Annotated in this window: 101 protein-coding genes, 2 tRNA genes and 4 pseudogenes (2 of these 107 running past the window's edge); 53 read left to right on the top strand and 54 right to left on the bottom strand. The window is 71.3% G+C overall.

Annotated features, from left to right (window positions below; translation table 11 throughout):
- Positions 1 to 445 carry the 3' portion of a TrmH family RNA methyltransferase gene (locus tag ACWC5O_RS10480; protein WP_450581291.1) on the top strand. Its footprint begins 311 nt before the window's first position, so the window shows 445 of its 756 coding nt (coding positions 312–756); its start codon lies off the left edge, out of view; the stop codon is at positions 443 to 445.
- On the opposite strand, the gene paaN is transcribed toward ACWC5O_RS10480, so the two are convergent.
- Complete coding sequence (gene paaN, locus ACWC5O_RS10475; protein WP_450581289.1) at positions 442 to 2,133, bottom strand: phenylacetic acid degradation protein PaaN; 1,692 nt, start codon at positions 2,131 to 2,133, stop codon at positions 442 to 444. The genes ACWC5O_RS10480 and paaN overlap by 4 nt on opposite strands.
- Before the next feature lie 160 nt (positions 2,134 to 2,293).
- On the opposite strand from paaN, the gene ACWC5O_RS10470 reads away from it, so the two are divergent.
- Together ACWC5O_RS10470 and ACWC5O_RS10465 are read left to right on the top strand one after the other, a co-directional pair.
- Entirely contained in the window at positions 2,294 to 3,808 is a 1,515-nt protein-coding gene (locus ACWC5O_RS10470) for a 3-hydroxyacyl-CoA dehydrogenase (RefSeq protein ID WP_450581287.1), read from the top strand.
- Positions 3,805 to 4,392: a TetR/AcrR family transcriptional regulator gene (locus ACWC5O_RS10465; RefSeq protein ID WP_450581285.1), complete on the top strand. Its 588-nt coding sequence runs from the start codon at positions 3,805 to 3,807 to the stop codon at positions 4,390 to 4,392. The genes ACWC5O_RS10470 and ACWC5O_RS10465 overlap by 4 nt, the downstream gene beginning before the upstream one ends.
- Positions 4,393 to 4,394: 2 nt before the next feature.
- Here the strand turns inward: ACWC5O_RS10465 and ACWC5O_RS10460 are convergent, their stop codons facing one another.
- Positions 4,395 to 4,871 (bottom strand): Lrp/AsnC family transcriptional regulator, encoded by a 477-nt coding sequence (locus tag ACWC5O_RS10460; RefSeq protein WP_450581596.1) that lies wholly within the window; start codon positions 4,869 to 4,871, stop codon positions 4,395 to 4,397.
- A 190-nt stretch (positions 4,872 to 5,061) separates the two neighbouring features.
- Between ACWC5O_RS10460 and pdhA (ACWC5O_RS10455) the strand changes: the two genes are divergently transcribed.
- From pdhA (ACWC5O_RS10455) to ACWC5O_RS10430, 6 genes are all read left to right on the top strand, one after another.
- Positions 5,062 to 6,207 carry a pyruvate dehydrogenase (acetyl-transferring) E1 component subunit alpha gene (gene pdhA, locus ACWC5O_RS10455; protein WP_450581283.1) on the top strand — a complete coding sequence of 382 codons (1,146 nt, stop codon included), beginning with the start codon at positions 5,062 to 5,064 and terminating at the stop codon, positions 6,205 to 6,207.
- Entirely contained in the window at positions 6,204 to 7,208 is a 1,005-nt protein-coding gene (locus ACWC5O_RS10450; protein WP_450581281.1) for an alpha-ketoacid dehydrogenase subunit beta, read from the top strand. Before pdhA (ACWC5O_RS10455) ends, ACWC5O_RS10450 begins: the two co-directional genes overlap by 4 nt.
- Entirely contained in the window at positions 7,208 to 8,530 is a 1,323-nt protein-coding gene (locus tag ACWC5O_RS10445; protein WP_450581280.1) for a dihydrolipoamide acetyltransferase family protein, read from the top strand. The genes ACWC5O_RS10450 and ACWC5O_RS10445 overlap by 1 nt, the downstream gene beginning before the upstream one ends.
- Before the next feature lie 56 nt (positions 8,531 to 8,586).
- Entirely contained in the window at positions 8,587 to 9,477 is an 891-nt protein-coding gene (locus ACWC5O_RS10440) for an NTP transferase domain-containing protein (RefSeq protein WP_450581278.1), read from the top strand.
- A complete protein-coding gene (locus tag ACWC5O_RS10435; protein ID WP_450581276.1) occupies positions 9,474 to 10,826 on the top strand; it encodes a molybdopterin molybdotransferase MoeA in 1,353 nt (450 codons plus the stop codon). The genes ACWC5O_RS10440 and ACWC5O_RS10435 overlap by 4 nt, the downstream gene beginning before the upstream one ends.
- A 289-nt stretch (positions 10,827 to 11,115) precedes the next feature.
- Positions 11,116 to 12,096 carry an NAD(P)H-quinone oxidoreductase gene (locus ACWC5O_RS10430; protein ID WP_450581274.1) on the top strand — a complete coding sequence of 327 codons (981 nt, stop codon included), beginning with the start codon at positions 11,116 to 11,118 and terminating at the stop codon, positions 12,094 to 12,096.
- A gap of 13 nt (positions 12,097 to 12,109) precedes the next feature.
- Here the strand turns inward: ACWC5O_RS10430 and ACWC5O_RS10425 are convergent, their stop codons facing one another.
- Positions 12,110 to 12,706 (bottom strand): hypothetical protein, encoded by a 597-nt coding sequence (locus ACWC5O_RS10425; protein ID WP_450581272.1) that lies wholly within the window; start codon positions 12,704 to 12,706, stop codon positions 12,110 to 12,112.
- Between the two features lie 164 nt (positions 12,707 to 12,870).
- On the opposite strand from ACWC5O_RS10425, the gene ACWC5O_RS10420 reads away from it, so the two are divergent.
- Positions 12,871 to 13,410, top strand: coding sequence for a bacterial proteasome activator family protein (locus ACWC5O_RS10420; RefSeq protein WP_450581270.1), 540 nt, complete (start codon positions 12,871 to 12,873; stop codon positions 13,408 to 13,410).
- Positions 13,411 to 13,513: 103 nt separating this feature from the next.
- Here the strand turns inward: ACWC5O_RS10420 and ACWC5O_RS10415 are convergent, their stop codons facing one another.
- Positions 13,514 to 15,172: a protein kinase domain-containing protein gene (locus ACWC5O_RS10415; RefSeq protein ID WP_450581269.1), complete on the bottom strand. Its 1,659-nt coding sequence runs from the start codon at positions 15,170 to 15,172 to the stop codon at positions 13,514 to 13,516.
- A 343-nt stretch (positions 15,173 to 15,515) separates the two neighbouring features.
- Here ACWC5O_RS10415 and ACWC5O_RS10410 point away from each other — a divergent pair, with 343 nt between their 5' ends.
- The gene (locus ACWC5O_RS10410; protein WP_450581267.1) at positions 15,516 to 17,135 is read left to right on the top strand and encodes a protein kinase domain-containing protein; all 1,620 of its coding nucleotides are present in this window, start codon (positions 15,516 to 15,518) and stop codon (positions 17,133 to 17,135) included.
- A 50-nt stretch (positions 17,136 to 17,185) separates the two neighbouring features.
- On the opposite strand, the gene ACWC5O_RS10405 is transcribed toward ACWC5O_RS10410, so the two are convergent.
- Together ACWC5O_RS10405 and ACWC5O_RS10400 are read right to left on the bottom strand one after the other, a co-directional pair.
- A complete protein-coding gene (locus ACWC5O_RS10405; protein ID WP_450581265.1) occupies positions 17,186 to 18,229 on the bottom strand; it encodes a phosphotransferase in 1,044 nt (347 codons plus the stop codon).
- Between the two features lie 178 nt (positions 18,230 to 18,407).
- A pseudogene (locus ACWC5O_RS10400) lies at positions 18,408 to 18,611 on the bottom strand (hypothetical protein); the annotation flags it as partial.
- A 304-nt stretch (positions 18,612 to 18,915) separates the two neighbouring features.
- Between ACWC5O_RS10400 and pdhA (ACWC5O_RS10395) the strand changes: the two are divergent.
- Genes pdhA (ACWC5O_RS10395) through ACWC5O_RS10385 form a run of 3 tightly spaced genes read left to right on the top strand, consistent with a single transcriptional unit; the run spans position 18,916 to position 22,549 of the window.
- Positions 18,916 to 20,127 carry a pyruvate dehydrogenase (acetyl-transferring) E1 component subunit alpha gene (pdhA, locus tag ACWC5O_RS10395; RefSeq protein WP_450581264.1) on the top strand — a complete coding sequence of 404 codons (1,212 nt, stop codon included), beginning with the start codon at positions 18,916 to 18,918 and terminating at the stop codon, positions 20,125 to 20,127.
- A 2-nt stretch (positions 20,128 to 20,129) separates the two neighbouring features.
- Positions 20,130 to 21,116, top strand: a complete 987-nt coding sequence (locus ACWC5O_RS10390; protein WP_450581263.1) for an alpha-ketoacid dehydrogenase subunit beta — start codon at positions 20,130 to 20,132, stop codon at positions 21,114 to 21,116.
- Positions 21,117 to 21,127: 11 nt separating this feature from the next.
- Entirely contained in the window at positions 21,128 to 22,549 is a 1,422-nt protein-coding gene (locus tag ACWC5O_RS10385; protein ID WP_450581262.1) for a dihydrolipoamide acetyltransferase family protein, read from the top strand.
- Between the two features lie 72 nt (positions 22,550 to 22,621).
- Here the strand turns inward: ACWC5O_RS10385 and ACWC5O_RS10380 are convergent, their stop codons facing one another.
- The gene (locus ACWC5O_RS10380) at positions 22,622 to 23,587 is read right to left on the bottom strand and encodes a BRO-N domain-containing protein (RefSeq protein ID WP_450581261.1); all 966 of its coding nucleotides are present in this window, start codon (positions 23,585 to 23,587) and stop codon (positions 22,622 to 22,624) included.
- A 151-nt stretch (positions 23,588 to 23,738) separates the two neighbouring features.
- Between ACWC5O_RS10380 and murJ the strand changes: the two genes are divergently transcribed.
- The 3 genes from murJ (at position 23,739) to ACWC5O_RS10365 (ending at position 27,317) form a co-directional block, all read left to right on the top strand.
- On the top strand, positions 23,739 to 25,397 hold the full coding sequence (gene murJ / locus ACWC5O_RS10375; protein WP_386572766.1) for a murein biosynthesis integral membrane protein MurJ: 1,659 nt from the start codon (positions 23,739 to 23,741) through the stop codon (positions 25,395 to 25,397).
- Between the two features lie 143 nt (positions 25,398 to 25,540).
- Positions 25,541 to 26,290: a hypothetical protein gene (locus tag ACWC5O_RS10370; RefSeq protein ID WP_450581260.1), complete on the top strand. Its 750-nt coding sequence runs from the start codon at positions 25,541 to 25,543 to the stop codon at positions 26,288 to 26,290.
- Between the two features lie 127 nt (positions 26,291 to 26,417).
- Entirely contained in the window at positions 26,418 to 27,317 is a 900-nt protein-coding gene (locus ACWC5O_RS10365; protein WP_450581259.1) for an alpha/beta fold hydrolase, read from the top strand.
- On the opposite strand, the gene ACWC5O_RS10360 is transcribed toward ACWC5O_RS10365, so the two are convergent.
- From ACWC5O_RS10360 to ACWC5O_RS10350, 3 genes are all read right to left on the bottom strand, one after another.
- Complete coding sequence (locus ACWC5O_RS10360) at positions 27,314 to 27,766, bottom strand: hypothetical protein (protein ID WP_450581258.1); 453 nt, start codon at positions 27,764 to 27,766, stop codon at positions 27,314 to 27,316. The two genes, ACWC5O_RS10365 and ACWC5O_RS10360, sit on opposite strands and share 4 nt — an antisense overlap.
- Positions 27,763 to 28,305 (bottom strand): RNA polymerase sigma factor, encoded by a 543-nt coding sequence (locus ACWC5O_RS10355; RefSeq protein ID WP_450581257.1) that lies wholly within the window; start codon positions 28,303 to 28,305, stop codon positions 27,763 to 27,765. Before ACWC5O_RS10355 ends, ACWC5O_RS10360 begins: the two co-directional genes overlap by 4 nt.
- A gap of 67 nt (positions 28,306 to 28,372) precedes the next feature.
- Positions 28,373 to 29,278 (bottom strand): D-alanyl-D-alanine carboxypeptidase family protein, encoded by a 906-nt coding sequence (locus tag ACWC5O_RS10350; protein WP_450581256.1) that lies wholly within the window; start codon positions 29,276 to 29,278, stop codon positions 28,373 to 28,375.
- Positions 29,279 to 29,466: 188 nt separating this feature from the next.
- On the opposite strand from ACWC5O_RS10350, the gene ACWC5O_RS10345 reads away from it, so the two are divergent.
- On the top strand, positions 29,467 to 30,117 hold the full coding sequence (locus tag ACWC5O_RS10345) for a GntR family transcriptional regulator (protein WP_450581255.1): 651 nt from the start codon (positions 29,467 to 29,469) through the stop codon (positions 30,115 to 30,117).
- On the top strand, positions 30,114 to 31,436 hold the full coding sequence (locus ACWC5O_RS10340) for an MFS transporter (protein ID WP_450581254.1): 1,323 nt from the start codon (positions 30,114 to 30,116) through the stop codon (positions 31,434 to 31,436). The genes ACWC5O_RS10345 and ACWC5O_RS10340 overlap by 4 nt, the downstream gene beginning before the upstream one ends.
- A gap of 370 nt (positions 31,437 to 31,806) precedes the next feature.
- Here ACWC5O_RS10340 and ACWC5O_RS10335 read toward each other — a convergent pair whose 3' ends face one another.
- Positions 31,807 to 32,631 (bottom strand): maleylpyruvate isomerase family mycothiol-dependent enzyme, encoded by an 825-nt coding sequence (locus ACWC5O_RS10335; protein ID WP_450581253.1) that lies wholly within the window; start codon positions 32,629 to 32,631, stop codon positions 31,807 to 31,809.
- A 181-nt stretch (positions 32,632 to 32,812) separates the two neighbouring features.
- Here ACWC5O_RS10335 and ACWC5O_RS10330 point away from each other — a divergent pair, with 181 nt between their 5' ends.
- Positions 32,813 to 33,607 carry a carbon-nitrogen family hydrolase gene (locus tag ACWC5O_RS10330; RefSeq protein ID WP_450581252.1) on the top strand — a complete coding sequence of 265 codons (795 nt, stop codon included), beginning with the start codon at positions 32,813 to 32,815 and terminating at the stop codon, positions 33,605 to 33,607.
- A 26-nt stretch (positions 33,608 to 33,633) separates the two neighbouring features.
- On the opposite strand, the gene ACWC5O_RS10325 is transcribed toward ACWC5O_RS10330, so the two are convergent.
- Both ACWC5O_RS10325 and ACWC5O_RS10320 read right to left on the bottom strand, forming a co-directional pair.
- Complete coding sequence (locus ACWC5O_RS10325; protein WP_450581251.1) at positions 33,634 to 34,128, bottom strand: LURP-one-related/scramblase family protein; 495 nt, start codon at positions 34,126 to 34,128, stop codon at positions 33,634 to 33,636.
- Entirely contained in the window at positions 34,125 to 35,174 is a 1,050-nt protein-coding gene (locus ACWC5O_RS10320) for a GlxA family transcriptional regulator (protein ID WP_450581250.1), read from the bottom strand. Before ACWC5O_RS10320 ends, ACWC5O_RS10325 begins: the two co-directional genes overlap by 4 nt.
- Before the next feature lie 51 nt (positions 35,175 to 35,225).
- Between ACWC5O_RS10320 and ACWC5O_RS10315 the strand changes: the two genes are divergently transcribed.
- The 3 genes and pseudogenes from ACWC5O_RS10315 to ACWC5O_RS10305 all read left to right on the top strand — a co-directional run.
- Positions 35,226 to 35,612: a cupin domain-containing protein gene (locus ACWC5O_RS10315; protein WP_450581249.1), complete on the top strand. Its 387-nt coding sequence runs from the start codon at positions 35,226 to 35,228 to the stop codon at positions 35,610 to 35,612.
- A 147-nt stretch (positions 35,613 to 35,759) separates the two neighbouring features.
- The gene (locus ACWC5O_RS10310; RefSeq protein ID WP_450581248.1) at positions 35,760 to 36,611 is read left to right on the top strand and encodes a calcium-binding protein; all 852 of its coding nucleotides are present in this window, start codon (positions 35,760 to 35,762) and stop codon (positions 36,609 to 36,611) included.
- A gap of 93 nt (positions 36,612 to 36,704) precedes the next feature.
- Positions 36,705 to 37,553, top strand: a pseudogene (locus ACWC5O_RS10305) (alkyl hydroperoxide reductase); the annotation flags it as partial.
- Between the two features lie 27 nt (positions 37,554 to 37,580).
- On the opposite strand, the gene ACWC5O_RS10300 reads toward ACWC5O_RS10305, so the two are convergent.
- The 7 genes from ACWC5O_RS10300 to ACWC5O_RS10270 form a co-directional block, all read right to left on the bottom strand.
- Complete coding sequence (locus tag ACWC5O_RS10300; RefSeq protein WP_450581247.1) at positions 37,581 to 39,956, bottom strand: hypothetical protein; 2,376 nt, start codon at positions 39,954 to 39,956, stop codon at positions 37,581 to 37,583.
- Positions 39,957 to 40,068: 112 nt separating this feature from the next.
- A complete protein-coding gene (locus ACWC5O_RS10295) occupies positions 40,069 to 40,680 on the bottom strand; it encodes a hypothetical protein (RefSeq protein ID WP_450581246.1) in 612 nt (203 codons plus the stop codon).
- Between the two features lie 193 nt (positions 40,681 to 40,873).
- Complete coding sequence (locus tag ACWC5O_RS10290) at positions 40,874 to 41,212, bottom strand: hypothetical protein (protein ID WP_386572783.1); 339 nt, start codon at positions 41,210 to 41,212, stop codon at positions 40,874 to 40,876.
- Positions 41,213 to 41,308: 96 nt separating this feature from the next.
- Positions 41,309 to 41,551, bottom strand: coding sequence for a DUF6458 family protein (locus tag ACWC5O_RS10285; RefSeq protein ID WP_450581245.1), 243 nt, complete (start codon positions 41,549 to 41,551; stop codon positions 41,309 to 41,311).
- 94 nt (positions 41,552 to 41,645) lie between these two features.
- Positions 41,646 to 43,286 (bottom strand): hypothetical protein, encoded by a 1,641-nt coding sequence (locus ACWC5O_RS10280; RefSeq protein ID WP_450581244.1) that lies wholly within the window; start codon positions 43,284 to 43,286, stop codon positions 41,646 to 41,648.
- Positions 43,287 to 43,410: 124 nt separating this feature from the next.
- Positions 43,411 to 44,709 (bottom strand): M18 family aminopeptidase, encoded by a 1,299-nt coding sequence (locus tag ACWC5O_RS10275; protein WP_450581243.1) that lies wholly within the window; start codon positions 44,707 to 44,709, stop codon positions 43,411 to 43,413.
- Between the two features lie 93 nt (positions 44,710 to 44,802).
- Positions 44,803 to 46,629 (bottom strand): acyl-CoA dehydrogenase, encoded by a 1,827-nt coding sequence (locus ACWC5O_RS10270; protein ID WP_450581242.1) that lies wholly within the window; start codon positions 46,627 to 46,629, stop codon positions 44,803 to 44,805.
- Positions 46,630 to 46,770: 141 nt separating this feature from the next.
- Here ACWC5O_RS10270 and ACWC5O_RS10265 point away from each other — a divergent pair, with 141 nt between their 5' ends.
- The 5 genes from ACWC5O_RS10265 to ACWC5O_RS10245 all read left to right on the top strand — a co-directional run bounded on the left by ACWC5O_RS10265 (position 46,771) and on the right by ACWC5O_RS10245 (position 50,489).
- Positions 46,771 to 47,253 carry an SseB family protein gene (locus ACWC5O_RS10265; RefSeq protein WP_450581241.1) on the top strand — a complete coding sequence of 161 codons (483 nt, stop codon included), beginning with the start codon at positions 46,771 to 46,773 and terminating at the stop codon, positions 47,251 to 47,253.
- A 113-nt stretch (positions 47,254 to 47,366) separates the two neighbouring features.
- Complete coding sequence (locus ACWC5O_RS10260; protein WP_450581240.1) at positions 47,367 to 48,338, top strand: pirin family protein; 972 nt, start codon at positions 47,367 to 47,369, stop codon at positions 48,336 to 48,338.
- A 207-nt stretch (positions 48,339 to 48,545) separates the two neighbouring features.
- Positions 48,546 to 49,523 carry a magnesium transporter CorA family protein gene (locus ACWC5O_RS10255; RefSeq protein ID WP_450581239.1) on the top strand — a complete coding sequence of 326 codons (978 nt, stop codon included), beginning with the start codon at positions 48,546 to 48,548 and terminating at the stop codon, positions 49,521 to 49,523.
- Positions 49,524 to 49,716: 193 nt separating this feature from the next.
- Positions 49,717 to 49,965 (top strand): DUF5994 family protein, encoded by a 249-nt coding sequence (locus ACWC5O_RS10250; RefSeq protein WP_450581238.1) that lies wholly within the window; start codon positions 49,717 to 49,719, stop codon positions 49,963 to 49,965.
- Positions 49,966 to 50,216: 251 nt separating this feature from the next.
- Positions 50,217 to 50,489: a hypothetical protein gene (locus ACWC5O_RS10245; protein WP_031170234.1), complete on the top strand. Its 273-nt coding sequence runs from the start codon at positions 50,217 to 50,219 to the stop codon at positions 50,487 to 50,489.
- Between the two features lie 197 nt (positions 50,490 to 50,686).
- Here the strand turns inward: ACWC5O_RS10245 and ACWC5O_RS10240 are convergent, their stop codons facing one another.
- The 3 genes from ACWC5O_RS10240 to ACWC5O_RS10230 form a co-directional block, all read right to left on the bottom strand.
- Positions 50,687 to 51,955, bottom strand: coding sequence for an ATP-binding protein (locus tag ACWC5O_RS10240; protein ID WP_450581237.1), 1,269 nt, complete (start codon positions 51,953 to 51,955; stop codon positions 50,687 to 50,689).
- A 62-nt stretch (positions 51,956 to 52,017) separates the two neighbouring features.
- Complete coding sequence (locus ACWC5O_RS10235) at positions 52,018 to 52,890, bottom strand: slipin family protein (protein ID WP_450581236.1); 873 nt, start codon at positions 52,888 to 52,890, stop codon at positions 52,018 to 52,020.
- 220 nt (positions 52,891 to 53,110) lie between these two features.
- On the bottom strand, positions 53,111 to 53,827 hold the full coding sequence (locus tag ACWC5O_RS10230; protein ID WP_450581235.1) for a DUF5994 family protein: 717 nt from the start codon (positions 53,825 to 53,827) through the stop codon (positions 53,111 to 53,113).
- Positions 53,828 to 53,971: 144 nt separating this feature from the next.
- Here ACWC5O_RS10230 and ACWC5O_RS10225 point away from each other — a divergent pair, with 144 nt between their 5' ends.
- A complete protein-coding gene (locus ACWC5O_RS10225; RefSeq protein WP_450581234.1) occupies positions 53,972 to 55,018 on the top strand; it encodes an AI-2E family transporter in 1,047 nt (348 codons plus the stop codon).
- On the opposite strand, the gene ACWC5O_RS10220 is transcribed toward ACWC5O_RS10225, so the two are convergent.
- Complete coding sequence (locus ACWC5O_RS10220; RefSeq protein ID WP_450581233.1) at positions 54,988 to 55,140, bottom strand: hypothetical protein; 153 nt, start codon at positions 55,138 to 55,140, stop codon at positions 54,988 to 54,990. The two genes, ACWC5O_RS10225 and ACWC5O_RS10220, sit on opposite strands and share 31 nt — an antisense overlap.
- 259 nt (positions 55,141 to 55,399) lie before the next feature.
- Between ACWC5O_RS10220 and aspS the strand changes: the two genes are divergently transcribed.
- Both aspS and ACWC5O_RS10210 read left to right on the top strand, forming a co-directional pair.
- Entirely contained in the window at positions 55,400 to 57,163 is a 1,764-nt protein-coding gene (gene aspS, locus ACWC5O_RS10215; protein WP_450581232.1) for an aspartate--tRNA ligase, read from the top strand.
- A gap of 461 nt (positions 57,164 to 57,624) precedes the next feature.
- Positions 57,625 to 57,939, top strand: coding sequence for a hypothetical protein (locus ACWC5O_RS10210; protein WP_450581231.1), 315 nt, complete (start codon positions 57,625 to 57,627; stop codon positions 57,937 to 57,939).
- Positions 57,940 to 57,947: 8 nt separating this feature from the next.
- On the opposite strand, the gene ACWC5O_RS10205 is transcribed toward ACWC5O_RS10210, so the two are convergent.
- Positions 57,948 to 58,667, bottom strand: coding sequence for a nucleotidyl transferase AbiEii/AbiGii toxin family protein (locus ACWC5O_RS10205; protein WP_450581230.1), 720 nt, complete (start codon positions 58,665 to 58,667; stop codon positions 57,948 to 57,950).
- Positions 58,668 to 58,759: 92 nt separating this feature from the next.
- Between ACWC5O_RS10205 and ACWC5O_RS10200 the strand changes: the two genes are divergently transcribed.
- The gene (locus tag ACWC5O_RS10200; protein WP_450581229.1) at positions 58,760 to 59,107 is read left to right on the top strand and encodes a DoxX family protein; all 348 of its coding nucleotides are present in this window, start codon (positions 58,760 to 58,762) and stop codon (positions 59,105 to 59,107) included.
- Between the two features lie 94 nt (positions 59,108 to 59,201).
- Positions 59,202 to 60,550: pseudogene (locus ACWC5O_RS10195) on the top strand (pectate lyase family protein).
- A gap of 435 nt (positions 60,551 to 60,985) precedes the next feature.
- On the opposite strand, the gene ACWC5O_RS10190 reads toward ACWC5O_RS10195, so the two are convergent.
- Entirely contained in the window at positions 60,986 to 61,225 is a 240-nt protein-coding gene (locus ACWC5O_RS10190) for a hypothetical protein (RefSeq protein WP_450581228.1), read from the bottom strand.
- Positions 61,226 to 61,388: 163 nt separating this feature from the next.
- On the opposite strand from ACWC5O_RS10190, the pseudogene ACWC5O_RS10185 reads away from it, so the two are divergent.
- Together ACWC5O_RS10185 and ACWC5O_RS10180 are read left to right on the top strand one after the other, a co-directional pair.
- Positions 61,389 to 61,481 (top strand): annotated as a pseudogene (locus ACWC5O_RS10185) (transcriptional regulator); the annotation flags it as partial.
- A 61-nt stretch (positions 61,482 to 61,542) separates the two neighbouring features.
- Positions 61,543 to 61,752, top strand: a complete 210-nt coding sequence (locus ACWC5O_RS10180) for a DUF397 domain-containing protein (protein ID WP_450581227.1) — start codon at positions 61,543 to 61,545, stop codon at positions 61,750 to 61,752.
- 82 nt (positions 61,753 to 61,834) lie between these two features.
- On the opposite strand, the gene metG is transcribed toward ACWC5O_RS10180, so the two are convergent.
- The 5 genes from metG to ACWC5O_RS10155 form a co-directional block, all read right to left on the bottom strand.
- Positions 61,835 to 63,550, bottom strand: a complete 1,716-nt coding sequence (gene metG / locus ACWC5O_RS10175; protein WP_450581226.1) for a methionine--tRNA ligase — start codon at positions 63,548 to 63,550, stop codon at positions 61,835 to 61,837.
- Positions 63,551 to 63,697: 147 nt separating this feature from the next.
- The gene (locus ACWC5O_RS10170; RefSeq protein WP_450581225.1) at positions 63,698 to 65,329 is read right to left on the bottom strand and encodes a VWA domain-containing protein; all 1,632 of its coding nucleotides are present in this window, start codon (positions 65,327 to 65,329) and stop codon (positions 63,698 to 63,700) included.
- Between the two features lie 122 nt (positions 65,330 to 65,451).
- Entirely contained in the window at positions 65,452 to 67,398 is a 1,947-nt protein-coding gene (locus ACWC5O_RS10165) for an FUSC family protein (protein ID WP_450581224.1), read from the bottom strand.
- Positions 67,399 to 67,436: 38 nt separating this feature from the next.
- Complete coding sequence (locus tag ACWC5O_RS10160) at positions 67,437 to 68,396, bottom strand: endonuclease/exonuclease/phosphatase family protein (protein WP_450581223.1); 960 nt, start codon at positions 68,394 to 68,396, stop codon at positions 67,437 to 67,439.
- A 9-nt stretch (positions 68,397 to 68,405) separates the two neighbouring features.
- Positions 68,406 to 69,194, bottom strand: a complete 789-nt coding sequence (locus ACWC5O_RS10155) for an alpha/beta fold hydrolase (protein WP_450581222.1) — start codon at positions 69,192 to 69,194, stop codon at positions 68,406 to 68,408.
- A gap of 89 nt (positions 69,195 to 69,283) precedes the next feature.
- Between ACWC5O_RS10155 and ACWC5O_RS10150 the strand changes: the two genes are divergently transcribed.
- Complete coding sequence (locus tag ACWC5O_RS10150; protein WP_450581221.1) at positions 69,284 to 70,612, top strand: aminotransferase-like domain-containing protein; 1,329 nt, start codon at positions 69,284 to 69,286, stop codon at positions 70,610 to 70,612.
- A 509-nt stretch (positions 70,613 to 71,121) separates the two neighbouring features.
- Here the strand turns inward: ACWC5O_RS10150 and ACWC5O_RS10145 are convergent.
- Both ACWC5O_RS10145 and ACWC5O_RS10140 read right to left on the bottom strand, forming a co-directional pair.
- A complete protein-coding gene (locus ACWC5O_RS10145; RefSeq protein ID WP_450581220.1) occupies positions 71,122 to 72,072 on the bottom strand; it encodes a hypothetical protein in 951 nt (316 codons plus the stop codon).
- Between the two features lie 231 nt (positions 72,073 to 72,303).
- Positions 72,304 to 72,750 (bottom strand): hypothetical protein, encoded by a 447-nt coding sequence (locus tag ACWC5O_RS10140; RefSeq protein WP_450581219.1) that lies wholly within the window; start codon positions 72,748 to 72,750, stop codon positions 72,304 to 72,306.
- Positions 72,751 to 72,915: 165 nt separating this feature from the next.
- Here ACWC5O_RS10140 and ACWC5O_RS10135 point away from each other — a divergent pair, with 165 nt between their 5' ends.
- Together ACWC5O_RS10135 and ACWC5O_RS10130 are read left to right on the top strand one after the other, a co-directional pair.
- Complete coding sequence (locus tag ACWC5O_RS10135) at positions 72,916 to 74,058, top strand: PP2C family protein-serine/threonine phosphatase (RefSeq protein ID WP_450581594.1); 1,143 nt, start codon at positions 72,916 to 72,918, stop codon at positions 74,056 to 74,058.
- A 64-nt stretch (positions 74,059 to 74,122) separates the two neighbouring features.
- Positions 74,123 to 75,181, top strand: a complete 1,059-nt coding sequence (locus ACWC5O_RS10130; protein WP_450581218.1) for a hypothetical protein — start codon at positions 74,123 to 74,125, stop codon at positions 75,179 to 75,181.
- Between the two features lie 5 nt (positions 75,182 to 75,186).
- Here the strand turns inward: ACWC5O_RS10130 and ACWC5O_RS10125 are convergent, their stop codons facing one another.
- The 3 genes from ACWC5O_RS10125 to ACWC5O_RS10115 all read right to left on the bottom strand — a co-directional run bounded on the left by ACWC5O_RS10125 (position 75,187) and on the right by ACWC5O_RS10115 (position 79,469).
- Positions 75,187 to 77,160 carry an Ig-like domain repeat protein gene (locus tag ACWC5O_RS10125; protein WP_450581217.1) on the bottom strand — a complete coding sequence of 658 codons (1,974 nt, stop codon included), beginning with the start codon at positions 77,158 to 77,160 and terminating at the stop codon, positions 75,187 to 75,189.
- A gap of 274 nt (positions 77,161 to 77,434) precedes the next feature.
- Complete coding sequence (locus ACWC5O_RS10120) at positions 77,435 to 79,003, bottom strand: LCP family protein (RefSeq protein ID WP_450581216.1); 1,569 nt, start codon at positions 79,001 to 79,003, stop codon at positions 77,435 to 77,437.
- Positions 79,004 to 79,262: 259 nt separating this feature from the next.
- Positions 79,263 to 79,469: a hypothetical protein gene (locus ACWC5O_RS10115; RefSeq protein WP_450581215.1), complete on the bottom strand. Its 207-nt coding sequence runs from the start codon at positions 79,467 to 79,469 to the stop codon at positions 79,263 to 79,265.
- 110 nt (positions 79,470 to 79,579) lie between these two features.
- On the opposite strand from ACWC5O_RS10115, the gene ACWC5O_RS10110 reads away from it, so the two are divergent.
- Positions 79,580 to 80,923 carry a helix-turn-helix domain-containing protein gene (locus tag ACWC5O_RS10110; protein WP_450581214.1) on the top strand — a complete coding sequence of 448 codons (1,344 nt, stop codon included), beginning with the start codon at positions 79,580 to 79,582 and terminating at the stop codon, positions 80,921 to 80,923.
- Positions 80,924 to 80,933: 10 nt separating this feature from the next.
- Here ACWC5O_RS10110 and ACWC5O_RS10105 read toward each other — a convergent pair whose 3' ends face one another.
- From ACWC5O_RS10105 to ACWC5O_RS10095, 3 genes are read right to left on the bottom strand one after another with little or no spacing between them, the layout of a single operon-like run.
- The gene (locus tag ACWC5O_RS10105; protein WP_450581213.1) at positions 80,934 to 82,517 is read right to left on the bottom strand and encodes a transglycosylase domain-containing protein; all 1,584 of its coding nucleotides are present in this window, start codon (positions 82,515 to 82,517) and stop codon (positions 80,934 to 80,936) included.
- Positions 82,514 to 83,161: a hypothetical protein gene (locus ACWC5O_RS10100; RefSeq protein ID WP_450581212.1), complete on the bottom strand. Its 648-nt coding sequence runs from the start codon at positions 83,159 to 83,161 to the stop codon at positions 82,514 to 82,516. Before ACWC5O_RS10100 ends, ACWC5O_RS10105 begins: the two co-directional genes overlap by 4 nt.
- 20 nt (positions 83,162 to 83,181) lie before the next feature.
- Positions 83,182 to 83,661 (bottom strand): sigma factor-like helix-turn-helix DNA-binding protein, encoded by a 480-nt coding sequence (locus ACWC5O_RS10095; protein ID WP_450581211.1) that lies wholly within the window; start codon positions 83,659 to 83,661, stop codon positions 83,182 to 83,184.
- 116 nt (positions 83,662 to 83,777) lie between these two features.
- On the opposite strand from ACWC5O_RS10095, the gene ACWC5O_RS10090 reads away from it, so the two are divergent.
- Together ACWC5O_RS10090 and ACWC5O_RS10085 are read left to right on the top strand one after the other, a co-directional pair.
- Positions 83,778 to 84,281: a SigE family RNA polymerase sigma factor gene (locus ACWC5O_RS10090; protein ID WP_386572827.1), complete on the top strand. Its 504-nt coding sequence runs from the start codon at positions 83,778 to 83,780 to the stop codon at positions 84,279 to 84,281.
- The gene (locus tag ACWC5O_RS10085; RefSeq protein WP_450581210.1) at positions 84,271 to 84,990 is read left to right on the top strand and encodes a L,D-transpeptidase; all 720 of its coding nucleotides are present in this window, start codon (positions 84,271 to 84,273) and stop codon (positions 84,988 to 84,990) included. The genes ACWC5O_RS10090 and ACWC5O_RS10085 overlap by 11 nt, the downstream gene beginning before the upstream one ends.
- 5 nt (positions 84,991 to 84,995) lie before the next feature.
- Here ACWC5O_RS10085 and ACWC5O_RS10080 read toward each other — a convergent pair whose 3' ends face one another.
- Positions 84,996 to 85,778: a hypothetical protein gene (locus ACWC5O_RS10080; protein ID WP_450581209.1), complete on the bottom strand. Its 783-nt coding sequence runs from the start codon at positions 85,776 to 85,778 to the stop codon at positions 84,996 to 84,998.
- Positions 85,779 to 86,117: 339 nt separating this feature from the next.
- Here ACWC5O_RS10080 and thrS point away from each other — a divergent pair, with 339 nt between their 5' ends.
- Together thrS and ACWC5O_RS10070 are read left to right on the top strand one after the other, a co-directional pair.
- On the top strand, positions 86,118 to 87,356 hold the full coding sequence (gene thrS, locus ACWC5O_RS10075) for a threonine--tRNA ligase (protein WP_450581208.1): 1,239 nt from the start codon (positions 86,118 to 86,120) through the stop codon (positions 87,354 to 87,356).
- Positions 87,357 to 87,387: 31 nt separating this feature from the next.
- The gene (locus ACWC5O_RS10070) at positions 87,388 to 88,353 is read left to right on the top strand and encodes a nucleoside hydrolase (protein ID WP_450581207.1); all 966 of its coding nucleotides are present in this window, start codon (positions 87,388 to 87,390) and stop codon (positions 88,351 to 88,353) included.
- 163 nt (positions 88,354 to 88,516) lie between these two features.
- Here the strand turns inward: ACWC5O_RS10070 and ACWC5O_RS10065 are convergent, their stop codons facing one another.
- Positions 88,517 to 89,332, bottom strand: a complete 816-nt coding sequence (locus ACWC5O_RS10065) for an SOS response-associated peptidase (protein WP_450580942.1) — start codon at positions 89,330 to 89,332, stop codon at positions 88,517 to 88,519.
- A 104-nt stretch (positions 89,333 to 89,436) separates the two neighbouring features.
- Between ACWC5O_RS10065 and ACWC5O_RS10060 the strand changes: the two genes are divergently transcribed.
- From ACWC5O_RS10060 to ACWC5O_RS10045, 4 genes are all read left to right on the top strand, one after another.
- Positions 89,437 to 90,159, top strand: a complete 723-nt coding sequence (locus ACWC5O_RS10060; protein ID WP_450580943.1) for a M50 family metallopeptidase — start codon at positions 89,437 to 89,439, stop codon at positions 90,157 to 90,159.
- 28 nt (positions 90,160 to 90,187) lie between these two features.
- On the top strand, positions 90,188 to 91,504 hold the full coding sequence (gene aroA / locus ACWC5O_RS10055; RefSeq protein WP_450580944.1) for a 3-phosphoshikimate 1-carboxyvinyltransferase: 1,317 nt from the start codon (positions 90,188 to 90,190) through the stop codon (positions 91,502 to 91,504).
- Positions 91,505 to 91,520: 16 nt separating this feature from the next.
- Positions 91,521 to 92,531 (top strand): ribosome small subunit-dependent GTPase A, encoded by a 1,011-nt coding sequence (rsgA, locus tag ACWC5O_RS10050; RefSeq protein ID WP_450580945.1) that lies wholly within the window; start codon positions 91,521 to 91,523, stop codon positions 92,529 to 92,531.
- A gap of 84 nt (positions 92,532 to 92,615) precedes the next feature.
- The gene (locus ACWC5O_RS10045; protein ID WP_450580946.1) at positions 92,616 to 92,939 is read left to right on the top strand and encodes a DMT family transporter; all 324 of its coding nucleotides are present in this window, start codon (positions 92,616 to 92,618) and stop codon (positions 92,937 to 92,939) included.
- 63 nt (positions 92,940 to 93,002) lie between these two features.
- On the opposite strand, the gene ACWC5O_RS10040 is transcribed toward ACWC5O_RS10045, so the two are convergent.
- Positions 93,003 to 93,614: a TetR/AcrR family transcriptional regulator gene (locus ACWC5O_RS10040; protein WP_450580947.1), complete on the bottom strand. Its 612-nt coding sequence runs from the start codon at positions 93,612 to 93,614 to the stop codon at positions 93,003 to 93,005.
- A 192-nt stretch (positions 93,615 to 93,806) separates the two neighbouring features.
- Here ACWC5O_RS10040 and hisN point away from each other — a divergent pair, with 192 nt between their 5' ends.
- The 3 genes from hisN to ACWC5O_RS10025 all read left to right on the top strand — a co-directional run bounded on the left by hisN (position 93,807) and on the right by ACWC5O_RS10025 (position 95,700).
- Positions 93,807 to 94,607, top strand: coding sequence for a histidinol-phosphatase (gene hisN, locus ACWC5O_RS10035; RefSeq protein WP_450580948.1), 801 nt, complete (start codon positions 93,807 to 93,809; stop codon positions 94,605 to 94,607).
- Between the two features lie 193 nt (positions 94,608 to 94,800).
- Entirely contained in the window at positions 94,801 to 95,193 is a 393-nt protein-coding gene (locus tag ACWC5O_RS10030; RefSeq protein WP_450580949.1) for a CBS domain-containing protein, read from the top strand.
- 90 nt (positions 95,194 to 95,283) lie between these two features.
- Complete coding sequence (locus ACWC5O_RS10025; RefSeq protein ID WP_450580950.1) at positions 95,284 to 95,700, top strand: Fur family transcriptional regulator; 417 nt, start codon at positions 95,284 to 95,286, stop codon at positions 95,698 to 95,700.
- 144 nt (positions 95,701 to 95,844) lie between these two features.
- On the opposite strand, the gene ACWC5O_RS10020 is transcribed toward ACWC5O_RS10025, so the two are convergent.
- The 4 genes from ACWC5O_RS10020 to ACWC5O_RS10005 form a co-directional block, all read right to left on the bottom strand.
- Positions 95,845 to 95,918: transfer RNA gene (locus ACWC5O_RS10020), tRNA-Met, on the bottom strand.
- 67 nt (positions 95,919 to 95,985) lie between these two features.
- Complete coding sequence (locus tag ACWC5O_RS10015) at positions 95,986 to 97,797, bottom strand: tetratricopeptide repeat protein (RefSeq protein ID WP_450580951.1); 1,812 nt, start codon at positions 97,795 to 97,797, stop codon at positions 95,986 to 95,988.
- A 204-nt stretch (positions 97,798 to 98,001) separates the two neighbouring features.
- Positions 98,002 to 98,075 (bottom strand) — tRNA-Met (locus tag ACWC5O_RS10010).
- 41 nt (positions 98,076 to 98,116) lie between these two features.
- The gene (locus tag ACWC5O_RS10005) at positions 98,117 to 101,017 is read right to left on the bottom strand and encodes a UPF0182 family membrane protein (protein ID WP_450581103.1); all 2,901 of its coding nucleotides are present in this window, start codon (positions 101,015 to 101,017) and stop codon (positions 98,117 to 98,119) included.
- A gap of 164 nt (positions 101,018 to 101,181) precedes the next feature.
- Between ACWC5O_RS10005 and ACWC5O_RS10000 the strand changes: the two genes are divergently transcribed.
- A complete protein-coding gene (locus ACWC5O_RS10000) occupies positions 101,182 to 101,724 on the top strand; it encodes a PPA1309 family protein (RefSeq protein WP_450580952.1) in 543 nt (180 codons plus the stop codon).
- Positions 101,725 to 101,830: 106 nt separating this feature from the next.
- Here ACWC5O_RS10000 and ACWC5O_RS09995 read toward each other — a convergent pair whose 3' ends face one another.
- The 4 genes from ACWC5O_RS09995 to ACWC5O_RS09980 all read right to left on the bottom strand — a co-directional run bounded on the left by ACWC5O_RS09995 (position 101,831) and on the right by ACWC5O_RS09980 (position 105,009).
- Complete coding sequence (locus ACWC5O_RS09995) at positions 101,831 to 102,928, bottom strand: YlbL family protein (protein ID WP_450580953.1); 1,098 nt, start codon at positions 102,926 to 102,928, stop codon at positions 101,831 to 101,833.
- Positions 102,929 to 102,978: 50 nt separating this feature from the next.
- A complete protein-coding gene (locus ACWC5O_RS09990; RefSeq protein WP_167444129.1) occupies positions 102,979 to 103,152 on the bottom strand; it encodes a hypothetical protein in 174 nt (57 codons plus the stop codon).
- A gap of 140 nt (positions 103,153 to 103,292) precedes the next feature.
- Positions 103,293 to 103,754 carry a molybdenum cofactor biosynthesis protein MoaE gene (locus ACWC5O_RS09985; RefSeq protein WP_450580954.1) on the bottom strand — a complete coding sequence of 154 codons (462 nt, stop codon included), beginning with the start codon at positions 103,752 to 103,754 and terminating at the stop codon, positions 103,293 to 103,295.
- A 145-nt stretch (positions 103,755 to 103,899) separates the two neighbouring features.
- Positions 103,900 to 105,009: an SDR family oxidoreductase gene (locus ACWC5O_RS09980; protein WP_450580955.1), complete on the bottom strand. Its 1,110-nt coding sequence runs from the start codon at positions 105,007 to 105,009 to the stop codon at positions 103,900 to 103,902.
- Between the two features lie 190 nt (positions 105,010 to 105,199).
- On the opposite strand from ACWC5O_RS09980, the gene ACWC5O_RS09975 reads away from it, so the two are divergent.
- Both ACWC5O_RS09975 and ACWC5O_RS09970 read left to right on the top strand, forming a co-directional pair.
- On the top strand, positions 105,200 to 106,645 hold the full coding sequence (locus ACWC5O_RS09975; RefSeq protein WP_450580956.1) for a zinc-dependent metalloprotease: 1,446 nt from the start codon (positions 105,200 to 105,202) through the stop codon (positions 106,643 to 106,645).
- Positions 106,642 to 107,163: an NUDIX hydrolase gene (locus tag ACWC5O_RS09970; RefSeq protein WP_450580957.1), complete on the top strand. Its 522-nt coding sequence runs from the start codon at positions 106,642 to 106,644 to the stop codon at positions 107,161 to 107,163. Before ACWC5O_RS09975 ends, ACWC5O_RS09970 begins: the two co-directional genes overlap by 4 nt.
- 55 nt (positions 107,164 to 107,218) lie before the next feature.
- On the opposite strand, the gene ACWC5O_RS09965 is transcribed toward ACWC5O_RS09970, so the two are convergent.
- The 4 genes from ACWC5O_RS09965 to ACWC5O_RS09950 form a co-directional block, all read right to left on the bottom strand.
- Positions 107,219 to 107,974, bottom strand: a complete 756-nt coding sequence (locus ACWC5O_RS09965) for an AIM24 family protein (protein ID WP_450580958.1) — start codon at positions 107,972 to 107,974, stop codon at positions 107,219 to 107,221.
- Positions 107,975 to 107,992: 18 nt separating this feature from the next.
- Positions 107,993 to 108,673, bottom strand: a complete 681-nt coding sequence (locus ACWC5O_RS09960; protein WP_450580959.1) for an AIM24 family protein — start codon at positions 108,671 to 108,673, stop codon at positions 107,993 to 107,995.
- Between the two features lie 11 nt (positions 108,674 to 108,684).
- Entirely contained in the window at positions 108,685 to 110,376 is a 1,692-nt protein-coding gene (locus ACWC5O_RS09955; RefSeq protein WP_450580960.1) for a TerD family protein, read from the bottom strand.
- A 128-nt stretch (positions 110,377 to 110,504) separates the two neighbouring features.
- A protein-coding gene (locus ACWC5O_RS09950; RefSeq protein ID WP_450580961.1) for a M48 metallopeptidase family protein crosses the window boundary here: on the bottom strand, positions 110,505 to 110,576 show its end. The gene runs 525 nt beyond the window's last position; only the last 72 of its 597 coding nucleotides appear in the window; its start codon lies beyond the right edge, outside the window; it ends in the stop codon at positions 110,505 to 110,507.

The raw sequence follows: 110,576 nt of genomic DNA, 5'->3' as shown, positions 1-110,576 counted from the left end.
CCGTACCGCGCCGATCGTGGTCCTCGACAACCCGCGCAACCTCGGCAACGCCGGGGCCGTGATCCGGCTGGCCGCCGGTTTCGGGGCGACCGGAGTGGTCACCACGGGCACCCTCGACCCCTGGCACCCCACCGTGGTGCGCGGCGGAGCGGGCCTGCACTTCGCGACCGCCGTGGAACGGCTCGAGGTCGAGGAGCTGCCCGCCGGGCCGCTGTTCGCCCTCGACCCGGAGGGCGACGACATCCGGGGCACCAAGCTGCCGGACGACGCCGTGCTGGCGTTCGGGTCGGAGCGCAGTGGCCTGTCGGCCGAGCTGCGCGCGCGTGCCGACCATCTGCTGGCACTGCCGATGCGCCCCCAGGTCTCCAGCTACAACCTGGCCACGAGCGTGGCCATGACGCTGTACCACTGGAGTGCGACCGGGGGCGCACCCACGGCTTCCTAGGCCTCCCGGCGGACCTCCACCACCCGGAAGCGGTTGGCCACGAACGCGCCGTCGGTGAGGGCCGCGTTCGCCGCCGGGTTGCCGCCCGAGCCGTGGAAGTCGGAGAAGGCGGCCGTCTGGTTCACGTACACCCCGCCGATCAGGTTGAAGGACAGCTGGGCGGCCTCCTCCAGGCAGACCTCCTCGATGGCCCGCGCGACGTCCTGGTCGATGGTGTAGGCGCCGACCGTCATGGCGCCCTTGTCGCGGACCGTGCGGCGCAGCAGCTCGACCGCGTCGGTCGCCGAGTCGACCGCGACGGCGAAGGAGACGGGGCCGAAGCACTCGCTCATGTAGGCGGCCTCGTCGTCCGGCTTGGCGCCGTCCAGCTTGACGATCACCGGGGTGCGGACGACCGCGCCCGGGAACTCCGGGTTGCTGATCTCGCGCGAGGCCAGGGCGACCTCACCGAGGCCGGCCGCCGCCTCCAGGCGGGCCTTGACGTCCGGGTTGACGATCGCTCCCAGCAGGGCGTTGGCGCGGGCGTCGTCGCCGAGCAGGCCGTCGACCGCGCGGGCGAGGTCGGCGGTCACCTCGTCGAAGGTCTTGGGGCCCTCGTCGGTGCGGATGCCGTCGCGCGGGACGAGCAGGTTCTGCGGGGTGGTGCACATCTGGCCGCTGTACAGGGACAGCGAGAAGGCCAGGTTGGACAGCATGCCCTTGTAGTTGTCGGTCGACTCCACGACGACCGTGTTGACGCCGGCCTTCTCCGTGTAGACCTGCGCCTGGCGGGCGTTGGCCTCCAGCCAGTCACCGAAGGACGTCGAGCCGGTGTAGTCGATGATCCGGATCTCGGGGCGGGTGGCGAGCGTCTTGGCGATGCCCTCGCCGGGGCGCTCGGCGGTGAGCGCGACCAGGTTCGGGTCGAAGCCCGCCTCGGTGAGGACCTGCCGGGCGACCTGCACGGTCAGCGCGAGCGGCAGCACCGCGCGCGGGTGGGGCTTGACCAGGACCGCGTTACCGGTCGCCAGAGAGGCGAACAGGCCCGGGTAGCCGTTCCAGGTCGGGAAGGTGTTGCAGCCGATGACCAGGCCGATGCCACGCGGGACCGGCGTGAACTGCTTGGTCAGCGCCAGCGGGTCGCGCTTGCCCTGCGGCTTGGTCCACTCGGCCGTCTCGGGCGTGCGGACCTGCTCCACGTACGCGTACGCCACCGCTTCGAGACCGCGGTCCTGGGCGTGCGGGCCGCCCGCCTGGAACGCCATCATGAAGGCCTGTCCGCTGGTGTGCATGACCGCGTGCGCGAACTCGTGCGTCCGGTCGCTGATCCGCTTCAGGATCTCCAGGCAGACCACCGCACGGGTCTCCGCGCCCGCGTCCCGCCAGGCGCGCTGTCCGGCCTTCATCGCGGGCAGGAGCACGTCGACGTCCGCGTGCGGGTAGGTCACGCCCAGCTCGATGCCGTACGGCGAGACCTCGCCGCCGACCCAGTCGTCGGTGCCGGGCTGACCGAGGTCGATGCGGGTGCCGAGGAGGGCGTCGAAGGCGGCCTTGCCCGCCGCCGCGTCCAGGCTGCCGTGTTCGCCGTACGCCTTCGGGTGCTCGGGGTGCGGGGACCAGAACGCGCGCGTGCGGATCGCTTCCAGGGCCTGGTCGAGAGTGGGCCGGTGCTTCGCGATCAACTCGTGCGCGGTCAGTTCGGCGGCCATGTGGGACCAACTCCTCGTCTGGAGAACTCTTCGTCGAGTTCATGACCTGGGTGGAAACAGAGGCGGGAAAAGGCGGTCAGAGCTAGAGTAACCGAACGATCGGTCGGGACAAGGGGGCCTGCCGCATCTGTGGACAACGTCGTGCGGGAGGATCGCGCACATGACAGCACTCGACCTCAGCAGCCCCGTGGCCGTCGTCGGCACCGGCACCATGGGCCAGGGCATCGCCCAGGTCGCTCTGGTCGCCGGCCACCCGGTGCGGCTCTACGACGCCGTGCCCGGGCGGGCCCGGGAGGCGGCCGAAGCGATCGGCGCCCGGCTCGACCGGCTCGTGGCGAAGGACCGGCTCACCACCGCCGACCGGGACGCGGCCCGCGCCCGGCTCACGCCCGCGGACAGCCTCGCCGAGCTGTCCGACTGCGCGCTGGTCGTCGAGGCCGTCCTGGAGCGGCTGGACATCAAGCAGCAGCTCTTCGGCCAGCTGGAGGAGATCGTCGCCGACGACTGCCTGCTCGCCACCAACACCTCGTCCCTGTCGGTGACGGCCATCGGCGGCGCCCTCGCCAACCCCGGCCGCTTCGTGGGCCTGCACTTCTTCAACCCGGCCCCGCTGCTGCCGCTGGTCGAGGTCGTCTCCGGGTTCGCCACCGACGTCACGTCGGCCACGCGCGCGTACGAGACGGCACGCGCCTGGGGCAAGACGCCGGTGGCCTGCGCCGACACCCCGGGCTTCATCGTCAACCGGATCGCCCGGCCGTTCTACGCCGAGGCCTTCGCCGTCTACGAGGCCCAGGCCGCCGATCCGGTCACCATCGACGCCGTCCTGCGCGAGTCGGGCGGTTTCCGGATGGGCGCGTTCGAGCTGACCGACCTGATCGGGCAGGACGTCAACGAGTCCGTCACCCACTCGGTGTGGCAGTCCTTCTTCCAGGACGTCCGGTTCACGCCCTCGCTGGCCCAGCGACGGCTGGTCGAGTCCGGGCGGCTGGGCCGCAAGAGCGGGCACGGCTGGTACGACTACGCCGAGGGCGCCGAGCGCCCCGAGCCGCACACGGCCGAGAAGGAGCGGCCGCCCGCGTACGTCGTCGCCGAGGGCGGCCTGGGCCCGGCGGCCGAACTGCTCACGCTGGTCCGTGAGGCGGGCATCGAGGTCCGCGAGGAGGACGAGGACAACGGCACCCGCCTGGTGCTGCCGAGTGGCGGCCAGCTGGTCCTCGCCGACGGCCAGACCTCCGTGGAGTTCCGCGACGTCGTCTACTTCGACCTCGCCCTCGACTACCGCAAGGCCACCCGCATCGCCCTGTCCGCCTCCCAGGACACCGCGCCGCAGACCCTCGCCGAGGCGATCGGCCTCTTCCAGGCGCTCGGCAAGGAGGTGAGCGTCATCGGAGACATCCCCGGCATGATCGTCGCCCGCACCGTCGCCCGGATCGTGGACCTCGCGCACGACGCCGTCGCCAAGGGCGTGGCCACCGAGGAGGACATCGACACCGCGATGCGCCTCGGCGTCAACTACCCGCTGGGCCCATTCGAATGGAGCCGCAGGCTCGGCCGCGGCTGGGCCTACGACCTGCTGGACGACCTGCACCTGCGCGACCCCTCCGGCCGGTACGCGCCGTCCCTCGCGCTCTACCGGCACGCGTACGCCACCGACAAGCGGGAGGGCACCTCATGACGACCGCCAAGCGCGACACGTACACCCCCGAGACGCTGCTCTCCGTCGCCGTCCAGGTCTTCAACGAGCGCGGCTACGACGGCACCTCCATGGAGCACCTGTCCAAGGCGGCCGGCATCTCCAAGTCGTCCATCTACCACCACGTCAGCGGCAAGGAGGAACTGCTGCGCCGGGCCGTCAGCCGGGCGCTGGACGGCCTGTTCGGGATCCTCGAGGAGGAGCACGCGCGCGTGGGGCGCCCCGTGGAGCGCCTGGAGCACGTCGTGCGGCGCACGGTCGAGGTGCTCATATCCGAGCTGCCCTACGTCACGCTGCTGCTGCGCGTGCGCGGCAACACCGAGACCGAGCGCTGGGCCCTCGAGCGGCGCCGCGACTTCGACCACCGGGTCGCCGAGCTGCTGAAGGCCGCGGCCGCCGACGGTGACGTACGCGGCGACGTGGAGGTGCGGCTGGCCACCCGGCTGGTCTTCGGAATGGTCAACTCCGTCGTGGAGTGGTACCGGCCCGACACCCGCGGCGCCAGCGGCCGCGAGGTGGCCGACGCGGTGGTCCTGCTGGCCTTCGCGGGCCTGCGGCAGAACTGAACTCAGGTCGGCTCCAGGTCCTCCTCCTCGAACACCAGCAGGGTGCGGGTGCTGAGCACCTCGGGGATCGCCTGGAGCCGGGTGAGCACCAGCTCGCGCAGCGCCCTGTTGTCGGGCGTGTGCACCAGGAGCAGGACGTCGAAGTCACCGCCCACCAGAGCGATGTGGGAGGCGCCGGGCAGCTGCCTGAGGTGCTCACGAACCGTGCGCCACGTGTTCTGGACGATCTTCAGCGTGACGTACGCCGACGTGCCGTGCCCTGCCCGCTCGTGGTCGACGCGGGCACTGAACCCCCTGATCACGCCGTCCTCGACGAGACGGTTGATGCGCGCGTAGGCGTTGGCGCGGGAGACGTGTACACGCTCGGCGACGGACCGTATCGAGGCGCGGCCGTCCGACTGCAGGATCTTCAGGATGTCCTGGTCTATCGCGTCCAGCGGACGCGGCGGCAGCACGCCGTCCTGCGGTCCGTCGGCCATTTGTTCAGCTGCCATGTCCCCCCGCTTCATCGCCGTGGACGTCCTGCGTTCATTGCAGGTTGTGGAGAACCGTTTGTCCACAGCCTGACGGGGCCTGTAGCCAAAATGTGCCAACGACCGAACAATCGGTAGGTGAGGCGGGTCACAGCCGACACGCCTCCCGTAGCCGCTCCCACGAGGAGGTGCCGTCATGACGGTCATGGAGCAGCGAGGCGCGTACCGGCCTTCGCCGCCACCCGCCTGGCAGCCCCGTATGGACCCCGCGCCGCTGCTGCCCGACGCCGAGCCCTACCGCGTCCTCGGCACCGAGGCGGCCGCGAAGGCCGACCCGGACCTGCTGCGCCGGCTGTACGCACAGCTGGTGCGCGGCCGCCGGTACAACACCCAGGCCACCGCGCTCACCAAGCAGGGCCGCCTCGCCGTCTACCCCTCCAGCACCGGTCAGGAGGCCTGCGAGGTCGCAGCCGCCCTGGCCCTCGAGGAGCGCGACTGGCTCTTCCCCAGCTACCGAGACACCCTCGCCGCCGTCGCCCGCGGCGTGGACCCCGTGGAGGCCCTCACCCTCCTGCGCGGTGACTGGCACACCGGCTACGACCCCTACGCGCACCGTGTAGCGCCCCTCAGCACCCCGCTGGCCACCCAGCTCCCGCACGCCGTCGGCCTCGCCCACGCCGCCCGCCTCAAGGGCGACGACGTGGTCGCGCTCGCCATGGTCGGCGACGGCGGCACCAGCGAGGGCGACTTCCACGAGGCCCTGAACTTCGCCGCCGTCTGGCAGGCTCCGGTGGTCTTCCTGGTGCAGAACAACGGCTTCGCCATCTCCGTCCCGCTCGCCAAGCAGACCGCCGCGCCCTCCCTGGCCCACAAGGCCGTCGGCTACGGCATGCCGGGCCGGCTGGTCGACGGCAACGACGCGGCCGCCGTGCACGAGGTCCTCAGCGACGCCGTACGGCACGCCCGCGCGGGCGGCGGTCCGACGCTGGTCGAGGCGGTGACGTACCGCATCGAGGCCCACACCAACGCCGACGACGCCACCCGCTACCGCGGCGACGCCGAGGTCGAGGCCTGGCGCGCGCACGACCCGATCCAGCTGCTGGACCACGAGCTGACCGCGCGCGGCCTGCTCGACGACGCCGGCCGCGAGGCCGCCCGGCAGGACGCCGAGGAGATGGCCGCGGACCTGCGCGAACGCATGAACCAGGACCCCGAACTCAACCCCATGGACCTCTTCGACCACGTCTACGCCGAGACCACCGCGCAACTGCGCGAGCAGCGCGCCCTGCTGCGCGCCGAGCTGGAGGCGGAACAGGACGACCAGGAAGGCGACCACCGATGACCACCGTCGCCGTCAAGCCCGCCACCATGGCGCAGGCCCTCACGCGCGCGATGCGCGACGCGATGGCCGCCGACCCCACCGTGCACGTCATGGGCGAGGACGTCGGCACCCTCGGCGGTGTCTTCCGGGTCACCGACGGGCTCGCCAAGGAGTTCGGCGAGGACCGCTGCACCGACACCCCGCTCGCCGAGGCGGGCATTCTCGGCACCGCCGTCGGCATGGCCATGTACGGGCTGCGCCCGGTCGTGGAAATGCAGTTCGACGCCTTCGCCTACCCGGCGTTCGAGCAGCTGATCAGCCACGTCTCCCGCATGCGCAACCGCACCCGCGGCAGGATGCCCCTGCCGATCACCGTCCGCGTCCCCTACGGCGGTGGCATCGGCGGCGTCGAGCACCACAGCGACTCCTCCGAGGCCTACTACATGGCCACCCCGGGCCTGCACGTCGTCACGCCCGCGACCGTCGCCGACGCCTACGGGCTGCTGCGCCAGGCCATCGCCTCCGACGACCCGGTCGTCTTCCTGGAGCCCAAGCGGCTGTACTGGTCGAAGGACTCCTGGAACCCCGAGCACCCCACAGACGTCGAGCCCATCGGGCGCGCGGTGGTGCGCCGCCCGGGCAACAGCGCCACGCTCATCACCTACGGTCCGTCCGTGCCGGTCTGCCTGGAGGCCGCCGAGGCCGCCCAGGCCGAGGGCTGGGACCTGGAAGTGGTCGACCTGCGCTCCCTGGTGCCGTTCGACGACGAGACGGTCTGCGCCGCGGTACGGCGCACCGGGCGCGCGATAGTCGTGCACGAGTCGACCGGGTTCGGTGGCCCGGGCGGCGAGATCGCGGCCCGCATCACCGAGCGCTGCTTCCACCACCTGGAGGCGCCGGTGCTGCGCGTGGCCGGCTTCGACATCCCCTACCCGCCGCCGATGCTGGAGCGGCACCACCTGCCCGGCGTCGACCGCATCCTGGACGCCGTGGCGCGCCTGCAGTGGGAGGCCGAGGGCTGATGGCACAGGTGCTGGAGTTCAAGCTCCCCGACCTCGGCGAGGGCCTCACCGAGGCGGAGATCGTCCGCTGGCTGGTGCAGGTCGGTGACGTCGTCGCCGTCGACCAGCCGGTCGTGGAGGTCGAGACGGCCAAGGCGATGGTCGAGGTCCCCTGCCCCTATGGCGGCGTGGTCACCGCCCGCTTCGGCGCGGAGGGCACGGAACTGCCCGTCGGCGCCCCCCTGCTGACGGTGGCGGTGGGCCCCGAGGCTTCCCAGGTCACGGGCGGGGACACCGAGGGATCGGGCAACGTCCTGGTCGGCTACGGCACCTCCGAGGCGCCGGCGCGGCGCCGGAGGGTGCGGTCGGCGTCCCTCGCCAACGGGACGGCGAAGGAGACCGCTCCGGCACGGCTCGCCCCCGTTCCCGCGGCGGCGCCCGTGCTCGCCGAGGGCCCCGTCCCCGTGATCTCCCCGCTGGTGCGCCGGCTCGCCCGGGACAACGACATCGACCTGCGGCAGCTGTCCGGTTCCGGCCCCGACGGGCTGATCCTGCGGGCCGACGTCGAGGGCGCCCTGCGGGCCAAGGCCGCCCCGGCACCCGTCTCCGCCGCCGCGGCGGCGGAACCGGCCGCCTCCATGTCACCCGTCCGCAACGGCATCCGCATCCCCCTCAAGGGCGTCCGCGGTGCCGTCGCCGACAAGCTGTCCCGCAGCCGCCGGGAGATCCCCGACGCCACCTGCTGGGTCGACGCCGACGCGACGGAACTCATGCGGGCGCGAGCGGCGATGAACGCGGCCGGAGACACGAAGATCTCCCTCCTGGCGCTGCTCGCCCGCATCTGCACCGCCGCCCTGGCCCGCTTCCCCGAGCTGAACTCGTACGTCGACACCGACGCCCGCGAGGTCGTCCAGCTCGACCACGTGCACCTCGGGTTCGCGGCGCAGACCCCGCGCGGGCTGGTCGTACCGGTCGTCCGGGACGCCCACGCGCGCGACGCCGAGTCACTGACCGCGGAGTTCGCCCGGCTCACCGAGTCCGCCCGGGCCGGGACGCTGACCCCCGGGGAACTCACCGGCGGGACCTTCACGTTGAACAACTACGGGGTCTTCGGCGTCGACGGCTCCACTCCGATCATCAACCACCCCGAGGCCGCCATGCTCGGCGTCGGCCGCATCGTCCCCAAGCCCTGGGTGCACGAGGGCGAGCTGGCCGTGCGCCAGGTCGTCCAGCTCTCGCTCACCTTCGACCACCGGGTGTGCGACGGTGGCACGGCGGGCGGCTTCCTGCGGTACGTGGCGGACTGCGTGGAACACCCGGCGGTGCTCCTGCGCACCCTGTGACGTACGCGAAGGCCTGAAGGACCCTGAAGGACAAGGAGGCAGGACATACTCGGGGGGTGACCGACAACGCTCCCGCCGCCCCCGGGACCGCCCCGCCCTACGACGCCGTCGTGCTGGCCGGCGGCGCCGCCCGGCGGCTCGGCGGGGCCGACAAGCCCGGACTGCGGGTCGGCGGGCGCGCCCTGCTCGACCGGGTGCTCGCGGCCTGCGCCGGCGCGGCCATGACCGTTGTCGTCGCCGACCCCCGGCCCACCGCCCGCCCAGTGCGCTGGGCACGCGAGGAACCGCCCGGCGCCGGACCGGTCGCCGCACTGGAGGCCGGTCTGCGGCTCAGCACGGCTGAGCACGCCGTCGTCCTCTCCGCCGACCTGCCCTTCCTCGAAGCGGCCACGCTGGAGCGGCTGTTGACCGCCCTGCGGGACGCGGGCTCCGACGGCGCGCTGCTCACCGACGCCGACGGCCGCGACCAGCCGCTCGTGGCCGCCTACCGCACCGCCGCCCTGCGCCGCGAACTGGCCGCCCTCGCGGCCGGGCACGACGGCCTGACCGGCCTGCCCCTGCGCCGGCTGACAGGCGCCCTCGACCTCACCCGCGTCCCGGACCCGCTCGCGTCCTTCGACTGCGACACCTGGGACGACATAGCCAACGCCAGGGCACACATCAGGGAGCATGGGCACGTGTTGGATGAATGGATCTCCGCAGTCAAGGATGAGCTGGGCATCGACCTGGACGTCGACACCGGCGTCCTGCTCGACCTGGCCCGTGACGCCGCCCACGGCGTGGCCCGGCCCGCCGCGCCCCTGACCACCTTCTTCGTCGGCTATGCCGCAGCCCGGGGCGGGGGTGGCCCCGAAGCCGTCACCGAGGCCGCCCGCAAGGCCACCGCACTGGCGCTGCGCTGGGAGGAAGAGAACAACGGGGGCGCGTCCGCCCCGGACGCCGGATGACCGCCCCCGGCATCCGGGCCGAAGCGCCCGCCGAGGACAGCGACGACCTCGACGTCGAGGAGGCCCTGGCCCTCGTGAGGGAATCCAAGGACGACAGCGCCGGACCCGTGCCCTCTTCCGCCGGGGGCCGGCACCGGCACGAGCGGCACAAGGCCACCCCCTGGCCCCGCGCCCGTGAGATCGCCGCCCGCGCCGCCCGCTCGGGCGGCCGCCGCACCCCCGTCTCCGTCTCCCTCGCCGACGCCCTCGGCCTCGTCCTCGCCGCCCCCCTCGACGCGCTCACCGACCTGCCCTCGTTCGACACCTCGGCGATGGACGGCTGGGCGGTCGCCGGACCCGGCCCCTGGGAAATCCGGGACGAGGGCGTGCTCGCCGGACACGCCCAGCCCGAGCCGCTGACCGACGGCGAGGCGGTCCGCATCGCGACCGGCGCCCGCATCCCGGCCGACACCACCGCCGTCCTGCGCACCGAACACGGCCGCACCGACGCCCAGGGCCGCCTCCACGCCACCCGCGAGGTCAGCCACGGCCAGGACATCCGCCCGCGCGGCCAGGAGTGCCGCAGCGGCGACCAGCTGCTCCCCGTCGGCACCCTCGTCACCCCGGCCGTGCTGGGCCTCGCGGCGGCCGCCGGGTACGACACCGTCACCGCCGTCCCCCGCCCCCGTGTCGAAGTCCTCGTCCTCGGCGACGAGTTGCTCACCGAAGGACTCCCGCACGACGGGCTGATCCGGGACGCCCTCGGCCCCATGCTGCCGCCCTGGCTGCGCGCGATGGGCGCCGAGGTGACCGCCGTACGCCGACTGGGCGATGACGCCAAGGCCCTGCACAAGGCGCTCACCGCCTCCGGCGCCGACCTGATCGTCACCACCGGCGGCACCGCGGCGGGACCCGTCGACCATGTCCACCCCACCCTGGAACGCATCGGCGCCGAACTCCTCGTCGACGGCGTCAAGGTGCGCCCCGGCCACCCCATGCTGCTGGCCCGCACCAAGGAGAACCAGCGCCTGGTCGGCCTGCCCGGCAACCCCCTCGCGGCCGTCTCCGGCCTGCTCACGCTCGCCGAGCCCCTGCTGCGCACCCTCGCGGCCCGTCCCGCCCCCGAGTCGTACACGCTGCCGCTCAGCGAGGCGGTGCAGGGACATCCGCACGACACCCGGCTGGTCCCCGTGGTGCTGCGCGGCGACCGCGCCGTACCGCTGCACTACAACGGCCCGGCCATGCTGCGCGGAATCGCCGCCGCCGACGCGCTGGCCGTCGTACCGCCGGGCGGGGCCCGGCAGGGCGAGGAGACGGAGCTGCTGGACCTGCCGTGGGCGGCGGCCGGAATCGGGGTGTGTTTCACGTGAAACTTCCGGGCCATGACGCCATCGCCCGCCAAACGGCTGCTCATGGCCCTCGCGGTGCCGGTCGCCACCGCGCTGACCGTCTACGCCCCGTGCACGTGCGCTGGTTGATCGCGCGCGACTAGGGGAGCTGGGGGGCATGGCGCTTGCCCGCTGCTCGAACGCAAGAGGGGTTCACGTCGGCACGGGCTACGCGGGTGATTGCCGTCCTTCGCTCCCTTCGACAAGCAAGCGTTGCGGCTTGATCGAGCCGTGATCCCCACGACGAAAAGGAAGCAGTAGCGTCGCGCTCATGCATGCGATCACGATTCCCGAACCTGGTGGGCCCGAGGCGCTGGTGTGGGACGAGGTGCCCGATCCGGTGCCCGGTGCGGGCGAGGTACTGGTCGAGGTGGTGGCCAGCGCCGTCAACCGTGCCGACATCCTGCAGCGGCAGGGCTTCTACAACCCGCCGCCCGGCGCGTCCCCGTACCCCGGCCTGGAGTGCTCCGGCAGGATCGCCGCGCTCGGCCCCGGGGTCTCCGGCTGGGCCGTCGGCGACGAGGTGTGCGCGCTGCTCTCGGGTGGCGGCTACGCCGAGAAGGTCGTCGTTCCGGCCGGGCAGCTGCTGCCCGTGCCCCGCGGCGTCGACCTGAAGCAGGCGGCCGCGCTTCCTGAGGTGGTCTGCACGGTCTGGTCCAACGTCTTCATGATCTCCCATCTGCGCCCCGGCGAGACCCTGCTGGTGCACGGCGGCTCCAGCGGTATCGGCACGATGGCGATCCAGCTGGCCAAGGCCGTCGGCGCCAAGGTCGCGGTGACCGCCGGGACGAAGGAGAAGCTGGAGCGCTGCGCCGAGCTGGGCGCGGACGTGCTGGTCAACTACCGCGAGCAGGACTTCGTCGCCGAGATCGGGCAGGCCACGGACGGCGCGGGCGCCGATGTCATCCTCGACAACATGGGCGCGAAGTACCTGGACCGCAATGTCCAGGCCCTCGCCGTCAACGGGCGGCTCGCGATCATCGGCATGCAGGGCGGGATCAAGGGTGAGCTGAACATCGCCGCCCTGCTGAACAAGCGGGCCGCCATCAGCGCGACCTCGCTGCGGGCCCGGCCGCTGAGCGAGAAGGCCGCCGTCGTGGCCGCCGTGCGCGAGCATGTGTGGCCCCTGCTCGCCGCAGGCCAGGTCCGCCCGGTCGTCGACCGCGAGCTGCCGATGCCGGAGGCGGCCGAGGCACACCGCGTGGTGGAGGCGAGCGGCCACATCGGCAAGGTGCTGCTGGTGACGCCGTAGCAGCCCGGCCGGATCAGCCGCGGCGTACCCGCAGGCCCACGAACGCCAGGCCCAGACCCAGGCCGATGAGGACCAGGCCGCTGCCCAGCGGCAGGATCTGCAGGGTCGGTTCGGTGGGGGCCTGGCCCTGGCGGACGGCGTTCTGGTCCACGGGCTGCTGCGGGGGCCGGGCGGGGTTCAGTCCGGCCTCCGCGGGCGTCTCGGAGACCGCCGCTGCCTGGTCCGGGGTGACCGCGGTCTCCGCCTCCTCCGGGTAGCCGTCCTCCGGATCGGTGTCGGGGGCCCCGGTGACCGTGCCGGTGTCGTCGTCGCCCTCCTCCTCGGCGGCCGGCCCGTCCGGCCGGCCCGGTCGCATCCGGCCCTCACCGGCACGGCTCCCGGCCCGCGACGGCTCGGCGAGAGCGGAGGGGGAGGCGGAGCCGGAGGAGAACCGCGCGGCCGGCGAGGCCGGGGCCCGCAGGGTGGGGGACGGGGACGCCGAGGGCGCGGGGGAGCCCGGTGGGGCGGTCTCGGCGCCGTACGCGGTGGCCGTGCCGTACACCGGCACGGTTGCCGCGAGGACGAGCACCAGCCGCAGAAGGCGGAGCGTCAGTCGCAGCCATGGAGTCACGTCGGTGACCTCCCAAAGCCCAGTCGTCGAACATCGACGAAAACCAGCCTCACATTTCGGATCAGGCCAGGCATTCCGGATTGGGCCGACAGGTCTAAACGGTGGATCAGCCCCATGAGGGGGCACCACGGTGATGAGGTGTAGGCGTGCGAGAGAATGGCGGCATGGAGATGCCGAGGAACGAACGGTCGCCGGAGAACCCCCAGATCCTGGTCGTGGGCCAGGACGGCATGGCGATTGGCGGCGGCGGCGGGGACGAGGACTCCCGCGAGATCCCGGTGACGGAGCAGGTCGAGCAGCCGGCCAAGGTCATGCGGATCGGCAGCATGATCAAGCAGCTCCTGGAGGAGGTGCGCGCGGCTCCCCTGGACGACGCGAGCCGGGCCCGGCTCAAGGAGATCCACCGCAGCTCGGTCAAGGAGCTGGAGGACGGGCTGGCGCCGGAGCTGGTCGAGGAGCTGGAGCGGCTCTCCCTGCCGTTCACCGACGACGGAACCCCGAGCGACGCGGAACTGCGTATCGCACAGGCCCAGTTGGTCGGCTGGCTGGAGGGCCTGTTCCACGGGATCCAGACGACGCTGTTCGCCCAGCAGATGGCCGCGCGGGCCCAGCTGGAGCAGATGCGCCGGGCGCTGCCGCCGGGCGTGGGTCACGACGGCGACGACCACCACACGGGCGGCCGCTCGGGCGGACCGTACCTGTGACCCTCGGCTGACCTCAGCACGAAGGGCCCGGCGGCAGTCCGCCGGGCCCTTCCTCATATCTGCCGTGGTGCGGCCATGCCGGCCGTGGTGCGGCCGGTGGCCGCTAGGGGTTGCCCGTCGACACGTTGAGCTGGATCTCGACGTTCTTGGGGTCGACGTCCGTGCCCTGCTTGGGGAACTGGTCGATGACCGCACCCTCGCCGTACGTGTTCTCGTTGACATCCTTGGTCGTGATGCGCCAGCCCGCGGCGGCCGCGCAGTCCTTGACGGACTTGATGTACTTGAACCGGAAGTCCGGGAGCGTGATCTTCTTCGGGTCGTTGTACGACTCCTGCGGCTCCGTGCAATCGGTCTTCTCGACGGTCTTCGACGTGTCCGGACCCCGGTAGCCGTCCGCATGGGCCGACGCGGAGGGGCTGGCGCCGCCGCCTCCCTTGTCGTCCTCGCCGCCGTTGTTCAGCGTCAGTGCGACGACCAGGCCGACGACCGCGACGAGGGACACCACGATCGAACCGATGATCACTGGCTTGTTGCTCTTGCCGCCGCCTCCGCCGGAGGACTGCACCGCGGTCTGGGGCGTGAGGTTGTACGGCGGCGGGGTCGCGGGGGCCTGCTGCCCGTACCCCACCGGCGGGGTCTGGTAGCCGGCCTGCTGCGGGTAGCCGTACGCCGGCGCGGGGGCCGGGGTCGGCGCGGGGGTGCCGTACGGCCCCGGAGCCGGAGTCGGCTGGTACGGCGTCTGGACCGGGCCGGTGGGCGCCGGGGTCGCCTGGTCGACCGGCGGGAACACCGCGGAGCCGACGCCCGCGCCGCTCTGCGTCGGACCGGAGCCCGGCACGATGCTCGGCGCCGCGCCCTGGAGGGAGGCGGCGACGCGCAGGCACTCGTCGCGCATGGACTCGGCGGTCGGGAAGCGCTCGTTCGGGTTCTTCTTCAGCGCGCGGGCGATCAGCGCGTCCACCGCGGGCGGAAGGGAACGGTTGATCGAGGAGGCGGCGACCGGCTCTTCCTGGACGTGCGCGTACGCGATCGCCAGCGGGGAGTCCGCGTCGAACGGCAGCCGCCCGGTGACCAGCTGGAACAGCATGATGCCGACCGAGTACAGATCGGAGCGGGCGTCCACGCCGCGGCCCAGGGCCTGCTCCGGCGAGAGGTACTGCGGGGTGCCGACGACCATGCCGGTCTGGGTCATCGAGGTGACGCCGGACTGCATGGCGCGGGCGATACCGAAGTCCATGACCTTGACGACGCCGCGCTTGGTCATCATCACGTTGCCCGGCTTGATGTCGCGGTGGACCAGCCCCATCTCGTGGCTGATCTCCAGCGCGGCCAGCACGTCCGCCGTGACCTTCAGGGCCTTGTCGGCGGGCATCGCGCCGTACTGCCGTATGTCCGCGTCGAGCACCGAGCCGAGCGGGCGGCCCTCGACGTACTCCATGACGATGTACGGCATCGGCGCGCCGTCCCCCGCGGCGGAGCCGCCAGTGGACAGCGTGTCCTCGCCGGTGTCGAAGACCGAGACGATGTTGGTGTGCGTGAGCTTGGCCACTGCCTGGGCCTCGCGGCGAAAGCGCTCGCGGAAGGCCTGCTCCCGGCCCAGCTCGGTGTGGAGCGTCTTGATCGCGACCTGGCGGTCCAGCACGGCGTCGTACGCCAGGTGAACCGAGGCCATGCCGCCTTCACCGAGCAAGTCACGCAGCTGGTAGCGACCGCCGGCCAGCGACCTTCCCGCGTACCGGCCCTGTGCGCCGTCCTGGCTCATCTCTCCGCGTCCCCCACTGGCCGTCCGGCGCCGTCATTGAGCGAACAAGCCTTGATCGAATGTGTCATTCCCGGCCAAGTCTGCCCCAGGGCACTGACACGTCAAGCTCGGTGCCCGTTCCGTGACCGTACGCGAAAGAAGCGTCGCGGAAGCGTTACAGCGGCCGTGCGACCAGTACACAGAATTTGCACGAGAGCGCGTGCTAGAGGTTTCATGACCGGTCAGTCTCGGGCCGGTCCCGGCGCCGGATCCGGACCGGCGGCCCCCACGAAGGCTGTAGCGTGGCCGACGGAGACCGTAACAACACCGCGCGCACCGCGGGCAGAAACGACGGCGAGGACCGATGGCACAGACGCACAGCGCCCAGGGCCCGTCCGACCCCGAGGCGACTGGCGGCGGCATGTCAGACACGCCGGAGATGTGGGGCAACGGCGGGCTCGTCGGCGACGGCCGGTACCGGCTGACCCACCGGCTGGGCCGGGGCGGCATGGCCGAGGTGTTCGCCGCCGAGGACGTCCGTCTGGGCCGCACGGTCGCGGTCAAGCTGCTCCGCGCGGACCTGGCCGAGGACCCGACGTCCAAGGCCCGCTTCACGCGTGAGGCCCAGTCGGTGGCCGGTCTCAACCACCACGCGATCGTCGCCGTGTACGACTCCGGCGAGGACTACGTGGGCGGCCAGTCCGTGCCGTACATCGTGATGGAGCTGGTCGAGGGCCGCACCATCCGCGACCTGCTGCTGAACGCCGAGGCGCCGGGCCCCGAGCAGGCCCTGATCATCGTCTCCGGCGTGCTGGAGGCGCTCGCCTACTCGCACCAGCACGGCATCGTGCACCGCGACATCAAGCCGGCCAACGTCATCATCACCAACAACGGCGCCGTCAAGGTGATGGACTTCGGCATCGCCCGCGCGCTGCACGGCGCTTCGACAACGATGACGCAGACCGGCATGGTCATGGGCACCCCGCAGTACCTGTCGCCCGAACAGGCGCTCGGCAAGGCCGTCGACCACCGCTCCGACCTCTACGCGACCGGCTGCCTGCTGTACGAACTCCTCGCGCTCAGGCCCCCGTTCACCGGTGAGACCCCGCTGTCGGTGGTCTACCAGCACGTACAGGACATCCCGACCCCGCCGTCCCAGTTCGCCGACGCCTGCCCGCCGGAGCTGGACGGCCTGGTGATGCGCTCGCTCGCCAAGGAGCCCGACGACCGGTTCCAGACGGCCGAAGAGATGCGCGGCATGGTCCAGTACGGCCTGCAGATGCTGTACGACCAGGGCGGCCACACCGGCACCTGGAACACCGGCCCGGTGACGACGCACGAGGGCCGGCACACCCCGGCGGGCGGCTTCGCGGGGACGACCGCGATGCAGCACCCCGGCGAGTTCGGCGCCGGCACCACGCAGATCCCGCAGCCGATCCTGCCCGGCGGGTACGGCAACGGCGACGACGGCGGCTTCGAAGGGCACGGCAACAGGGGCAGCGGCCGCGGCAAGCTGTGGATCCTCGCCGTCCTCGCGGTGATCGCGATCGCGGCCGGTGTCGCGATCGCGATGAACAACACGGGAGGCGGCAAGGGCCCGGGCACCGATCCGACGCCGAGCCACTCGCAGACCACGAAGGACCACAAGGCCTCCAAGACGCCGTCCGACGACCCCACCGACCAGCCCACGGACACGTCCACCGACGACAGCTCGAACACGGGCGGCGGCTCGGACTGGACGCCGTCGTACACGCCCTCGACGACCCCGTCCGACACGGCCACCTCCGACCCGACCACCGAGCCGACCTCGCCGGAGCCGACGGATCCGGCGACCACCCCGACGGACGGCGGCACGGACACGGGCACCACGGTCGGCGGCACGGACACCGGCACCACGGACGGGGGCACGGACACGGGCACCACGGTCGGCGGCACGGACGCGGGCACCACGGCCGGCACCACGGCCGGCAACGGCGCCACCTGAAGGCCACCGACGGCGTCCGCCCCACGACGCCCTGAGGAAGCACGGCTGGTTCACTCGACGAAGGCGTCGCACACCGCGTCGTACTCCCGGGTCCACCACACCGCGAGCGCCGAGGCGGCCGGGAACTGGCAGTCCGCGCGCGTGTCGCCGCGCTCGTAGTGCCAGCGCAGCATCCAGAAGTCGTTCAGGCGCTCCCACCACACCCGGTGCACGGCCGCCGAGAGCTCCGAGGGAGTGGCGCCGGCCGCGCGCCGGTACGCGCACGCGTACGCCCGTACCTTGGGCAGGTCCAGCGTCCCCGCGGGCCGTACGAAGAAGATCGCGGCGGCGCGTACGGCCTCCTCGGCACGGGGCTGCACGCCGAGCCGGTCCCAGTCGACGATGGCGGCCGGGGCGTCGCCCTTGTAGAGCAGGTTGAAGGGGTGGAAGTCGCCGTGCACCCAGCCCACCGAGCCGCCGCGCGGGGGGCGACGGCCGGTGTGCTGCTCCAGGAGCGCGCGGCGCTCCAGGAGGCGGTGGCGGGCCAGTTCGTCGAAGGCGTCGGCGGGGCGGTGGCGGCGGACGTGGGCGAGCAGGTCGTCGATGAGGGCGAAGGTGTCGGCCGGGTCGGCGCTCTCCACGGGATGCGGGCTCGTGGCCGGGCGCGTCCGACCCTTGGGGGGCATTACGCGCTCCAGACAGGCGTGCACGGCGCCCAGGAGCGCCCCGAGGCGTGCACTCTCCCCGCGGGTCAGCTGGCCGCCGTGGCGGTGCCTGCCGTCGATCCAGGGGTGCAGGGCGTAGGCGTGGCCGCCGACGACGGCGACCGTACGGCCCTCGCGGTGCGCGAGCGGCTGGGCGACCGGGACGCCGAGGTCGGCCAGCCGCTGGGTGGCCCGGTGCCGGCGTTCGATGGCCGCCGGGTCGGCGGTGTCCGGGTCGAAGTGGTGCTTGAGGAAGTAGCGGCCGCGAGTGGTGCACAGCCGGTAGCCGCGGTTGAGCAGGCCCTGGTCGACGGGTTCGCAGGTGAGGGCGGTACCGGCGGCGTACAGGCGCAGCAGGGCGCCCAGAGGGGGCGCGTGGGGTACGGGGGGTGGTACACATGAGCGCGGCACGCGCCAGATGTTAGGGCACGAAAAGAAGCCGTGAGCTGGGGGTTGTCACAGGCAGTCGCCGCTGGTCGCTTTCGGTCACGCTGTGCACCGTGACGAACTCCGGATCGACGGTCAGGCGCGCGGGGCCGAAGGGTTCGCCGTCCATGACGGAGGGGATGGGGCCGAGCTGTTCGGTGCTCGGCATGGATACGCCGGGCACCGCGACGTCGGGCCGGGTGGCCGGAATCCGCGCAGTGCGCCGGTCGCTGTACCGGACTCGCCGACCACCTCGATCCGGCTCGACGAAGAGCATCTCGTGGACTCCGCGGCGCACGACCTCAGGGGCGTCGAGCAGGAATACCAGGACTTTTCCGGCTTCGCGCGTGAGGGCGGTGTCACACATTGACTCTTCCCGTGCCCGGGGTGGCCGGGATAACGTGCCGTTGCTCCGGCCTCCTGCAAGGCTGTGACCAGCGGCCTTCCGGTCCCTGCGGATTTACTTGGAAATCCAAGCAAAAACGCAGGTCAGGAGGGGTTTCACAGAAATGTGGAGCACTGGGTAACGTGAAAGTTGCAGGGCGCTCGCCGGGGCACCTGTCACGCCTGTTCCCGGCCGAGTGGCACCCACCCCGTGCCGGTGGTCGAGAACAGGTGAGCCGCACTGGCCTACCGGCAACCCCGGGGGCCGGACCGACGGAGGAGCACACGTGACCGTGGACAGCAGTGCCGCGCGCAAGCCGCGACGCAGCGCCGCAGGCAAGGCCGGCACCACCGGCACCAGTACCGGGACCACCGGCACCAAGCGCACCACCCGCACCACCAAGAAGAGCACCGAGCCGGAACTCGTGCAGCTCCTGACGCCCGAGGGCAAGCGGGTCAAGAACGCCGAGTACGACGCCTACGTCGCCGGGATCACACCCGAAGAGCTGCGTGGCCTGTACCGCGACATGGTGCTCACCCGGCGGTTCGACGCCGAGGCCACCTCCCTGCAGCGCCAGGGCGAGCTGGGCCTGTGGGCCTCGTTGCTCGGCCAGGAGGCCGCCCAGATCGGCTCCGGCCGGGCCCTGCGCGACGACGACTACGTCTTCCCGACCTACCGCGAGCACGGCGTCGCCTGGTGCCGCGGGGTCGACCCGGCCAACCTGCTCGGGATGTTCCGCGGCGTGAACAACGGCGGCTGGGACCCGAACAGCAACAACTTCCACCTGTACACGATCGTCATCGGCTCCCAGACGCTGCACGCCACCGGCTACGCGATGGGCGTGGCCAAGGACGGCGCGGACTCGGCCGTCATCGCCTACTTCGGCGACGGCGCCTCCAGCCAGGGCGACGTGGCCGAGTCGTTCACCTTCTCCGCGGTCTACAACGCGCCGGTGGTCTTCTTCTGCCAGAACAACCAGTGGGCCATCTCCGAGCCCACCGAGAAGCAGACCCGTGTGCCGCTCTACCAGCGCGCGCAGGGCTTCGGCTTCCCGGGTGTGCGAGTGGACGGCAACGACGTGCTGGCCTGCCTCGCGGTCACCAAGTGGGCGCTGGAGCGCGCCCGCAACGGCGAGGGCCCGACCCTGGTCGAGGCGTACACCTACCGCATGGGTGCCCACACCACCTCCGACGACCCGACCCGCTACCGGGGCGACGAGGAGCGGCAGTCCTGGGAGGCGAAGGACCCGATCCTGCGCCTTCGCCGGTTCCTCGAGGCCTCAAACCACGCGGACGAGGGATTCTTCGCGGAACTCGAGGCCGAGTCCGAGGCGTTGGGCAGGCGAGTGCGCGAAGCGGTCCGCTCCATGCCGGACCCGGACCACTTCGCCATCTTCGAGAACGTGTACGCGGACGGGCACGCGCTCGTCGACGAGGAGCGAGCCCAGTTCGCCGCCTACCAGGCGTCGTTCGCGGACGTAGAGGCAGAGGGGGTCTGATCATGGCAGCCGAGACCAAGACCATGGCGCTGGCCAAGGCGATCAACGAATCGCTGCGCCGCGCACTGGAGACGGACCCCAAGGTCCTCGTCATGGGCGAGGACGTCGGCAAGCTGGGCGGTGTCTTCCGCGTCACCGACGGCCTGCAGAAGGACTTCGGCGAGAGCCGCGTCATCGACACCCCGCTCGCCGAGTCGGGCATCGTCGGCACCGCCATCGGCCTGGCCCTGCGCGGCTACCGCCCGGTGGTGGAGATCCAGTTCGACGGCTTCGTCTTCCCGGCCTACGACCAGATCGTCACGCAGCTGGCGAAGATGCACGCCCGCGCGCTGGGCAAGGTCAAGATGCCGGTCGTCATCCGCATCCCCTACGGCGGCGGCATCGGTGCGGTCGAGCACCACTCCGAGTCCCCCGAGGCGCTGTTCGCGCACGTGGCCGGCCTGAAGGTGGTCAGCCCCTCCAACGCGTCCGACGCGTACTGGATGATGCAGCAGGCCATCCAGAGCGACGACCCGGTGATCTACTTCGAGCCCAAGCGCCGCTACTGGGACAAGGGTGAGGTCAGCACCGAGGCGATCCCCGGCCCCCTGCACAAGGCGCGGGTCGTCCGTGAGGGCACGGACCTGACCCTGGCCGCCTACGGCCCGATGGTGAAGCTGTGCCAGGAGGTCGCGAACGCCGCCGCCGAGGAGGGCAAGTCCCTGGAGGTGCTGGACCTGCGCTCGGTCAGCCCCCTCGACTTCGACTCCATCCAGGCCTCGGTCGAGAAGACCCGCCGGCTGGTCGTCGTGCACGAGGCCCCGGTGTTCTTCGGCTCCGGCGCGGAGATCGCCGCCCGGATCACGGAGCGCTGCTTCTACCACCTGGAGGCCCCGGTGCTCCGGGTCGGCGGCTACCACGCCCCGTACCCGCCGGCGCGCCTGGAGGAGGAGTACCTGCCGGGTCTGGACCGGGTGCTCGACGCCGTCGACCGTGCCCTGGCGTACTGAGGAGAGGGTTCGTGACGACGATGACGGAAGCTTCCGTACGCGAGTTCAAGATGCCCGACGTGGGCGAGGGACTCACCGAGGCCGAGATCCTCAAGTGGTACGTCCAGCCGGGTGACACGGTCACCGACGGCCAGGTGGTGTGCGAGGTCGAGACCGCCAAGGCGGCCGTCGAACTCCCCATCCCCTACGACGGGGTGGTCCGCGCGCTGCACTTCCCCGAGGGCACCACGGTGGACGTGGGCACGGCCATCATCGCGGTGGACGTGGCCGGCGGCGCACCGGCGGAGGCTCCCGCGGAGCAGCCGAAGGCGGAGCCCAAGGCAGAGCCCAAGGCGGAGGAGCCCAAGCCGGAGGGCCGCCAGCCGGTCCTGGTCGGCTACGGCGTGGCGACCACCTCTACCAAGCGCCGCCCGCGCAAGGGCCCCGAGGTCACGGTTCCGCCCGCGGCCCAGGCCATCCAGACCGAGCTGAACGGGCACGGCGCAGCCGTCCCCGCCCAGCCGCGCCCGCTGGCCAAGCCGCCGGTGCGCAAGCTGGCGAAGGACCTCGGCGTCGACCTCGCCACGATCACCCCGTCCGGCCCGGACGGCGTGATCACCCGTGAGGACGTCCACGCGGCGGCGACCCCCGTTGCCGCCGAGCCGCCCGTGGCCACCCCGGTCACCGCCCCCGCGGCCGCACCTGCCGTGCCGGCTCCTGCCGCGACCGCTCCCGCGGTGGCGTACGACGGCGCCCGCGAGACCCGCATCCCGGTCAAGGGCGTCCGCAAGGTGACCGCGCAGGCCATGGTCGGCTCCGCGTTCACGGCGCCGCACGTCACGGAGTTCGTGACGGTGGACGTGACGCGCACGATGAAGCTGGTCGAGGAGCTCAAGCAGGACAAGGCGTTCCAGGGCCTGCGGGTGAACCCGCTGCTCCTGATCGCCAAGGCCCTGCTGGTCGCCATCAAGCGCAACCCGGACGTCAACGCGTCCTGGGACGAGCCCAACCAGGAGATCGTGCTCAAGCACTACGTGAACCTGGGCATCGCGGCGGCCACCCCCCGCGGTCTGATCGTCCCGAACATCAAGGACGCCCACGCCAAGACGCTCCCGCAGCTGGCCGAGTCCCTGGGCGAGCTGGTGAGCACCGCCCGCGAGGGCAAGACGTCCCCCGCGGCGATGCAGGGCGGCACGGTGACCATCACCAACGTCGGCGTCTTCGGTGTCGACACCGGAACACCGATCCTCAACACCGGCGAGTCCGCGATCCTCGCGGTCGGCGCGATCAAGCTCCAGCCGTGGGTGCACAAGGGCAAGGTCAAGCCGCGTCAGGTCACCACCCTGGCCCTGAGCTTCGACCATCGCCTGGTCGACGGCGAGCTCGGCTCCAAGGTGCTCGCCGACGTCGCGGCCATCCTGGAACAGCCGAAGCGGCTGATCACCTGGGCCTGAGGGTCCTCGGCCCTGTAGCCTCTGAGGCCTGAAGGGGACGGCCGCAACTTTGTCTTGCGGCCGCCCCCTCTCTCAGGGCTGGTTCAGCACATACACCGGCGCGCCGTCCTCAGCCGCGCCCCGCGAACGGATGCAGGCGTGCTTGCGCAGCAGGCGGAGGCATTCGTTGACGCGGCGCACCGGCAGACCCGTGCGGGCCGCGATCGATTCGAGCGGCTCGCGCAGCTCACCGTTCTCGACGAGAACCGGGGCGATCACCACAGCAACCGTCCACACGTCCTCCGTCACGGACAGCCGTTGCCGCCAGTCGGCCAGCACGGTCTCCGTGGTGGGGTGACCGGTGGGGGCGGCGCGGGCGAGGGCCAGGGCGTCGAACCGGTCCGCGATGCGCTCCATTGCCCGGACCATGGCCTGTTGTACGGCGAGTGTGGCCTTCTGCGTAGCCAGCGTCTCCCTCTGGATGGCCAGCATCTCCTTCTGCAGCTCGATCGATTCGCGCTGCCCGTTCGTAAGGTCCTCGTCCAGCTGAAGGTTGTGCGCCTCAAGCCGGACGATGGCCTCCGCGACCTGTTCCGGCATGGCGTACGCGATGGGCGCGCCCGGTTCGGCGGGCTGCACCTCGGCCTCTTCGAGAGTGTAAGAACCCTCTCGCTGCACGGTCTCGATGACCTCGGCGACCCACTGCTTGAAAGGGGCGCAGGCGGCCTTCGTACAGGCCTGGACGAGGAGGATCAGGCCCTGGAGATTGATGAGATTCATGTCTCGGCGCCACTCCCGACCTGCGGGAATGCTGAGACCGTAACCCCCAGTTACGGTCTCGAGAATCTCTCGGTGCTCTTCCGGGACGTGGTCGGCGAGAGCCTTCCTCGAGTTGGTGTGCCCGAGTTCCCTACAGACATCCACCGCCGGAAACCAGTGCGTCCCGTCCGGCATGGTCAGTCGTCGTACCCGGGCTCCGGTGGCCGCGTACACGAAGTCGCTGATGTCGATCGCTTCGTGCCGGCCGGCGGGCTTCGCTTGCTTGCTGGGTTCGGTCATGTGAACCACCTCCGCTGCGGAAGGTAGGGCGGAGGAATTCGAATATGCCAACTGCAACCTGGATGTTCACCATTGAGAGCGAAGATCGCTGATTCCGCTGGCGCAGACCGCTGTTGAGCGGGAGTGATCCCAACTGCCGTAAATTGACCGCATGGTAACGGGGGCGGAGAGTAAAGCACGGCATGCGAAGAGGCGGACTGCCGGGGAGACGGGTGGGCTCGCGCGGTCCTCGGTGATGATGGCCGGGGCCACCGTCGTGTCGCGGGCGACCGGGCTGATCCGGCAGGTGCTGCAGGGCGCGGCGCTCGGCAACGGTCTGCTGGCGAGCACGTACAACGCGGCGAACACCCTGCCGACCAGCCTGTACATCCTGTTGATCGGTGGCGCGCTGAACGCCGTCCTCGTGCCGCAGCTGGTGCGTGCCCGGGCTACGCACTCCGACGGCGGCCGGGCCTACGAGCAGCGGCTGGTGACGCTCGTCCTCACCGTGCTGGCCGCCGGGACCGCGCTCGCCGTCTGGGCGGCCCCGCAGGTCGTGGGCCTGTACATGAGGGACACACCGGACAGCCATCAGGCCTTCCGGCTCACCGTGGTCTTCGCCCGGTTCCTGCTGCCGCAGATCTTCTTCTACGGGCTCTTCTCCATGCTCGGCCAGGTCCTCAACGCCCGCGAGAAGTTCGGTGCGATGACCTGGACCCCTGTTCTGAACAACGTCGTCCTCATCGGCATGTTCAGCGCCTATCTCGGGCTGATGACCGTGCCGCACTCCGTCGCCGACATCACCGCCGCCCAGGTCCGCTGGCTCGGCATCGGCACCACCGTCGGCATCGCCGTACAGGCCCTCGCGCTGATCCCCTTCGCCCGCGCCGCCGGATTCCGGTTCCGGCCCCGCTTCGACTGGCGCGGCACCGGACTCGGATCCGGTGTCCACGCGGCCAAGTGGACGCTGCTGTTCGTGCTGGCCAACCAGGTCGCGCTCGCCGTGGTCACCAACTTCGCCACCGCGGCCGACCGGGAACTGCCCAAGGCCGGCGTGGGCTACACGTCGTACAGCTACGCCCAGGCCATCTGGACGCTCCCGCAGTCCGTCGTCACCGTCTCCCTCGTCACGGCCCTGCTGCCGCGCATGAGCAAGGCCGCCGCCGAGGGCCGGATCGCCGACCTGCGTGCCGACCTGTCCCGGGCGCTCAGGATCAGCGGAGTCGCCATCGTGCCCGCCGCCTTCCTGTTCGCCGCGCTCGGCCCGCAGATCGCCGCGCTGCTGTTCGCCCACGGTGCCGCCGACGCGGCCTCCGTCGAGCCGCTCGGGCACATGCTGCAGGCCTTCGGGCTCGGGCTGATCCCGTTCTCCGCGCAGTACCTGCTGTTGCGCGGCTTCTACGCCTTCGAGGACACCCGTACGCCGTTCTTCATGGCCGTGTGGATCGGCGCCGTCAACATCGCGCTCGCCACGGCCTGCCACGCACTGCTGCCCGCTCGCTGGGCGGTCACCGGCATGGCCGGCGCCTACACGCTCTCCTACCTCGCCGGCCTCGCCCTCACCGCCCGCCTGCTGGCCCGCAGGACCGGCGGCCGCCTGGACGACGGCACGCTGCGCGGCACGTACGCCAAGCTGCTGGGTGCGGGTGCCGCAGCCGCGGTGGTGGGCTGGGCCGTGGCGCGGGGCTGCGCGGTGGCGCTGGGCGGCGGCGGTACGGCGGTGACGGCCCTCACCGCGACCGTCGGCACCCTCGCCCTGGCTCTGACGTACCTCGTCCTCGGCCGCCTGCTGCGCATCACCGAACTCCGGCGGCTTCCGGGACTCGGCTGAGCCGGGATCCGCATCGGGCTGAGAAGGCACTCGCCTCGGAAGAGGCCCTGGCCAGGACCCTGACGGCGTATCAGGGGCGGCTCCGGGTCGTGCCGGGGATGTCACGGATGGTGGCCGAGGGGCGGCGGCGGCACGCTGGACGCATGACGAAATCCGCTGCAGGCCGCCCCGCTTCCGCCACCGCCCGCCGTGTCGCCGTCGTCGCGGGCGCCGCCGTCCTCGCCGGTACCGCAGCGGTGTGCGCGCCGGGTGTCGCCTACTCCGCGCCCCGTTCCGCCGCCCCGTCCGCGACCGACTTCAGCGACTGTCCCCCGCTGCCGGACGGCGTCGACCCCGCCCGCTGGAGATGCGAAGTGCACTCCGCTGCCCCGCGGTTGACCATCGGCAAGGTCACGGTGAACCTCGCCCCGATCACCATGACGCACGCCGAGGGTCCCCTGCCGGACGGCAGCAACGGGCAGGTGTGGGGAGCGATGCACAGCGCGCCGACCGCCGTGCCGGGCGGGCTGACCGGCACCCCCGCAGGCGATCACACGCCGGCCCTGGGGATGGCGATACAGCCGGAGTACGGTGGCCGGTCCGACTTCTACACGGGTCAGTTCAGCCTCCGCTTCCGGCTCATAGGCCCGCTGCTGCCGCACGGCTGCACCATCGGCGCGAGCGCACCCGTCGACTTCCAGCTGAAGCGCTCGGGCCCCTCCAAGTGGGTCTCCCAGGATCCGCCGGTGATCGAGTTCTCGGCGTACGACGACACCTTCACCGCTCCGGCCGCCGAGCACTGTGGACCGCTCACCTCGCCCCTCAACCGACGGCTCGGCCTGCCGGCGGCCGACCACAACCTGATGTCCTACGACGCCTCCTACACCTTCAAGACCTACGACCAGCTCCCGTGAGACAGCCCGCCTCGGAGACGAGAGAGAGAAAGGGGGACCCCTGAGGGAACCTTTCGTACCCGCCCCTCCTCCTGACCCGGCGACGCGGACCCGACGGGGGACCGCACCGGCCCGAGAGGGGTCATGGATGGCACCGCACACCGTGCTGGTGTCCGACCGGCCGATGCCGGAGGACATACGCGCCGAGCACCGCTGGCCGGAGGTCCGGGGCACCCGGCTGCACCTCGCCGAGTACGGCGGCACCGGCACCCCGCTGCTGATGCTGCACGGCTTCCCGCAGCACTGGTACGCCTGGCACAAGGTCGCCGCACTGCTCCCGGACGGGTACCGGCTGATCTGCCCGGACCTGCGCGGCTTCGGCTGGTCCGAACCCACCCCGCGCGGCTACGACACGGACGCCTTGGCCGAGGACGCCCTCGCGCTGCTGGACGCACTCGGGCTCGGGCGGGTCGGGCTGGTCGGTCACAACTGGGGCGCGCATCTGGGGTTCCGGCTGTGCCTGCGGGCGCCGGAGCGGTTCACCGGGTACCTGGCGCTGAACATGTCCCACCCCTGGCCCCGGCACCGGGCGGTCCTGCCCAACCTGTGGCGGATGTGGTACACCGCGTTCGTCGAGTACCCGGTGCTCGGGCGGGCCGTGCTCCGGCAGTGGCCCGGCTTCACCCGCTTCCTGCTGCGTCACCAGGCGGCCGACCCGGCCGTGTGGACGGACGCCGACCTCGCCGAGTACGCGGCCGCGACCTCCGCGAGTGCGCCCGCCGCGCAGTCCCTGTTCTGGCAGTACGTGCTGCGCGACATCCCCGCGCTGGTTGCCGGCACCTGGCGCCGGCACCGGCTGACCGTGCCCACGCTGCTGCTGGGCGGGGAGCGGGACGTCGTGGTCCCGCCGTCACTGCTCGCCGGGTCAGAGCCGTACGCCGACGAGTTGACCGTGCGGCTGGTGCCGGAGGCCGGGCACTTTCTGCCGCAGGAGCGGCCGGCGGAGGTCGTCGCGGGCATCAGGGAACTGTTCGCCGAGCCGCGCTAGCGCAGTGCCGCCCGCTCGGTGAGCCGGTGGACGAACGCCCGCCCGCGCGGCTCGCCGAGCGTCCGGCCGTAGAGCCACTGGACCGGGCGCAGGGCGGTGGGGCGGGTGGCGCCGAGGACCGCGAAGCGTGTTCCGGAGCCCTCCGGTACGGCCGCCATGCCGCCCACGATCAGTCGGGACTGCATCAGGCACCAGCCGGGGGCGAGACGTACCTCGAAGGCCTCGCGCAGGCCGGAGCGGCCCACGGCCAGGGCCTGCTTGCGGTCCGCGTCGCCCGGTGGGACGCGGAACTCCCGCAGGAAGGGGACCAGACGGGGAAGTTCGGCCGCGAGGTCGGAGGCGACCGCCCAGACCTGCTCGTACGGCAGCGGGAGGTGCTCCTCGGTGTACAGGCCGGCGTGCAGACCGGCGGCCAGTACGCGCAGCCGTCGTACGGGATCGGTGTTCATCGCGACCACGCCTTCCGGAACGCGGAACGGGCCCGGTGCAGCCGGGACTTGACGGTGCCCGTGGGGACCCCGAGCAGTTCGGCCACGGCGGCCTCGTCCAGGCCCTCCAGCTCGCGCAGGACCAGGACCGCGCGGTGGCGGACCGGCAGCCGGGCGAGCACGTCCCGGACGTCGGCGGGCAGTTCGCCGTCGGTGCCGGTGCGCAGTCCGCCGAGCCGGGCCAGGTCGGCGGGGTCGGCCGGTTCCTCGACCGCGGTGCGCCGGGCGACCCGGACCGCCTCGCGGACGGCGACCGTGCGCACCCAGCCGTAGAAGGCGAGCGGGTCGCGCAACCCGCGCAGGCCCTTGAAGACCGCGACCAGCGCCTCCTGTACGGCGTCGGACACGTCGTCCGGCGCGATCGGGCGGCACAGCCGGGTCACGTACGGCGTCACCAGCGTCAGCAGCTCGTCCATGGCCAGGGCGTCCCCGCCCTGCGCGGCCCGGACGAGCGTGGCGGCCGTCTCCCACGGCTCGGCGGTGTCCCCCTGTGCGTCCATGACGGGGGCACCCTACGCGACGGGCCCGCCGCGATCCCGCGGCGGGCCCGGTCGGCGCAAGCGGCCGTCAGCCGAGCTTGGCGAAGCCGTAGTTGAGGAGCTTCTTCGCGTCCGCCTCGCGCTGGGCGATGGAGGTGGAGGCGAGGACGGTGCCGATGACGGTCTTGCCGCCCCGGGTCGCGGCGAAGACCAGGCAGTACTTGGCCTCGGGGCCGGAGCCGGTCTTCACGCCGATGGTGCCGCTGTAGCTGCTGAGGAGCCCGTTGGTGTTGGTCCACGGGTTCATCGTGCGGGTGCTGCCCGTCTTGGTGATCGTCTTCGCCGTGTACGACTTCGTCTTGACGACCGTGCGGAACGTGGAGTTCTTCATCGCGCTGCTGGCGATCTTCGTCAGGTCGCGCGGCGTCGAGTAGTTGTTGCCGTTGCCGATGCCGTCGAACGAGTCGAAGTGCGTGTGCGTCAGGCTCAGGTTCTTGGCCGCGGTGTTCATCTTGCCGATGAAGTTCGACACACGCTTGGCCATGGTGTCGCCGCTGCCGTACTTGTCGGCGAGCGCGTAGGCGGCGTCGCAGCCGGACGGCAGCATCAGCCCGTAGAGCAGCTGGCGGACGGTGACCTTGTCGCCGACGATCAGGTGTGCCTGGGAGGCGTTGTTCCTGACGACGTAGTCGCTGTACTCCTTCTTGATCGTCACCTTGGCGTCGAGGTTGAGGTTCGACTGGGCGAGCACGACCTTGGCGGTCATGATCTTGGTGGTGGACCCGGTGGGGAGCTGGGTGTCGGCCGCCTTCTTGAACAACGTCGAGCTGTTCGCGTTGTTCATGAGGTAGCCGCCCTTGGCCACGATCGAGGGCGTCGTGACGGCCTGCGCGGGCGTCGCGGTGAAGGCACCGGTGGCGAGCAGCGCGCCGGAGGTGACGACGACAGCGGTTGCTCTGCGGAAGCGGCGGGTGCCCTTAATGCCGGTAATCAAAGTGAGATACCCCGATTGTCTTGAATGCCCCTACTGTGCGGCCGAGTTGGCATGGCAAGGGAGCAGGGCCGCACATGTGTGACACGTAAGTAGCACAGAAGGTTGTGCGGCCGCTGGGGGAGATCTGTGTCACGTCCGCATGGTGGACGAGCTGCCGCATGCGTACGTGTTGTATCTATCCTGTGGGCATGGCCACGCCCACGAAGCAACCACCCGCCGCCGACCGCGTCTACAGCCATGTGAAGCAAGGCGTCCTCGACCGCCGCTACGAGGGCGGGACGCTGCTCACCGAAGGGGAGCTGGCCGAGGCCGTGGGGGTCTCGCGCACGCCTGTACGGGAGGCGCTGCTCAGGCTGGAGGTGGAGGGCCTGATCAGGCTGTACCCGAAGAAGGGCGCCCTGGTCCTGCCGGTCTCCGCGCAGGAGATCGCCGACGTGGTGGAGACCCGGCTGCTGGTCGAGGAGCACGCGGCCCGCAAGGCCGTACCCGCCCCGCCGGCGCTGCTGGAGCGGCTGGCGGAGCTGCTGGAGCAGCAGAAGGCGCAGGCCGCGGCCGGTGACCTGGCCGCCGCGGCGAACACCGACCGCTGCTTCCACGCCGAGATCGTGCGCAGCGGCGGCAACGAGATCCTGTCCCGGCTCTACGACCAGCTGCGCGACCGGCAGCTCAGGATGGGCGTCGCGGTCATGCACTCGCACCCCGACCGCATCGCCAAGACGCTCGCCGAGCACGAGGAGATCCTCGAGGCGCTGCGCTCCGGGGACGCGGAGGCGGCCGTCGGGATCGTGCACCGGCACGTGAGCTGGTTCTCGCACCTCGCGCGGGGTGAGGTCCGATGAGCAACGCCACCCTGCCGGGTGACCCCCCAGTGCCTGAAAAGCCCGGGGGGACCCCCGGCGGCCGCCGCGCCGTCGCGGTGTGGTCCATCGGCGTCTCGGTCTACTTCGTCGCCGTCATCTTCCGTACGTCCCTGGGCGTGGCCGGGCTGGACGCTGCCGACCGCTTCCATGTGGGCGCCTCCGCCCTGTCGACCTTCTCGATCCTCCAACTGCTGGTCTACGCCGGCATGCAGATACCGGTGGGCCTGCTCGTCGACCGGCTCGGCACCAAGAAGGTGCTCGGCATCGGCACGGTGCTGTTCACGGCGGGCCAGCTCGGCTTCGCCTTCTCGCCCTCCTACGGCATGGCGCTCGCCTCGCGGGCGCTGCTCGGGTGCGGTGACGCGATGACCTTCATCAGCGTGCTGCGGCTCGGCACCCGCTGGTTCCCCGCCCGGCGCGGGCCGCTGGTCGCGCAGCTCGCGGGTCTGGTCGGCATGGCGGGCAACCTGGTCTCGACCCTGCTCCTGGCCCGGCTCCTGCACGGCCTCGGCTGGACCCCGGCGTTCGCGGGCAGCGCGCTGGCCGGTGTGGTCGTGCTCGTCCTGACGCTGCTGTTCCTGAAGGACCACCCCGAGGGGCACGAGCCCGAGCCGGTCCCGCACCAGGGCGCGGCCTACGTCCGCCGGCAGATCGCGGCGGCCTGGCGGGAGCCCGGGACCCGGCTGGGTCTGTGGGTGCACTTCACGACCCAGTTCCCGGCGATGGTGTTCCTGCTGCTGTGGGGGCTGCCGTTCCTGGTCCAGGCACAGGGGCTCTCCCGGGCCACGGCCGGTGAGCTGCTGACGCTCGTGGTCCTGTGCAACATGGTGATCGGGCTGGTCTACGGCCAGATCGTCGCCCGGCACCACGCGGCCCGGCTGCCGCTGGCGCTGGGCACGGTCGGGGCGACGGCGGTGCTGTGGGCGCTGACCATTCTCTGGCCCGGTGAGCGTGCTCCCATGTGGCTGCTGGTGGTGCTCTGCGCGGTGCTCGGTGCGTGCGGGCCGGCGTCGATGCTGGGCTTCGACTTCGCTCGGCCGGCCAACCCGCCCGAGCGACAGGGCACAGCGTCGGGGATCACCAACATGGGTGGATTCGTCGCCTCCATGACGACGTTGTTCGCGGTCGGCGTGCTGCTGGACGCGACCGGGGACGACTACTCGGTGGCCTTCTCGGTGGTGTTCGTGCTGCAGGCTGTGGGAGTCAGTCAGATTCTGCGGCTGCGGGGGCGGGCGGCTCGGCGGGAGCGGGAGCGGTTGGTGGCGAGCCGGGTGGAGACGGTGCACGTGCCTGCGTGAGCTTTTTCCTCCCGCCCGCGCACCGCCCGTTTCCAGTCGGCTGAGCGGCTGGGGGCAACCTGCGGGGGTGCTCGCCGTCGACGGCTTTCCGTCGTGCGGTCAGTGGAGAAACCCCCTCGCGGAGCAGTACGCGGCCGCCGCCGGTCACCAGGCGCCGCGGCTCGCGCGGTGCCCGAGCCGCGGCGGGTGTCCACGGCGGGCTCCTCGGCGGAGTCCACGCGCGGTACGGCTCAGAGCACGCGGAGCATGACTCGCCCCAGCCGCAGCCGGTGTCCAGCACGCTGTCGGGCCGGGGCCGGGGCCGGGGCCGGGGCCGGGGCTGGGGCCCGGGGACGGAGCGGCGGCACCGATCGGCCGGCCGCCGGTGGGCCTACGGCGTCACCGTGAAGTTGCGCAGGATCGCCGCCGTCAGGTCCGGGTCACCCTCTGTCTTCAGGCGGTCCGCGACCGCCTCCGGGGTCACGCGGCCGCATGCCAGGCGGACGTACGTCTCCCAGTCGAGGGTGAGCGTGGCGGCGGGGCCCAGGGCGGGGGCGGTCTCCAGGGTGCCGCGGCCCTGGATGTCCACGCGGATGGTGCGCAGGAACTCGATCGGGCCGTGCACGTCGAAGACGATGGCGGAACTGCGCGGTGCGTTCGCGTCCTTGGCGACCACCTTGGGCAGCGCGGACAGCAGGACGTCGCGGGTGATGTGCGCGCCCGGCGAGTCGAGGTTGCCGGGGCGGCCGAGGGCCGTGCGCAGGTCCTGCTCGTGCACCCACACGTCGAAGGCGCGGGTGCGCATCGCCTGTTCGAGGGTGACCTCGGTGCCCAGCGGGCCGCGCACCTTGGTGCCGGGGTCGCGGGACTCATTGCGCAGCTGGCGGTTGCGGCGGATGACCGTGTACTCCAGTTCGGCCGTCATCTCCGGCGCCGTGTGGTGGCGGCGGACGTCGACCTGCATCTCCATGTAGCGCTGGTGCTCGTTGGTGACGTGGAAGAGGTCACGGGGGAGGGTGTGGATGGGACGCGGGTCGCCGAGCATCTCGCAGTCCAGGCCGATGACGTGCGAGACGACGTCACGGACCGACCAGCCCGGGCAGGGCGTCCGCCGGTTCCACTCGCCCTCCACGAGCGTGCCCACCAACTCGGATATCGCGTCGATGGAATGGGTCCAGGCGTCGGCGTAGGGCTGGAGGGTGGGATGCAGACTCACGGAACGGGACCCCTCGGCGGTTGGTACACGGGCGGTTGTGGCGACGTTGCCAGTGGGAGGTGGCTGCACTCGGCGGGTGTCTTGAGACGCTAAGTTACGCTGCTGTGAGGCACCCCGGCAGTGCTTTCGTGTGACGATCGTAGGCCCGTGTGGACGACTCGAATGCCAGGGCGGTGGTAGTGTGCGCGCCTCGCTGATCCAGATTGCCGTAGACGAGGGCGAATCGGTTGCCGATCGGCGGCAGCGGGTGGCCGGGCTGGTCCGGGAACAGGCCGGGTCCGACCTGGTCGTTCTGCCCGAGTTGTGGACCACCGGCGCCTTCGCCTACGAGGAGTTCGGCCCGGAGGCCGAGCCGCTCGAAGGGCCGACGTACGAGGTGATGGCCAAGGCGGCGAGCGACGCGGGCGTGTGGCTGCACGCCGGCTCCGTCCCGGAGCGAGACCCGGACGGCCCCCTCTACAACACCTCGCTCGTCTTCTCCCCCTCCGGTGAGCTGGCCGCGGCCTACCGCAAGATCCATCGCTTCGGTTTCGACAAGGGCGAGGCCGTGCTGATGGGCGCCGGGCGGGACCTGGTGACGGTCCGGCTGCCCGGGACCACCCTCGGCGTGGCCACCTGCTACGACCTCCGTTTCCCCGAACTCTTCCGCTCCCTCGTCGACGCCGGCGCCGAGACGCTGGTGATCCCGGCGGGCTGGCCCGAGCGGCGACGCGCGCACTGGACGCTGCTGGCCCAGGCGCGGGCGGTGGAGAACCAGGCGTTCGTGCTCGCGTGTGGAACGGCCGGGACGCATGCCGGAGTTCCCCAGGCTGGTCACTCGATCGTGGTGGATCCCTGGGGCGAGGTGCTCGCCGAGGCGGGCGCCGGCGAGGAGATCCTCACGGTCGACTTCGACCCGGCGAAGGTGACGGCGACCCGCGAACAGTTCCCGGCCCTGAAGGACCGGATGCTGGGCCTGGAACCGCCGCGCCGCTGAACACCCGAAGCGGACCCGGGGCGGCTCTAGTCGTCCTCCCGCTCCCGCTGCGCCAGATGGATCACGCACACCGCCACCGCGATCAGCAGGGCCGGGTCCGCGTCGTCGCGCACGATGTCGACGCCGTACGTGTCCCTCAGGTGCAGCCAGCGGCGGGAGATCACCGCGAGGAGTTCGCCGTCGTACTCGATGGCGAACTCGTGGTCGAGGATCTTGCCGCTGACGTCCAGCTCGGTGCCGTCCGCGAGCGCGACCCGGTAGTGGTTGCGCAGCAGGGACAGCCGTTTGCGCCTGATGGTGGCCAGGCCTTCGCCGTCCCGTTCGATCACCATGGTGTCGCGCAGGGTGAACATCTTCTGGTGGATGTCGATCAGGACGCGCCCGTGGGCGTCCTTCAGCTCGAAGGTGTCCCGCAGCCGCATGGCCTTGCCGTCGACGAGGAAGACCTTCTGGCCGTGCTCGTCCTCGATCCAGTAGTCGTCACCGATGCCGAGGAGCCGGTCGCGTACGAGGAGTCTCATGCGGGTACCGTTCCCCGGCCCGGCGGGATCATCACGGAACCCGAGGGAACGGGGCCGGGGGGAACGGGGCCGGAAGAAGGGGCGGGCTCCGGCCCGAAGCGCTTGCGGTAGTCCGACGGGCTCAGCCCCGTCTCGCGGCGCAGCCGCGCCCGCAGGTTGGCCGCCGTACCCAGGCCGCTGCGGGCCGCCACGACGTCCAGGCGCTCCTCGCCCCGCTCGATCAGCCGGCAGGCGAGCGCGACCCGCTCCCCGGTGAGCCAGGCCAGCGGGGTCGTACCCAGCTGGGCGCGGAAGCGGCGGTGAAGGGTGGCGGGGGAGACCGCCGCGCGGGCGGCCAGGTCCGCCACCGTCAGCGGCTCGCCCAGCCGCTCCTGCGCCCAGGCCAGCAGCGGGCCGAGCGACTCGTCGGGAACGGGGGGCAGCGGGCGTTCCACGAACTGCCGCTGGCCGCCGTCCCGGTGCGGGCCGAAGACGAGACGGCGGGAGACGTGGTTGGCGATCTCGGCGCCGTGGTCGCGCCGTACGACGTGCAGGGCCAGGTCGAGCGCCGACGCGCTGCCCGACGCCGTGAGGATGTCACCGTCGTCCACGAAGAGGACGTCCGGCTCCAGGCGCACCTCGGGGAAGCGGGCCCGGAAGGACTGCTCCCACATCCAGTGGCAGGCCGCCCGCCGCCCGCCCAGCAGCCCCGCCTCCGCGATCGTGAACGCGCCCGAGCAGAAGCCGACCAGCCGGGCGCCACGCGCGTGTGCCCGGCGCACGACGTCCAGGACGTGCTCCGCGCGCGGGACCTCGGTGTCGGGCCGGTTCGGCACGATCAGCGTGTCGGCCTCCTCGGCGGCCTCCAGTCCGGCGACCCCGGTCAGCGTGAAGAAGCCGTCCCGCATCCGGGTGTGCGGCCCGGTGGCGCACAGCCGGAAGTCGTACAGCTTCCTCCCCAGTTCGGGCCTGGGCAGCCCGAAGACCTCGATGGCGCAGCTCATCTCGAACGGGTTGGAGTTCTCGTCGACGACGAGAACGACGCGGTGCGAGGATTCTTGCGGCATGTGCGATTTCTAGCACTCGTCGGCCGCCCCGGCACCCCGGACGATGAACGCATGGAACCGATCTCCCTGGAGGCGGCCCTCGCCTCCTTCACCGAGCAGTGGAGCCCGCGCATCGTCACCGCGGTCAACGACTACGACGTCCGCGTCGCCAAGGTCGAGGGCGAGCACGTCTGGCACGTGCACGACGACACCGACGAGTTCTTCCTGGTCCTCGACGGTGAGCTGCACATCTCCCTCAGGGAGCCGGCCGGCGAGCGCACGGTCGTCCTCCCCAAGGGCTCGGTGTTCACCGTCCCGCGCGGCACCTGGCACAAGCCGTACGCGCCCGTGCCCAGCGAGCTGCTGGTCTTCGAGCCCACCGGCACCTTCTCGGTGGGCGACCGGCACGACGAGGTGCCGGACCACGTGGACGCGACCACCGGCCACGCCCTCACCTGACCCGGCACCGGAATCCAGCGGGACGAGAGGTGTCGCGCAGTTGAACTTCCCGTTCTCATGCGGAAGTCGCCCAACCAAGCGGATGGGCGCCGAGTCGGACGTTGCACAAGTCGCACAGGCTCCGCACGTTCCTTCGGAGGTCCGCCCATGTCCTCTCGTCCCGCCCGCCGCCGGGTCGTACGAGCCGTCACCCTGGTCCTCGGCACGGCCCTGGCCGTACCGCTCACCCTGTCCGGCACCGCCGGCGCCGCGACGGCGCCGGCCACCGCCGCGGTCAACCAGTACGGCTGGCAGCTCGCCTACAAGGCCGCCACCGGCCAGACCAACAAGGCCACCGTCACCGCGTCGCTCACCGGCGGCGGCGCGGGCATCACCTACGTGATCGACGACGTCGTCCCGGTCACCGCGGGCCACGGCTGCGCCTATCCCGACAGCGCGGACCACACGAAGGTCTCCTGCACGGTCACCACCGAGGAGAGCCAGGACCCGTACGCCGCCCTGACGATGGACCTCAGCGACGGCGACGACACGGTCGCCTACGACAACGCCACCGACCAGGTGTACTACTTCGCCCGGATCTCCCTGGGCGCCGGCAACGACAGGCTCACCGACACCGGACGCCTCGACGGCAGCGACGTCTCGGGCGGCGCGGGCGACGACACCCTCACGTTGGGGGCGACGGCGCTGGCCTTCGGCGGGGACGGCGACGACACCGTCCAGGCCGACGGCGACCTCGTCATCGCGCGGGGCGGCAAGGGCAACGACGTGCTGCGCGGCGGCGCCTACGGCCAGTACCTGTCCGGCGACGACGGCAACGACAGGATCTCCGGCGGATCGGGCGCCGACACCCTGTACGGCGGCAAGGGCAACGACGTCCTGCACGGCGACAGTGGCAACGACAAGCTGTACGGCAACAGCGGGAACGACAAGCTGTACGGCGGTCCCGGCCGCGACACGCTCTCCGGCGGCCCCGGCACGGATGTGATCCGCCAGGACTGAGGACCTGAGGGGCTGGGGGCCGAGGGCAGGCGTCGCACCCGCTGTCGGTGCCGGGTGGCACCCTTGGGATCACGACCGACTCCGCACCCCGCTGCCGCGCCCATCGACCTCTCCTCCCCCTGGGACGTGGCGGTCTTCGGCGGCAGGGTGTGGATCGCCATGGCGGGCGTCCACCAGCTGTGGACGTACGACCCGGCCAAGCGGACCGTCGCCGTGGAGGCGGGCACCACCAACGAGGGCCTGGTCGACGGCCCCGGCGCCGAGGCCTGGTTCGCGCAGCCCTCCGGCCTCGCGGCCACCGCCGACCGGCTCTGGCTCGCCGACTCCGAGACGTCCGCGCTGCGCTGGGTGGACCTGGACGGTCACGTCCACACCGCCGTCGGCGAGAGCCTGTTCGACTTCGGCCACCGGGACGGCGCTGCCGACCGGGCCCTGTTCCAGCACCCGTTGGGCGTCACCGCCCGCCCTCCCGGACGGCTCGGTCGCGGTCCCGACACCTACAAACCACGCCCTGCGCCGCTACGACCCGGCGACCGGTGAGGTCAGCACGCTCGCCACGGATCTGTGCGAGCCCAGCGACGCGGTGCCCGTCGGCGAGGACATCGTTGTCGTGGAGTCGGCCTGGCATCGTCTGACCAGGCTGCGGCTGCCGGAGGAGGCGGTACGGGTGGAGGCCATCGCCCTTCGCACCCGGCGCGCCGCCACCGAAGTAGCCCCCGGTGAACTCCAGTTGGACGTCGTCTTCTGTCCCGCACCCTGGAGTTCAACCCGGCCGTCACGGAGGGCGTCCTGCACGTCTCCGCGATAGCCGCGAGCTGCGACGTCGACCCGTCGAACGAATACCCCGCCTGCCACGTCCACCAGCAGGACTGGGGCGTCCCGGTCCGCCTCACCGAGGGCGGGGCGGACCGGCTGCCGCTCGTCCTGGCCGGGATGGACGAGGCCGCCCCGGGACAAGGCCGGGAGCCGTCAGTCCAGGGCGAGTTCCTGGGACTCGTCCGACTCGGGGTCGCCGGCATGGCCCTCCGTGGTCCTGCGCCGGAGGTTCTCCACGTCGGTCAGGATGCCGACCAGCAGTTTGTGCAGCTCGTCCAGCTGGCTCACGGGGACGATAGGGGTGTGGTCCCCGACCTCGGGCTCCAGGACGTACAGATGGTCCAGGGCATCCCTGGCGCCCTGCACCCCCAGCTGGAGTGCCTTGCGGTGCCCGGCGGCACGCTGGCTGGGTGGCGCCGGGGGGCCCTGGTCCCGGGGCCCGGGCACGGCGCCGGCGGTCAGTGCGCCCTCGCTCCCCGTCACGGTGCCGAACTGGAACAGCGCGGTCACCGGATCCGAATCGCCGGTCGTCTCGCCGGGGACAGCGCCGGGGGACTCGGCACCTTCCGCCGGCTCTGGCTCTCCGTTCGGCGCGGGCACCACCGGGACCGGTACCGGTGGCGGGGCGACGGCCGTCGGCGGCACCGCGAGCCGTGCCGCCCGGTCCGGGTCCGAGGCCGCGACGACGTCCCACTCGTACAGCCGTTCCGGCACGCCGGCCGCGTCCCGGGCTATGTGATCCGCGGCATCGAGGTCGACCTTGAAGTAGACGTACGGTGGCTCGTCCGACGCGCTCGGCTCCTTGCCCGTGAGGCTCTGCTTGGCCACGGAGTTCTGCGGCAGTTCGCCGTCGCGGAACGTGTTGGCGGCCAGCGCGAGCGTCCACAGGCCGAGTTCGTTCGTCCGCCGGGACAGCCCCTCGACGACCTTGTACACGTCCGCACGGAAGGGGACACCGCCCTTCTCCTTCGGGGCGCCCAGCGACGAGCCGACGTTCCTGGTCAGGAGTTTGTCGGCGATCAACGCGACACCGCCGGCCACGGCCAGGGTGCGGCGGGCGTCGTCGTCGCCGCTCATCGCCGGTGCGATGAGCGCGGTGAAGTCGTCCGTGGGGACGGGGGTCCAGCCCTGGGTGACGTCGTTCGTCAGCACACCGCCGTTGTTCCACGCGTTGCGTGCCTGCTTGGTGACGAGTTTCTTCTTCGCGCGCCAGGGGAGGTCGATGATTGGCCCGAGCAACTCGCCGAACCCCTTCATACTCATCCTCTGGCCGCCCTTGATGGCCTTGGCCTGCTCCTTGAGCAGTTCCAGGAGATCCGGCTGGCTCAGGGCGCTGATCAGGTAGACGGCACGCCAGAGGGCGGTCGCGGGAGGCGCGGGATCGCCTCCGAAGGCCTGCGGCAGCTCCTTCACGGGGATACGCCCGACGGCGAGGCCGTACACCGCCTGGAGATCGGCCGTGTTCCAGCGCGGGTCGCCCTGCTGGATGATCCGCTTCAAGGCCCGGGTGATGACCTCGACGTTCTGGGCCGCCGGGTCCCACTGCTTGAATTCGACGTGCACAGAGGCCAGTACGGAACGGATGGCGTCGTCGAAGATGTCCTCGGGGGACAGCACCCGGCCGTCGTGGCCCTCGACGCCGACGGCGATCTGCGCCGGGACGACGTAGGACTGGGCGATCTGAGCGGTCCGGAGTCCGGGGGCCGCTCCCTTCATCTCCTCGTCGAACTCCTTTCGCAGGTCCTGCCGCCACCGCGCTCGGCCGACGGCCAGCCGCTGCCCGAGACCGGGTCCCGCGGCTGCCCCCGTGGCGGACTCCTTGCCGAGCAGGGCTTCGGTGGCCAGGGTGGCCACCTCCGCGTGATCGGCATCGTGCCCGGCCTGGACGGCCCAGGCGCTGGCGAGCCGGGTGATGCCGTCGCGGACGACGAGGACGTGGATTGGTTCCGTGCCGTCCTCGAAGGTGATCTCGACCGGGTGGGTGATCAGGTTGCGGGTGACGGAACGCGTGAGGATGGAGGTCGCGTAGCTGTTGATGTGCAGCGTCGCGAAGACGGTCTGCCACACATGGTTGCGCAGGTGAGCGAGGCTCTCGTAGCGGTACTGGACGATCGCGCCGGGGCGGCCCTGATGAGTGATCCCGTGCACCTGGGGGTCGGATACTTCCGACACCTCCATGCCTGTCCGGGGCTGGATGCCGGGGAACAGCTCGCTCAGCAGGACCCGGGTGACACCTGACCGCAGGGTCGCGCCCTCGACGTTCTCGACCATCAGGAGGCCCGCGGGCTCGTCCGCTGTCGGCGTCAGCTGAACCGCCAGTGCTTCGGGGCGAGTTGTGGCACGTGCTATGGCGTCCCAGGAGGCGTCCGGGAGCCAGGTGCTCGGGTTGGCCCGGCCCGCTGCCGTGACCGCAGCGATCTGACTGTCCGTCGGGTCGGCGGGAAGGTGGGGCGAGATGTTGGTGACCCGGATCGAATCCGTCCCCCAGGTGACGTCGAGGGACAGGGCGGCGGGTGTGCCGGTGGTCATGGGTGTGGATCTCCCGATGTGGTCCGAGGTGTCCTACTGGGATGGCGAGAAAGATGGTGGGGATGACTGCCTGAAGGGCGGCGAGTAGCGACTCGCCGCCCATGGCAGGTCATTAAGTGCGGTTATCGGTGGGGATATCCAGGTCTGCCCAGGGAAGCTCCGGCGGGAGCCAGCTCGGTCTGCAGCTCTGGTTCGGGTAACACCGGTGCTGGTAAGCGGCGTAAGCGCCGAGTTTTGCGGGGGTCAGGAGCAGCTCGGCCTCGGCCGGGCTGTGGGGAAGGGTCCACAGGGGGTCCGGTTCAGGTCCTCCCGCCGTGAGGCGGTACCGGAAAATCCCCCGGCTGGTTTGGATGAGGGCGAGTCCGGAAGGGCGCCCGTCGAGAAGCTTGCACAACCAGTCGAGGATGTCCTGCTCGGCCTGCGGGGCGGGCCGCTTGGTCATGTGGATGACGTGCAGCTGAGGGAACTCGGCCAGCGCCTTGGTGAGTTGCCGCATGGGAGCGGCATATTCGCGCTTGACGAGCCTGCTTGGGTGTGGTAATTGCCCCAGTGTGGAGATGTGCAGCCGGTCCCCCAGAAGAGCCTGCCACTTGCGCAGGTGCCCCGGAATCTCCGTACGGTCGAGCTCCAGCGCGCATATTGTGCGGTGCGGTAGCCGCCCGGAGATGCCGACGATGAAGACGGGCTCCTCGTGGGGGGTGGGTATTTCTTCGGCGTTGCTCATCTCGGACTCCTCAACAGTGTCGCCTCTGGAACAGAAGTGACGGAACCTCATCAAGGCGACTGGCGGCGCATGTTGGGACAACAGTAGGCACAGCTGGAGGGATGGCGGTGCGCCTTTTTCGCCGCAGTACGCCTGTTGAGGTACGCGACACGCCGGAGTCAAACGTGCCGCTTCTACGCTTCTATGCCGTCTGTCAGCTCAAGTTGCTCTTGGCCAGCGGATAGTTGGCGAACACCTGGGGCAGCGGATTCATCCTGAGCCGGTCCAGATCCGCCAGCGCGGCTGCGACAGCGGTGACTTCGCCGAGGATGCTGTCTCGCTGGATGACCCAGACGAACTCGTTCTCGGACGTCGGCAAGGTTCGGGGCAGCGTGGTGAGTCCGAGCCTTTCGAACTCCTCGCTGATCTGTGTGCACAACTCGGAACTGAGGCGGGCCCGTTCCGGCGCAGCGTGCTTCTTGATGAAGTGCATGCTCAGGCGCTTGATGCCGTGGTCGACCTCGACCGCATGCTTGATAATAGTGAAGTCCACAACTCGGTAGATTACTGAGTTAACAAGAGGATTGAGTACGGAACGGCCGGATCCGCCTGTCCGGCAGGGCGGATCCGGAGTGGGTCGGTTCGGGGGTCACACGCCGTACCCGTCCCCACGGTGATGGTGGCGGTGGGGTTCCTCCTCGACCACCGGCGTCGGCGGCACCACGAGCCGCCGGCGCCGTGCGATGCCGCTGAACGTGGCGGTGCCGATGAGCCCGACGGCCATCAGGATGACGCCGACGATGTCGAGGTTGACCCCCTGCATGTGCCAGTCGGTCGCGAACGTGAGGATGGCTCCCACGGCGATGAGGATGATGCAGCCGCCGAGGCCCATGAGCCGTCGCCTTCCTTTCCGGTCCCGGAATCTGTGGAGCTTCCGGGTACCCGGAGTCGCCCCGGGTATGCCCGGGGCGACTGTTGACGGGAGCTCAGACCACGTCCACGTAGTCCTCGCGCCCGGCACTCACCAGATGGGTGCTGTTCGGGTACAGGAGCACCGCGACCCATGTGCCGTCCTTCGAGGCCGTGAAGCCCTTGCTGAACGTGCCGTCCGAGTGGGTGTAGGTGTTGCCCATGTCGTACCAGCTGGTGGAGCCCTTGGGGCGGAAGAGGATCTTCACCTTCTGGTCGCCGTAGGCCTTCCAGACGCCCGAGCTGTAGTACTGCAGCTTGCCCTTGCAGGTGAGGGTACGGCCCTTGCGGACCGGCTCGGGCGAGGCGTTGCCGCCGGTGATCCGGGTCGGGGTGCGCTTGGCGTACGCGACCTTGCTGTACGACTCCTGCCAGTTGCGGCTGCCCTTGAAGTGCGCCCGGTAGTAGCCCTTGTAGGGCGCGTCGAAGGTGCCCTTGAACGGTGCGCCGGACTCGGGGTCGGAGCTGTCCGGGACGACGGTCTTCATCGTCTTCCAGCCGGTCTTCCCGTCGGCCGAGTACTGCAGCTCGACCTTGTTGTCCGTATACGCGGGGACGCTGGAGCCGGTGTGCAGCATGCCCTTGGCCGTCAGCTCGGAGTACTTGTTCAGCGTCGCGGTGAAGTCGGTGAGGGACGTCTTCTTCGCGACGTACACCTTGGCCGTCTGCAGCGGGCTCGTCTTCACGTACGTGCCGCTGCGGACCTGCACCTCGACCGAGCCGGTGCTCGACATGGTCAGCTGCCCGGAGAAGCGGCCGTCGGCGTCCGTGACGGGGTGGGCGCCCGCGGAGCCGATGTCGCTCTGCCACACCTCGTCCACGTTGGCCCCGGCGAGCGGCTTCCACGCCCCGCCGACGTACACCTCGGCGGTGCCGGAGACGGTCGCCGCCTGGCCGGCCTTGACGTCCAGTTCGGCGGCGTCGAGGGTCACGCGCGTCTCGGACTGCACAGGGTCGACGTTGACGTTGGTGCTGTCCTGCGAGAACGGCTCGGTGCTCACGGGGTACAGCCAGGGGCTGACCGAGCCTCCGTACTCGTAGGTCTGTGTGTACGAGTAGGAGAAACGGCCGTCGCCGTCGACCGGGACCTTGGTGGAGTCGCCCATGTTGGCCGTGGAGACCATCACCTGCCCGTCCGCCGGGCTCGTCTCGCCGGTGCGCGGGTCCTCGATCGTGTATCGCCCGGAGACGGAGACGTCCTGGTGTTCGTAGTCCGGGTGCTGGGGTGTGACCTGGAATTCGGTCAGATGCGCCTGGAGCCAGTAGTCGTAGCCGTAGGCGCCCTGCGTCGAGGACGTGTCCCCGTCCGCGTCCGTCAGGTCGACCACGACACGGTAGGTGCCGAGGTCGGCCAGGCGCAGCGGGGTGGTGGTCCGCCAGGTGCCCTGGTGGCCGGTGCCGGACGCCAGGGTGAAGTCGGTGACCTCGGCGACCTCCGGGGCGTCGGCCGCGGAGCCGGGCGCGTACAGGTGGGCCTTGATCGAGGTGATGTCGCTGTCGGACGAGGCGTACACCGACACCAGGCCGCTGGCCGGGCTGCCGTCACTGCCCACCCCGTACAGCACCGGTGCCACCGCCGCGTGCGCGGCCGGCACCGGACCGAGCAGCACGCCGGCGGCGACGGAGGCGCAGGCGAGCGCCAGGGATCTCTTTCGCACGTGCAGTCCCCCCACGAGACCGGATACGCAGATCGTTGAAGAGCGAAGCGCATCGTATGCTGCGGCAACCGTGTTTGAACAGGTTCAAAAATAACGGTTTCGCAGGGGGGACGAGCGGTGGGACTCAGTCCTCCAGGAACGCCGTCAGCGCGTTCGCCAGCAGGAACGGGTCGTCGGCGCCGCACAGTTCGCGCACGCTGTGCATCGACAGGATCGCCACGCCGATGTCGACGGTCCGGATGCCGTGCCGGGCCGCGGTGATCGGGCCGATCGTGGTGCCGCAGGGCATCGAGTTGTTGGAGACGAAGGTCTGCAGCGGCACGCCCGCCTTCTCGCAGGCCGCGGCGAACACCGCCCGGCCCGAACCGTCCGTGGCGTAGCGGTTGTTGACGTTGACCTTGAGGATCGGACCGCCGTTGACCCGCGGGTGGTGCGTCGGGTCGTGCCGCTCCGCGTAGTTGGGGTGGACCGCGTGGCCCGTGTCGGAGGACAGGCAGACCGTGCCGGCGAAGGAGCGGGCCCGGTCCTCGTACGAGCCGCCGCGCGCGAACACCGAGCGCTCCAGCACGGTGCCGAGCAGCGGGCCGTCCGCGCCGGTGTCCGACTGCGAGCCGTTCTCCTCGTGGTCGAAGGCGGCCAGCACGGGGATGTGGGTGAGCGGGGCGCCGGAGGTCGCGGCGGCGGCCAGGGCGGCCGCGCCCGCGTGCACCGACAGCAGGTTGTCCATGCGGGGACCGGCGACCAGCTCGCGGTCCCGGCCGAGGTGGGCGGGCGGCTCCACCGAGTGCGTCATCAGGTCCCAGCCGGCCACCGAGCCCGCCGTGAGCCCCGCCTCCATCTCGAGGAAGGCGATCAGATCGCCGTCGCGCAAGTCGTCGCCGAGCCCCCACACCGGCTGCAGATGGCGCTGCTTGTCGAGCTTGAGGCCCTCCGAGGACACCGAACGGTCCAGGTGGATGGCGAGCTGGGGCACCCGCAGCAGCGGCCGGTCCACGTTGACCAGGACCGTGCTGCCGTCGCGCAGGGTCAGCCGCCCGGCCAGGCCCAGGTCCCGGTCGAGCCAGGAGTTCAGCAGCGGGCCGCCGTAGATCTCCACCGCGACCTGCCGCCAGCCGTGCGCCCCGGTGTCCGGCTGCGGCTTGACCCTGAGGTTGGGCGAGTCGGTGTGCGCGCCGACGATCCGGAACGGCGTGTGCGGCTGGGCGCCCTCGGGGACGTACCAGGCGACGATCGCCCCGCCGCGCAGCACGTACCTGCCGCCGCTCGACCCGTCCCAGGCGTCCGTCTCGGCGACCTGCCTGAAGCCCGCCTTCTCCAGCCGCTCGGCGGTGTTCGCCACGGCGTGGTACGGCGACGGGCTCGCCGCCAGGAAGGACATCAGGTCGTCGGTGTGGCCGCGGTCGAAGCGGGCTGGTGCGCTCATGGGCTTACCTTAACGACGTGCGTGGGCCCGCCCCCGGTACGGGAGCGGGCCCACGCAGGCGATCAGTGGGTGCGGAGCGGGTGCTTCGGCAGGTTAGAACGCGGCCTCGTCCAGCTCCATCAGGTCGAGGTCGACCTTCTCCGAGATCTTGCGGGCCAGGGTGACGCCCGGCAGGACGTTGGCCGCGAAGAACTTCGCCGCCGCGATCTTGCCCGTGTAGAACGCCTTGTCCTTGGAGGAGGCCGTCTGCAGCTTCTCGGCGGCGATCGCGGCACCCTTGAGCAGCAGGTAGCCGACGATCACGTCACCGGAGGCCAGCAGCAGGCGGGTGGAGTTCAGGCCCACCTTGTAGATGTTCTTGACGTCCTGCTCGGTGGCCGCGAGGTCGGTCAGCATCAGGCCGACGATCGCCTCCAGCTCCACGGCCGCCTTCGCGAGGTGCTCGCGGGCGCCCGCCAGCTCCTCGCCGCCGGTGCCGAGCGCCAGGAACTTCTTGATGTCCTCGGCGAGCGAGTTCAGGGCCGCGCCCTGGTTGCGGACGATCTTCCGGAAGAAGAAGTCCTGGCCCTGGATCGCCGTGGTGCCCTCGTACAGGGTGTCGATCTTGGCGTCGCGGATGTACTGCTCGATCGGGTACTCCTGCAGGAAGCCGGAGCCGCCGAAGGTCTGCAGCGACTGGGCGAGCTGCTCGTAGCCCTTCTCGGAGCCGTAGCCCTTCACGATCGGCAGGAGCAGGTCGTTGAGCGCGTGCTCGGCCTTCGCGTCCTCGCCGTTCGCCTCCTTGAGCGCGATCGTGTCCTGGACCGAGGCGGTGTAGAGGACGAGGGCGCGCATGCCCTCCGCGTACGCCTTCTGCGTGATCAGCGAGCGGCGCACGTCCGGGTGGTGCGTGATGGTGACCTTGGGCGCGGCCTTGTCCATGAACTGCGCGAGGTCGGGACCCTGGACGCGCTCCTTGGCGTACTCCAGCGCGTTCAGGTAGCCCGTCGACAGCGTGGAGATCGCCTTCGTGCCGACCATCATGCGGGCGAACTCGATGATGCGGAACATCTGGCGGATGCCGTCGTGCTTGTCGCCGATCAGCCAGCCCTTGGCGGGGTGGCGGTCGCCGAAGGTCATCTCGCAGGTGTTGGAGGCCTTCAGGCCCATCTTGTGCTCGACGTTGGTGGCGTAGACGCCGTTGCGCTCGCCCAGCTCGCCGGTCTCGAAGTCGAACAGGTACTTCGGGACGAGGAAGAGGGACAGGCCCTTGGTGCCCGGGCCGGCACCCTCGGGACGCGCCAGCACGTAGTGGAGGATGTTCTCCTCCATGTCGTGCTCACCGGAGGTGATGAAGCGCTTCACGCCCTCGATGTGCCAGGAGCCGTCCTCCTGCTGGACCGCCTTGGTACGGCCGGCGCCGACGTCCGAACCCGCGTCGGGCTCGGTGAGCACCATGGTGGAGCCCCAGGTCCGGTCGACCGCGATCTGCGCCCACTTCTTCTGCTCCTCGGTGCCCTCCTCGAAGAGGATGCGGGCGAACGCCGGACCGGAGGAGTACATCCACACGGCCGGGTTCGAGCCGAGGATCAGCTCCGCGTAGGCCCAGATCAGGGACGGGGGAGCCGTCGTGCCGCCGATCTCCTCGGGCAGGCCCAGGCGCCAGTACTCGGAGTCCATGAAGGCCTTGTAGCTCTTCTTGAAGGACGCCGGGACCGGCGCGGTGTTCGTCTCGGGGTCGAAGACCGGCGGGTTGCGGTCGGCGTCCGCGAAGGACTCGGCCAGCTCGTTCTCGGCGAGGCGGGTCAGCTCCTCGAGCACGCTCTTGGCGGTCTCGGTGTCCATCTCCTCGAAGGGACCGGTGCCGTACAGCTTGTCGCGGCCGAGCACTTCGAAGAGGTTGAACTCGATGTCGCGGAGATTGGACTTGTAGTGCCCCATGGTGACGGCTCCGTATAGGACTCGGCGAGGCACTGACTCCTCGCATCGTTCACGTACCAACAAGTAGCTACGATGATGCTACCCGTCGGTAATAAGAAGCAACCCCGAACCGGTCATCTGTGACTCAGTACGCTTTGGCTCATGTACGGATACGGCCAGCCCATGGATGGGGGCGCTGCCCAGCAGGGGTACGCCCAGGCGCAGCAGCAGATGCCGGGCGGTGCCGGCGGCTACGGCCAGCAGCCGCCGCTGTACCCCGAGCCGTCCCCGCCCTCGCTCGCGGACGCGGTGCGCGCCTTCACCACCGGTCAGATGTCCGCGGAGGACTTCCAGCAGGTCTTCGCCACGTCGAAGGTGTACTGCCCGCGCGGCGACACCCCCGGCTTCCTGGCCCTGCACAACACCCAGCAGCCGGTGATCCCGATGTTCACCTCACTCAAGGAGCTGCGCCGGTACGCGGGCAAGGAGTCCAAGTACTTCGTGATCACCGGCGCGGAGGTGATCGACCTGCTGCCGACCGGGTACGGCTTCGTCCTGGACATGGAGGGCGAGCACCGGATGGTGTTCGACGCCAAGGCCGTGGAGCAGATGGTCGACTTCGCGATGCGCAGAATGTACGGCTGACCGGCGGTGCGGCTCGGTGGAAGCCCGGAGGGAATGCCCTCCGGGCTTTCTCTGTTGTGGAGTGGCAGAAAGTTCAACGCTCAACTAAAGTGGGCGCACAAGGAGGTACCGACATGCCTGCAGTGACCGTCGAGAACCCGCTGACGCTGCCCCGCGTGAGCGCGCCGGCCGACGCCGTGGCACGCCCCGTGCTGGCCGTCACGACCGCGCCGAGCGGCTTCGAGGGTGAGGGTTTCCCGGTGCGCCGGGCGTTCGCCGGGATCAACTACCGCCACCTCGACCCGTTCATCATGATGGATCAGATGGGTGAGGTGGAGTATCGGCCTGGGGAGCCGAAGGGGACCCCGTGGCATCCGCACCGCGGCTTCGAGACCGTCACCTACATCATCGACGGGATCTTCGACCACCAGGACTCCCAGGGTGGCGGCGGCACCATCACCAACGGTGACACCCAGTGGATGACGGCCGGCTCGGGTCTGCTCCACATCGAGGCGCCGCCGGAGCACCTCGTCATGTCCGGCGGTCTCTTCCACGGCCTGCAGCTGTGGGTGAACCTCCCGGCGAAGGACAAGATGATGGCGCCGCGCTACCAGGACATCCGCGGCGGCAACGTCCAGCTGCTGACGTCCCCCGACGGCGGCGCGCTGCTCCGCGTGATCGCGGGCGAGCTGGACGGCCACGCGGGCCCGGGCATCACCCACACCCCGATCACGATGATCCACGCGACGCTGGCTCCGGGCGCGGAGATCACGCTGCCGTGGCGCGAGGACTTCAACGGCCTCGCGTACGTCCTCGCCGGGCGCGGCACCGTCGGCACCGAGCGCCGGCCGATCCACCTCGGCCAGACCGGCGTTTTCGGCGCCGGGTCCTCGCTGACCGTCCGCGCGGACGAGAAGCAGGACTCCCACACGCCGGACCTGGAAGTCGTCCTCCTCGGTGGACAGCCCATCCGTGAGCCGATGGCCCACTACGGCCCGTTCGTCATGAACACGCGCGAGGAGCTTCAACAGGCGTTCGAGGACTTCCAGAAGGGGCGGCTTGGGACGATCCCCGCGGTGCACGGGATGTCCGAGGGCGGGCTGTAGGGCTCGGTAGGACCGAATGCGGACGAGTCCGGTCTGGACGTGGACGGGACTCGTCCGTGCTGCGAGCGGGGCGCCGCCTCCGGTGGCACCGCCTCGCTATGGACACTGCCGAGCCGCGTCTTCCTGGTCTCCTGGTCCAGAGCCTGCCGCGCTGGCGATCGGGATGAACCGGGATGAACGTGGCGCGAGAGACTAGCCTCGGGCTTCATGGTGACGCGCACCCGGCTGTACCACGACGGCACTCTCGTCCTGGAGGACTTTCCCGCCAGTGACGTCTCCGCGGGTCTCGCCGATCCGGCGTCGGTCCTGTGGCTGGACCTGTACCAACCCGGGCCCGCCGAATTCACCATGCTCAGCCAGGAGTTCGGCATCCACGAACTGGCTCTGGAGGGTGCCGCACAGCATGGGCAGCGGCCGAAACTCGACCGCTATCGCACCCACGAGTTCCTCATCGCCTATGCCGCGACCGTCAGCCCGGACGGTGCGGAACTGACGTACAGCGAGATCGCCGTATTCCTCACCGGGCAGGCCATGATCACCGTCCGCAAGGACGACGGTTTCGACATCGAGGACGTCGTCGCCCGCTGGGACGAGAGCCCGGGCCTGGCCGGCCATGGCGTCGCATTCCTGCTGCACGGCCTGCTCGACCATCTCGTGGACGGTCACTTCGCCGCGGTCCAGCAACTGGACGACAGCATCGAGGAGCTGGAGGGTCTGCTCTTCGCGGCCGGGCGCCGTGAGATCGAAGCTGTGCAGCGCCGGGTCTTCGCACTGCGCAAATCGCTCGTCCGGTTGCGCCGCGTCGTGCTCCCGATGCGTGAGGTCGTCAACGGGCTCATGCGTCCCGGCCTGCACGTGATCACCGAACCTCTCGTCCCGTATTACCAGGACGTCTACGACCACGTGCTGCGTGCCACCGAATGGACGGAATCACTGCGGGACCTGGTGGCCTCGGTCATGGAGACGAACCTCTCGGTCCAGGCCAATCGCATGAACCTGATCATGAAGAAGGTGACGAGCTGGGCCGCGATCATCGCCGTACCCACCGCGATCACCGGCTACTACGGCCAGAACCTCCCCTATCCCGGTTTTGGCCGCCAGTCCGGATTCATCACCTCCGCCGCCGTCATCGTGGTCCTGTCCGCACTGCTGTATGCGACGTTCAAGCGCAAGGACTGGCTCTGACCGGCCTGGTGCCGGGCACCGGCGACCAGGTTCCGAAGGCAGGAAAATACCTGGTCACCCCCGGCTTTTCGGGCCGGTGAGCGAGGTAGTGTGAAGACACCGGGAGTTTTTCGCGCACCGGCTCCGCTGCGGGTGCCGTTTCCGGTGATCGACAACGCCGGGCCGCTCACGAGCCCGGGGTCAGGTTCGCGCCATGTCCGTGACCATCGACCGTACGACATCGGGCAGGCGCGCGCCGTCGCTGCCGGTTCGCCTGTCCCTGACACCGGCGCCCAGGGGGCTGGACGGCACCTGGTGGCCCCGCTCCCGTGCCCTCACCGGTGAGCTGCCACCCAGAGGCGTGGGAGGCCGACGGCGGAACAGGTCGGCCGTCGTCCCTGCCCCGGCCCATCGGCTCGCCAGGGCCTTCGCCGGGCAATCGGCGGAGGTGAGGGAACCATGACTGTCATCGCCGTGGCCGTGCTGCTCCTTCTGATCGCCGTCGGAGTCGTTCTGATCCACCGGCTCAATGGTCAGCACGACGAACGGATCGCTGCCTTCCACTACAGCGATGTTCTGCCGGGGATCGGGCGCCGGACCCGGAGGCAGCGTCGGTCGGCGGTGGACGCGACCGTTCCGACGCGCCCCACCGCGCCGGCGACCGTGGATGACATCGACTTCGGCCCGACCGTGGGCGGTAGAGGAAGGCGCGTCATGGCGATATTGCGAGACCGGAAGACGTACCGCGAGAGGATCATGCAGGCTCTGTACCAAGCCGCCGAAGGCAATCGCCTCCTGGGCGTCGACGGTGCGAAGCTCCGCACCGACCTCGGTATCCCCGAGCAGGACATGGCCGCTGCCTGTACGTACCTGGCGGACGAAGGCTGGGTCGTCGTGGACTGGGGCAGGGGCAACACGCCCGCGATGATCACGCTGACGCATCAGGGGATCCGGCAGATGGAGACAGAAGAGGAAGGTCGCGGCTGAGCCGCCGCGTCGGCTTCTCGGACCGAAGCGAACCTTCGCGAGCTGTGCTGATGCCGGCGTAATCACTTTGGCGTAACGTGGAAAGCGGGTCGGCGCACGCTCACGTGCAATGACCCGGAAGGGCGGCTCCGGCGGGTATACGCCGGAGCCGTTGCCTGTTTCCGTAACCGCGGATCGACTCCCCGTCGGCCTGGACGCTAGATGCGGGCGAACTTCTCCGTCTGCTGGGCGAATTCCTGGGCCATGGCGGTGCTGACCGTGGGCTTGGTGTCGCTGATCGTGTCCAGATAGTCGTCTGTGGTGGGGGCGGCCCGGGTTCCGGTGTCGAAGGTGCGCTCGAACTGGGCCTGGGAGACGGTTCGCGCCGCATGGGCGATGTCGGCGGGGGTGAACCCCTCGCTGGCGGACGCAAGAACCGCGCTGTCGGCCTGCGCGCCCGCTCGGGCCAGGTAGCTCTCCCACAGCGCGGTCCTGGCGGTGTGGTCGGGAGGGCCGATCGGCAGCACGTAGTCGAAGCGGCCGTGTCGCAGGAACGCGGAGTCGAGCGTGGTCACGTTGTTCGTGGCGCAGACCAGCAGACGTCCGTCCTGGCTTCGGAACCGGACGATCGCCTTGAGCAGTTCGTTGACGACGCCGACAGCGGTCGCGTCCGCGCCGCCGCGTTCGCCGGCGATCTCCTCGACCTCGTCGATGAAGACGAGGACGTGGTCGAGCCGGGCGATCTCGTCGAAGCGCCGGTTCAGCCCGGTCGCCAGGCCGTACTCGGCGGCCAGACGGGCGGGGAACAGTTCGAGGAAGGGCCATCCCAGGCGGCTGGCGATCGCGTGCGCGAACGTGCTCTTGCCGGTCCCTGGCGGGCCGAACAGCATCACCGCCCGCGGCAGTTCCACCCCGTGCTGGGCCGCCAGTTCGGGATGGGCCAGCGGCAGGACCAGGCGCCGCTCGATGAGCTGCTTCTCCCGTTGCATGCCGGCGACCTTCTGCCACAGTCCCCCCGGCGGCAGCTCCGCTCCGAGCGAGGACAGCGTGCCGGCCGACTGCGGAGTCACCGGCCCGCGCTTTTCGAAGAAGACGAGCCCGGGGCGGGCGCCGTAGTCGCAGTTGAGCAGGGCGGTGGCACCGGTCTCGCCCTCGGGCAGGGCGGCCTGCACCGCTCGGACGCCGGCGGCGAAGAGCCGTTGCTCAAGGGCGGTGATCAGGGCACTGCCCAGCCCGCGCCGCCGCCAGCCGGGCGCCATGCAGATGCGCAGGATCCATGCCCGTTCGCCCTCCACCCTGCTCACCGCGGCGCCGATCAGCACGTCGTCGGCCGTGGCCACCACAGCCGGGTGGCGGGCCTGGAGGGCCGTCACGGCGTCCGAGAGCGGGAAGAGCGGCGGCTCCTCGGTCGTGCCGCTCTCCATGTCGACCCGGATCAGCGCTTCGAGATCGTCCTGGGTGTAGTCCCTGACCCGCCAACCCGTCATGATCAGCTCCGCGTGTTCGGCCGTACTCCCATCATCAGCCGATGCCCGAAGGCCGCGCGCGGTCACGCTGCGGTGCCGGGCGCGTTGTCGGCGGGGCTGAGGGACTTGTCGGTGCGGCCGGTGCGGCCGGTGCCGGCCAGTGGCGCTGCGGCGGCGGGTGCGGCGGCCGCGGTTTCCCGGGCGAGGAATGAGCCGAGCTCGCCGATCGTGCTCATGAGGGGGGCTGGGAAGACGACGGTGGTGTTCTGGTCGACACCGATCTCCACCAGGCTCTGGAGATTGCGCAGTTGAAGAGCCAGGGGGTGGGCCATCATGGTGTCCGAGGCGTCACCGAGCGCGGCTGCGGCCAGGGACTCGCCCTCCGCGTTGATGATCTTCGCTCGCTTCTCCCGCTCGGCCTCGGCCTGGCGGGCCATGGCGCGCTTCATGGTGTCGGGCAGCTGGATGTCCTTCAGCTCGACCAGCGTGACCTGCACACCCCAGTCGACGGTGGTGACGTCGAGGATCTGGCGGATGTCCAGGTTGATACGGTCCGTCTCCGACAGCGTCTCGTCGAGCGTGTGCCGGCCGACGACCTTCCGCAGGGTGGTCTGGGCGATCTGGTTGATCGCCGCGTCGACGTTCTCTACGGCGACGACCGACTTCACGGCGTCGACGACCCGGAAGTAGGCGACCGCCGACACGTCCACGCTCACGTTGTCCCGGGTGATGATGCCCTGGGACTGGATCGGCATGGTGACGACGCGCAGCGACACCCGGTGCAGGGCGTCGACGAACGGGATGATGAACCGCAGCCCCGGGGAGCGTGTTCCGACGAGTCGCCCGAAGCGGAACAGCACCCCCTCCTCGTACTGCTTGACGACCTTCACGGACAGGGCGAGGGCCAGGACGGCCAGGAGGCCGATCACGACGATGAGAACGATCAGGGCTTGCATGTGCTGCTCCTCGGGACGAGGACCACGTGGGGCGGGGACCCGCCGGTCGAGATCCCTGCATGTGCCTGCGTCGGTTCGTGAGGCAGGGCCGAATCCCGTCGGTACGGGCCGCGCCGACGGTCGGTGCGTGGGGCCGGGGACATCGCCTCGTCACCCGTGGTGAGTGGTGCGGTCGCGGCGGCGGCGCGGTGGGAAGCGGCCACGGCCCCCGTCACGGTGGTCACGTCGTTCGCCGACGGTCGGCGACTTGGACAGTGGCGGTCGGGCGACTGACGCGACCGGTCCGTGCCGGAGCGGCCGCAGAGGAGGGGCCGCCCTCGTACTTGCCTGCCTCGTCCGGTTCGAGTGGCCGGTCGGCGGCGGAGACGACGTGCCGGGTCTTGTCCGCGGCGAGGAGGGCGCTTGCGGTCAGCGGCGGACCGTCGTAGTCGGACGCGGCCGCCATCAGGCGGGCCGCCGACTCCGCCCCGGTCTCGGGTGGGATGACCAGCAGATCCCAGCGGCCGGTGCCGTAGGAGAGCAGCAGCAGCTTGTGCGGGTCGATCTCCGGGGTGAACCAGCCGACCTTGACGACGTGACCGCCCACGGGAATCTCGTGCGGGATGACCGGCCAGTACTTCGGGTTGACGGCGATGCGGGTGATGCGGCCCCACAAGGGGTCCAGCACTTCAATCAGTGCGGGCAGCTCGCTCGGCAGATCCCGGGAGCGGGGCCACCAGGCACCGTCCAGGAGTCCACGGGACGTGCCGTCGGTCTTCAGCGCGAGACGCGCGGCCGGGGCTGCGACGGGCTCGTGGTGTGGCAGGAGTTGGTGCAAGGTCGCCGACATGATGCGGACCCGTCTCCGGGCCGCCTTCGCGGCGACCCGGGTTTCATCTCTCGCCGAGAACGACCCGGCGTGGAAGCCGGTGTGCGAAATGCTCTCGGTGTTGTCCACGGTACTCCGCACACGCCGGGGCGGTTGCGGAGACGACGCCGCATTCGGTGAAGCAGGCTGTCGATGCCCGTGCCTCCCGGCCGGCCTCACCCGCGCGGAGTCCCGCGGCAGGACAGCCGTGGTCCTCCATGATCCGCTGGAAGCGTGTCGTTGCTGCCCGAGCCCGTTCGCCGGCTCGCCGCCTGGTGTGTCGTGCTGCTGCTCGTCGCCGGTGTCGGGTGGGTCGGGGTGCGGCTGTGCGGGGAGTTCAGGACCGCGGTCACCCCGGTGCTGCTCGCCCTGCTCGGGACCGCCCTGCTCGGACCCCTGCACCGCAGACTCGTGGCCGCGGGGGTGCAGCGGTCGCTCGCGGCCGGGGTGACCTGTGTGGCCGTCGTGGCCGTCGTCGGTGGCGCCGTCTATATCGTCGTCGCCGCCCTCATCGACACCGGCGACCAGATCATCGCCTCCCTCCGGCAAGCCGCCAGGTCCGTGGCGCAGCACTTCGGAGGCGCGGGTACCGGGCTCGACGACCTCGCCGCCAACGCGCGCAAGCTGCTCGGCAAGTTCGGGGGGACGGCGGCCTCCAACGTCATCAGCGGGGTCAGTGTCGTCGGCGAGAGCCTCGCCATCGCCGTTCTCGCGCTGCTGCTCGTCTTCTTCTTCCTGCGCGACTCCCACCGCGTCGTCGACAACCTGCGGGCCGTCGCGCCCGGGGACACCGCCGACACCCTGGAGGCCATGGCGCGGCGCGCCTACGAGGCCGTCGAGGGGTTCATGCGCGGCACCACGGTCATCGCGCTCATCGACGCGACCCTCATCGGCATCGGCCTGCTGATCCTCCGCGTGCCCGGCGCGGTGGGCCTCGCCGCGCTCGTCTTCGTCACCGCCTACATCCCCTACCTCGGCGCCTTCCTCTCCGGCGCGGTCTCCGTGCTGGTCGCCCTCGCCGACCGCGGCTTCGTCATCGCGCTGTGGGCGCTCGGGGTCGTGGTCGCGGTGCAGGTGCTGGAAGGGCATGTGCTCCAGCCGGTGATCCAGAGCCGGACCGTGCAGATGCATCCCGCGGTGGTGATGCTGGCGATCACCGCTGGCGCGTCCGTCGCGGGCATCCTCGGCATGCTCCTGGCGGTGCCCCTGACCGCCGCCGCCTTCGCCGTCTTCCACGAACTGCGCACGCGTTACGGCGCGCCCGAACCGTCGGACCCGTAGAGCTCCGGGAGGTCGTCGCCGGCGTCCGTGACCTCCCCGCGCAGCCGGCGCCCGCCCGGCTCCCCGCTGACCTCGGCCAGCGTGCCCTCGGCCACCGCCGGCTGCACCACCCCGGTGCGCACTGCCCTGTTTCAGGAAGATCGTCCGGATGGATGTCACTGTAGGAAGATCCGATGGGTGGGCGTCGCTGCCGGAGGGGTCGCCGACGGTCCGGAGCCGATGCCGGGCCCGCGGGGGAGCGGGTGGGCGGGCGGGAGAAAATCGTGGGCAGCCGATCTTGGCCTGGCCGGTACCCTTGATGGGTCCGGGCCCCGTGTCCGGCTCCCGCCGGAGCGGCAGCCCCGGCTCTCATCACCCCACCACGAAGGACGATGAACGACGATGCATCGGTACAGGTCCCACACCTGCGGCCAGCTCCGCGCCTCTGACGTCGGCACCGACGTCCGGCTGAGTGGCTGGCTGCACAATCGGCGCGACCTGGGCGGCATCCTCTTCATCGATCTGCGCGACCACTACGGCATCACGCAGCTGGTGGCCCGTCCCGGCACGCCCGCCTACGAAGCCCTGGACAAGATCTCCAAGGAGTCCTCGGTCCGCGTCGACGGCCAGGTTGTTTCACGTGGAACCGAGAACGTGAACGCCGACCTGCCCACCGGCGAGATCGAGGTCGAGGTCGCCGAGGTCGAGCTGCTCGGCGCGGCCGCCCCGCTGCCCTTCACGATCAACGCCGAGGACGGGGTCAACGAGGAGCGGCGCCTGGAGTACCGCTTCCTGGACCTGCGCCGCGAGCGCATGCACCGCAACATCATGCTGCGTACGGCCGTGATCTCCGCGATGCGGCACAAGATGGCGGCGATGGGCTTCAACGAGATGGCGACGCCGATCCTGTCCGCCACCTCCCCCGAGGGCGCCCGCGACTACGTGGTCCCCTCCCGTGTGCACCCGGGCAAGTTCTACGCGCTGCCGCAGGCCCCGCAGCAGTTCAAGCAGCTGCTGATGATCTCCGGCTTCGACCGCTACTTCCAGATCGCGCCCTGCTTCCGCGACGAGGACGCCCGCGCGGACCGCTCGCCGGGCGAGTTCTACCAGCTCGACATCGAGATGTCCTTCGTCGAGCAGGAGGACGTCTTCCAGCCGGTCGAGAAGCTGATGACGGAACTCTTCGAGGAGTTCGGGGGCGGCCGTCACGTCACCTCCCCCTTCCCGCGCGTCCCGTTCCGCGAGGCGATGCTGAAGTACGGCTCCGACAAGCCGGACCTGCGCGCCAAGCTGGAGCTGGTGGACATCACCGACGTCTTCGAGGGCTCGGAGTTCAAGGCCTTCGCGGGCAAGCACGTGCGCGCGCTGCCGGTGCCGGACGTCTCCGCGCAGCCCCGCAAGTTCTTCGACCAGCTCGGTGAGTACGCGGTCGAGCAGGGCGCCAAGGGCCTGGCCTGGGTGCGCGTGGCCGAGGACGGCTCGCTGTCCGGCCCGATCGCGAAGTTCCTGACCGAGGACAACGTCGCGGAGCTGACCAAGCGGCTCTCCCTGGCCCCCGGCCACGCGGTCTTCTTCGGCGCGGGTGAGTTCGACGAGGTCTCCAAGATCATGGGCGCGGTCCGCGTCGAGGCGGCCCGTCGCGCCGGCCACTTCGAGGAGGGCGTCTTCCGCTTCTGCTGGATCGTCGACTTCCCGATGTACGAGAAGGACGAGGACACCGGCGCGATCGACTTCTCGCACAACCCCTTCTCGATGCCGCAGGGCGGCCTGGAGGCCCTGGAGACCCAGGACCCGCTGGACATCCTCGGCTGGCAGTACGACATCGTCTGCAACGGCGTCGAGCTGTCCTCCGGCGCAATCCGGAACCACGAGCCGGAGATCATGCTCAAGGCCTTCGAGATCGCGGGCTACGACCGTGAGACCGTCGAGGAGAAGTTCGCGGGCATGCTCCGCGCCTTCCGCTTCGGCGCCCCGCCGCACGGCGGCATCGCCCCGGGCGTGGACCGTATCGTCATGCTCCTCGCCGACGAGCCCAACATCCGCGAGACGATCGCCTTCCCGCTCAACGGCAACGCCCAGGACCTGATGATGGGCGCCCCGACCGAGCTGGACGAGACCCGCCTGCGGGAGCTGCACCTGAACATCAGGAAGCCGCAGCCGAAGTAAGGCACAAGCAGCAAGAAAGGGCTCGGGACCGGTGTCGGTTTCGGGCCCTTCCGCTTGCGCACCTTGATTCATATGTTTCTGGCGAGGAGGCCCCGGCGTTCACGCCGGGGAGGATACGTCTCCCGCCCTGGCGGCGCGGAGCGCCCGCCGCTGCCAGCGGCGAAGCCGGATCAATGCGAACACCCATCCGGACTGTCGCTCAAGAAGGTCGTGGACGCCTACAGCACGCTGGCCGCGCAGGCCAAGGCCGGGCTTCTAGGCAAGACCACTTTTCCTGTCGTCGGTGCGGCCTCGCTGGACCCGCCGATGTCGTCGCCGGGGTCAACGTGCGCGACCGTGCACGCTCGGCGTGGGCATTCGTCACCATGCCCGTCCCCGCCCTGGCCTGAACAGGCTCGGAACAGTGGGGAGATGCGACCCGTGACCGCCCTGCCGTAGGGGGCAGTCGGGAGCGCGACGAGGTGCGAACGAGCGGGCAGACAAGCTCGGTCGTTCACGGCCGAGAAGGTGACAGCTCTTTCCGATGTTCCCGAGCGGCTCCGCCGACCAGTACACCCACGGGCGCGCCGCCTTCCGGCATCCCGGGCGGCGGGAACCAGGAGCCCACTGCCGACACCACGACCCGCACCACCCTCGACACGGACACGATCTACCCGGGCAACGGCCACGCGGGCGGGCTGCTGTATCTGAAGTACGACAAGAAGCACATCGCGCGGGGCGTGCGCGCCCGTCTCACCCTGGGTGTGGCCCCGGACGAGACGAACAGCGGCAGCTGACGCCCACGTCAGCCGTCACCGTCCTGCTCACCCTCCGGGTCGTGCTCCATGCCGTTCTCCGTGTCGGGTGAGGCACCGTCCTCCAGCAGCCGCTCGGCGATGTCGTCGGACCAGTGCTGGGCCCAGGCGCGCACGGCGGTGACCTGCGGTTCGGTCAGCCCGTACCGGACGAAGTCCGCATCCGCGTACCAGTCCGTGCCGGTGAGGCGGGACTGGAGGGTGGGCAGGTCGAAGGGGTCGTGGGCGTGCCGGCGGCCCAGTTCTTCCAGATCGGGGAGGGAGAAGCGGGTCGCCGCCGCCTGGGCGTCGATCAGGTCGACGGCGGCGCCCCGGTCGTACAGGGCGCGGATCTTCGTACCGACGGCGTCCTCCAGGGAGAGGGCCGGGCCGTACTCGGTCAGCACCGGAGGCTGCCAGAAGGCCTCCTTGTGCAGCGCGAGCACGCACGGCTCACCGGTCGGCGGGTCCGTGACGGTCAGCTGCGCGGTGAGCGCGGTGACGGCCCCGGCCCGCACCGGCCGCCCCCGCGCCTCCAGCGCCGCACCCACGGCACCGGCGATCCGGTCCATGGCCTCGGCACTCTCGGTGGCGAAGTCGAGGTTGGCATGCGGCCGCTCCAGCAGCCCGTGCGCCTGCAGGGCGTAACCGCCGGCGAGCACGAGAACGTAGGGGCTGCCGACGGAGACGACGTCCGCGAGGAGCCGGCGGTGGGGTTCGGGAATGTTCACGGGAAGATTTTTCTGGCTTCCTGTCACATGCGCGCGACGACGCGGGTCAGAGGGGTGTCCGTCACTCAGTGATCGCTCGTTGGGAGCCTCTCATGCGTATCGCGTACGTCGTCGTCACCCTGCTCGCCGCGCTGATGGCCGGGTTCTCCGGGACCGTGCTGCTCATGCGGGCACAGTGGATCGTGCAGGCGCTCACCGACTACCGGGTGCCGCGGGGGTGGTGGACCTCGCTGGGGGTGGCCAAGGCCGCCGGGGCCGTGGGGCTGGTGGTGGGGTTGTTCGTGCCGGTCGTCGGGGTGTCGGCGGGGGTCGGGCTGGTGGTGTACTTCCTCGGCGCCGCCGTGACCGTGGCCCGGGCCCGGTGGTACTCGCACGTTCCGTTTCCGCTCGTCTACGCCGCGCCCGTGGTCGGTGCGCTGGTGCTCGGGTACCTGGCCTAGCCGGAAGGAGATGTGTGCGGAGCGGCAACTTTCCCGGGAGCGGCGGCCACTGAGGGGTCGTAAGGCATCTTCAGCAGTCCCTAAGGACTCCTCCGTGGCAGCTCCCTCCCACCGCCGGTCCCTCCGTAAGAGGCGCGCCCTCGCCGTGTCCGCCGCCGTCGTGGCCGCGGGTGTCGGCGCCGGTGTGTTCGTGATGAACGCGAACGCCACCGCCGCCGACCTCTACCACCAGACGCTGCCCGCCAAGGACGGCTGGGCCGCCTCCGGCACGGGTACCACCGGCGGCGCGAAGGCCGACTCCGCGCACACCTTCACCGTCTCCACCAGGGCGCAGCTCGTGAAGGCGCTGGGGTCGGCCTCCGACACCACGCCCCGGATCATCAAGATCAAGGGCACCATCGACGCCAACACCGACGACAGCGGGAAGAAGCTGTCCTGCGCCGATTACGCGGCGGGGACCGGCTACTCGCTCTCCGCCTACCTGAAGGCGTACGACCCCTCCACCTACGGCCGCTCCAAGCTGCCCTCCGGCACGCAGGAGAAGGCCCGCGCCGCCGCCCAGGCCAAGCAGGCGAAGAACATCGTCTTCAAGGTGCCCGCCAACACCAGCGTCGTGGGCGTGCCCGGGACGAACGCCGGGATCACCGGCGGCAGCCTCCAGGTGAAGGACGTCGACAACGTCATCGTCCGCAACCTCGCCTTCTCCGCCACCGAGGACTGCTTCCCGCAGTGGGACCCGACCGACGGGGACGACGGCAACTGGAACTCCGCCTACGACGCCGTGACCCTGCGCGGGGCCGGCCATGTGTGGGCGGATCACAACACGTTCACCGACGCGCCCCACCTCGACAGCGCCAACCCCAGGTACTACGGCCGCGAGTACCAGATCCACGACGGCGCCCTCGACATCACCAAGGGCTCCGACCTGGTCACCGTCGAGCGCAACCGGTTCGTCGACCACGACAAGACGATGCTGATCGGCAGCAGCGACACGGACAGCACCGGCAAGCTCCGCGTCTCCATCCACCACAACCTGTGGAAGGGCATCGTGCAGCGGGCGCCGCTCGCCCGCATCGGCCAGATCCACGTGTACAACAACGTCTACGACACGACGACCCTCGACGGGTACGCCCCGCTGTACAGCATCAACTCCCGTGCCAAGGCCCAGGTCGTCGCCGAGGACAACTACTGGAAGGTGCCGAGCGGCGGCAAGGTCTCCAAGCTGCTGAGCGGCGACGGCACGGGGTCCGTCGCGGGCGGCGGCAACCTCGTCAACGGGACGGTGACCGACCTCGTCGCCGCGTACAACGCCGCCTCGTCGAAGAAGATCAGGACGACGGTGAACTGACGCCGACGCTCACCGCGGGTCTGGAGACGTCCGCGAAGAACCTGCCGACCGAGCTGGCGACGACGACCGGCGCCGGGGTGCTTACCGCGAGCTGAACCACCGAGGGCCTGGGGGAGCGGTGACTCGACACGGCACTCTTCCCGGGCCCTTTGCCTCATGCTCAGGGCGAGGTGTCCGCCGAGATCGATGACCTCTGCGTCGGAGGTGGCGGTAGGCGGTGAGTCCGGCGATCGCGCCGGCGTCCTATCGGAGGCCCGTCAGCGTCGTGGACTGTGCTTTCAGAAGCTCAGGTAAGTGATCTGAACGACGTAGACGCGTGCGCTGCGTACGACGACCTGGTACGTGAACATGCCCCGGGGACGATGATGTCGCCGCCCTTCGGGTCGATGCCCTCGTGGGCCCGGCCGTGGATGTGGACGGCTTCGCGGCTCTGACCAGCTCGTCCGCTTTCCTCTCCACACCGGTGAGGAAGTCGGCCGGCGCGGTGCGGGCGGCTTCCTCCGCACCGAAGGCGTACTCCCACTTCCAGCTCAACCGCGTACTGCCTTCATGGCTTCGTCCAGGACGGCGCTCAGCTCCCGCAGAGCTTCCTGAGAGGTGGCAGGGTCCTCGTCTTCCAGCGTGCTCTGCGCCCGAGCGAAGCGGGAGGACAGGTCGGGGCGGCGGGCGATCTCGATATCCGTGGCCCAGATGAGGACCCAGCTCTGCACGGGGCTCAGAGACTGCCACTCGACGGCTTTGGCGAAGGCGTCGTCCTTCGTGGCCTGCATCTCGTCCAGACGCCCGGGAGCAACGACGGCGAGGGCCGCGCGGAGAGCATCTGGGGTCAGCTCGGGGCGGGGGATCAGCTCGCGTCGTGGTCGGCCATTGTGCTCATGGTGTCCTCCAGGAGTGCCCCCGCCAGGGTATCCGGCCGGGCTTGGAGCGACGGACCTCTTCGACGCGTGGCTTCCTGCCTACTCGGACGAGGAGACGGAGCGCATGGTGGCCGCGCGGCTGGCTCGCCGTTCGATCTTCGAGAGGTCCGCGCCCAGGCACTCACGCCCCGAGAGTCACGGGCCCTTGTCGAGCAGATGCTGGGAGAAACATGATCGGCACTCCTGCCAACCGGGACACCGCCGCACTGGCTTGGTTCAAGAGCAGCTACAGCAGCAGTGGTGACGGCAACGACTGCATCGAGGTCGCCGCCGCCTCCGGTGCGGTGCACGTCCGCGACTCCAAGAACATAGGAGGGCCGCAGCTCGCGCTCGCGCCGGAAGCGTGGGCGGACTTCGTGACCTACGCGTCGGGAAGCTGACCCCGCGCTGCTCGGGTGGCCGGGCCGGGCCACTCCGGTGGTGCCGTGGGGCACCACCGGGCCTGCGTTCGTCTGTCCGGTGTTACGCCGGCTCGCCGCCGAAGCGCTCCTTGTAGGTCTCCAGGTCCTCGTCCGTCAGCTTGGCGAACAGGACCGGCGGGACCGTGAAGGGGGTGCCGGCCGGGACGGAGGTGAGGGACTTCGCCGTCTCCGGGGTGGCCCAGGTCGCGGTGTCGTCCTGCAGGGAGAACGCCTCCCGCATGGTCTTCGCCGTCGCCGGGATGAAGGGCTCGGAGACCACCGAGTAGAGGTGGATGAGGTTCATCGCCGTGCGCAGGGTGAGGGCCGCGCCGTCCTTGTCGGTCTTGATCTCCAGCCAGGGGGCCTTCTCCTCCAGGTAGGAGTTGCCGGCCGACCACAGGGCGCGCAGCGCGGCGGCCGCCTTGCGGAACTGGAGGGCCTCCATGTGCTCCTCGTACTCCGCGAGCAGGCGCGCGATCTCCTCGCCGAGCCGCGTCTCCGCCTCACCCGGTTCGCCGCCCGCGGGGACGTCGTCGCCGAAGCGCTTGCGGGAGAAGGACAGGACACGGTTGACGAAGTTGCCGAGGGTGTCGGCCAGGTCCTTGTTGACCGTGGCCGTGAAGTGCTCCCACGTGAAGGACGAGTCGTCGGACTCGGGCGCGTTGGCGATCAGGAAGTAGCGCCAGTAGTCGGCGGGGAGGATCTCCAGGGCCTGGTCGGTGAAGACGCCCCGCTTCTGCGAGGTGGAGAACTTGCCGCCGTAGTACGTCAGCCAGTTGAAGGCCTTGACGAAGTCGACCTTCTTCCAGGGCTCGCGCACGCCCAGCTCGGTGGCCGGGAACATCACCGTGTGGAACGGGACGTTGTCCTTGGCCATGAACTGCGTGTAGCGGACGTCGGTGTCGACGTCGTACCACCAGGACTTCCAGTCGCGGTTCTCCGGGTCCTGGTCGGACCACTCCTTGGTCGCGCCGAGGTACTCGATCGGGGCGTCGAACCAGACGTAGAAGACCTTGCCCTCGGCCGCCAGCTCCGGCCAGGTGTCCGCCGGGACCGGGACGCCCCAGTCCAGGTCGCGGGTGATCGCGCGGTCGTGCAGGCCCTCGGTCAGCCACTTGTGGGCGATGGAGGAGGCCAGCTGCGGCCAGTCCTTGTCGTGCCGGGCGACCCACTCGCGGACCTCGTTCTCCAGCTTGGACTGGAGGAGGAAGAGGTGCTTGGTCTCACGGACCTCCAGGTCCGTGGAGCCCGAGATCGCCGAGCGGGGGTTGATCAGGTCCGTCGGGTCGAGGACGCGGGTGCAGTTCTCGCACTGGTCGCCGCGGGCCTTGTCGTAGCCGCAGTGGGGGCAGGTGCCCTCGACGTAGCGGTCCGGCAGGAAGCGGCCGTCGGTGGGCGAGTACACCTGGCGGATCGCGCGCTCTTCGATGAAGCCGTTCTCGTTCAGCTTGCGGGCGAAGTGCTGCGTGATGTCGCGGTTCTCGGCGCTGGAGCTGCGGCCGAAGTAGTCGAAGGCCAGCGCGAAGCCGTCGTAGACGGCCTTCTGCGCGTCGTGCGCCTGGGCGCAGAACTCGTCGACCGGGAGGCCCTGCTCCTTGGCGGCCAGCTCGGCGGGGGTGCCGTGCTCGTCGGTCGCGCAGATGTACAGGACGTCGTGGCCGCGCTGGCGGAGGTACCGGGAGTACACGTCCGCCGGGAGCATGGACCCCACCATGTTGCCCAGGTGCTTGATCCCGTTGATGTACGGAAGGGCGCTGGTGATGAGGTGTCGAGCCATCGGGGGCTGCTCCCAGGTCGCTACGGGTACGAACCTTGAAATCGTAGCCGACGTGTGTATGCCGCCCGCTTCCCGTTTTACGGGGTGAGAAGCGGGCGGCATGGGTGGTGCGGAGAGCTATGTTCCGTTATGGCCGGTTGTGGTCGCTTACGGGCGCCAGTTCGCCAGTACGCCCTCGTACAGCTCCGTGTCCGTCAGCTCGCGCGGGGTCGGGCCCGCGTGGAAGAAGGACGTGTTGTCGGTCTTCAGTTTGCGGAGGTAGTCGAAGGCCTTGTTGTCGTGCTCCCCGAAGGCGACGAAGGAGAAGAACACGGAGGGGTGGTTCTTCGCGGCCTCGGTGAGGGACTGGGTGGCCGGGGTCTTCGCGTCGGGGGCACCGTCCGTCTGGAAGATCACCAGGGCGGGGGTGGTGTCCCCGGTCTTCTCGTGGTGGGTGAGTACGGCTTCCACGGCGGCGTGGTAGCTGGTACGGCCCATGCGGCCGAGGCTGGCGTGGACGTCGTCGATCTTGGTCTCGTGGTCCGGGGTGAGGGTGAGGTCGGTGGTGCCGTCGACCTCAGTGGAGAAGAAGACGACGTGGACCGTGGCCTCGGGGTCGAGGTGGGCGGCGAGGGCGAGGGTCTGGTCGGCGAGGGCCTGGGCGGAGCCGTCCTTGTAGTACGGGCGCATGCTCGCGGAGCGGTCGAGCACGAGGTAGAGCTTCGCTCGGGTGCCGGTGAGGTCGGTCTTCTTGAGGGTGGTGGTGGCTGCCTTGTAGGCGGTGGTGAGGGAGGGGGTGCTGGACTTGACTCGGGTGAGGGGGGTTGCGGGGGCGAGCTTGGCCGGTTCCGCCTCGGCGGGTGCCTCCGGCTGGGGCTGCGGTTCCGCCTCGGCTTCGCCTTCGGCGGTCTCGTTCCCACCCGCACCACCCGTGCGGGTCTCGTTGTCGGGTGCGAGTGGCCCCTGTGGGGCGTCCTCGCCGTCGGCGGCCTGCGAGTCGTCGTTCGCGGCCTTCGCCTCGGCTTCGCCTTCGGCTGCCAGCGGCTCCGGCTCGACGGCGGGCTCCGGCTCAGCCTCAGCCTCGGGTTCCGGGGTGACCTCGGCGGCCGGCTCCGGCACCGCGATCGGCTCGGGCTCAGCCGCCGGGGCGGCCTCTGCTACGGGCTCGGGCTCCGGTGCCGTCTCGGTGGCGGGCTCCGGCTCGATCACCGGCTCGGGCTCAGGGGTGGCCTCCGCGGCCGGCTCCGGCACCACGACGGGCTCGGGCTCGGCCACCGTCTCCACCACGGGCTCGACCTCGGTGACGGGCTCCGCCACCGGCTCGGTCTCCGGCTCGGCCGCCGTCTCCGCCACCGGCTCGGGCTCGGTCTCCGGCTCGGGCTCGGTCTCCGGCTCGGGCTCAGGCTCCGGAGCAGCCTCGGCCACCGGCTCGGCCTCGGCGACGGGCTCCGCCACCGGCTCGGCCTCGACCTCAGCCGTCGGCTCGGGCTCCGCCACCGGCTCCGTAACCGGCTCGGTCGTGGTCTCGGTGGTAGGGGCCGTCGTCGGCTCTGCCGGCTTGGGGACCGAGATGTTGTCGAAGGCTGCCGAGACCAGATCGTGCTCGTCCGGCGAGGCCGAGCGGGGCTCGGGGATCTCGGGGGTCGGGGTGGGGGTCGGCTCGGTTGCCGGGGAGGGGATCGGTGCCGGCTCCTGGTGCTGCTGCTCCTGCGAAGGAACCTGTTCCGCACCCTCTGCTTCGGCGGCCCGCGCTTTGCGTGACCGGCCGAATGCGTTCCGCAGGAGAGTGAGAATGCCCATGTGCGCAACCCTTCGCGTGAGTTGATGCCCGTCAAACCCTGGCCAGGACGGACACGTAAGGTTAGCGGCCTGGGATTGCCATCTTGGGGAGGGGCGAGTCTCAGCCGAGTCTCGACCGCGTGTCAGTGTGGCGACGCGATCGCCCTCGCAGCCGCCACCTCCTGGCGGAGAGGTTCCAGGACGCTGCCCGGCGGGCCCGTGAGGCCGGTGCGGACTGCGACAAGGGTTTCCGCCTCCCGTACCCCGTCCGACAGCTCCCTCAGTTGCTGGGACACCTGGGAGATTTCCGCTGGTGATGGGGGCGGGGCTCCGTGTCTTACCCGGACTCGGGCCGCCGTCGTCGCGTCGACGATGCGTTCGACCGCGACCACCAGCGGCCACCAGGCCGCCGCGCGGCGGCCGGTCGGTGGGGGTTCCGTCAGGGCCCGCTGGAACTCCGTGCGGATGGTCGAGAGGTCGCGGTAGAGGCGGCGGCGCATGCGGGCGCGGGCGGCGGGGTCGGTGTCCGGGCCGAACGCCGCCTCGACGTAGACCGCCGTGTCCGCGACCGCGTCCGCCAGACGGTCGCCGACTCGGGTGTGCCAGCTCTCCGGCCACAGGAGGTACCCGGCGATCAAGGCGATCGCGCAGCCCATGAGGGAGTCCAGGAGGCGCGGGAGCAGGAGGGCCGTGCCCTTGTGGTTCAGGATGTTCGAGAGGAGGAGGATCACCGGGGTGATCGCCGCTGTCTGGTAGCCGTAGCCCCTGGGGGTCAGGGCCGGGATCAGAGGGGCGAGTACGAGCATCACCGGGACGTCCCACCAGCCTGGTGGGACCTCCGCCAGTACCGCCGCCGCGATCACCAGGCCCGCCACCGTGCCCAGTGCCCGCAGCAGTGCCCGCGAGAACACCGAGCCGAAGTCGGGCTTGAGGACGAAGGTGATGGTCAGGGCCACCCAGTAGGAGCGCGGGACGGGGACGAGGGAGACCAGGGCCTGCGCGATACCGATGCACAGAGCCAGGCGCAGGCCGTAGCGCCAGGAGTTCGCGGAGAGGACCACGTTGCGGGCCGCGCGGGCCGTGCGGATGCTCAGGGCGGCGGGGCGGCCCAGGCGGTCGTCGATGCCCCGGGGGTCCACGTCGGGGGCCATGACGACCGCGGCCGTGTGGCGCAGGGCGTGGTCGACGGCCCGGGCCGTCTCCGTGGTGGGGGTGGGCAGGTGCGGCAGGGCTGTCGGGCCGGTGCAGCCGGTCTCGATGGCCTCGGCCAGGTGCCGGACCGCCTCCGGGACCTCCGGCGGGAGCGGGCGGCCGGCGAGGTGGACGGCGGGGGCCGCCTCGACCACGGGTGTGATCGCGTTCAACTGGGCGAGGAGCCGGGTGAGTTCGCGGCCGCGGCCGTGGTGGCGGGCGCGGTGGGCGAGGACGAGGTCGTAGGACTGGTTGAGGGACTGGGTGACCTCGAAGCGGACGGTGGTGTAGCGGTCGGGGTCCGGGTTGGCGCAGGCTGCCAGCAGGTCGGCCACCTTGCGGTACGCGGCCCCTACCGACGCGCGCTCCGGCACCCCGGCCCGCAGTGGCCAGGCGAGCAGCGCCAGGGCCAGGACGAGCAGGCCGCCGCCGGCCATCAGCGCCGCGGGCAGCCACCAGGGGTCGGGGAGCGGAAGTCCGGCGCCGATCACGGTGTTCAGGAGCAGCAGCAGTCCCGACACGGAGGACACCGCGCCGATCGTCGAGATCATTCCGGACAGCAGGGCGACGCCGGTGACGGCGGCCACCGCGTACCACCCCTGGCCGTACACCAGGGAGCCCACGGTGACGCCCACCGCGCCGAAGAGCTGGGGGACCGCGATGTTGAGGATGCGCATGCGGTAGGCGTCGGCGGTGTCGCTGATGACGCCGGACAGGGCGCCCATGGAGGCGAGCGCGCCGTACGTCGGCTGTCCGGCAGCGAGCCCGATCGCCAGCGGGAGTGCCATCGCGACTGCGGCCCGGGCCATCGCGGCCCAGTTGAGGGGTGCCGGGTGAGGTTGGAGGTTCCGGACCAGCCAGTCGGGAGGGGCGAGGCTGATGGGGAACTCGCGGGACATGCGCCCATTATGACCGCTTCGCTCCGGCCCGCCCGGGGTCATTTGCGCTGGTGGAGCGTGATGCCGACGACGAGTGCACGGTGGTCGGTGCCGGTCAGGCGCAGGAAGCGGGCGTCGGTCGCGGAGAAGTCCGGGGTGGAGAGCAGGACGTGGTCGATCTGGGCGCCGATGACGGAGGACGTGCGGGAGGGCCAGCTGGGGGTGCGGTCGTGGCCGGCGAGGCGGGCGGCGTCGGTCAGGCCGGCGTCCAGGACGCGGCGGAAGGCCGCGTGGTCCTGGGAGGCGTTGAAGTCGCCCGCGAGGATCGTGGGCGTGTGGCGGTCGGCTGCCGCGAAGGCGCGGAGCCGGCCCAGTTCCCGCTGCCAGAGGCCCACCTGGCGGACGAGCGGGGGCGCGGGGTGGGCGAGCTGGACGCGGACGGCGTGGCCGCGTACGTCGGCCACGGCGCCGGGCATGCCCATCGTGCCGGGGACGCCGGCCGTGCCCTTCAGCGGGAAGCGGCTCAGGATGAGCGAGCCCTGGGAGCTGCCCGCGGCCACGGCCTGCCGGTGGGGGTAGGCGCGGGCGAAGTCCCGTTCCAGCGTGGCCTGGCAGGTGTACTCGCACTCCTCGACGAAGACGAGGTCGGGGCGCAGGCGGCGGATCTGCGGGACCAGGGCGGGGGTGCCGCGCCCGAACTCGACGTTCGAGGTCAGCACGCGCAGGGAGGCGAGGGGCGGGCCGGCCGGTTCCGTGGTCTTCCCGTACGGCTCCAGGTACCAGGCCAGCAGCCCCAGTACGACGACTCCCCACACCAGCCCCGGCCACCAGCGGGCGAGCAGCGCGCACAGCAGACCGACGCCGGTCGGCACGAGCAGCCAGGGCAGGAAGGCGAGCAGCTGCGGCACGGGCGTGATGCCGTCGGTGTCGGCCACCCGGCAGCCGACGACCACGCTCACCCCGGCGAGAAGCAGTCCGGCCGACCAGGAACCGAGTCCGCGCCCAGGGCTTCGTGTCACTCCCCGAGATTACGAGTGCGAGTCGACCTCGGTCAGGAATTTGCCCAACACCTCGTTGAACTCCTTGGCCCGCTCCAGGTTCGGCATATGGGCCGCGCCCGCGACGACGTGCAGTACGGAGTCGGGGAGCGCGGCGTGCATCGCCTCCGCGTCCGCCACCGGGGTGTACGTGTCGTCGGCGCCGACGACGACCAGCGCGGGCACGGTCACCCTGGTCAACAGGGGCCGGTAGTCAGGGCGTTCGGCGCGGCCGCGCAGGGAGGCGGCGGCGCCCTCGGGGGCGGTGGCCGTCATCATGCGGTGGACGTGGGCCTTGACCTCGGGGTCGGCGTACGGGGCGACCATCTTCTCCAGCACCTCGTCGGCGTAGCCGCGCATTCCCTCGGCGAGCAGCCGGTCGGCCATGGCGTTCCGGCCCCGCCTGCCCTCGGGCGTCTCGGGGTCGGGGAAGGTGTCGGCGAGGACCAGGCCCCGGACGCGGTCGCCGAAGCGGTCGTAGCACTCCATGGCGATCTGGCCGCCCATGGACAGCCCGGCCAGTACGAAGGGGTCCACTCCCAGGAAGTCCAGCAGTTCCTCGATGTCCTGGGCGTGGCGGGCGAGCGGGACGGTGCCGGGGGTCACGGGGGAGGAGCCGTAGCCGCGCAGGTCGGGGGCGATCACCCGGCGGCCGGCGGAGAACGCGGCCAGTTGCGGGGTCCACATCGTGCGGTCGAAGGGGTGGCCGTGGACGAGGACGAGGGGGACCCGGGAGGAGAATCCGGGGTTTTCGTCCTCGTACGAGAGGAAGGGGGGCATGTGATCGACCCTAGGTCCGCCCAACTCCTCGGTGCAATAAAATCTTTGCGCTCGGTGCAATCCGATGTGCCGGTACGGCAGGGGGGCTTGTGGACGACTACCGGCGTATCGCCGACCGGATCGCGGGCGACATCAGCGGGGGCCGGCTCCGGCCGGGGCAGCGGCTGCCGCCGCAGCGGGCGTTCGCCCGGCGGCACGGGATCGCCGCGTCGACGGCCGGACGGGTGTACGCCGAACTCGTCAGCCGTGGGCTGGTGGTCGGCGAGGTCGGGCGCGGTACGTTCGTCCGGGCCACCGCGCCGGACGCGCAGCCGGGGCGCGCGCTGACCGAGGCGGCGGGCGGCGCGCCCGTGAACCTGGAGCTCAACTACCCGTCGGCGCCGGGTCAGGCGGAGCTGCTGGCCCCGGCCCTCGCGCCCCTGCTGCGGCCGGACGCGCTGGGTGAGGCGTTGCGGCCCGCCCCGGCCGCCGGTACCGCGGCGGCGAGGGAAGCGGTCGCGGGGCTGCTGGCCGGCGGTGGGCTGCGGCCCGACCCCGAGCGGATCCTGTTCACCGGCAACGCCCGCCAGGCCATCGCCGCCACCCTCGCCTCCCTGGTCCGGCCGGGCGGCCGGGTCGGTGTCGAGCCGTTGACGTATCCGCTGGTCAAGGAGATCGCGGGGCGGCTCGGCATCACCCTCGTCCCGCTCGCGGCGGACGAGGAGGGGCCCCTTGCGGAGTCCGTCGCGGCGGCTCACCGCACGGCTCCCCTGTCCGCCCTCTATCTCCAGCCGACCCTGCACAACCCGACCTCGCTGACCCTGAGCACCGAGCGGCGGGTCCGGCTGGCCGAGGTCGTCCACAGCCTGGGGACACCGGTGGTGGAGGACCGGATCTGGTCCTTCCTGCACCAGGGTGGCGAACCTCCGCTCGCCGCTCTCGCACCGGGGCTCGTGCATCTCGTGGACGGGCTGTCCAAGCGGGTCGCGCCGGGGCTGACCGTCGGGTTCGTCGTCGTACCGGCCGGGCGGGTCGAGGCGGTGGCGCGGGCCGTCCGGTCCGGGGGCTGGAGTGCGGGCTCCTTCGCCCTGGAGGCGGCCGTGCGGTGGATCGGGGACGGAAGTGTTGCGCGGTTGGTCGAGGCGAAGCGGCGGGATGCGGGGCGGCGGCAGCGGGTGGTGGCCGAGGAGCTGGAGGGGTTTGCCGTGCGGGCTGATCCGGCGGGGTACTTCGCGTGGTGGGAGCTGCCTGTGGGGTGGCGGGCGGACACCTTCACCGCGGCCGCGCGGGCTCACGGGATCTCTGTCACCCCCGGTACGGCGTTCTCCGTGGATCCGAGTCGTACGCCGGATGCCGTGAGGGTCGGGCTTGCGTCGGCGGCGGAGGGCGAGCTGGTGCGGGCGTTGCGGGTGCTTGCGGGGGTTGCGCGGGGTGGGTAGCGAAGGGCCGGGGCCACTTCGGCTTCGCCTTCGGCAGGTTCATTCTTACCCGCACCACTCGTGCGGCTTTCGTCGTCGGCTGTGGGTGGCGCCCCCGTGGGGCGTCCTCGCCGTCAGCGGCTTCCGGCTCGTGTGCCTCGGCAGCCGCCAGCTCGGCGTCGATGATGGTTCAGGCGCATGTGTCGCCTTTGGGGTCCGTGGCGATACCTCATCTGGCGGCGCCATGCCGCCCTGGACGGCAAGGCTCAGGTGCTGGCCGCTCCCCGGCAGCCCGCCCGTGCGGTGCTGCCGGCCAGCGTCCGGAGGGACACGCACCAACGGACCGGACCCGGCTGCCTCGCGCAGCCCACCGTCACCAGGGCGTGACCACGATCAGCAAACCCATCACCGGCCACCGGCCACGAGGAGCAGCACTGGGCGCGGGATTCCATCTCCACGCCCATGCTTCCCCACCCAGGTGGGCAGAACCCGCGCCAGACGCCATGTCTCGCACGGGATCGCTCAGCTGATCAGAGACGCTCTGGCTCGTGTCGGCTTCGGAGGGGGGAGCTGGCGCGGGCGCTGCGGGTCCTTGCCGGTCCCGCAGCGCCCGCGCGGGGCAAGCGTAGGTGGCGGGTGAGCCAGGTTGTCAGGGCCACCGTGAGGCCCACCGCCAGGAGGAGCCAGGACGTGGTGCGCAGGGTGGTGGTCAGTGCGTCGTAGATCGCGGCCGCGGCCGGGTGGGGGACGTCGGCGGGGAGGCCGGCGAGGGTGAGGCTGCGGCCGATGGTGAGGGCGAGGATCAGGAGGGCGCCGCCCAGGGCCGTGCCCAGCGCGGTCGCCGCGACGGCGCGGCGGCGGTGGACGGCCAGGGCGATTCCGGCGACGGCGAAGACGACGGCCGCGACGGGGAGCCAGAAGCCGGCGACTTCGAGCACGTGGAATCCCTTTCTGAGCCGGCCCACCTCGCCCGCCTGGAGCACGGGGACCGCGGTGTGCTCCACCGGGATGCGGGCGGCGAGCGGAATGTGGTCGTGGGTGAGCTGCTGCTTGACCTGGGCGGTGACGGGGGCGAGGTCCACCGTGACCGGGAGCTCGCCCGACTCCTCGGCCGGGTCCTCGGCGCGCAGGGCGCGCAGGATCGCGTCGTGCGTGACCCGGTTGCCGGTGTCCCAGGCCAGCCGGAAGGCGCGGGTCTGGGTGAAGGAGCGCACCGCTTCGTGCACGAACGGGGCGACCGAGCCGCGTACCCCGCGGACGTCCATCCGCTGGTCCACCTCGCGCAGGATGCCGTCCCCGACCGTCTTGGCCACGGCTTCCCGCACGTCCGGGTCGGCGGCGAGCGGGGCCATCGTGGTGACGTACCGGCCCGTGTCGGCGAGCCCGTACGACGCCCAGGCCGCCAGCGCGCCGAACGGCACGAGGAGGCAGGACAGGGCGATCAGTACGGCCGACAGGGCGCTCCTGAGGCGTGGGGGCACGCTTCCAGGCAAGGCCCGCTGGGCCCGGGGGGCGAGCGGTACGACTGCATTCGGGGGAAATGTCAAGCCGAACGGGCGCGCTGCCTGGCGGAGCAGGGCAATCCGCTCTCCGGTGGAGGGTTCCTCCGAACGGGTGTTTCCTGGTGCTGGTGAGGAGGGAGTTACAGGGGAGTGCGTGGGCCCCGGCCGGTCTCCGGCCGGGGCCCACGCGCGTCCCGCATACTCGGCTGCTCAGCGGATGCGGTTTCCCTCCGCGTCCTCGTGCGTGTAGTAGCGGTAGAACAGCACGCCGAACACGACCACGGCGAATGCCACGCCCAGGCCCGCGGACGCCAGGACGGAGTGGCCGCGGCCGCTCAGGTTGTACAGGAAGCCGACCGCGATGCCCGTGAAGGCGGCCCACAGCGTCGCGTGCAGCTCGCGCGGCAGCCGAGGGGTCAGGGCCGCCAGACCCATCCAGACGGCCGCGAACACGATCGCCGTCACGAAGCCGAACAGCAGGTTCCAGCCGGTGATGGGCCCGCCGTAGCGGGTGTTGGCCGCGGCCCAGTACCCGTAGATGAGCCCGAGCACGACCGGCACGGCGATCTTCGCCACCGCGTGCGTGCGCTCGCTGAAGACGTCGGGAGTACGACCGACCCGGGTCATGCCACCGGGTGCGGGTGCCGCTTGAGCCATGAGAGCACTCCTCTCTCTCCTCGCCCCCGCCTACCAGAGCACACCTGGGGGGACGCCCTGGCAAGTCGGCCGGAAGAGTGACGAGTGCCCGGATGCGGCGCCTGTGTTCCCGTGTTTCGCTGAATTTCTCCGACGGACATGGAGGGCTGCCCGGCCGTGACGGACATGGAGTACCGGCTCCGGCGGCAGTTGCTGCGGGTCCGGGGCCGGAGCATCGCCTGGGTGCCGCCCCTGCTGCTGCTCGTCGGCATCGTGCTGGTGGACATCAACACCACCGAGCGGTTCCGGATCGTCTCCTGGATCGTCCTGATCCCCGGCATCGCCGCCGCGCTCTGCGGGGTGTGGGGGACGGCCGCCTTCGCCGTGCTGTCGCTGGTGACGTACGTCGTCGTGGACAGCCTCTGGCCGGGCGCGTACCAGGCCGGACTCGCCGACTTCGTCCTGGTCGCCCTCGGTGGTGCCCTCGGCGTGCTGGCCTCCGCCGTGCGGGTGCGCAGAGAACGGCAGATGCTGCACATCCGGGACATCGCCGAGACCACCCGGCGCACCGTGCTGCGCCCGCTGCCGCCGGTCTGGGCGGGCCTGGAGCAGGCGGGTGTGTACCTGGCCGCCGACGTCGAGGCGCGGGTCGGCGGGGACTTCTACGACATCCAGCCCGGCCCGCACGGCACCCGCGTCCTCGTCGGGGACGTGCAGGGCAAGGGCCTCGGCGCGGTGGAGACGGCGGCCGCGCTGCTCGGCACCTTCCGGGAGGCCGGCTACCACGAGGCGGACCTGGCGACCGTCGCCGAGCGGCTCGAGGTGCGCATGGTCCGGCACCGCGGGCACACCACCGCCCTCGGCGGGGACGACGGCGACCGCTTCGCCACGGCCGTCCTGCTCGGCTTCCCCGAGGACGCCCCGGACACGATCGAGCTGATCAACCTCGGGCACGAGCCCCCGCTCGCCGTCGGACCGCACGGGGTGCGCACCCTGCCCAGCGGCGACGGCCTGCCGCTCGGCTTCGGTGACCTCGTGCCCGAATGCCCGCCGCTGCACCGGGTGCCGCTGGGGCGCGAGGAGACCCTGCTCATGGTGACCGACGGGGTGACCGAGGCGCGGGATGCCGCCGGGGAGTTCTACCCGCTGGCCCGGGAGGTGGCCCGGGCGGTCGAGGCCGACCCGGGGCGGGCCGAGCCACGGAGGCTGGTCCGCCGGGTCCGTGACGGCGTGCTGCTGCACAGCGGCGGCCGCCTGGAGGACGACACCACGGTCTTCGCCGTCCGGCGGGCGGGCGAAGACCCCGTACGGGGACGTTTGCAGTCCTGAGACGCGCCTTTGCAGCAGCAGCGGTTACGGTGCTGGCTGTAGGGCGATCTACAGGGGAGGGACGATGCCCGGAACCGTGCTGCTGCTCGCGGCCTCGCCACTGGGCCGGGGGCGCCTGGTGGACGCGGCCGCAGTGCTGCCCGTGCTGGCCGCGGTCGCCCCTGCCGTGCTGTCCGGCACCGACACCGCGAACGTGGTCGAACTCGCCGACCCGCTGGAGCCGCAGGCCGTCCTCACCCGGCTGCGCGCCGCCGCGGCCGCGCCCGGCCCGCTCACCGTGTACATCACCGGGCAACTCCACCTGGACCGCCGCCAGCACCAGCCCCACCTGGCCCTGGCCCGCACGACCCCGGCCACGGTGCGGTACACGGCACTGCCGTGGCACTGGATCAGAGAGGAACTGCGGCTGCGCTCCGCGGGGTCCACGGCACTCTTCGTCGACCTGCACGCGGACGCCGAGACCTGGCAGCACCTCGCCCAGCGGCCGCTCGACTCGGGCCGCACCAGCGCGGTGTACGGCCGCATCGCACCCCCCTCCGGCCGGCGGGGCCTGGCCGAGCCGTCGTACATGAAGGCGGTGGCGACGCTGTTGCGCAGTGGACACCGGCCGCCGCTGGAGCAGTTGCACCAACAGGCGTTGGCCCGGACAGCGGACGAGGCGGCGACGAACATCCTGCTCACCGCTCAGCCCCGGCCGAGCGGCGATCCCCACGCCGCCATCAGCGCCGCCGTCCAGGCCGGGCGGCATGCCGACGCCGACGCGCTCGCCGCTCAGCATGAGCAGGCCGCCGTGCGTGGCTACGGGCCCGCCTCCGACGAGGCGTTGCACTGGGCCGAAGTCCGGGCCGATCTGGCGATGTTCGCGGGGGACTCGGTGCGCAGCTGCCGGGCCTGGCTGACTGTGGCGGGGGTGCGGCTCGCTGCCGGGCAGGCGGTGGACGCGCTCGCCGTGGAGGCGGCCGTGGACCGGGCCCACCACCAGTGGGGGTGCATCAAGGACGCGGCGCGGGCCCGTGAACTCGGACCCGCGCTCGCGGAGTTGAGGCTTCGGGTGCCGGGCCGCCGGCAGGGCGCGCTGGAGAATGTCCAGCGGCACCTGCGGCAGCTCCAGTCGGCCCGGTAGCGGCCTCAGCTGGTGAAGGTGAAGTACTTCCAGGCGCCGTGCGTCGTGGAGTTCACCGTGTCACCCGAGGAGCCGTTGATGTACGACGAGCGGACCCGGAACCGCCAGCCGACGTCCTGGCCGTGGTCGCCGGTGATCTGCACCTTGGACACGCCGTCGGAGCCCAGCGCGAAGTACGCGGGGTCGCCGGGGTACCACCTGCCCTGGTAGTGCACCTCGAACTCGAACTTCTGCTTACGGCCCGGGAAGTACGGCATCTTCGTCGTGATCAGCGGGTTCTTCGTCTTGTGGAAGAAGTAGTAGGTGTGGCTCCACGAGCTCTGCGCCTTGTAGTAGCCGCTGACCGACGTGGACACGCTCACCTTGGCGCCGACCGTGCTGGAGACCGAGCGGGGCTGGTAGCGGGCGTCGCCCGCGAACTTCGCCGTGACCTTGGTGTCCCGCTTCAGGTCCAGCGTGACCGACAGGTTGCCGTCGGAGTTGACCTTGCCGGACTTCACCAGCTTGTTCGGCTTGTCGGAGCCGAACGGGTCGGCCCAGATCTCCACCGTGCGGTTCTTGTAGGTCGTCCCCAGGTGGGCCGTGAACTTCACGTCCTTGCCGTAGGAGTACACCTTGCCGTTGTTGTTGACCGACAGCGTCGGCTTGGCGCGGGAGACGTCCACGGTGTCGGTGCCGGAGCCCGCCGCGTGGTCGGCGTCGCCCGCGTAGGCCACCTTGTACTTCACCTTGCCGCCGGCCGGCGGGGTGTCGGTGAAGGAGTAGCCGCCGTCGGCCTTGACCGTCACCGAGGGCAGGGTCTTGCCGTTCGGGGAGTCCAGGTCGGTGCGGGTGACGGTCAGCTTGGCGTCGGCGGGGAGGGCGACCTTCGAGGTGACCTTGCCCTTGACCGTGAGCTGCTTGGCGCGGGCCGCGGTGGCCGGGGCGTCCACCGTGACGGTGGTCGTCGCCTTGGTCGGAGCGTCGAAGGCACGCAGGGAGTAGACGCCGTCGCTGTTGTACGACACTGCGAACAGCCGGGAGGCGTCGGGCGCCCAGGCGAGGGCGGAGTCGGCGAGTTCGTCGGAACCGCTGGTGTGGCCCGTGTTCGGGAAGTCGTACTCGCGCACCGACGTGGTGGCGCTCGGCTTGTAGACGAAGATGTCCGGGTTGTACCAGCCGTCGACGCCCGCAGCGACCGTCCCGTCCGGGGCGACGGCCACGGCGTTCGGGTAGGTGGCGCTGGCGTAGCTGCCGTCCGCCGTGAGGTCGGCGGTCTTGAACACCGGGTGGTGGTACGGGTATCCGCTGGCCACGACGACGTCCTGGCCGTTCGGCGTGACGGCGATGTCCCGCGTGTTCTCGCCGGCGCTGGTGGAGGCGAGCTTGCTCGGCGTGCCGGACGTGACGTCGTACGAGACGACCTTGCCGGAGCTGTCCCCGGTCTGCGCCCCGACCAGGGTGTTCGAGCCGGGCGCCGCGTCGAGGACCGGCGCGCTGTACCAGCCGTTGTCCAGGTCCAGGGTGACCTCGTGCTGCTCGCTCGCGAGGTCGACGGAACCGATGTTGCCCGCGGCGGCGCCGCCGTAGCCGAACCACAGCTTGCCGCCCGCGAGTGCGACGCTGCGCGGCTGGTCGGCCTTGACCTCGTACCGGGTGGTCTCGGTGTCGGTGGTGGTGTCGAAGACCGCGATGGCGTCGAGCCCCGGCACGGCCGCGTAGAGCGTGCCGGAGTCGGCGGACAGTTCGAGGCCGCTCACGCCGGTCAGGTTCGTGCTGAGCTGCTTGACGACGTTGCCGGCGTAGTCGGTGACGACGATCTTGCCGTTGCCCGGGTCGCTGACGAAGACCTGGTGGTGCACTCCGTCGACCACGATGTCGGCGGTCTGCTTGACCGGCAGGATCTTGGTGGAGTCGGCGGCTGCCGGCGTGGCGGCGAGCGCCGCCGAGCTGAAGAGGACGGCCAGAGTGGTGGCAGTCGTGAGGGTGCGCATACGCACGCTGATTCGAACCCCCCGGAACGAATGAGTGAGGTGAGCGCCACGCGGCACGGCTGATGTGCGAGCCCCCTGTGTGCCGTGCGTGGCGGATGAGTGAAGACTAGGTGGCGAAGACTAGGTCATGCCACTGACAAAAAGGCGAGTGCCCCCGAGACCAGGGTCCGCACACCCGGGACAACCGTGGACAGGCCGGGCGCGAAGTGGAGGCTGTGGTCGCTCGGCACGGCCGAGAACCCGCACCGCCCACGGCCCGGCGCCGGAAGGGCGATCAGGGCTACCAAGTGAACCCCTTCTGCACCTCCATGCACGCGTCCTCCTTGTCGCCGGGAAGCACGGCCGCCGTCGAGGGCGCCTTGTCCGGGCTCTTGCTCTTCGGGTAGGTGTCGCCGGTGCGCCAGTCCGCGCCGACGATCAGGGTGACGCCCGAGACGTCGGTCGACCGGTGCACCTGGCCCAGCGGGACGCCGAGCGCCTTGGCCACGGCCTGGGCGTCGCCCTCCAGATCGGCGCTGGGGTAGAGGAGAAGGGTCTTGGCCTCGGTGGCCGCGGTGATGTCCGCCTCGGCCTGGGTGAACCCCTTGCCCCGCAGGACCTGGGTGACCGCGCTCGCCCGCTGGGGGGCCGGGGCCTCGGTGGTGGTCCCGGTGCCGTTGCGGACCTGGACCGCGAGGGCACCGGCCGGGGCCGCGGGGTCCTTCGACGTCTGCTCGGTCCTGTGCTTGGCCGCGCGGCCGTCCAGCGGGGTGTCGTCGCGGACCATGGAGAGGAGCTGGTCGGCGTCCTCGGAGTCGGGCACCAGCCGGTTGTGGTCCTGCGACCACTGCACGGTGGGCAGCGTCGTCATCGTGATGCGCTTGGTCGGGACCTTCTGCAGTTCCCCGGACAGGTCGTACAGCTTCTTGACCGTGCCGAGGCCCTCGTCGACCGTGAGCGCCTTCGTCGCGGCCTCCGCGAGCCTGCGCATCTCGGTGGGGTTGCCCAGCGTCGCGTTCGCGCGCAACTGGCGGACCATCGAGTTCATGTACATGTGCTGGGCGTGGGTGCGGGCGACGTCGGTGCCGTCCTCGAAGCCGTAGCGGGTGCGCAGCCACTGCAGGGCCTGTTCGCCCTTGACCGGGTGGGTGCCCGCCTCCAGTTTCAGGCCCGAGCCGTGGCCGTCGGAGGTGTGCGAGTAGACGTTCTGCCTGACGCACACGGGGACGCCGCCGATGGCGTCCGCCATGTCGACCACCCCGGAGAAGTCGACCATCATGAAGTGGTCGATGTGGATGTCGGTGAGCTTCTCCCAGGTGGCGACGGTGCAGCCCGGGCCGCCGCGGCCCAGCGACTCGTTCGCCATGGCCAGCGAGAGCGCGTCGTACACCTTGTTGTCCGGGTCGGTGCACTTGGGGATCGGGATCATCGTGTCGCGCGGGAGGCTGACCACGGACATGTTGCTGCGGTCGGCCGAGACGTGCAGCAGCATCTGCACGTCGGCGAGCGGCGGGCGGCCCACGTCGGCCTTGGACCCGCCGAGCTTCAGGTCCTTCGCGGTGTTCCGGCTGTCCGAGCCGATCATCAGGATGTTCAGCGGGGTCTGGCCGTCGGCGTTCGGGGTCGCCTCGGGCGCGGCGGAGTCGCCGAGGTTCAGCCTGGCCTTCTTGATGTTGGCGTTGAGGTGCTCGTAGTAGAGGTAACCCGCGCCCGCGGTGCCGAGTATGACGACGGCCAGGGTGGCCGCCGACCAGCGCAGTATCCGACGCTTGGGGCGTGGGGCGTCGGGTCCGGTGCCGCCGTGTCCGCGGCTGCCGCCACCGCCGTGCCGCTCCCGGTCCTTCGGCCGCGCCTGCGCGTCCAGCGTCATTCCCCTGCCCTTCCCGCCCTGACGAAGCGCACGTTGACCTCGTCGCGGCTGCACCGGATCGCACACACTAACGGCGAGGTCATCCATGCAGGGGCGGGTGGTGAGATATGCCACTCGCGTACAACCTTCTCCGGGGTTGACGAACTGCCCCGGTTTCTTTGGCGGTTGTGCTCGGACTTCGCTTCCGGGAAGCCGCCGCCGGGCCGTTTGCCGGGCTTACGTCGACGTACGTGCCCGATGCGCCGTACCGGAGAATCCGTCAGGGCTGAGCCCGGTGCACGGCCGGCGGGCTCGGCGGGGCGTCCGCCGCCCGGGCCGGGCCGGCGTTCGCCGCCGTGATCAGTGCCGCGACCGCGAGCACGGCCGCTGCCAGGCCCCGGGCGGCCGGGGTGCCCCCGCTCGGGCGGGGCCGGAAGGGAGGCGGTGCGCTGGGGCGTCCGTAGGGTGCGGATGTACGTCCGTGCACGGTGACCTCCCAACAACAGCGGCCTCTTAAGCATGTTTAATTCGCCGTTTAACCTAGGGGTGCGAGACCCGAACGGCAAGAGGTTCCAGGGGAGTTGGGGGGAGCGGAGAATGCGGGAACGGGACGATCCGGAGGTCGTCGGCCGGCGCGTGCAGCAACTGCGCACCGAGCGGGGTCTGACCCAGCGCCAGTTGGCCGAACCGGCGTACACGCCCGCCTACATCTCCACCCTGGAGGCGGGCCGGGTCCGCGCCTCCGACGAGGCGCTCGGGCACATCGCGGACCGCCTCGGCGTCACCCTCGAGGAGCTGGCCGTCGGCCGGCCCGCCCGCCTCGCCACCGCCCTCCGGCTGCGGCTCACCGAGGCGCAGCGCACCCTCGCCGACGGCAAGGCGGAGGAGGCGGCCGGCCAGTACGCCGTGCTGCTCGCCGAGGCGGAGACGCACGGCCTGGCCGCCGAGCAGGCGACCGCTCTGCTGGGACTCGGCGAATCCGCCCTGGAGACGGGCGAACTGGCCCGGGCCCGTGACCACTTCGAGCGAGCCGAGCAGGCTCTCGCGGAGGAGGCCCTCCCCAGCCGTGTCCCGGCCGTCCGCGGCCGCGCGATCGCCCACTACCTCGCCGGCGAACTCCGCTACGCCGTCTACCTCCTGGAATCCACCCTCGACGAACTCAACCGCGGCGGCCTGCACGACCCCGACGCCCTGCTGCTCCTCTACGCCAGCGCCATCGGCCCCTACATGGACATGGGCGCCCACGCCCGCGCCGCCCAGGCCGCCGAGTTCGCGCTGGCCCTGGCCCCGCAGGCCGCGGACCCGGCGCTGATCGCCCGGATGCACCGCTCGGTCGCCCGCACCCTGCTCGCCGAGGGCCGGGTCGCCGAGGCCGACGCCTCCCTCGCCAAGGCGGCCGAGCTGTACCGCCAGCTCCAGCTGCGCACCGAACTCGCCAACTGCCACTGGATGCGCGGCTACGTCAGCGCCCAGAACGGCGACCTGGACCGGGCCGAGGCCGAGCTGCGCCAGGCCCTCGCCATGCTCGCCCAGACCCGGGCCGCCCTCTACCGCAGCCAGGCCGCCGTGGAACTCGCCGACGTCCTGCACCGGCGCGGCAAGTCGACCGAGGCCGCCGACCTGCTCAACGGCGTCCTCGGCGACCTCTCCTCCGAACGCGGCGCAGTCCACGCAGCCGCCGCGCACCGCCTCCTCGGCATCATCGCCGAGGACGCCCGCGACACCGAGGCCGCCGAGGAGCACTACGTCCGCGCCCTCAGTCTCCTGGAACGGGCCGGAGCGGCCGGCGACCTGGCCGACCTGTGCCGCCTCCTGGGCGACCTGCTGCGCCGCACCGGCCGCGTGGAGGCGGCCCTGGACGCCTATCGCACGGGCCTCGGCCACCGCACGGCGCCGGGTACCACGACCCTCGGCCCGGCGCCCGCGCAGCCGCCCCTGTGACCTTCCGCCCTCACCTGCGCACAGGTGTCACCGACTTGGGAGTGAGCACGTCCGACTGGATCCCGGTGGCCAGCTCCCCGGCCGAGGTCGGGAGGTGGGCCGGTCGCGCCGGGTGCCCCTGCGCGGCCGGATGCTCGGCGAACAGGGCGGTGGTGAGGGCGAGCCGGCCGGTGTACGCCGACTGCCACAGCGTCCGGGTGCCGGGGCCCGTGCCCGCACCGCCGGTGTACGTCGGCAGCCCGCCCGTGCCGGCGTACTTGGCCGCCGCCGCGGCCATGACGGCGCCCATGACCCGGTGCCGGTCCGGGTGGGCCGTGTACACGGTGTCGCCGCCCCGGGTGATCCGCTCCACCGTGTACGGCGTCGCGTAGGTGCCGTCGGCTGCCGCGGCCGCGTACGCCGAGGCCACGGTCAGCGGTGTCGGTGCCGCGGTGCGCGCGAGCCTGGACAGCGGCGCGCCGAGCGGCAGGCCGCTGAAGGGCCGCAGTGCCGTACCGGCCTCGACCGCGCCCGACAGGGCGTCGTTGAAGGGCTGGTGGGCGTAGTCCGTACCGCCGTACAGCACGCGGACCGCGCCGTCGCCGGGGACCATGGCGATCACGGCCGCGTGCAGCTTCGTGCCCTTGGGCAGGCCCGCGGACTGCTGGCGCACGCGCTCCGACACCGCGTACTGCGTGCTCAGGTCGAAGGTCGTACGGACCGTGTAGCCGCCGCGCGCAAGCTGGTCCTGCGTGATGCCGAGCCGGCGGGCGGCCTCGGTGGCGGCCGCGTCGATCAGGTACTGGCGCTGGCCGTCCGTGCCGCCGGGCGGATAGAAGCGGAAGGCCGGGAAGGCGGCCGAGGAGCGCTGCGCGGCCGTGACGCTGCCCGAGGAGCGCATCGCGTCCAGGACCCAGCGCCAGCGCTTCTGCAGGGTCGCGGTGACCTTCGCGTCCGAGCCCGCCCGTTCGTAGTACGTCGGCCGGTTGATGATGGCCGCGAGCGCCGCGCCCTGCGACACCGTGAGGTCCTTGGCGTCCACGCCGAAGTAGTTCCGCGCCGCCGACTCGATGCCCGCCGCGCCCCGGCCGAAGTACACGGTGTTGAGGTAGCCCTCCAGGATCGCGTCCTTGGAGCGGGTGCGGTCCAGCTTGACGGCGATCAGCGCCTCACGGGCCTTGCGGGTCAGGGACTGCTCGGGGCTCAGCAGGGCGTTCTTCACGTACTGCTGGGTGATCGTCGAACCGCCCTGGCGTTCCCCGCCGGAGAGTGTGGCCACGGCCGCGCGCACGATCGCGCTGGGCGAGACGCCCGAGTCCGTGCGGAAGGAACGGTTCTCGGCGGCGATCACCGCGTCCTGGACGTGCCGCGGCACCTGCGCGAGGGACACGTCCTGCCGGTCCACCGGCCCGCGCCGGCCCAGATACTCCCCCTCCGCGTCCAGGAAGACCGTGCTCTGGCTCACCGTCTCCGGGTGCGGGTCGGGGACGGCCGTGAGCAGGTACGCCACCCACACCGTGCCGACCAGCGCGAGGCACAGCGCGAGCAGCGCCCCGAGGATGCGCCGGACCCAGCGGCCCCGGCGGCGGCGCAGATGCTTGAGGAGACGTTTCACCGGCCCACCCCGCCCCGCGCCAGGACCTTGCCGCCGGCGTCGTAGACCGTGACCCGGGTCTGCATCAACTCCTGCTTGTCGGACGGGAGTCGGGGGGTCGCGTACCAGACGTCCCAGCCCGGGGTCCCCGCCAGTGTGAGCACGGTCCCGGCGGTCCTGCCGGAGGGCAGCCGCACCTCGACGCGGGCGGCCGGTCCGCCGCCGCGGTGGACGCCGGACAGCAGCAGCCCGCTCCGGCCGGTCACCTCCAGCCGGAGGGTGACGGTCGGGGGTTCCGCGGAGAGCCCCGAGACCGGCAGGGACTCGCCCCCGCCCTGGGGCGACGACCAGTGCGCGCCGTCCTTCGTCAGCCACAACTCCTCGCCGGACAGCGGCCGTACGTGCTCACCGGCGGCCACCACCCGCACGGTCCCGGCGGCCACGGACCGTCCGGGCGTCACGGGACCCGAGCCGGACACACCCGCCAGCCGCCCGCCGACGTAGCCGAGCGGGCCGAGCACCAGCAGACAGCAGGTCAGCACCGCCGTGATCCGGCGCCGGCGGCGCCGCGCCCGGCCCTCGCGCTCGATGGCGGCGAGCGGGACGGGCGTGCGGGGCGCCGCGTCGCGGGCGACGGCGAAGGCCTCGCCCAACTCGTCGGCCACGGGCTGTGGTTGCCTGTGTTTCATGCCGCCCCCAGGGCCTTCAGCCCCCGTCGTTCGTACGACTTCACCGCACCGACCGACCAGCCGAGCATCTCGGCGATCTCCAGCCGGCCCAGGTCCTCGCCCAGGCGCAGGACCAGCACCACCCGCTGGCGCGCGGGCAGGGCGGCGAGGGCGCCGGCGAGCGGGGCCTGCGGCGCGGGTCCCGTGCGGCGCGGACGGCGGCCGGGAAGGTGTCCGAGAAGGTGTCCGAGATGGCGGCGCACCAGCAGCCGGCGTACGTAGAAGTCGGTGTCGTTGCCCGGGATGCGCCGCCAGCGGGCGTACGCGTCGGACAGGGCGGTGCGCGCCAGGGCGTCGGCCTCGGCCGGATCGCCGGTCAGCAGATGGGCCGTGCGCAGCAGACGCGGCCAGGCCACGGCGGCGTAACTGCCGAACTCGGTCCGGCGGCCGGAGCGAGCGGCGCGATGACGGGTTCGGCGGCCGGCTCTGGTCGTCATCGGGTTCCCCCTGCGATGTGTTTCGATGTGCGGCGTACGGGACCTGTACGCACCGCGAAGCGGTCCGGGTTGCACGGCGCTACGGGGAAGTTGGGGCACGAGTGGCAGGGGGTGGCATGACCGAGGACGAGTTCGACGCGTTCTACGCCGCCGCGTTCCCCCGTCTGACCGGCCAGCTCTACGCCTTCACCGGGGATCACGGCGAGGCGCAGGACGTCGTGCAGGAGGCGTTCGTACGGGCCTGGGACCGGCGGCGCGACTTCCTCGCGGACGGGGCGCCCGAGGCGTGGGTCAGGACCGTCGCGATGCGGCTCGCCGTCAGCCGGTGGCGGCGCGCCCGGCGCTGGCTGGAACTGGTGCGGCGCACCCCGCCGCCGGAGTCCGTGCCCGGACCCGACCCCGAGCACGCCGCGCTCGTCTCCGCGCTGCGCACCCTGCCCGAGGCCCAGCGGATGGCCGTCGTCCTGCATCACCTGTGCGACCTGAGCGTGGAGCAAGTAGCCTCGGAAACCGGCGCCCCGGTGGGGACGGTCAAGGCCCGTCTGTCCCGTGGCCGCGCGGCACTGGCCCGGGTGCTGGCCCCGGGCGAGGGGGAGAGGGAGGGCGACCGTGTCCGATGACCGCGACCACGACGCCGACCTCCGCCCCGAACTCTGCGGTGCGCTGCGGACGTTGGCCGAGGAGCACCAGTTTCCGCCGCCCGTCGCCGGTGCCGAGATCCGCCGTCTCGCCGCACGCCGGGGCCGTCGCCGGCGTACGACCGTCGTCCTCGCCGGGGTCGCCGCAGCGGCGGCCCTCGCCGGCACGCTGACCGTCGGCCTCGGCCACGACTCCGACTCCGGCCGCCGCACCACTCCGGCCGCCAGTCCCCGCCTGCGGACCAGCCCGGCACCCGCACCGACCCCGACTCCGGCCGCCGCCGACGCCGTCGTCGACCTCACCGGGATGACGATGACCGTCGACGGGCGGATCATGCCCATCTCCTCCGGCGTGCCCGAACTGCCCACGGCCACCGGCCGGTTCACTGTCGTCGCCAAGTCCCTGAAGCGGGAGATGGAGATCGGGAGCGGCGATGGCAACGGCAGTGGCGCGGCGATGCCGAGCGTTCCGTGGGTGATCGAGCTGCGCTCCGCCGACCGGAGGAAGACCACGGCCGTCGTCGCCCTCACCTACGACCTGAAGGCCCCCGGCACCTACGCGTCCACGGGCGGCTGGATCGGCCTGCCCGAGGCCGACGCGAAGTGGGTGTACACACGGCTGGACAAGGGCGCGGTGGTGCTGGTGACGGGACGGGCGCCGACGCTGCGGGCCTCCACGCCGACGCCCTAGCGGGGTCAGACCTGGGCCCGGCCCTGCTTGCGTACGTCCGCCAGGCGGAGTGCGCCGATCTGGACGGCCAGCTGTGTCGCGTCGTTCGGTACGTCGCCCAGGCCGGCGTTGGTGAGGGCGAAGGCGTCCTCGCCGACGCGGACGGCGGCCAGGTCCATCGTCAGGAAGACGTCCTCGTTGTCGGCCGTCGTGGTGGCGACGGTGACGTGCAGGCCCTGGCGCACGTCCCCGACCTCCGGCAGCGGGGCGTCCTGGACCTGGACGTCCTCGACCAGGCCGTTCTCCGTGGTGGCCGTGAAGCGGGCGCACTGGACCGGCATCGTCTGCAGCCACTTCAGCGCGGCGTCGACGTCCGACGGGCGGCGGGCGGCGATCTGGTAGCGGAGCTGGGCGGCGGTGTCGTCGTCGTCGAGGCCCACGGCGACCCGGGCGGGTGCGCCGAGGAGTTCGTCGGAGTAGAGGGCGTCGAGCAGGCCCTGGCACTCCCCGGCCGTGGTGGTCGCCTTCAGCAGGCCGTCCCGCCAGGTGGCCGCCCCGCGCGTCGCGGACCAGGGGGCGCCGAGGTCGGTCTCCGTGATGAGCGCGGCCCGGGCCTGGTCGTCGGTGAGCGTGGATCCGTCGGCCCGGGCCGAGGGCTTGGCCGAGGGAGAGGGCTTGTCGACGGTGGGGAGGGGCTGGTGCGCGGACGGCGGGCGTTCCAGGCCGAGGGCCGCGCAGCCGGTGAGGGTGAGAAGGCCGGTGGCGAGGGCGGCGAGAGGGAGGGCGTGGGTGCGTATGGCGGCGGTCATCTGGGGTGCCTCCCTGACGGGGCAGGTGGGGGTGGAGGTGCCTGCTCTCACGGCACCATCGCCGCGACCCGCTCACCAGCGCTCCGGGCCGTCCGGGTGAGGGCGGGAAAAGCCGTCCGGGTGAGCGGCGGGGAGGGCCCGGGGAAAATCGGTGGCCGTGCGGCCGGGGCCGCCGTTACGGTCGCCTCATGAAGCGCGCCCAGCCGTGTCCGCAGAGCACGACGACGCCGGAGACCGTCCCGGCGCGCTGACACCTGACCCAGTCCGAAGCCCCGGGGCGAACGCCCTGGGGCTTCGGCATGTACCGGGGTGTTCGCCTCCCGCACCGAGGAGCACCCGATGACCGATCCGATCGGCGACCGCGTCCCCGACCACCGTCGCCTCGGCCGTGAACTCGGCCTGTTCGACACCGACCCGCTGATGGGCGCGGGCCTGCCCTACTGGCTCCCGGACGGGGCCGTCGTACGGCACACCCTGGAGGAGTACATCCGGGAGGCGGAACGCGCCGCCGGCTACCGGCACGTGTACTCGCCCGCGCTCGGCAAGCGCGAGCTGTACGAGACCTCCGGGCACTGGGACCACTACAGCGACGACATGTACCCGCCGATGAACCTGGGCGCGGAGGAGGTCGTCCTGCGCCCCAGCCTCTGCCCCCACCACGCCCTGATCTACCGCTCCCGCTCGCACAGCTACCGCGAACTGCCCCTGCGCATCGCCGAGCTGGGCACCATGTACCGCGCCGAACTGTCCGGCGTCCTCGGCGGCCTGACCCGCGTGCGCGCCATCCAGCTCAACGACGCCCACATCTTCTGCACCCTCGACCAGGCCGTCGAGGAGGCCCGCGCCGCGCTGGAGCTGATCGCCCGCGCCTACGCCGACCTCGGCATCGGGGCCGTACGCCACCGTCTCTCGCTGCCCGGCGAGGGCGGCAAGTACGTCGCCGACCCGGAGCTGTGGCAGCGGGCCACCGCGCTGCTGAAGGAGGTGCTGGCCGGGTCCGGCGTGGCGTACGAGGAGGCGGAGGGCGAGGCCGCCTTCTACGGCCCCAAGATCGACGTGCAGATCGCGGACCCGGCCGGCCGCGAGTCCACCCTGTCCACCGTGCAGATCGACTTCCACCAGCCCGCCCGCTTCGACCTGCACTACATCGGCGCCGACGGCGCGAGGCACCGGCCGGTGATGGTGCACCGCAGCATCATCGGCAGCGTGGAGCGGGCCGTGGCCCACCTCATCGAGGCGCACGGCGGGGCCTTCCCGGCCTGGCTGGCCCCCGTGCAGCTGGCCGTGCTGCCGGTCGCGGAGGAGCAGGTGGAGCGGGCGGCCGCGGTGGTCCGGGAGGCGGCCGCGCTGGGCCTGCGCGCCGAACTCGCCGCTCCCGAACAGGGCACCCTCGGCGCCCGCGTCCGCGCGGCCCGCCTGGTCCCGTACCAGGCGGTGATCGGCGACCGGGAGGCCGACGCGGGCCTCGCGGCCCTGCGCCTGCGGGACGGCCGCCGCCCCGGTGCGCTCCCGGTGCCCGAGTTGCTACGGCGCATCGCCGACCGGGTGGCGGCGAAGGGCACCGCACTCTGGTCCTGACCTAGTGTCGGTACGACGGAAGGAGTCCGACGTGACCGGTCAGCCCATCCCCGTGATCATCGACTGCGACACCGGGGTCGACGACGCCCTGGCCCTGCTGTTCGCCGTACGCCACCCGGGCCTGGACCTCAGGGCGGTGACCTGTGTGGCCGGGAACACCGACGTCGACGGGGTGGTCCGCAACACCCTGACCGTGCTGGAGGAGGCGGGCGCACCCGACATCCCGGTGGCGCGGGGCGCCGAGCGCCCGCTGATCGAGCCGGCCCGCTCGGCGCGGCACGTGCACGGCGTGGACGGCATGGGCGACCTCGGCCTCCCCGCGCCCGGACGCGGCAGCGCCGCCGTGGACGCCGTGACCCTCCTGTACCGCGAGATCCTGGCCTCCCCGACCCCGGTCACCCTGATCCCGACCGCACCGCTCACCAACATCGCGCTCCTGCTGCGCACTCACCCGGAGGTGACCCGGAACATCGAGCGGATCGTGTTCATGGGCGGCGCGGTCGCCACCGGGAACGCCACGCCGGTCGCCGAGTTCAACGTCTGGCACGACCCGGAGGCGGCGGCGGTCCTGCTCACCGCCGGGGTGCCGATCACCATGTACGGGCTCGACGTGTTCACCCAGGTCGTCGTACCGGGCACGGACGTACGGCGGCTGCGGGAGAGCAGGGAACGGGGCACCCGGCTGGCCGGCGAGCTGCTGGCCCACCGCCCGTCCGCACCCGAACCCGACGGCGACGACCCGGCCGGCGGCCTCGGTGACGCGGGCGCGGTGTGCGCGGTCGCGGACCCGGCCGGCATCACCACCCGCCTGCTGCCCGTCGAGGTCTCCCTGGCCCCCGGCCCGGCCCGCGGCCAGACGATCGTCGACCGCCGCCCCCGCCCCGGCGAGTCCGAGATCCACGGCGGCGCCCGCGAACAGGCCCTGGTGGACGTGGCGTTGGCGGTGGACGTGGAGCGGTACGTGAAGCTGTACCTGGAGACGGTGGAGCGAACCTAGTGCGCCCCGGCAGGCAACGTTTGCCCGTCAAGGAGCGGCGTCCGGTGCGTGCTCTCGGCGTGCCGGCCGGAAGTCCTCGTACTGGACGTACTTGGGCTTTCGGCCGGTGCGGCGAGAGTGCGTGCCGGGCGTCGCGACGGGGCGAACGTTGCCTGTCGGGGCACTAGAAGAGGGTGCCCACTTCCGGCGCGTCCAGCTCCTCCAGCAGCTCCGGGCCGTTGTTGCGGACGTTGCTGACGGCCGTGGCGACCGGGTAGGCGCGCATCAGGCCGGGCGGGGGCGGGGCGAGCAGCTCGCGCAGGTCGTCCGGGTCGGTGCGGGCCGGGTCCAGCCAGGCGTCCCAGCGGTCCGGGGTGAGCATCAGCGGCATCCGCGGGTGGATCTCGGCGAGGGTGTGCGGGCCCTCGGCGGGGGCGACGGCCAGCGGGGTCTGCTCCGCATCCGTGGTGATCACCGAGCAGGTGACCCACCAGGCCTGCGGGTGGTCGTCGGGCAGGGTCCGGTCCCGCCAGAACTCGTACAGCCCGGCCATCGCGAACACCGAGCCGTCGGCGGGCAGCACGAAGTACGGCTGCTTGCGAGGCCGCTTCTTCCTCCCCTCGACCTCCAGCTCCCGCTCGTCCTTGCCGGTGACCCACTCGTAGTAGCCGTCGGCGGGCAGGATGCAGCGCCGGGCGGCGAAGGCGCGGCGGTAGGCCGGCTTCTCGTGCACGGTCTCCGCGCGCGCGTTGATCATCCGGGCGCCGCCCTCGGGCGTCTTGGCCCAGGAGGGCACCAGTCCCCACTTGAGCCTGCGCAGCTGCCGAACCGGCCGAGGCTCGGACGCGTCTTTCAGGGGACGGTCCAGGACGGCGTAGACCTCCTTGGTCGGAGCCACGTTGTAGTCCGGCTCCAAGGTCTCCTCGGGCGCCCACTTCTCGATCTCAAAGATTCCTGCGAGATCCTCGGGCCTACGACTGGATGCATACCGTCCGCACATACGTGCCACACTGCCAGGCCCACCCGCCACCCGACCACCACCCCCGACGACGGCGCTTCGCGCCGACCCCCATCGATGTCGACGACAGGGAGCCACCGCCAGACATGGACAGCCTCGCCGCCACCGCGCTGCCCGACCTCTGGGACCGGCTCACCGGCACCCAGCCCGACCCCGACCTGTGGGTGGTGCTCGCCACCCTCGTCGCCGCCCTCGCCGTCGTCGTCCCGCACTCCCTGTGGCGGCTCTCGCGCAACGCCATCACCATCGCGCACGAGGGCGGCCACGGGCTGGTGGCCCTGCTCACGGGCCGGCAGCTCACGGGCATACGCCTGCACTCCGACACCAGCGGCCTCACCGTCAGCCGCGGCAAGCCGTACGGCCTCGGCATGATCCTCACGGCGGCCGCGGGCTACACGGCCCCCTCGCTGCTGGGCCTCGGCGGCGCCGCGCTGCTGGCCGCGGGCCACATCACGCTGCTGCTGTGGGTGGCGACCGCGCTGCTCGTGGTGATGCTGGTGATGATCCGCAACGCCTACGGGGTCCTGACCGTGGTCCTCGCCGGAGGCGCGTTCCTGCTGGTGTCGTGGCTGGCGGGACCGCAGGTGCAGGCGGCGTTCGCGTACGCGGTGGTGTGGTTCCTCCTCTTCGGGGGCGTACGACCGCCCTTCGAGCTGCAGGCGAAGCGGGCCCGGGGAGGTGCGGGGGACTCGGACGCGGACCAGCTGTCGCGGCTGACGCACGTACCGGCGGGGTTGTGGCTGTTCCTGTTCCACGCGGTGTCGCTGTGCTCGCTCATCGGTGGGGGCCGCTGGCTGCTGGAAGGTTGATGCCGGGCCCTCCTTATAAAGTGGCCCCATGGCCCCGAACACCGCCCACCCCGCCCTCTGGCCCGCCCCGCACGCGAGCGGAGCCGTCGACGCGACGGTCCACGTGCCCGGGTCCAAGTCGGTCACCAACCGCGCCCTCGTGCTCGCCGCCCTGGCTTCCGAGCCCGGCTGGCTGCGCCGCCCGCTGCGCTCCCGCGACACGCTGCTGATGGCCGGTGCCCTGCGGGCCATGGGCGTGGAGATCGAGGAGGGGGTGGGCCCGGACGGTTCCGGTGAGGCCTGGCGGGTGCTGCCCACGGGCCTGCGCGGTCCGGCCACCGTCGACGTCGGCAACGCCGGCACGGTGATGCGCTTCCTGCCGCCCGTGGCCGCGCTGGCCGACGGTCCCGTCCGGTTCGACGGGGACCCGCGGTCGTACGAGCGTCCCCTGAACGGCGTGATCGACGCGCTGCGCGTGCTCGGCGCCCGGATCGACGACGACGGCCGGGGCGCGCTGCCGCTGACCGTGCACGGCAGCGGGGCCCTGGACGGCGGCCCGGTGTCGATCGACGCCTCCTCGTCCTCCCAGTTCGTCTCGGCGCTGCTGTTGTCCGGCCCGCGCTTCAACCAGGGTGTCGAGGTCCGCCACACCGGCGCGTCCCTGCCCTCCATGCCGCACATCCGGATGACCGTGGACATGCTGCGCGCGGTCGGCGCCCAGGTGGACACCCCGGAGTCGGGCGGCGAGCCGAACGTGTGGCGGGTGACGCCGGGCGCGCTGCTCGGCCGGGACCTGACGATCGAGCCGGACCTGTCGAACGCCCAGCCGTTCCTGGCGGCGGCCCTGGTCACCGGCGGCAAGGTGCTGATCCCGGACTGGCCGGCCCGCACCACGCAGCCGGGTGACCGGCTGCGGGAGATCTTCACCGAAATGGGCGGTTCCTGCGAACTGACCGAGTACGGGCTGGAGTTCACCGGCTCGGGCGCGGTCCACGGCATCGACGTCGACCTGGGCGACGTGGGCGAGCTGACCCCGGGCATCGCGGCGGTCGCGGCCCTCGCGGACTCCCCCTCCACCCTGCGTGGCGTGGCCCATCTGCGGCTGCACGAGACGGACCGGCTGGCCGCGCTCACCAAGGAGATCAACGAACTCGGCGGCGACGTCACCGAGACGGCCGACGGCCTGCACATCCGCCCGCGCCCGCTGCACGGCGGCACCTTCCACACCTACGAGGACCACCGCATGGCGACAGCCGGTGCGATCATCGGCCTGGCGGTCGAGGGCGTGCAGATCGAGAACGTGGCGACGACGGCGAAGACCCTGCCCGACTTCCCCGACCTGTGGGCCGGGATGCTGGGGAACTGACGGGCGGACTGGAACCATGCGCCGCTACGGCAAGCACACCGACGAGGACGACATCCGCAGCCGCCCGAACCGCAAGGGCAACCGGCCGCGCACGAACATCCGGCCCAAGCACGAGGACGCGGCCGAGGGCATGGTCCTCACCGTCGACCGGGGCCGGCTGACCTGTCTGGTCGAGGACCGTCCGGTCATGGCCATGAAGGCCCGCGAACTGGGCCGCAAGGCGGCCGTGGTGGGCGACCGGGTGGCCCTGGTCGGCGACCTGTCCGGCCAGAAGGACACGCTCGCGCGGATCGTGCGCATCGAGGAGCGCACCTCGCTGCTGCGTCGTACGGCCGATGACGACGACCCCTACGAGCGCGTGGTCGTCGCCAACGCGGACCAGCTGGCCATCGTCACGGCCCTGGCGGACCCTGAACCCCGCCCCCGACTGATCGACCGCTGTCTGGTCGCGGCCTACGACGGTGGTCTGGAACCGCTGCTGGTGATGACCAAGTCGGACCTGGCCCCGCCGGACAAGCTGCTGGAGCTGTACGGCCACCTCGACATCCCCTACGTCGTCACCAGTCGCGAGGAGCTGGAGAACGGCGACGCGGCGGACCGGGTGCGCGAGTACCTGAACGGCAAGACCACCGCCTTCGTGGGCCACTCGGGCGTCGGCAAGACGACCCTGGTCAACGCGCTGGTCCCGAAGGACCGCCGCCGTACGACGGGACACGTCAACGTGGTCACCGGCCGCGGCCGGCACACCACCACCTCGGCGCTGGCGCTGCCCCTGACCAGTACGGACGGCTGGGTCATCGACACCCCGGGCGTGCGCTCCTTCGGCCTCGCGCACATCGACCCGTCCCGGGTGATCCACGCCTTCCCCGACCTGGAACCGGGCACCGAGGGCTGCCCGCGCGCGTGCAGCCACGACGAGCCTGACTGCGCGCTGGACGCGTGGGTCGAGGAGGGCCACGCGGACCCGGCACGGCTGTTCTCCCTGCGCCGGCTGCTGGCCACGCGGGAGCGTCGGGAAGGCGACTGAGCATCGCGTTGTTTGCCGGGGTGCCGGGACGGTAAGTGCATACTCGCACCGAGCCGGACCGCCGGACCTACGGGAGGACAGCACATGGCGTGGCTGCTGGTCATCGTGGCCGGGCTTCTGGAGACCGGCTTCGCCGTGTGCCTCAAGCTCTCCCACGGCTTCACCCGCCTGTGGCCGACGGTCGCGTTCGCCAGCTTCGCGCTGGGCAGCTTCGGCCTGCTGACCCTCTCCCTGAGGAAGCTCGACGTCGGCCCCGCGTACGCCGTGTGGACCGGGATCGGCGCGGCCGGCACCGCGATCTACGGCATGGTCTTCCTCGGCGACCTGGTGTCGACCCTGAAGATCGTCTCGATCACCCTGGTGATCGTCGGCGTGATCGGGCTGCAGCTGTCGGGGTCGGCGCACTAGACCTTTCCGGCCCGATCCGCCGGACAGCCCCTGGGCCCTACGACCTGCTCCGCCGCTCAGACCCTAGCCGACGCGCTGCCGGACCAGGGCGCTGCGCACCAGCTCGGCCACTCCTCCCTCACCCGGCGGGGCCGCGACGCACGACAGGGCGACCCGTACGGCCAGCTCGCAGGACCGGACCAGCTCGGCGGTGTCCGCCGTGGCCGCGGCGGGACCGGTCAGCACCGTCACCGCCCGGTCCCGCACGATCTGCACGAAGTCGCGGGGCGAGGGCAGCGGTCCGTCCGCCCGGCGCTGCGCGGGTACGGCGGAGGAGGACGGCACGGCGGACAGGGTCGGCGTGGGCAGACGCTCGCTCCAGCAGCCGGTGAGCATGGCCTGTACCAGCGCGTTGTCCCGGGCGGCCGACGCCATCCACTCGGCGGTGGCGGTCAGCCGGTCCCGCGGGTCGGTGTGCGCGGCGAGGGCCCGCTCCACTCCGGCGAGATATCCGTCGGCCTCCCGCCGCACCAGCGCCCTGGCCAGCCCTTCCTTGCTCCCGAACTCGTTGTACAGCGTCTGCCGGGACACCCCGGCCGCCGCTGCCACGTCGACCATCCGCACCGCGGACCACGGCCGACGCCCGAGCGCCGTATAGGCGGCGTCCAGTAGCGATTCCCGGGCTGCAGGCATCATCGCCTCCCTGGGGCGAGCAGCTCTGCGCCCAGATTTGACGCGCATACATGCACTGTCAAGGGTTCGCGGTGGTGCGGAGGGGCGCTCCGGGTGACCGATGCATCTGCCGGCCCTTACGCAGCACGCCCCCGCGCACTCCTGCCCCCAGGCCCCCTATGGCCCCGTATCCCCTCGCCAGATACCGTTCCTCACATGCCGGACTACCTCGACGACCTCCGCCTCGCCCACGTCCTCGCGGACGCGGCCGACGCCGCCACCATGGCCCGCTTCAAGGCCCTCGACCTGAAGGTGGAGACGAAGCCGGACATGACCCCGGTGAGCGAAGCGGACAAGGCGGCGGAAGAGCTCATCCGCGGCCAGCTCCAGCGCGCCCGCCCCCGGGACGCGATCCTCGGCGAGGAGTACGGCATCGAGGGCACCGGCCCCCGCCGCTGGGTGATCGACCCGATCGACGGCACCAAGAACTACGTCCGCGGCGTCCCCGTCTGGGCCACCCTCATCTCCCTGATGGAAGCGGGCGAGGGCGGCTACCAGCCCGTCGTCGGCGTCGTCTCCGCCCCCGCCCTCGGCCGCCGCTGGTGGGCCGCGAAGGGGCACGGCGCCTTCACCGGCCGCAGCCTGTCCGCCGCGACCCGTATCCACGTCTCCCGCGTCGGCAAGCTCTCGGACGCCTCCTTCGCGTACTCCTCGCTCTCCGGCTGGGAGGAGCAGGGCCGCCTGAACGGCTTCCTCGACCTCACCCGCGAGGTGTGGCGCACGCGCGCGTACGGCGACTTCTGGCCCTACATGATGGTCGCCGAGGGCTCGGTCGACATCTGCGCCGAACCGGAGCTGTCCCTGTGGGACATGGCCGCCAACGCGATCGTCGTCACCGAGGCCGGCGGCACCTTCACCGGTCTCGACGGCCGCCCGGGCCCGCACAGCGGCAACGCGGCAGCGTCCAACGGTCTGCTGCACGACGAGTTGCTGGGGTATCTCAACCAGCGCTACTGAGCAAGGAGAGAAGCCCGCGCACGCCCTCAACTGGCCACGCGCGCCCTCTTGTTGACCCACCCTTTACCTGGCACTCTGAGGCCACCCCCACTTGTGAACTTGTGCAGTGCTCAATAGGCGCCTCCGGCGCCGGGCCCGAACCAACGGCCAGGTTCCGCGAGTCCGGGGACTCCCATAGGAGGTGGCCCGTCCCATGCTCGTCCGTGACGCCATGAGCACCGTGGTCCTCACCCTCGGCCCCAACCACACACTTCGCCAGGCAGCCGCCCTGATGTCCGCCCGTCGTGTCGGCGCCGCCGTGGTCCTCGATCCCGACGCCGGCGGCATCGGGATCATCACCGAACGCGACATCCTCAACTCCGTGGGCCTCGGACAGAGCCCGGACACGGAACTCATCCACGCCCACACCACCAACGACGTGGTCTTCGCGGCCCCGGCCTGGACCCTGGAGGAGGCGGCCCGCGCCATGGCGCACGGCGGCTTCCGGCATCTGGTCGTCCTCGACCGCGGCGAGCCCGCCGGCATCGTCTCGGTCCGCGACATCATCCGCTGCTGGGCACCGGCACGGCAGCAGGTGCCCGCATGAGACTCCGATATTGGACTTAGTCCAATTCGAACAGCATTCCAAAGTCACACCAGTTCAGAATCTGGTCTCGATGCCGTTACACTGGTCTCCATGAGCGACCTTCTGGAGCGGCTGCGCGGACGCGGATGGCGGATGACCGCGCAGCGTCGCGTCGTGGCCGAGGTTCTCGACGGCGAGCATGTCCATCTGACGGCCGACGAGGTCCACGCGCGGGCCGTCGCGAAGCTGCCGGAGATCTCCCGGGCGACCGTCTACAACACGCTGGGTGAGCTGGTCTCCCTCGGCGAGGTGCTCGAGGTCTCCACCGACAAGCGCGCCAAGCGGTACGACCCGAACGCGCACCGGCCGCACCACCACCTGGTCTGCGCCCAGTGCGGCGCGATCCGTGACGTGCACCCGACGGGCAACCCGCTCGCCGACCTCCCCGACACGGAGCGCTTCGGCTTCACGGTGTCGGACGTCGAGGTGACGTACCGGGGGCTGTGCCCGACCTGCGCGGGCGCGTGACACGAGGGGGGCGCAAGCCCCCCTTTTTTTCTTGCTCATGAACACTCGCCCGTGACTCGCTCGTGCATACACGCTGACGGCCAGACGTTCATGAACACACCTGAGGCCGGAATCCATCTCTGGATTCCGGCCCCAGGCCTTCAGTAGCGGGGACAGGATTTGAACCTGCGACCTCTGGGTTATGAGCCCAGCGAGCTACCGAGCTGCTCCACCCCGCGTCGGTGAACACGACACTACGTGAGGGCAGCCCGCTGAAGCAAATCGATTAGGGGCGAGTGGCCAGGGTCACGCGGAGAGCTCCTCGCGCAGCGCATCCCGCAGCCGCCCTGCCCGCTCGGCGACCTCCGCGGGCCCGAGCGCCACCGCGCGGTCGGCCCACTTCTGTCCCTCGGCCAGTTCCCCGCGACGCGCGTAGACGAGAGCCAGCCGGAGCGCCGCCCGCCCGTGCCCCGCGTCGGCGGCCCGCGTCCACCACACGGCCGCCTCCGGCTCGCTGCCCTCCCGGGCCAGCAGCAGCCCCAGATTGAACGCCCCGTTGCGCGACCCGGCCTCCGCCGCCGCCCGGTACCACCGCGCCGCCTCGACCACGTCACCCCGGGCCGCCGCGAGCATGCCCACCCGCACCTGCGCCCGCCGGTGCCCCTGGGAGGCCGCCCGCTCGTACCACTCCTCGCACTCGGTCTTCTCGTGCACGATCTCGCCCAGCTCGTGCGCCGGCTCCGGCGGCCGCCGCGCGTCCAGCACGGTGGCCAGCCGGTACGCCGCTTCGGCGCTGCCGCCGCCGGCCGCGCACCGCAGATGCCGCTCGGCCTCCTGCTCGTCGCCCTCGCGCAGCAATGCGATCCCGACCTGCAGTGCGGCCTCGGTGTGCCCGGCGGCGGCCGCCCGCTCGTACCAGCGCAGAGCGACCTGCTCCTCACCCCGCCCGGCGTGCAGGATCCCCAGGTTGAACGCGGCGTCCACGCTCCCGGCCTCGGCCGCCTTGGAGAACCACGGCTCGGCCCCGCTCGTGTCGCCGCCCTGGAGCAGCAGGATGGCCAGCGCGTTCGCCGCCTCCCGGTGCCCGGCGTAGGCGGCCCGCCGGTACCACTGCTCGGCCTGCGCGGTCCGCCCCTGCTCTGCGCAGAGCAGCCCGAGGTTGTACGCCCCGTTGTCGTCCCCGGCGTCCAGCGCCGCCCGGTACCAGCGCTCGGCGGTCTGCGTCTCCCCGCGCTCGGCGTGCAGCGCACCCAGCGCGTTGGCCGCGTTGCCGTCGCCGTCCTGCGCGGCCCTGAGCCACCACACGGCCGCGCTCTCGGTGTCCCCGGCGTCCCGCAGCAGGAACCCGAGCGCGCAGGCGGCGCGCGCTTCCCCGTCCTTGGCGGAGGTCAGGTACCAGCGCCCGGCCTCCTTCAGCTCCCCGCGCTTCTCCAGGATCGCCCCGAGGTGCAGCGCGGCCCGCCGGTGGCCGCGCGCGGCGGCCTGCCGGTACCACTGCTCGACCTCTTCGACAGCGTTGTCAGCTCCGCCCTCGTCCTCGTGCGCGACCTTGCGGTCGAGCGCGCGTGCGAGCCGGTAGGCGGCCTCGCGGTGCCCGCGCTCGGCGGCGGCCCGCAGCCACTGCTCGCAGCCGGCGTCCCCGCGGTGCTCCAGCAGGTCGGCGAGCGCGTACGCACCCAGCACATGGCCCTGCTCCGCGGACTGGCGCAGCCAGTACTCGGCGGCGGGTTCGTCCCCGCGCTCACGGTGGTACCGGCCGAGCGCGTGCGCGGCGGCGGCCGAGCCGGCGACGGCGGCGATCCGCCACCAGCCGGCGGCCTCCTCGGGGTAGCCGCGCTGGTGCAGGAGGACACCGAGATTGTTGGCGGCGGCCCGGTCCCCGGCCGCGGTGGCGGCACGCAGCTGAGGCTCGGCTCCGTCGAGATCGCCGCGGCGCAGCAGCAAGGACCCGAGGACGCTCATCGCCTCGGTGTCGCCGGTCTCCGCGGCAAGCCGGAGGCGTACCTCCTCGGCGGCTTCCCCCATGTCGCCCATCTCGTCCCGCGTCGGCTCCTCACTCGAAGGCTGCACAAATCGCCCTGTCTCGAACAGATTTGCCTTGTCCCCCATAACGTCCATCGTCGCACCACCTGCAACCTGGGTACACCCGGTATACCGCAGCCCGTGAGGTCACTTCAGCGTTTTGTCGACATGCCCACAGAGAGATAAGTCAAACACAGGTCGCCCAACTCCCCACGGCGGCGCGGCCGTCCCTCCCGTCTGCACATGAGTTCGCACACCACGAAGGCCCGGATCCCTCAGGATCCGGGCCTTCGACTTCAGTAGCGGGGACAGGATTTGAACCTGCGACCTCTGGGTTATGAGCCCAGCGAGCTACCGAGCTGCTCCACCCCGCGCCGTTGCCTGGCAACCGTACCACGGCGCGGAGTGGTCTTGATCAACTGTTGTTCTTGTCGGCTGTCTTGTCAGTTGTCTTGTCGGTTGTCTTGTCGGCCTTGGACTGTGCCTCCTCGGCCCGTTTCAGCGCGTCCTGCAGGTCCTTCTGCGCCTTGGCGTACGCGTCCCAGTCCGGCCCCTCCTTCAGGGCCTGCTGCCCGGCGGCGAAGGCCTTCTGCGCGTCTTCCAGCGCCTGCTTCACCGTCGGGTTGCCGGCACCGGGCGGGTTGGTGGTGCCGGTACCGGGTGGCGTCGACCCCTTCACTCCGAACACCTTGTTGAGCGCCTCGTCCAGGGTGTCCTCGAAGGCGGTCTTGCCCTCGTAGGTGACCAACACCTTGCGCAGCAAGGGGTACTTGAGTTCACCGCCACGTACGTAGACGGGCTCCGCGTACAGCAGGCCCCCGTCCAGCGGCACGGTCAGCAGGTTGCCGTACTCGACCTTGGAGTGGCCTCTGCTCAGCAGGCTGATGGTTTCGGCGATGTCGGCCTGGGAGTTGAACTGGCTCTGGACCTGCTTGGGCCCGTCGACGGTCGTGCTCGTCGGCAGTTTCAGGACTCTGATCTTGCCGTAGTCATCGGCCCGCGGATCGGAGTCGACGGACATGAATGCGCTGAGGTTGTCCCGCCCGTTCGGCGTGAACGTCGTCGTCAGCGAGAACGCCTGCGCGCTCTGGTCCGGCATCTTCATGCTCAGGTAGTACGGCGGCACCGCGCTGCCGGAGTCGTTGGTCGGGTCGTCCGGGACCTCCCACACCTCGCTGCCGCTGAGGAAGGTCTGCGCGTCCGTCACGTGGTAGCGGCTGAGCAGCTCGCGCTGGACCTTGAACAGGTCCTGCGGGTAACGCAGATGGGCCATCAGGTCGGCGGAGATGTCCGCGCGCGGCTTCACCGTGCCCGGGAAGGCCTTCATCCAGGTCTTCAGCACCGGGTCCTTGGTGTCCCACTGGTAGAGCGTGACCTCGCCGGTGTACGCGTCGACGGTCGCCTTCACCGAGTTGCGGATGTAGTTGACCTGGTTCTGCTGGGCCACCACCGCACGGGAGTTGTTCGTCGCGGTCAGCGAGTCGGCCGTCGTGTCACCGAGGGTCGTACGGGAGGCGTACGGGTATCCGTTCGTCGTCGTGTACGCGTCCACGATCCACTGGATGCGGTGGTTCACCACGGCCGGGTAGGCGTCGCCGTCGATGGTCAGCCAGGGGGCGACGGCCTCGACGCGGTCCTTGGGCGTGCGGTTGTACAGGATCCGCGAGCCCTTGCCGATAGCGCCGGAGTAGAGGATCTGCGGCTCGTTGAACGCCACCGCGTACGCGGCCCGGTTGATCGGGTTGTCGAGGTTGACCCCGCTCTTGCCGGTGTAGCTGGTGGTCTTCGCACCCTGGTCGTCGGAGTAGTCGATCTCCTTCTGGGGACCGCCGACGATCGAGTACGTGGAGGTCTTCTCTCCGTAGTAGATGCGCTGCTCGTACGTCCCCAGGTCACCCTCGGAGGGCAGGTTCTTCTCCGTGAAGACCGGGCGGCCCCTCGAGTCGGCCTCGGTGCCCTTGGCGGCGACCACGCCGTAGCCGTGCGTGTAACGGAAGTGGTCGTTGATCCAGTTGTTCTTCGGGATGCCGTCCAGGTTCAGTTCGCGCAGACCGATGACGGTGTCCTGGTCCTTGCCGTCCTTGGCGTACCGGTCGACGTCGAGGTTGGTCGGGAAGCCGTAGTAGTTCCAGATCTGCTGCAGCTGCTGGAACGTCGGCGAGACGACGTTCGGGTCCATGATGCGGATGCTGGCCGTGTCGTCGACCTGGTCGCGCAGCTTGGTCTTGTCCGTGGTGGTGGACCTGCCCGGGTACTCGGTGACCTTGGCGTCGTCGATGCCGTACGCCTCACGGGTCGCCTTGAGGTTCTTCTGGACGTACGGGGCTTCCTTGGCCTGCTCGTTGGGCTGCACCTGGAACTTCTGCACGATGGCCGGGTACAGGCCGCCGATCAGGATCGCGGAGAGCACCATCAGGCCGAAGCCGATGACCGGCAGCTGCCAGGTGCGCCGCCACAGGGTGGCGAAGAACAGCAGCGCGCAGATGACGGCGATGCAGAACAGGATCGTCTTGGCCGGCAGATAGGCGTTGGCGTCGACGTAGCGCAGACCGGTCCAGTTGCCGGTCGCCTTGAAGTCACTGGACTTGACGGCCAGGCCGTACCGGTCGAGCCAGTAGGCGACCGCCTTCAGCGCCACGAAGAGGCCGAGGAGCACCGACAGATGCCCGGTCGCGGCGGCGGTGGCGCGCGCGCCCGGGCTGGTGACGCGCAGCCCGCCGTACAGGTAGTGGGTGAGCGCGGCGGCGATCAGGCAGAGGATCGCGGTGGCGAAGCCGAAGCCGAGCAGGAACCGGTACCAGGGCAGATCGAAGGCGTAGAAGGAGACGTCGAGGTGGAACTGCGGGTCCTTCTGGTGGAAGGGCACGCCGTTGACCCACATCAGCCAGGTGCGCCACTGGCTGGATGCCGAGGCACCGGCGATCAGGCCGACGAGGGAGGTGACGGCGAGCAGCATCCACGTCTTGTACGGCGCGATGCCCATCCGGTAGCGGTCCAGGCTCTGCTGTTCCATGGACATGGCGCTCAGCGGGGGCCGCAGCCGGTGCGCGAGCCAGATGTTGAAGCCCACGGCGAGAGCCATCAGCAGACCGAAGACGAAGAACAGCCCGATCTTGGTCGACAGGGTGGTGGTGAACACGGACGAGTAGTGCACCGACCGGTACCACAGCCAGTCCGTCCAGAAGCCCGCGAACATGGTGAACGCCATGCCGAGGACGGACAGGACGCCCAGGGTCGTGAGCAGGGTCCGGGCGCGCCGGGACGGGCGGCCCGCTCTGATCCGCGGCCCCGTCGGGCCTCCGCCGCGGTCCGGCATCTGGAAAGCCAAGGTGCGCACCTCGAAGTTCGCTGTCGATCCGTCAGGCCCTCGTGTTCGCGGGCCCTCCGTGGCCCCCCGTGATCGCGGGCCCACACCTATGCAACTTACTCACGGTTTACTCGGTTCCCGATTCCGGCCGGTAACGAGGCAGGATTGTGACCATGTCCAACACTCCCATGGCAGCGAGCCCGCTCACCCGGGCCGTACTCGAGATCGACGAGTACGCCTCCGGCCTCGGCTGGGACCAGCCCGCTCGCCTCTTCGCCCTCGTAGACACCGCACGGCTGCGGGCTCAGGAACCCTCGCTCGCCGCCCAGCTCGGCCTGGAGGACGAGTCCGAGACCACTGGTCTCACCCCGATCGAGCAGGACGAGGTCCCGACGGACAAGCCGCTCGACGAGTTCCTCGGCACCATCGCCTGGCCGGACGCGGTGGTCGGCTGCGCGCTGACGGTGGAGCGCCTGATGCTGCCTCCGTCGGCCGAGGCCCAGGTCCCGCAGGGCCTGAGCGAGGCCAAGCTGGCCAAGTGGGTGGCGGACCACCCCGAGCGCCAGGAGGTCCGCATGACGGTCGCGGTGCTGCGCGACGGCAGCCGCGACTCGGCGCTGCGCCTGCGCGAGAAGGACTCCGCGACGGAGGTTCTGACGGGCCCGGACCTGGTGCCGGGCCTGGCGGAGGCCCTGTCGACCACGTTCGCGGACTGACGTCCTCTTCCAGCAGGTCTTGTACGGCTTCCAGCAGGTCTTGTACGGCGCTGGGGGCGCCCCTTGTCGCAAGGGGCGCCCCCAGCCGTGTACCGGGGTCGGCTCGTCAGCCCTTGGCGGTGCACTTCGGCAGGTCGGCGGTGTCGCCGCTGCGGATGTCCTTCAGCGCGTCGAGCGCGTCGCCGATGGTCTTGACCTTGACCAGGGTGAGCCCGCTCGGGGTGTCCTTGGCGGCGTCCGCGCAGTTGTCGGCGGGCGTCAGGAAGTACTGGGCGCCCTTGCTGCGCGCGCCGACGGTCTTCATCTCGATGCCGCCGATCGGCCCGACCGTGCCGTTGTCGTCGATGGTCCCGGTGCCGGCGACGAACTTGCCGCCGGTGAGGCTGCCGGGGGTGAGCTTGTCGTAGACGCCGAGCGCGAACATCAGTCCGGCGCTGGGCCCGCCGACGTCGGCGAGCTTGATGTCGATGGTGAACGGGAAGGTGTGGTCGGTCCCGGCGGAGATCCCGACGATGGCCCGCTTGACGCCGCTGTCGGCGGAGGTCGCCGTCCTGATCGTCACGTCCTGCGTCCTGGTCGCCGTCTTGCGCTCCTTCTCGGCGGCGGCCTGCTCCTTGGCGGGGACGACGGTGAAGACCACGTCCTGCCCCGGCTTGTGCTTGGTGACGAGCTTGGCGACGTCGGAGGGCTGCTTCACCGCGGTACCGTCCACGGCCTTGATCACATCACCGGCGTGCAGCCTGCCCTCGGCCGGGGAGCCCTTGACGACGGTGGAGACGATCACCCAGGACTTCACCGGGACGCCCAGTTCCTTCAGGGCGGAGACCTTGGCGCTCTCCTGGGACTGGCTGAACTCCTCGGCGTTCTCCTGAGTGGACTGCTGCTCCGTCTTGCCGTCCGGGTAGAGCGTGTCGTGCGGCACGATCTTGGTGTCGTGCGCCAGCCAGCCGTAGACGGCCTCCACCAGGTTCATCCGGAAGTCGGCGCTGGTGACCCGGACGGTGGTCATGTTCAGATGCCCGTTCGTCGGGTAGGTCTTGTGCCCCTCGATCTGCAGCACCGGCTCGCCTTCGTGCTCCCCGAGCGTGTTCACGGTCGGCCCCGGGGACATCTCCGAGTACGGCACGGGGATGAGTACTCCCGCGCACAGGAGCGCGATCAGCATCAGGGTGGAGGCGAGCATCGTCGCGGTGCGGCGTGGCATGCCACGACAGTACGGGACGCCCCTGTCAGCGCACCGTCAGGGCACCCCCGTCAGGCGCCGCGCGCACCCGAGCGGGGCTTCTCCATGGCCTCACGGAAGCGCGCGTACCCGTCCAGTTCGGGTCCGTCGCTGCGGGCCTTCCGGGTCCGGTTGGCCCAGCTGCCCCACAGACCGGCGCCGACCGCAGCCACAAGCGGAATCAGCAACCAGGCAAGCGCCGCCATGCCGACCTCCCAACCCCATGAGCGTCCGCGACTGACTGATCAGCAGATTAACCATCCGCACTGACAACGCTCACGCCAGGGGGGTGGTTACGCAACCGGAGGGGGTGGTGGGCCGAACGTGAACACGGGTGCGGCTGGTGTCAGCAGGCGCCGACCCACTCCTCGGTGCCGTCGGAGAACTTCTGGTGCTTCCAGATGGGCACTTCGTGCTTGAGGTCGTCGATCAGCTTGCGGCACGCCTCAAAGGCCTCGCCCCGGTGGGGGCACGACACACCCACGACGACGGCGAGGTCCCCGACGCCGAGGTCGCCCACCCGGTGTACGGCGGCCAGCGCGCGCACAGGGTACTCGGCGACGACCTTCTCGGCGATCCGCCGCATCTCGGCCTCGGCGCTGGGATGGCAGGAGTACCCGAGCGCGTCGACGTCGGCACCCCCGTCGTGGTTCCGCACGGTCCCCACGAACAGCGCGACGCCGCCGGCGGCGTCGTCACCGACGGCCCGGAACACCTCGTCCACGGACAGTGCGGTCTCCCGGATGCCGATCAACTTGATGGGGTCCTGAGCCGCCTGCTCACCGGGGTGATCGTTCGTAGCTGCCATGGGTCCATCGTGCCGCATGCCCCCGACAACCAGGAATACAACTTTCACCAGGCACACGCGCGTGCTGCTTTGGAGCCTCCTACAGAGGCTTGTCATCAGCCGGCCGGGGCGGTGTCACCGCCACTTCTCGGCAGAGCCCCTTGCCTCACCGCCGCCGAGCCTTGCGAGCCCGCCGAACCACAGCGGCAGCGCCCAGCAGAGCCACCGTCGCCCCAGCCGCCCCCGCAGCCGTCGCGTCCTTCCGCCCCAGCCGGCGCCCGGCGACCGTATGCCGCCCGGAAACCTCCTCCAGCAGCTCCGCGAGCACTTCCTCGTTGGTCCACCCCGGCCGCCACCCGGCATCGTGCAGCCGGCTCCCGCTGACCACCCAGGGATACATCGTGTACGCCAGATCCCCCGCCGGAGACGGAGTGAGCCCGATCCGGTGCAGCCGGGCCGCCGCGCCGAGCGCGACCGCCGACGGCAGCTCCATCCGCCGGATCCCGCTGAGCTCCTCCACCTCCTCCTGCTCCAGCCACCCGTCACAGCCGACCGCCAGCTCCCCGTCGACCTTCTCCAGGACGGCGTACTCCAGAGCGCTGCAAAGGTCCTCGACGTGACAGAACTGCCACGCGGGCCGCGACCCGGCGACGACCAGCAGCCGTGGCGACTCGAAGTACCTCGTCAGCGCGGTGTCCGTACCCCCGACCAGCACGGCGGGCCGTACCACGGTCACGTTCAGCCCCGGATGCGCTCGCGGAGCGCGCCGCGCCAGCCGCTCGACCTCCAGCAGATCCCCGACCCCGGTCGCCTCGGCCGTGGCCCGCAGCTCGGCGTCCTCCGACAGCGGCAGCTCGTTGTCCGGCAGCGCCCCGTACACCATCGCGGACGTGCACAGCACCACCCGGTGCACCCCGGCCGCCGCGGCGGCGGTCAGCACGGTCTGCGTCCCCCGGACGTTGTAAGCGGTGCGGGCGGCCGGGTCGCTGCCGAGGTCCAGGTCGAGCGCCAGATGCACCACCACGTCCGCGCCGCGCAGCTTGTCGGCGATCGACGGATCGCGCACGTCGAGGATGTGCCACTGCGCGGCCGCGCACTCGCCGCGCCGCTCGTCGATGGCGATGACCTGTTTGATCTCCTCGGACGCGGCGAGCCGCTCGGTGAGCAGGGCGCCCACCCCGTCGGCGGCGCCGGTGACCGCGACGACGGGTCCGCGCACGGCGGGCGGGGTTGAGGGGTTTCGCGCTGCGCGAACCTGCGGATCTGGGGAACTCACCTGGCGTCTCCAGAGGTTGTCTTCAGTACGGGCGCGACTGACACGCCCGTACCAGGTGTATCCATCCTGCCGCAGGCCTTCTGTGGACGAAGCACCGAGGCTCGATCGGGTCCGGGTGTCTACGCTGGGTGGTGATGTCGGGCAGCCGCGCCGCCGGAATCACCGGTGGCCTTACCAGCCGAGGAACCCCGTGAGTGACACCCCATTCGGATTCGGTCTTCCGCCGGAGGAGCCGGAAGACGGCGACGAGGGCAAGAAGAAGGACCAGCAGAGCGGTGGTGGGCAGGGACCGGCCAACCCGTTCGGTTTCGTGCCGGGAGCCGGAGGCTTTGGCGGCCCCGGCGCCGACAATCCGCTCGCAGCGATGTTCGGATCCCTGAACCCCACCGACCTGGGCGCCGCGTTCCAGCAGCTGGGCCAGATGCTCTCCTACGAGGGCGGCCCGGTTAACTGGGACATGGCCAAGCAGATCGCCCGCCAGACGGTCTCCCAGGGCACCCCGGACGGCGTCAAGGACGCGAGCGTCGGCACCGCCGAGCGCATCGCGGTCGAGGAGTCCGTCCGCCTGGCCGACCTGTGGCTGGACGACGCGACGTCCCTGCCGTCGGGTGCCGCCTCGGCGGTGGCCTGGTCCCGCGCGGAGTGGGTCGAGGCGACCCTGCCCGCTTGGCAGGAGCTGGTCGACCCGGTCGCCGAGCGGGTCGGCGCGGCCATGGGCGACGTCCTGCCGGAGGAGATGCAGGCCATGGCGGGCCCGCTGATCGGCATGATGCGCTCGATGGGCGGTGCCATGTTCGGCACGCAGATCGGACAGGCCGTCGGCGTGCTCGCGGGCGAGGTCGTCGGTTCGACCGACATCGGCCTGCCCCTGGGCCCGGCCGGCAGGGCCGCGCTGCTCCCGGCCAACGTGGAGGCCTTCGGCAAGGACCTCGGCGTGCCGCAGGAGGAGGTCCGGCTCTACCTGGCCCTTCGCGAGGCCGCGCACCAGCGTCTGTTCTCGCATGTGCCATGGCTGCGCTCGCACCTGTTCGGCGCGGTCGACGGGTACGCGCGCGGGATCAAGGTCGACACGGCCAAGCTGGAGGACGTGGTCGGCCAGTTCGACCCGCAGAACCCCGAGCAGCTGCAGGACGCCCTCCAGCAGGGCATGTTCCAGCCGGAGGACACGCCCGAGCAGAAGGCGGCTCTGGCGCGTCTGGAGACGGCTCTGGCGCTCGTCGAGGGCTGGGTGGACGCGGTGGTCCACGCGGCCGCGAAGCCGCGTCTGGCGTCCGCCGACGCCCTGCGTGAGACCCTGCGCCGGCGCCGGGCCACCGGTGGTCCGGCGGAGCAGACGTTCGCCACGCTGATCGGCCTGGAGCTGCGCCCGCGCCGGCTGCGCGACGCCTCCCGTCTGTGGGCCTCGCTCACGGACGCGCGCGGGGTCGACGGCCGGGACGCCCTGTGGGCCCACCCGGACATGCTGCCGACGGCCTCCGACCTGGACGACCCGGACGGCTTCGTGCACCGCGAGCAGCTGGACTTCTCCGAGCTGGACAAGATGCTCGGCGAGGCGGCGAGCGGTTCCGGCGAGAAGCCGGACCTGAAGAAGGACGACAAGAAGGACGACGAGGGCAAGGGCGACGACGCCGAGTGAGCCTGCACGACGAAGCGGTCCTCGTCCTGAAGGGGTACAAGGACCAGGAAGACTTGCGCCAGGCCTATCTGGATCATCTGGCGGACCACCCGGACGGCATGTGGAAGGCCTGCCACGCGGGCCACGTCACGGCGAGCGCCCTGGTGATCGACCCCGAGCGCGGCCGGGTGCTGCTCACGCTGCACAGGAAGCTGCGGATGTGGCTGCAGATGGGCGGCCACTGCGAGCCGGGCGACGCCTCGTTGGCCGCGGCGGCCCTGCGTGAGGCGACCGAGGAGTCCGGCATCCCGGGGCTGACGCTGCTGTCCGGTGGTCCGGTGCGCCTGGACCGGCATCCGATCCCGCCGCCGTGCCACTGGCACTTCGACGTGCAGTACGCGGCGCTGGCCCCGGGCGACGCCGAGCACGTGATCAGCGACGAGTCGCTGGACCTGCGCTGGTTCGCCTACGACGAGGTGCCGGACGTGGCGGACGAGTCGGTCGTACGCCTGCTGGAAGCGACCCGCGCCAGGCTCTGAACACGTAAGGGGCGACCGCCAGGGCGGTCGCCCCTTACGTTTGCTGTCCGGCCGGTCAGCTCCAGACGTTGCCCTGGTTCTGACCGCGCGCCCCCTGCTGCCCCATGCCGAACTGCGCGGCGAGGCCCTGGCCGATCTGCGCGTTCTGCGGCGGCAGCAGCTCGCTGGGCTGCACGAGCGCGAACCCGGAGCCCATGAAGCTCAGCTCCCAGCCCTCACCGGTGTTCCCACGCCGGCGCCACACTCCCGAGGAGTGCGTCTGGGCCTGCATCTGCACGCGCAGCCCGGTGGACCAGGCGACGATCGCGTCGGCGTCGCAGTTGACGTACTTGTCGGGCGTGACCTGCATCAGCAGCGGCGCGCCCGAGGTCATCAGCGCCACCTTGCCGCGCCCGGTGATGTTCAGCTGGTACTTCCCGGACCCGGAGATGCCGTAGAGGCTGTCGACGGCGATGACCTCGTGGTGCAGCGAGGAGTCCATGGCGAGGACGTAGCTGCTGTCGACCGTCAGCCCGTCCTGCTCGACGTCCATGACGTGCACGTGCTGGCCGAGGTTGGCGAGGTAGACCGTGCCCTGCCCGTGGCAGCGCATCAGGTCCAGGCCCTCACCGGTGTACGCACGCGCGCGTGCCTGGTTGTTGCTGCGGTACTCGGCGTCGAACTCGACGAGTCCCTGGTAGGCGACCATGGTGCCCTTGCGGGCGAGGAGGTCGTCGTGACCCTCCAGGGTGACCCGGAGCATCTGCTTGTTCTGCAGGCTCCAACGCTCCTGCGTCTGGGAGTCGTTGTACGCGAAAAGCGGGCTCTGCATGATGTTTCTGGCTCCCCCTCAGCCCCGGAACCGGAGACGGTCGGTGCTGTCCTCGCTGGGCTGGACGACGACGATGCCCTGGCCGGAGAAGGCCATCTGGTAGGCCTCACCGCTGCCCCGGCCGATCAGTGACTGCGCCTTGAAGCTGCGCTTGCCCTTCACCTTCAGGTTCGGGGACCAGGCGACGAGCGCGTCGGGGTCGACGTACGTCTCGTCCTCGCCGCCGCCGCAGTCGACGACGATCGGCTTGCCCCGGGAGGTCAGCGCGACCCAGCCCTGCCCGGAGATCTTCGTGTTCCACAGGCCTTGACCTGCGAACTTGGCGAGCCCCTTGACGCGCTCCACGCCCCAGCTGAGGTGCGCGTCGAAGGCGAGCAGGTTGGTGGCGTTCACGGAGATGCCGTCGCCGTTGAGGTTGATCACGACGACGTTCGCGCCGTAGTCGGCGAGGTAGAGCAGTCCGTCGCCGGAGCACTTCATCAGCGGCGCGCCCTCGCCGGTGATCCAGTCGCGGGCGATCTGGCGGACGGCCGGCGGGTTGGGCTCGTACTGGATGAAGCCTTCGTAGGCGACCATCGACCCCACGCGCGCGAGGAGGTCGTTCCCGGTCTGCAGGGCGACCTTCAGCATGTGTTCGCCGTGGTTCTCCATACGGGCGGTGACGGGTGCGGGGGCGTAGCCCGCGAGCGGCTGGTTCATGACGGGCTCCCTCAGACCTCGTACGGCTGGACGACGATGAAGTTGCCGGGGGCGCCCCGGAACTGCAGGTTGACGCTCTCACCGGTGTCGCCCGGGTAGGCGTTGCGGCGCATCCGGACCTGGCTGGAGACGATCACCTGGGAGGCGGCCGACCAGGCGACCACCGCGTTGCAGTCGGCGAAGGTCGTGGGCGTCACGGGCAGCACGACGGGCGTGCCGTGCGTCTTGACCACGATCGTGCCGGTGCCCTGGAACTGCATGGTGAACAGCGCGCCGCCCGGGATGCCGTGGCCCTCGATACGACGGACCTCGTACTGGAGGCTCTCGTCGAACGCGAGGACGTTCTCCGCGGAGACGCAGATCGCGTCGCCCTGCAGCTCGACGGGGTGCAGGTGGGTGGAGTTCTCGGCGAGGAACACCTGGCCGTTGCCGGTGCAGCGCATCAGCTGCATCTCCTGGCCGGTCGCGTTGCCCACGAGTCGCCCGGCGAACCCGGCGCCCTTGTGGCTGAAGTCGACCTTGCCCTGGTAGAGCACCATGCTGCCTTGCCGGGCCAGCACGGGCTGCCCGCCGATGCCGAGGTCGACACGGATCAGCTTCTTGTTCTGCTGCGTCCAGCGCTGCCCGGTGGGCGTCTCCTTGAACGCCTGGAGCGCGGCCGTGACACCGGCACCACCCTGGGGAGCGCCCTGCGGCACTCCGTAGGGGGCGGCCTGCTGGCCGGGGACCTGGCCGTAGGGCGGCTGCTGGCCGTAGCCCGGGGGCATGGGCGCGCCCGGCTGACCGCCGTAGGAGGGCTGCTGGCCGTAGCCCGGAGGCATCGGCGCGCCGGGCTGGCCGCCGTACGACGGCTGCTGCGGCGGCTGGCCGTAGGGCGCGGGCGCCGGGGTCGGCGGATGGACCGTGCCACCGGCGGGCGGGGCCAGCGGGGCGACGATCGTCGGCGCCGCGTGCACGTTCGGCGCGGGCGCCGGGGCCGGTGCCGGGGGCGCAGTCGCGCCCGGCGGCGCGAAGCCCTGCGGAGCGGGCGCGGGTGCCGGAGCAGGGGCGGGAGCGGGAGCGGGAGCCGGTGCGGCCGGCGCGCCGAACGCGGGCGGCGGGCCGGACTGGGCGGGCGGGGCGAAGCCGGGGGCGGCGCCGGACTGCGGCTGCTGCGGGGCGGCGGGCGCCTCCTCCTCCAGCACCTCGCCGCCGAAGTTCTTCAGCAGCGCCTCCAGACCGCCGTCGAAGCCCTGGCCGACCGCGGCGAACCGCCACACGTCCTTGAAGTAGAAGTCACCGAGCATCACGGCCCGCTCGGTGGAGAACTCCGAGCCGTTGAAGGAGTACCGCGCGACCTCCTCGCCGCCGGCCACGATGCGCACGTATCCGGGATTGATCTGCGACATCTGCCCGGCGCCGTCGATGGTCGCCGTGAAGGACAGCTTGCGGATCTGGGAGGGGATCCGGTCCAGGGTGACCCGGAACGACTCCGTGTCGCCCGACTGGGCACCCAGCAGCTGGATGGACTCCTCCGGGGACTTCGGCTGGTTGAAGAAGATGAAGTACCGGTCGTCCGAGAGACGCTCGTCGGCGTCCAGACCGAAGCAGCTGATGTCGAAGGTCAGTCCGGGGGCGGAGATCTGCACGCCTACGTACAGATCCGTGCCCACCGTGAGGTCACTGATCCTGGCCTTGTGGCCGCGTTGGAATTCCCTGGCCATGCGTTACGACCGTCCCCCATCCCGAATGTGAGTGCGTCGCGCCAGGCTAACGGCAAACCCCGACATCGGACGCAGCCGGTACAGACCCGGTACACAACCGCGCCCAAGGGCGGATCCACGGCGCCCGTTCACTCCCCGCGCGCACCGGGCACATGCGGCAGCCGCTCGGCCGCCACCACCCCTTCGAGGTAGCCGCGAGC

This window comes from Streptomyces sp. NPDC001450 (assembly GCF_053597295.1).
Note: the sequence above shows the minus strand (reverse complement) of the source record. Positions and strands in the feature narration are given on the sequence as shown.

What these genes read in the sequence shown, in the direction of transcription:
- paaN (WP_450581289.1), bottom strand. Translation starts at nt 2,133, where the DNA reads ATGGCCGCCGAACTGACCGCGCACGAGTTGATCGCGAAGCACCGGCCC.
- ACWC5O_RS10470 (WP_450581287.1), top strand. Translation starts at nt 2,294, where the DNA reads ATGACAGCACTCGACCTCAGCAGCCCCGTGGCCGTCGTCGGCACCGGC.
- ACWC5O_RS10465 (WP_450581285.1), top strand. Translation starts at nt 3,805, where the DNA reads ATGACGACCGCCAAGCGCGACACGTACACCCCCGAGACGCTGCTCTCC.
- ACWC5O_RS10460 (WP_450581596.1), bottom strand. Translation starts at nt 4,871, where the DNA reads ATGGCCGACGGACCGCAGGACGGCGTGCTGCCGCCGCGTCCGCTGGAC.
- pdhA (WP_450581283.1), top strand. Translation starts at nt 5,062, where the DNA reads ATGACGGTCATGGAGCAGCGAGGCGCGTACCGGCCTTCGCCGCCACCC.
- ACWC5O_RS10450 (WP_450581281.1), top strand. Translation starts at nt 6,204, where the DNA reads ATGACCACCGTCGCCGTCAAGCCCGCCACCATGGCGCAGGCCCTCACG.
- ACWC5O_RS10445 (WP_450581280.1), top strand. Translation starts at nt 7,208, where the DNA reads ATGGCACAGGTGCTGGAGTTCAAGCTCCCCGACCTCGGCGAGGGCCTC.
- ACWC5O_RS10435 (WP_450581276.1), top strand. Translation starts at nt 9,474, where the DNA reads ATGACCGCCCCCGGCATCCGGGCCGAAGCGCCCGCCGAGGACAGCGAC.
- ACWC5O_RS10430 (WP_450581274.1), top strand. Translation starts at nt 11,116, where the DNA reads ATGCATGCGATCACGATTCCCGAACCTGGTGGGCCCGAGGCGCTGGTG.
- ACWC5O_RS10420 (WP_450581270.1), top strand. Translation starts at nt 12,871, where the DNA reads ATGGAGATGCCGAGGAACGAACGGTCGCCGGAGAACCCCCAGATCCTG.
- ACWC5O_RS10415 (WP_450581269.1), bottom strand. Translation starts at nt 15,172, where the DNA reads ATGAGCCAGGACGGCGCACAGGGCCGGTACGCGGGAAGGTCGCTGGCC.
- ACWC5O_RS10410 (WP_450581267.1), top strand. Translation starts at nt 15,516, where the DNA reads ATGGCACAGACGCACAGCGCCCAGGGCCCGTCCGACCCCGAGGCGACT.
- ACWC5O_RS10390 (WP_450581263.1), top strand. Translation starts at nt 20,130, where the DNA reads ATGGCAGCCGAGACCAAGACCATGGCGCTGGCCAAGGCGATCAACGAA.
- ACWC5O_RS10380 (WP_450581261.1), bottom strand. Translation starts at nt 23,587, where the DNA reads ATGACCGAACCCAGCAAGCAAGCGAAGCCCGCCGGCCGGCACGAAGCG.
- murJ (WP_386572766.1), top strand. Translation starts at nt 23,739, where the DNA reads ATGGTAACGGGGGCGGAGAGTAAAGCACGGCATGCGAAGAGGCGGACT.
- ACWC5O_RS10370 (WP_450581260.1), top strand. Translation starts at nt 25,541, where the DNA reads ATGACGAAATCCGCTGCAGGCCGCCCCGCTTCCGCCACCGCCCGCCGT.
- ACWC5O_RS10365 (WP_450581259.1), top strand. Translation starts at nt 26,418, where the DNA reads ATGGCACCGCACACCGTGCTGGTGTCCGACCGGCCGATGCCGGAGGAC.
- ACWC5O_RS10360 (WP_450581258.1), bottom strand. Translation starts at nt 27,766, where the DNA reads ATGAACACCGATCCCGTACGACGGCTGCGCGTACTGGCCGCCGGTCTG.
- ACWC5O_RS10355 (WP_450581257.1), bottom strand. Translation starts at nt 28,305, where the DNA reads ATGGACGCACAGGGGGACACCGCCGAGCCGTGGGAGACGGCCGCCACG.
- ACWC5O_RS10345 (WP_450581255.1), top strand. Translation starts at nt 29,467, where the DNA reads ATGGCCACGCCCACGAAGCAACCACCCGCCGCCGACCGCGTCTACAGC.
- ACWC5O_RS10340 (WP_450581254.1), top strand. Translation starts at nt 30,114, where the DNA reads ATGAGCAACGCCACCCTGCCGGGTGACCCCCCAGTGCCTGAAAAGCCC.
- ACWC5O_RS10325 (WP_450581251.1), bottom strand. Translation starts at nt 34,128, where the DNA reads ATGAGACTCCTCGTACGCGACCGGCTCCTCGGCATCGGTGACGACTAC.
- ACWC5O_RS10320 (WP_450581250.1), bottom strand. Translation starts at nt 35,174, where the DNA reads ATGCCGCAAGAATCCTCGCACCGCGTCGTTCTCGTCGTCGACGAGAAC.
- ACWC5O_RS10315 (WP_450581249.1), top strand. Translation starts at nt 35,226, where the DNA reads ATGGAACCGATCTCCCTGGAGGCGGCCCTCGCCTCCTTCACCGAGCAG.
- ACWC5O_RS10310 (WP_450581248.1), top strand. Translation starts at nt 35,760, where the DNA reads ATGTCCTCTCGTCCCGCCCGCCGCCGGGTCGTACGAGCCGTCACCCTG.
- ACWC5O_RS10300 (WP_450581247.1), bottom strand. Translation starts at nt 39,956, where the DNA reads ATGACCACCGGCACACCCGCCGCCCTGTCCCTCGACGTCACCTGGGGG.
- ACWC5O_RS10295 (WP_450581246.1), bottom strand. Translation starts at nt 40,680, where the DNA reads ATGAGCAACGCCGAAGAAATACCCACCCCCCACGAGGAGCCCGTCTTC.
- ACWC5O_RS10285 (WP_450581245.1), bottom strand. Translation starts at nt 41,551, where the DNA reads ATGGGCCTCGGCGGCTGCATCATCCTCATCGCCGTGGGAGCCATCCTC.
- ACWC5O_RS10275 (WP_450581243.1), bottom strand. Translation starts at nt 44,709, where the DNA reads ATGAGCGCACCAGCCCGCTTCGACCGCGGCCACACCGACGACCTGATG.
- ACWC5O_RS10270 (WP_450581242.1), bottom strand. Translation starts at nt 46,629, where the DNA reads ATGGGGCACTACAAGTCCAATCTCCGCGACATCGAGTTCAACCTCTTC.
- ACWC5O_RS10265 (WP_450581241.1), top strand. Translation starts at nt 46,771, where the DNA reads ATGTACGGATACGGCCAGCCCATGGATGGGGGCGCTGCCCAGCAGGGG.
- ACWC5O_RS10260 (WP_450581240.1), top strand. Translation starts at nt 47,367, where the DNA reads ATGCCTGCAGTGACCGTCGAGAACCCGCTGACGCTGCCCCGCGTGAGC.
- ACWC5O_RS10255 (WP_450581239.1), top strand. Translation starts at nt 48,546, where the DNA reads ATGGTGACGCGCACCCGGCTGTACCACGACGGCACTCTCGTCCTGGAG.
- ACWC5O_RS10250 (WP_450581238.1), top strand. Translation starts at nt 49,717, where the DNA reads ATGTCCGTGACCATCGACCGTACGACATCGGGCAGGCGCGCGCCGTCG.
- ACWC5O_RS10245 (WP_031170234.1), top strand. Translation starts at nt 50,217, where the DNA reads ATGGCGATATTGCGAGACCGGAAGACGTACCGCGAGAGGATCATGCAG.
- ACWC5O_RS10240 (WP_450581237.1), bottom strand. Translation starts at nt 51,955, where the DNA reads ATGACGGGTTGGCGGGTCAGGGACTACACCCAGGACGATCTCGAAGCG.
- ACWC5O_RS10235 (WP_450581236.1), bottom strand. Translation starts at nt 52,890, where the DNA reads ATGCAAGCCCTGATCGTTCTCATCGTCGTGATCGGCCTCCTGGCCGTC.
- aspS (WP_450581232.1), top strand. Translation starts at nt 55,400, where the DNA reads ATGCATCGGTACAGGTCCCACACCTGCGGCCAGCTCCGCGCCTCTGAC.
- ACWC5O_RS10200 (WP_450581229.1), top strand. Translation starts at nt 58,760, where the DNA reads ATGCGTATCGCGTACGTCGTCGTCACCCTGCTCGCCGCGCTGATGGCC.
- ACWC5O_RS10190 (WP_450581228.1), bottom strand. Translation starts at nt 61,225, where the DNA reads ATGCAGGCCACGAAGGACGACGCCTTCGCCAAAGCCGTCGAGTGGCAG.
- ACWC5O_RS10180 (WP_450581227.1), top strand. Translation starts at nt 61,543, where the DNA reads ATGATCGGCACTCCTGCCAACCGGGACACCGCCGCACTGGCTTGGTTC.
- metG (WP_450581226.1), bottom strand. Translation starts at nt 63,550, where the DNA reads ATGGCTCGACACCTCATCACCAGCGCCCTTCCGTACATCAACGGGATC.
- ACWC5O_RS10170 (WP_450581225.1), bottom strand. Translation starts at nt 65,329, where the DNA reads ATGGGCATTCTCACTCTCCTGCGGAACGCATTCGGCCGGTCACGCAAA.
- ACWC5O_RS10165 (WP_450581224.1), bottom strand. Translation starts at nt 67,398, where the DNA reads ATGTCCCGCGAGTTCCCCATCAGCCTCGCCCCTCCCGACTGGCTGGTC.
- ACWC5O_RS10155 (WP_450581222.1), bottom strand. Translation starts at nt 69,194, where the DNA reads ATGCCCCCCTTCCTCTCGTACGAGGACGAAAACCCCGGATTCTCCTCC.
- ACWC5O_RS10140 (WP_450581219.1), bottom strand. Translation starts at nt 72,750, where the DNA reads ATGGCTCAAGCGGCACCCGCACCCGGTGGCATGACCCGGGTCGGTCGT.
- ACWC5O_RS10135 (WP_450581594.1), top strand. Translation starts at nt 72,916, where the DNA reads ATGGAGTACCGGCTCCGGCGGCAGTTGCTGCGGGTCCGGGGCCGGAGC.
- ACWC5O_RS10130 (WP_450581218.1), top strand. Translation starts at nt 74,123, where the DNA reads ATGCCCGGAACCGTGCTGCTGCTCGCGGCCTCGCCACTGGGCCGGGGG.
- ACWC5O_RS10120 (WP_450581216.1), bottom strand. Translation starts at nt 79,003, where the DNA reads ATGACGCTGGACGCGCAGGCGCGGCCGAAGGACCGGGAGCGGCACGGC.
- ACWC5O_RS10110 (WP_450581214.1), top strand. Translation starts at nt 79,580, where the DNA reads ATGCGGGAACGGGACGATCCGGAGGTCGTCGGCCGGCGCGTGCAGCAA.
- ACWC5O_RS10095 (WP_450581211.1), bottom strand. Translation starts at nt 83,661, where the DNA reads ATGACGACCAGAGCCGGCCGCCGAACCCGTCATCGCGCCGCTCGCTCC.
- ACWC5O_RS10090 (WP_386572827.1), top strand. Translation starts at nt 83,778, where the DNA reads ATGACCGAGGACGAGTTCGACGCGTTCTACGCCGCCGCGTTCCCCCGT.
- ACWC5O_RS10080 (WP_450581209.1), bottom strand. Translation starts at nt 85,778, where the DNA reads ATGACCGCCGCCATACGCACCCACGCCCTCCCTCTCGCCGCCCTCGCC.
- thrS (WP_450581208.1), top strand. Translation starts at nt 86,118, where the DNA reads ATGACCGATCCGATCGGCGACCGCGTCCCCGACCACCGTCGCCTCGGC.
- ACWC5O_RS10065 (WP_450580942.1), bottom strand. Translation starts at nt 89,332, where the DNA reads ATGTGCGGACGGTATGCATCCAGTCGTAGGCCCGAGGATCTCGCAGGA.
- ACWC5O_RS10060 (WP_450580943.1), top strand. Translation starts at nt 89,437, where the DNA reads ATGGACAGCCTCGCCGCCACCGCGCTGCCCGACCTCTGGGACCGGCTC.
- aroA (WP_450580944.1), top strand. Translation starts at nt 90,188, where the DNA reads ATGGCCCCGAACACCGCCCACCCCGCCCTCTGGCCCGCCCCGCACGCG.
- rsgA (WP_450580945.1), top strand. Translation starts at nt 91,521, where the DNA reads ATGCGCCGCTACGGCAAGCACACCGACGAGGACGACATCCGCAGCCGC.
- ACWC5O_RS10045 (WP_450580946.1), top strand. Translation starts at nt 92,616, where the DNA reads ATGGCGTGGCTGCTGGTCATCGTGGCCGGGCTTCTGGAGACCGGCTTC.
- ACWC5O_RS10040 (WP_450580947.1), bottom strand. Translation starts at nt 93,614, where the DNA reads ATGATGCCTGCAGCCCGGGAATCGCTACTGGACGCCGCCTATACGGCG.
- hisN (WP_450580948.1), top strand. Translation starts at nt 93,807, where the DNA reads ATGCCGGACTACCTCGACGACCTCCGCCTCGCCCACGTCCTCGCGGAC.
- ACWC5O_RS10030 (WP_450580949.1), top strand. Translation starts at nt 94,801, where the DNA reads ATGCTCGTCCGTGACGCCATGAGCACCGTGGTCCTCACCCTCGGCCCC.
- ACWC5O_RS10025 (WP_450580950.1), top strand. Translation starts at nt 95,284, where the DNA reads ATGAGCGACCTTCTGGAGCGGCTGCGCGGACGCGGATGGCGGATGACC.
- ACWC5O_RS10015 (WP_450580951.1), bottom strand. Translation starts at nt 97,797, where the DNA reads ATGGACGTTATGGGGGACAAGGCAAATCTGTTCGAGACAGGGCGATTT.
- ACWC5O_RS10005 (WP_450581103.1), bottom strand. Translation starts at nt 101,017, where the DNA reads ATGCCGGACCGCGGCGGAGGCCCGACGGGGCCGCGGATCAGAGCGGGC.
- ACWC5O_RS10000 (WP_450580952.1), top strand. Translation starts at nt 101,182, where the DNA reads ATGTCCAACACTCCCATGGCAGCGAGCCCGCTCACCCGGGCCGTACTC.
- ACWC5O_RS09995 (WP_450580953.1), bottom strand. Translation starts at nt 102,928, where the DNA reads ATGCCACGCCGCACCGCGACGATGCTCGCCTCCACCCTGATGCTGATC.
- ACWC5O_RS09990 (WP_167444129.1), bottom strand. Translation starts at nt 103,152, where the DNA reads ATGGCGGCGCTTGCCTGGTTGCTGATTCCGCTTGTGGCTGCGGTCGGC.
- ACWC5O_RS09985 (WP_450580954.1), bottom strand. Translation starts at nt 103,754, where the DNA reads ATGGCAGCTACGAACGATCACCCCGGTGAGCAGGCGGCTCAGGACCCC.
- ACWC5O_RS09965 (WP_450580958.1), bottom strand. Translation starts at nt 107,974, where the DNA reads ATGCAGAGCCCGCTTTTCGCGTACAACGACTCCCAGACGCAGGAGCGT.
- ACWC5O_RS09960 (WP_450580959.1), bottom strand. Translation starts at nt 108,673, where the DNA reads ATGAACCAGCCGCTCGCGGGCTACGCCCCCGCACCCGTCACCGCCCGT.
- ACWC5O_RS09955 (WP_450580960.1), bottom strand. Translation starts at nt 110,376, where the DNA reads ATGGCCAGGGAATTCCAACGCGGCCACAAGGCCAGGATCAGTGACCTC.